This is a genomic window from Streptomyces sp. NPDC004667 (assembly GCF_040609475.1).
Lineage (GTDB): Bacteria > Actinomycetota > Actinomycetes > Streptomycetales > Streptomycetaceae > Streptomyces.
On sequence record NZ_JBEXKC010000015.1, the window covers coordinates 1 to 113,369 of the forward strand.

General features: G+C 73.1%; 104 protein-coding genes, 1 tRNA gene and 1 pseudogene (1 of these 106 running past the window's edge). 40 read left to right on the top strand and 66 right to left on the bottom strand.

Translation table 11 applies throughout. The features are described 5' to 3' along the window. Positions 1 to 144 precede the first annotated feature (144 nt). The 6 genes from ABZW32_RS11170 to ABZW32_RS11195 all read right to left on the bottom strand — a co-directional run bounded on the left by ABZW32_RS11170 (position 145) and on the right by ABZW32_RS11195 (position 6,098). Positions 145 to 1,824 carry a DEAD/DEAH box helicase gene (locus ABZW32_RS11170; protein ID WP_356214170.1) on the bottom strand — a complete coding sequence of 560 codons (1,680 nt, stop codon included), beginning with the start codon at positions 1,822 to 1,824 and terminating at the stop codon, positions 145 to 147. 104 nt (positions 1,825 to 1,928) lie between these two features. Further along, the gene (locus ABZW32_RS11175; RefSeq protein WP_007263537.1) at positions 1,929 to 2,132 is read right to left on the bottom strand and encodes a cold-shock protein; all 204 of its coding nucleotides are present in this window, start codon (positions 2,130 to 2,132) and stop codon (positions 1,929 to 1,931) included. Between the two features lie 232 nt (positions 2,133 to 2,364). Then, positions 2,365 to 3,522: an acetyl-CoA C-acetyltransferase gene (locus tag ABZW32_RS11180; protein ID WP_356214172.1), complete on the bottom strand. Its 1,158-nt coding sequence runs from the start codon at positions 3,520 to 3,522 to the stop codon at positions 2,365 to 2,367. Between the two features lie 18 nt (positions 3,523 to 3,540). Beyond that, the gene (locus ABZW32_RS11185; protein ID WP_030228252.1) at positions 3,541 to 4,155 is read right to left on the bottom strand and encodes a TetR/AcrR family transcriptional regulator; all 615 of its coding nucleotides are present in this window, start codon (positions 4,153 to 4,155) and stop codon (positions 3,541 to 3,543) included. Positions 4,156 to 4,170: 15 nt separating this feature from the next. Then, positions 4,171 to 4,953 carry an SDR family oxidoreductase gene (locus ABZW32_RS11190; RefSeq protein ID WP_356214173.1) on the bottom strand — a complete coding sequence of 261 codons (783 nt, stop codon included), beginning with the start codon at positions 4,951 to 4,953 and terminating at the stop codon, positions 4,171 to 4,173. Then, complete coding sequence (locus tag ABZW32_RS11195; RefSeq protein WP_356214174.1) at positions 4,950 to 6,098, bottom strand: acyl-CoA dehydrogenase family protein; 1,149 nt, start codon at positions 6,096 to 6,098, stop codon at positions 4,950 to 4,952. Before ABZW32_RS11195 ends, ABZW32_RS11190 begins: the two co-directional genes overlap by 4 nt. Positions 6,099 to 6,144: 46 nt before the next feature. Between ABZW32_RS11195 and ABZW32_RS11200 the strand changes: the two genes are divergently transcribed. From ABZW32_RS11200 to ABZW32_RS11210, 3 genes are read left to right on the top strand one after another with little or no spacing between them, the layout of a single operon-like run. After that, entirely contained in the window at positions 6,145 to 6,996 is an 852-nt protein-coding gene (locus tag ABZW32_RS11200) for an enoyl-CoA hydratase (RefSeq protein ID WP_356214176.1), read from the top strand. After that, complete coding sequence (locus tag ABZW32_RS11205; RefSeq protein ID WP_356214178.1) at positions 6,996 to 8,141, top strand: acyl-CoA dehydrogenase family protein; 1,146 nt, start codon at positions 6,996 to 6,998, stop codon at positions 8,139 to 8,141. The genes ABZW32_RS11200 and ABZW32_RS11205 overlap by 1 nt, the downstream gene beginning before the upstream one ends. Then, positions 8,141 to 9,130, top strand: coding sequence for an acyl-CoA dehydrogenase family protein (locus ABZW32_RS11210; RefSeq protein ID WP_356214180.1), 990 nt, complete (start codon positions 8,141 to 8,143; stop codon positions 9,128 to 9,130). The genes ABZW32_RS11205 and ABZW32_RS11210 overlap by 1 nt, the downstream gene beginning before the upstream one ends. Here ABZW32_RS11210 and ABZW32_RS11215 read toward each other — a convergent pair. Further along, the gene (locus ABZW32_RS11215; RefSeq protein ID WP_356214182.1) at positions 9,112 to 9,477 is read right to left on the bottom strand and encodes a DUF2568 domain-containing protein; all 366 of its coding nucleotides are present in this window, start codon (positions 9,475 to 9,477) and stop codon (positions 9,112 to 9,114) included. The genes ABZW32_RS11210 and ABZW32_RS11215 overlap by 19 nt on opposite strands. After that, a complete protein-coding gene (locus tag ABZW32_RS11220; protein ID WP_356214184.1) occupies positions 9,477 to 10,211 on the bottom strand; it encodes a class I SAM-dependent methyltransferase in 735 nt (244 codons plus the stop codon). Before ABZW32_RS11220 ends, ABZW32_RS11215 begins: the two co-directional genes overlap by 1 nt. 500 nt (positions 10,212 to 10,711) lie before the next feature. Here ABZW32_RS11220 and ABZW32_RS11225 point away from each other — a divergent pair, with 500 nt between their 5' ends. From ABZW32_RS11225 to ABZW32_RS11240, 4 genes are all read left to right on the top strand, one after another. Continuing rightward, positions 10,712 to 11,074: a CorA family divalent cation transporter gene (locus tag ABZW32_RS11225; protein ID WP_356214186.1), complete on the top strand. Its 363-nt coding sequence runs from the start codon at positions 10,712 to 10,714 to the stop codon at positions 11,072 to 11,074. A 155-nt stretch (positions 11,075 to 11,229) separates the two neighbouring features. Continuing rightward, the gene (locus ABZW32_RS11230) at positions 11,230 to 11,457 is read left to right on the top strand and encodes a CorA family divalent cation transporter (protein WP_356214188.1); all 228 of its coding nucleotides are present in this window, start codon (positions 11,230 to 11,232) and stop codon (positions 11,455 to 11,457) included. A gap of 15 nt (positions 11,458 to 11,472) precedes the next feature. Next, positions 11,473 to 12,435: an endonuclease/exonuclease/phosphatase family protein gene (locus ABZW32_RS11235; protein ID WP_356214190.1), complete on the top strand. Its 963-nt coding sequence runs from the start codon at positions 11,473 to 11,475 to the stop codon at positions 12,433 to 12,435. Between the two features lie 270 nt (positions 12,436 to 12,705). Next, a complete protein-coding gene (locus ABZW32_RS11240; RefSeq protein WP_356214192.1) occupies positions 12,706 to 13,206 on the top strand; it encodes a CAP domain-containing protein in 501 nt (166 codons plus the stop codon). Positions 13,207 to 13,254: 48 nt separating this feature from the next. Here ABZW32_RS11240 and ABZW32_RS11245 read toward each other — a convergent pair whose 3' ends face one another. Then, on the bottom strand, positions 13,255 to 13,587 hold the full coding sequence (locus tag ABZW32_RS11245; protein WP_356214194.1) for a hypothetical protein: 333 nt from the start codon (positions 13,585 to 13,587) through the stop codon (positions 13,255 to 13,257). 67 nt (positions 13,588 to 13,654) lie between these two features. Here ABZW32_RS11245 and ABZW32_RS11250 point away from each other — a divergent pair. Further along, positions 13,655 to 13,729, top strand: a tRNA-Cys gene (locus ABZW32_RS11250). Positions 13,730 to 13,741: 12 nt separating this feature from the next. On the opposite strand, the gene ABZW32_RS11255 is transcribed toward ABZW32_RS11250, so the two are convergent. From ABZW32_RS11255 to ABZW32_RS11265, 3 genes are read right to left on the bottom strand one after another with little or no spacing between them, the layout of a single operon-like run. Continuing rightward, entirely contained in the window at positions 13,742 to 14,623 is an 882-nt protein-coding gene (locus ABZW32_RS11255) for an alpha/beta hydrolase (protein ID WP_356214196.1), read from the bottom strand. Further along, positions 14,620 to 15,348: a glucose 1-dehydrogenase gene (locus tag ABZW32_RS11260; RefSeq protein ID WP_356214198.1), complete on the bottom strand. Its 729-nt coding sequence runs from the start codon at positions 15,346 to 15,348 to the stop codon at positions 14,620 to 14,622. The genes ABZW32_RS11255 and ABZW32_RS11260 overlap by 4 nt, the downstream gene beginning before the upstream one ends. Before the next feature lie 3 nt (positions 15,349 to 15,351). After that, the gene (locus ABZW32_RS11265) at positions 15,352 to 16,479 is read right to left on the bottom strand and encodes an LLM class flavin-dependent oxidoreductase (protein ID WP_356214200.1); all 1,128 of its coding nucleotides are present in this window, start codon (positions 16,477 to 16,479) and stop codon (positions 15,352 to 15,354) included. Between the two features lie 122 nt (positions 16,480 to 16,601). Between ABZW32_RS11265 and ABZW32_RS11270 the strand changes: the two genes are divergently transcribed. Further along, on the top strand, positions 16,602 to 17,249 hold the full coding sequence (locus ABZW32_RS11270) for a PadR family transcriptional regulator (protein WP_356214202.1): 648 nt from the start codon (positions 16,602 to 16,604) through the stop codon (positions 17,247 to 17,249). A 47-nt stretch (positions 17,250 to 17,296) separates the two neighbouring features. On the opposite strand, the pseudogene ABZW32_RS11275 reads toward ABZW32_RS11270, so the two are convergent. Continuing rightward, positions 17,297 to 17,686, bottom strand: a pseudogene (locus tag ABZW32_RS11275) (flavin reductase family protein); the annotation flags it as partial. A gap of 135 nt (positions 17,687 to 17,821) precedes the next feature. Between ABZW32_RS11275 and ABZW32_RS11280 the strand changes: the two are divergent. Genes ABZW32_RS11280 through ABZW32_RS11295 form a run of 4 tightly spaced genes read left to right on the top strand, consistent with a single transcriptional unit; the run spans position 17,822 to position 21,914 of the window. Beyond that, on the top strand, positions 17,822 to 19,450 hold the full coding sequence (locus ABZW32_RS11280) for a FadD3 family acyl-CoA ligase (protein ID WP_356214204.1): 1,629 nt from the start codon (positions 17,822 to 17,824) through the stop codon (positions 19,448 to 19,450). Further along, positions 19,447 to 20,625 carry an acyl-CoA dehydrogenase family protein gene (locus ABZW32_RS11285; RefSeq protein ID WP_356214206.1) on the top strand — a complete coding sequence of 393 codons (1,179 nt, stop codon included), beginning with the start codon at positions 19,447 to 19,449 and terminating at the stop codon, positions 20,623 to 20,625. Before ABZW32_RS11280 ends, ABZW32_RS11285 begins: the two co-directional genes overlap by 4 nt. A gap of 15 nt (positions 20,626 to 20,640) precedes the next feature. Beyond that, positions 20,641 to 21,369, top strand: coding sequence for a VWA domain-containing protein (locus tag ABZW32_RS11290; RefSeq protein ID WP_356214208.1), 729 nt, complete (start codon positions 20,641 to 20,643; stop codon positions 21,367 to 21,369). A 35-nt stretch (positions 21,370 to 21,404) separates the two neighbouring features. Beyond that, the gene (locus ABZW32_RS11295) at positions 21,405 to 21,914 is read left to right on the top strand and encodes a pyridoxamine 5'-phosphate oxidase family protein (protein ID WP_356214210.1); all 510 of its coding nucleotides are present in this window, start codon (positions 21,405 to 21,407) and stop codon (positions 21,912 to 21,914) included. Here ABZW32_RS11295 and ABZW32_RS11300 read toward each other — a convergent pair. Both ABZW32_RS11300 and ABZW32_RS11305 read right to left on the bottom strand, forming a co-directional pair. Next, positions 21,907 to 23,265, bottom strand: a complete 1,359-nt coding sequence (locus ABZW32_RS11300; RefSeq protein WP_356214212.1) for a DUF1906 domain-containing protein — start codon at positions 23,263 to 23,265, stop codon at positions 21,907 to 21,909. The genes ABZW32_RS11295 and ABZW32_RS11300 overlap by 8 nt on opposite strands. Positions 23,266 to 23,510: 245 nt before the next feature. After that, a complete protein-coding gene (locus ABZW32_RS11305) occupies positions 23,511 to 24,245 on the bottom strand; it encodes a hypothetical protein (RefSeq protein ID WP_356214214.1) in 735 nt (244 codons plus the stop codon). 141 nt (positions 24,246 to 24,386) lie between these two features. On the opposite strand from ABZW32_RS11305, the gene ABZW32_RS11310 reads away from it, so the two are divergent. From ABZW32_RS11310 to ABZW32_RS11320, 3 genes are all read left to right on the top strand, one after another. Then, complete coding sequence (locus tag ABZW32_RS11310) at positions 24,387 to 27,305, top strand: AAA family ATPase (RefSeq protein WP_356214216.1); 2,919 nt, start codon at positions 24,387 to 24,389, stop codon at positions 27,303 to 27,305. Between the two features lie 118 nt (positions 27,306 to 27,423). Beyond that, positions 27,424 to 27,855 carry a hypothetical protein gene (locus tag ABZW32_RS11315; protein WP_356214218.1) on the top strand — a complete coding sequence of 144 codons (432 nt, stop codon included), beginning with the start codon at positions 27,424 to 27,426 and terminating at the stop codon, positions 27,853 to 27,855. A gap of 133 nt (positions 27,856 to 27,988) precedes the next feature. Next, positions 27,989 to 28,255, top strand: a complete 267-nt coding sequence (locus tag ABZW32_RS11320; protein ID WP_356214220.1) for a UTRA domain-containing protein — start codon at positions 27,989 to 27,991, stop codon at positions 28,253 to 28,255. Positions 28,256 to 28,440: 185 nt separating this feature from the next. Here the strand turns inward: ABZW32_RS11320 and ABZW32_RS11325 are convergent, their stop codons facing one another. The 3 genes from ABZW32_RS11325 to ABZW32_RS11335 form a co-directional block, all read right to left on the bottom strand. Further along, positions 28,441 to 29,901 carry a glutamate synthase subunit beta gene (locus ABZW32_RS11325; protein WP_356214222.1) on the bottom strand — a complete coding sequence of 487 codons (1,461 nt, stop codon included), beginning with the start codon at positions 29,899 to 29,901 and terminating at the stop codon, positions 28,441 to 28,443. Then, positions 29,894 to 34,492, bottom strand: a complete 4,599-nt coding sequence (gene gltB, locus ABZW32_RS11330; RefSeq protein ID WP_356214224.1) for a glutamate synthase large subunit — start codon at positions 34,490 to 34,492, stop codon at positions 29,894 to 29,896. The genes ABZW32_RS11325 and gltB overlap by 8 nt, the downstream gene beginning before the upstream one ends. 339 nt (positions 34,493 to 34,831) lie before the next feature. Continuing rightward, the gene (locus ABZW32_RS11335; protein WP_266838522.1) at positions 34,832 to 35,563 is read right to left on the bottom strand and encodes a VIT1/CCC1 transporter family protein; all 732 of its coding nucleotides are present in this window, start codon (positions 35,561 to 35,563) and stop codon (positions 34,832 to 34,834) included. A 374-nt stretch (positions 35,564 to 35,937) separates the two neighbouring features. Here ABZW32_RS11335 and ABZW32_RS11340 point away from each other — a divergent pair, with 374 nt between their 5' ends. From ABZW32_RS11340 to ABZW32_RS11370, 7 genes are all read left to right on the top strand, one after another. Then, positions 35,938 to 36,855, top strand: coding sequence for an ADP-ribosylglycohydrolase family protein (locus tag ABZW32_RS11340; protein ID WP_356214361.1), 918 nt, complete (start codon positions 35,938 to 35,940; stop codon positions 36,853 to 36,855). Between the two features lie 794 nt (positions 36,856 to 37,649). After that, a complete protein-coding gene (locus tag ABZW32_RS11345) occupies positions 37,650 to 38,996 on the top strand; it encodes an ADP-ribosylglycohydrolase family protein (RefSeq protein ID WP_356214226.1) in 1,347 nt (448 codons plus the stop codon). A gap of 7 nt (positions 38,997 to 39,003) precedes the next feature. Continuing rightward, positions 39,004 to 40,149 carry an ADP-ribosylglycohydrolase family protein gene (locus ABZW32_RS11350; RefSeq protein ID WP_356214227.1) on the top strand — a complete coding sequence of 382 codons (1,146 nt, stop codon included), beginning with the start codon at positions 39,004 to 39,006 and terminating at the stop codon, positions 40,147 to 40,149. Further along, a complete protein-coding gene (locus ABZW32_RS11355) occupies positions 40,146 to 41,642 on the top strand; it encodes an ADP-ribosylglycohydrolase family protein (protein WP_356214229.1) in 1,497 nt (498 codons plus the stop codon). The genes ABZW32_RS11350 and ABZW32_RS11355 overlap by 4 nt, the downstream gene beginning before the upstream one ends. Beyond that, positions 41,639 to 42,616 (top strand): ribokinase, encoded by a 978-nt coding sequence (gene rbsK / locus ABZW32_RS11360; RefSeq protein WP_356214231.1) that lies wholly within the window; start codon positions 41,639 to 41,641, stop codon positions 42,614 to 42,616. Before ABZW32_RS11355 ends, rbsK begins: the two co-directional genes overlap by 4 nt. Beyond that, positions 42,613 to 43,830 carry a CoA transferase gene (locus ABZW32_RS11365; RefSeq protein ID WP_356214233.1) on the top strand — a complete coding sequence of 406 codons (1,218 nt, stop codon included), beginning with the start codon at positions 42,613 to 42,615 and terminating at the stop codon, positions 43,828 to 43,830. Before rbsK ends, ABZW32_RS11365 begins: the two co-directional genes overlap by 4 nt. Then, complete coding sequence (locus ABZW32_RS11370; RefSeq protein ID WP_356214235.1) at positions 43,827 to 44,636, top strand: CoA ester lyase; 810 nt, start codon at positions 43,827 to 43,829, stop codon at positions 44,634 to 44,636. Before ABZW32_RS11365 ends, ABZW32_RS11370 begins: the two co-directional genes overlap by 4 nt. An 86-nt stretch (positions 44,637 to 44,722) precedes the next feature. Here the strand turns inward: ABZW32_RS11370 and lgt are convergent, their stop codons facing one another. The 11 genes from lgt to hisI all read right to left on the bottom strand — a co-directional run bounded on the left by lgt (position 44,723) and on the right by hisI (position 53,794). After that, complete coding sequence (gene lgt, locus ABZW32_RS11375) at positions 44,723 to 45,721, bottom strand: prolipoprotein diacylglyceryl transferase (RefSeq protein ID WP_356214237.1); 999 nt, start codon at positions 45,719 to 45,721, stop codon at positions 44,723 to 44,725. 90 nt (positions 45,722 to 45,811) lie between these two features. Further along, positions 45,812 to 46,738, bottom strand: a complete 927-nt coding sequence (locus ABZW32_RS11380; RefSeq protein WP_356214239.1) for a thioredoxin domain-containing protein — start codon at positions 46,736 to 46,738, stop codon at positions 45,812 to 45,814. 95 nt (positions 46,739 to 46,833) lie between these two features. Next, on the bottom strand, positions 46,834 to 47,652 hold the full coding sequence (gene trpA / locus ABZW32_RS11385; RefSeq protein ID WP_030228151.1) for a tryptophan synthase subunit alpha: 819 nt from the start codon (positions 47,650 to 47,652) through the stop codon (positions 46,834 to 46,836). After that, on the bottom strand, positions 47,649 to 48,911 hold the full coding sequence (gene trpB, locus ABZW32_RS11390; RefSeq protein ID WP_356214241.1) for a tryptophan synthase subunit beta: 1,263 nt from the start codon (positions 48,909 to 48,911) through the stop codon (positions 47,649 to 47,651). The genes trpA and trpB overlap by 4 nt, the downstream gene beginning before the upstream one ends. Before the next feature lie 207 nt (positions 48,912 to 49,118). Continuing rightward, the gene (locus ABZW32_RS11395; RefSeq protein ID WP_030228146.1) at positions 49,119 to 49,328 is read right to left on the bottom strand and encodes a hypothetical protein; all 210 of its coding nucleotides are present in this window, start codon (positions 49,326 to 49,328) and stop codon (positions 49,119 to 49,121) included. A gap of 8 nt (positions 49,329 to 49,336) precedes the next feature. Further along, complete coding sequence (gene trpC / locus ABZW32_RS11400) at positions 49,337 to 50,146, bottom strand: indole-3-glycerol phosphate synthase TrpC (protein WP_030228144.1); 810 nt, start codon at positions 50,144 to 50,146, stop codon at positions 49,337 to 49,339. A gap of 181 nt (positions 50,147 to 50,327) precedes the next feature. Then, positions 50,328 to 50,828, bottom strand: coding sequence for a DUF2752 domain-containing protein (locus ABZW32_RS11405; protein ID WP_356214244.1), 501 nt, complete (start codon positions 50,826 to 50,828; stop codon positions 50,328 to 50,330). 83 nt (positions 50,829 to 50,911) lie between these two features. Continuing rightward, complete coding sequence (locus ABZW32_RS11410) at positions 50,912 to 51,163, bottom strand: HGxxPAAW family protein (RefSeq protein ID WP_356214246.1); 252 nt, start codon at positions 51,161 to 51,163, stop codon at positions 50,912 to 50,914. A 93-nt stretch (positions 51,164 to 51,256) separates the two neighbouring features. Then, positions 51,257 to 51,904, bottom strand: a complete 648-nt coding sequence (locus ABZW32_RS11415; RefSeq protein ID WP_356214248.1) for a TIGR02234 family membrane protein — start codon at positions 51,902 to 51,904, stop codon at positions 51,257 to 51,259. 14 nt (positions 51,905 to 51,918) lie between these two features. Continuing rightward, complete coding sequence (locus ABZW32_RS11420; protein ID WP_356214250.1) at positions 51,919 to 53,409, bottom strand: anthranilate synthase component I; 1,491 nt, start codon at positions 53,407 to 53,409, stop codon at positions 51,919 to 51,921. A gap of 19 nt (positions 53,410 to 53,428) precedes the next feature. Beyond that, complete coding sequence (gene hisI, locus ABZW32_RS11425) at positions 53,429 to 53,794, bottom strand: phosphoribosyl-AMP cyclohydrolase (RefSeq protein WP_356214252.1); 366 nt, start codon at positions 53,792 to 53,794, stop codon at positions 53,429 to 53,431. A gap of 84 nt (positions 53,795 to 53,878) precedes the next feature. Between hisI and ABZW32_RS11430 the strand changes: the two genes are divergently transcribed. Beyond that, on the top strand, positions 53,879 to 54,511 hold the full coding sequence (locus tag ABZW32_RS11430; RefSeq protein WP_356214254.1) for a TIGR03085 family metal-binding protein: 633 nt from the start codon (positions 53,879 to 53,881) through the stop codon (positions 54,509 to 54,511). Between the two features lie 156 nt (positions 54,512 to 54,667). On the opposite strand, the gene hisF is transcribed toward ABZW32_RS11430, so the two are convergent. Genes hisF through hisD form a run of 8 tightly spaced genes read right to left on the bottom strand, consistent with a single transcriptional unit; the run spans position 54,668 to position 60,354 of the window. Further along, a complete protein-coding gene (gene hisF, locus ABZW32_RS11435; protein WP_356214256.1) occupies positions 54,668 to 55,423 on the bottom strand; it encodes an imidazole glycerol phosphate synthase subunit HisF in 756 nt (251 codons plus the stop codon). After that, positions 55,420 to 55,806, bottom strand: coding sequence for a RidA family protein (locus ABZW32_RS11440; RefSeq protein WP_356214258.1), 387 nt, complete (start codon positions 55,804 to 55,806; stop codon positions 55,420 to 55,422). The genes hisF and ABZW32_RS11440 overlap by 4 nt, the downstream gene beginning before the upstream one ends. Further along, complete coding sequence (priA, locus tag ABZW32_RS11445) at positions 55,803 to 56,528, bottom strand: bifunctional 1-(5-phosphoribosyl)-5-((5-phosphoribosylamino)methylideneamino)imidazole-4-carboxamide isomerase/phosphoribosylanthranilate isomerase PriA (protein ID WP_356214260.1); 726 nt, start codon at positions 56,526 to 56,528, stop codon at positions 55,803 to 55,805. The genes ABZW32_RS11440 and priA overlap by 4 nt, the downstream gene beginning before the upstream one ends. Then, positions 56,528 to 57,169 carry an imidazole glycerol phosphate synthase subunit HisH gene (hisH, locus tag ABZW32_RS11450; RefSeq protein ID WP_266838543.1) on the bottom strand — a complete coding sequence of 214 codons (642 nt, stop codon included), beginning with the start codon at positions 57,167 to 57,169 and terminating at the stop codon, positions 56,528 to 56,530. Before hisH ends, priA begins: the two co-directional genes overlap by 1 nt. Beyond that, the gene (locus ABZW32_RS11455) at positions 57,166 to 57,333 is read right to left on the bottom strand and encodes a hypothetical protein (RefSeq protein ID WP_266838544.1); all 168 of its coding nucleotides are present in this window, start codon (positions 57,331 to 57,333) and stop codon (positions 57,166 to 57,168) included. Before ABZW32_RS11455 ends, hisH begins: the two co-directional genes overlap by 4 nt. Positions 57,334 to 57,335: 2 nt before the next feature. Next, positions 57,336 to 57,929: an imidazoleglycerol-phosphate dehydratase HisB gene (gene hisB, locus ABZW32_RS11460; RefSeq protein ID WP_030155936.1), complete on the bottom strand. Its 594-nt coding sequence runs from the start codon at positions 57,927 to 57,929 to the stop codon at positions 57,336 to 57,338. After that, positions 57,926 to 59,035 (bottom strand): histidinol-phosphate transaminase, encoded by a 1,110-nt coding sequence (locus ABZW32_RS11465; protein WP_356214263.1) that lies wholly within the window; start codon positions 59,033 to 59,035, stop codon positions 57,926 to 57,928. Before ABZW32_RS11465 ends, hisB begins: the two co-directional genes overlap by 4 nt. After that, the gene (gene hisD / locus ABZW32_RS11470; protein WP_356214265.1) at positions 59,032 to 60,354 is read right to left on the bottom strand and encodes a histidinol dehydrogenase; all 1,323 of its coding nucleotides are present in this window, start codon (positions 60,352 to 60,354) and stop codon (positions 59,032 to 59,034) included. Before hisD ends, ABZW32_RS11465 begins: the two co-directional genes overlap by 4 nt. Positions 60,355 to 60,477: 123 nt before the next feature. On the opposite strand from hisD, the gene ABZW32_RS11475 reads away from it, so the two are divergent. The 3 genes from ABZW32_RS11475 to ybaK are packed head-to-tail and all read left to right on the top strand — an operon-like array spanning position 60,478 to position 63,344. After that, the gene (locus tag ABZW32_RS11475; RefSeq protein ID WP_356214267.1) at positions 60,478 to 62,067 is read left to right on the top strand and encodes an oxidoreductase; all 1,590 of its coding nucleotides are present in this window, start codon (positions 60,478 to 60,480) and stop codon (positions 62,065 to 62,067) included. A gap of 34 nt (positions 62,068 to 62,101) precedes the next feature. Then, positions 62,102 to 62,842 (top strand): LON peptidase substrate-binding domain-containing protein, encoded by a 741-nt coding sequence (locus ABZW32_RS11480; RefSeq protein WP_356214269.1) that lies wholly within the window; start codon positions 62,102 to 62,104, stop codon positions 62,840 to 62,842. 4 nt (positions 62,843 to 62,846) lie between these two features. Continuing rightward, positions 62,847 to 63,344, top strand: a complete 498-nt coding sequence (ybaK, locus tag ABZW32_RS11485; protein WP_356214271.1) for a Cys-tRNA(Pro) deacylase — start codon at positions 62,847 to 62,849, stop codon at positions 63,342 to 63,344. A gap of 323 nt (positions 63,345 to 63,667) precedes the next feature. Here the strand turns inward: ybaK and ABZW32_RS11490 are convergent, their stop codons facing one another. Genes ABZW32_RS11490 through ABZW32_RS11505 form a run of 4 tightly spaced genes read right to left on the bottom strand, consistent with a single transcriptional unit; the run spans position 63,668 to position 67,514 of the window. Next, positions 63,668 to 64,318: a hypothetical protein gene (locus ABZW32_RS11490; protein WP_356214273.1), complete on the bottom strand. Its 651-nt coding sequence runs from the start codon at positions 64,316 to 64,318 to the stop codon at positions 63,668 to 63,670. A 28-nt stretch (positions 64,319 to 64,346) separates the two neighbouring features. After that, positions 64,347 to 65,132: an ABC transporter permease gene (locus ABZW32_RS11495; RefSeq protein ID WP_356214275.1), complete on the bottom strand. Its 786-nt coding sequence runs from the start codon at positions 65,130 to 65,132 to the stop codon at positions 64,347 to 64,349. Then, positions 65,129 to 66,166, bottom strand: coding sequence for an ABC transporter ATP-binding protein (locus ABZW32_RS11500; RefSeq protein WP_356214277.1), 1,038 nt, complete (start codon positions 66,164 to 66,166; stop codon positions 65,129 to 65,131). Before ABZW32_RS11500 ends, ABZW32_RS11495 begins: the two co-directional genes overlap by 4 nt. Positions 66,167 to 66,194: 28 nt before the next feature. Beyond that, on the bottom strand, positions 66,195 to 67,514 hold the full coding sequence (locus ABZW32_RS11505) for an NYN domain-containing protein (RefSeq protein WP_356214278.1): 1,320 nt from the start codon (positions 67,512 to 67,514) through the stop codon (positions 66,195 to 66,197). Between the two features lie 222 nt (positions 67,515 to 67,736). On the opposite strand from ABZW32_RS11505, the gene ABZW32_RS11510 reads away from it, so the two are divergent. Beyond that, positions 67,737 to 67,904, top strand: coding sequence for a hypothetical protein (locus ABZW32_RS11510; RefSeq protein WP_167456802.1), 168 nt, complete (start codon positions 67,737 to 67,739; stop codon positions 67,902 to 67,904). A gap of 102 nt (positions 67,905 to 68,006) precedes the next feature. Here ABZW32_RS11510 and dnaE read toward each other — a convergent pair whose 3' ends face one another. Continuing rightward, on the bottom strand, positions 68,007 to 71,549 hold the full coding sequence (gene dnaE, locus ABZW32_RS11515; protein WP_356214280.1) for a DNA polymerase III subunit alpha: 3,543 nt from the start codon (positions 71,547 to 71,549) through the stop codon (positions 68,007 to 68,009). 166 nt (positions 71,550 to 71,715) lie between these two features. On the opposite strand from dnaE, the gene ABZW32_RS11520 reads away from it, so the two are divergent. The 5 genes from ABZW32_RS11520 to ABZW32_RS11540 all read left to right on the top strand — a co-directional run bounded on the left by ABZW32_RS11520 (position 71,716) and on the right by ABZW32_RS11540 (position 77,623). Further along, positions 71,716 to 73,041, top strand: a complete 1,326-nt coding sequence (locus tag ABZW32_RS11520; RefSeq protein ID WP_356214282.1) for a DUF2252 domain-containing protein — start codon at positions 71,716 to 71,718, stop codon at positions 73,039 to 73,041. 61 nt (positions 73,042 to 73,102) lie between these two features. After that, on the top strand, positions 73,103 to 73,792 hold the full coding sequence (locus tag ABZW32_RS11525) for a hypothetical protein (RefSeq protein WP_356214284.1): 690 nt from the start codon (positions 73,103 to 73,105) through the stop codon (positions 73,790 to 73,792). Positions 73,793 to 73,845: 53 nt separating this feature from the next. Next, the gene (locus tag ABZW32_RS11530) at positions 73,846 to 74,640 is read left to right on the top strand and encodes a DsbA family protein (RefSeq protein ID WP_356214286.1); all 795 of its coding nucleotides are present in this window, start codon (positions 73,846 to 73,848) and stop codon (positions 74,638 to 74,640) included. A 119-nt stretch (positions 74,641 to 74,759) separates the two neighbouring features. Further along, on the top strand, positions 74,760 to 76,442 hold the full coding sequence (locus ABZW32_RS11535) for an alkaline phosphatase D family protein (protein ID WP_356214288.1): 1,683 nt from the start codon (positions 74,760 to 74,762) through the stop codon (positions 76,440 to 76,442). A 224-nt stretch (positions 76,443 to 76,666) separates the two neighbouring features. Continuing rightward, positions 76,667 to 77,623 carry a zinc metalloprotease gene (locus ABZW32_RS11540; protein ID WP_356214363.1) on the top strand — a complete coding sequence of 319 codons (957 nt, stop codon included), beginning with the start codon at positions 76,667 to 76,669 and terminating at the stop codon, positions 77,621 to 77,623. Positions 77,624 to 77,754: 131 nt separating this feature from the next. Here the strand turns inward: ABZW32_RS11540 and ABZW32_RS11545 are convergent, their stop codons facing one another. Beyond that, on the bottom strand, positions 77,755 to 78,333 hold the full coding sequence (locus ABZW32_RS11545; protein WP_356214290.1) for a dienelactone hydrolase family protein: 579 nt from the start codon (positions 78,331 to 78,333) through the stop codon (positions 77,755 to 77,757). 63 nt (positions 78,334 to 78,396) lie between these two features. Between ABZW32_RS11545 and ABZW32_RS11550 the strand changes: the two genes are divergently transcribed. Further along, positions 78,397 to 79,434, top strand: a complete 1,038-nt coding sequence (locus ABZW32_RS11550; protein ID WP_356214365.1) for a mechanosensitive ion channel domain-containing protein — start codon at positions 78,397 to 78,399, stop codon at positions 79,432 to 79,434. A gap of 17 nt (positions 79,435 to 79,451) precedes the next feature. On the opposite strand, the gene ABZW32_RS11555 is transcribed toward ABZW32_RS11550, so the two are convergent. Next, complete coding sequence (locus ABZW32_RS11555) at positions 79,452 to 80,831, bottom strand: HAMP domain-containing sensor histidine kinase (RefSeq protein WP_356214292.1); 1,380 nt, start codon at positions 80,829 to 80,831, stop codon at positions 79,452 to 79,454. Further along, positions 80,828 to 81,511, bottom strand: coding sequence for a response regulator transcription factor (locus ABZW32_RS11560; protein ID WP_356214294.1), 684 nt, complete (start codon positions 81,509 to 81,511; stop codon positions 80,828 to 80,830). The genes ABZW32_RS11555 and ABZW32_RS11560 overlap by 4 nt, the downstream gene beginning before the upstream one ends. Positions 81,512 to 81,585: 74 nt before the next feature. Between ABZW32_RS11560 and ABZW32_RS11565 the strand changes: the two genes are divergently transcribed. From ABZW32_RS11565 to ABZW32_RS11580, 4 genes are all read left to right on the top strand, one after another. Beyond that, complete coding sequence (locus tag ABZW32_RS11565; RefSeq protein WP_356214296.1) at positions 81,586 to 82,767, top strand: UDP-N-acetylglucosamine--N-acetylmuramyl-(pentapeptide) pyrophosphoryl-undecaprenol N-acetylglucosamine transferase; 1,182 nt, start codon at positions 81,586 to 81,588, stop codon at positions 82,765 to 82,767. Next, the gene (locus tag ABZW32_RS11570) at positions 82,764 to 83,762 is read left to right on the top strand and encodes an SDR family NAD(P)-dependent oxidoreductase (RefSeq protein ID WP_356214298.1); all 999 of its coding nucleotides are present in this window, start codon (positions 82,764 to 82,766) and stop codon (positions 83,760 to 83,762) included. Before ABZW32_RS11565 ends, ABZW32_RS11570 begins: the two co-directional genes overlap by 4 nt. A 333-nt stretch (positions 83,763 to 84,095) precedes the next feature. Beyond that, positions 84,096 to 84,803, top strand: a complete 708-nt coding sequence (locus ABZW32_RS11575; RefSeq protein WP_356214367.1) for a methyltransferase domain-containing protein — start codon at positions 84,096 to 84,098, stop codon at positions 84,801 to 84,803. Positions 84,804 to 84,957: 154 nt separating this feature from the next. Beyond that, on the top strand, positions 84,958 to 85,488 hold the full coding sequence (locus ABZW32_RS11580; RefSeq protein WP_356214300.1) for a calcium-binding protein: 531 nt from the start codon (positions 84,958 to 84,960) through the stop codon (positions 85,486 to 85,488). A gap of 80 nt (positions 85,489 to 85,568) precedes the next feature. On the opposite strand, the gene ABZW32_RS11585 is transcribed toward ABZW32_RS11580, so the two are convergent. The 5 genes from ABZW32_RS11585 to ABZW32_RS11605 form a co-directional block, all read right to left on the bottom strand. Next, on the bottom strand, positions 85,569 to 87,161 hold the full coding sequence (locus ABZW32_RS11585; RefSeq protein ID WP_356214302.1) for a Na+/H+ antiporter: 1,593 nt from the start codon (positions 87,159 to 87,161) through the stop codon (positions 85,569 to 85,571). 484 nt (positions 87,162 to 87,645) lie between these two features. Continuing rightward, positions 87,646 to 88,110, bottom strand: a complete 465-nt coding sequence (locus ABZW32_RS11590; protein ID WP_356214304.1) for a GNAT family N-acetyltransferase — start codon at positions 88,108 to 88,110, stop codon at positions 87,646 to 87,648. Then, a complete protein-coding gene (locus tag ABZW32_RS11595) occupies positions 88,107 to 89,048 on the bottom strand; it encodes an RluA family pseudouridine synthase (RefSeq protein ID WP_266577719.1) in 942 nt (313 codons plus the stop codon). Before ABZW32_RS11595 ends, ABZW32_RS11590 begins: the two co-directional genes overlap by 4 nt. A gap of 98 nt (positions 89,049 to 89,146) precedes the next feature. Continuing rightward, positions 89,147 to 89,713, bottom strand: coding sequence for a signal peptidase II (gene lspA, locus ABZW32_RS11600; protein WP_356214306.1), 567 nt, complete (start codon positions 89,711 to 89,713; stop codon positions 89,147 to 89,149). Between the two features lie 65 nt (positions 89,714 to 89,778). Next, positions 89,779 to 90,594: a TraR/DksA family transcriptional regulator gene (locus ABZW32_RS11605; RefSeq protein WP_356214308.1), complete on the bottom strand. Its 816-nt coding sequence runs from the start codon at positions 90,592 to 90,594 to the stop codon at positions 89,779 to 89,781. 532 nt (positions 90,595 to 91,126) lie between these two features. On the opposite strand from ABZW32_RS11605, the gene ileS reads away from it, so the two are divergent. Then, positions 91,127 to 94,273: an isoleucine--tRNA ligase gene (gene ileS / locus ABZW32_RS11610; RefSeq protein WP_356214310.1), complete on the top strand. Its 3,147-nt coding sequence runs from the start codon at positions 91,127 to 91,129 to the stop codon at positions 94,271 to 94,273. Between the two features lie 401 nt (positions 94,274 to 94,674). On the opposite strand, the gene ABZW32_RS11615 is transcribed toward ileS, so the two are convergent. The 16 genes from ABZW32_RS11615 to rsmH all read right to left on the bottom strand — a co-directional run bounded on the left by ABZW32_RS11615 (position 94,675) and on the right by rsmH (position 112,693). Beyond that, positions 94,675 to 95,886 carry a DivIVA domain-containing protein gene (locus ABZW32_RS11615; protein WP_356214312.1) on the bottom strand — a complete coding sequence of 404 codons (1,212 nt, stop codon included), beginning with the start codon at positions 95,884 to 95,886 and terminating at the stop codon, positions 94,675 to 94,677. Positions 95,887 to 95,968: 82 nt separating this feature from the next. After that, positions 95,969 to 96,265: a YggT family protein gene (locus tag ABZW32_RS11620; protein WP_030155988.1), complete on the bottom strand. Its 297-nt coding sequence runs from the start codon at positions 96,263 to 96,265 to the stop codon at positions 95,969 to 95,971. A 59-nt stretch (positions 96,266 to 96,324) separates the two neighbouring features. Then, positions 96,325 to 96,942 carry a cell division protein SepF gene (gene sepF, locus ABZW32_RS11625; protein WP_266577714.1) on the bottom strand — a complete coding sequence of 206 codons (618 nt, stop codon included), beginning with the start codon at positions 96,940 to 96,942 and terminating at the stop codon, positions 96,325 to 96,327. 170 nt (positions 96,943 to 97,112) lie between these two features. Continuing rightward, positions 97,113 to 97,832, bottom strand: coding sequence for a YggS family pyridoxal phosphate-dependent enzyme (locus ABZW32_RS11630; protein WP_356214314.1), 720 nt, complete (start codon positions 97,830 to 97,832; stop codon positions 97,113 to 97,115). Beyond that, the gene (gene pgeF / locus ABZW32_RS11635; protein ID WP_356214316.1) at positions 97,819 to 98,568 is read right to left on the bottom strand and encodes a peptidoglycan editing factor PgeF; all 750 of its coding nucleotides are present in this window, start codon (positions 98,566 to 98,568) and stop codon (positions 97,819 to 97,821) included. The genes ABZW32_RS11630 and pgeF overlap by 14 nt, the downstream gene beginning before the upstream one ends. After that, entirely contained in the window at positions 98,565 to 99,764 is a 1,200-nt protein-coding gene (ftsZ, locus tag ABZW32_RS11640; protein WP_356214318.1) for a cell division protein FtsZ, read from the bottom strand. The genes pgeF and ftsZ overlap by 4 nt, the downstream gene beginning before the upstream one ends. Before the next feature lie 278 nt (positions 99,765 to 100,042). After that, positions 100,043 to 100,726 (bottom strand): FtsQ-type POTRA domain-containing protein, encoded by a 684-nt coding sequence (locus ABZW32_RS11645; protein WP_356214369.1) that lies wholly within the window; start codon positions 100,724 to 100,726, stop codon positions 100,043 to 100,045. A 189-nt stretch (positions 100,727 to 100,915) separates the two neighbouring features. Next, complete coding sequence (gene murG / locus ABZW32_RS11650; protein ID WP_356214319.1) at positions 100,916 to 102,010, bottom strand: undecaprenyldiphospho-muramoylpentapeptide beta-N-acetylglucosaminyltransferase; 1,095 nt, start codon at positions 102,008 to 102,010, stop codon at positions 100,916 to 100,918. Between the two features lie 6 nt (positions 102,011 to 102,016). Continuing rightward, complete coding sequence (gene ftsW / locus ABZW32_RS11655; protein WP_356214321.1) at positions 102,017 to 103,375, bottom strand: putative lipid II flippase FtsW; 1,359 nt, start codon at positions 103,373 to 103,375, stop codon at positions 102,017 to 102,019. 69 nt (positions 103,376 to 103,444) lie between these two features. Then, the gene (gene murD / locus ABZW32_RS11660) at positions 103,445 to 104,872 is read right to left on the bottom strand and encodes a UDP-N-acetylmuramoyl-L-alanine--D-glutamate ligase (protein ID WP_356214323.1); all 1,428 of its coding nucleotides are present in this window, start codon (positions 104,870 to 104,872) and stop codon (positions 103,445 to 103,447) included. Further along, on the bottom strand, positions 104,854 to 105,924 hold the full coding sequence (gene mraY, locus ABZW32_RS11665; RefSeq protein WP_030228019.1) for a phospho-N-acetylmuramoyl-pentapeptide-transferase: 1,071 nt from the start codon (positions 105,922 to 105,924) through the stop codon (positions 104,854 to 104,856). The genes murD and mraY overlap by 19 nt, the downstream gene beginning before the upstream one ends. After that, positions 105,921 to 107,345: a UDP-N-acetylmuramoyl-tripeptide--D-alanyl-D-alanine ligase gene (gene murF / locus ABZW32_RS11670; RefSeq protein WP_356214325.1), complete on the bottom strand. Its 1,425-nt coding sequence runs from the start codon at positions 107,343 to 107,345 to the stop codon at positions 105,921 to 105,923. The genes mraY and murF overlap by 4 nt, the downstream gene beginning before the upstream one ends. After that, a complete protein-coding gene (locus tag ABZW32_RS11675) occupies positions 107,342 to 109,036 on the bottom strand; it encodes a UDP-N-acetylmuramoyl-L-alanyl-D-glutamate--2,6-diaminopimelate ligase (protein WP_356214327.1) in 1,695 nt (564 codons plus the stop codon). Before ABZW32_RS11675 ends, murF begins: the two co-directional genes overlap by 4 nt. Positions 109,037 to 109,097: 61 nt before the next feature. Beyond that, complete coding sequence (locus ABZW32_RS11680) at positions 109,098 to 111,128, bottom strand: penicillin-binding protein 2 (protein ID WP_356214329.1); 2,031 nt, start codon at positions 111,126 to 111,128, stop codon at positions 109,098 to 109,100. Between the two features lie 78 nt (positions 111,129 to 111,206). Further along, on the bottom strand, positions 111,207 to 111,737 hold the full coding sequence (locus ABZW32_RS11685; protein WP_356214331.1) for a hypothetical protein: 531 nt from the start codon (positions 111,735 to 111,737) through the stop codon (positions 111,207 to 111,209). Further along, entirely contained in the window at positions 111,734 to 112,693 is a 960-nt protein-coding gene (rsmH, locus tag ABZW32_RS11690; protein WP_356214333.1) for a 16S rRNA (cytosine(1402)-N(4))-methyltransferase RsmH, read from the bottom strand. The genes ABZW32_RS11685 and rsmH overlap by 4 nt, the downstream gene beginning before the upstream one ends. Positions 112,694 to 113,005: 312 nt before the next feature. Here rsmH and ABZW32_RS11695 point away from each other — a divergent pair, with 312 nt between their 5' ends. After that, positions 113,006 to 113,369, top strand: the 5' portion of a protein-coding gene (locus ABZW32_RS11695) for a carbonic anhydrase (protein WP_356214335.1). 188 nt of this gene lie beyond the right edge of the window; 364 of the gene's 552 nt are visible here — the first part of the coding sequence; the start codon lies at positions 113,006 to 113,008; its stop codon lies beyond the right edge, outside the window.

Here is a 113,369-nt window from a genome sequence, read left to right on the forward strand (position 1 = left end):
GGCGGGCCGGTGAGCGCCGGCCGCGGCCCAAGCCCCCCCCCATTTGGGTCCGCCCGCGGGGGGGGCGGGGGCGGGGCCCTTCCGCCGGTCCGGCGGGGGGGGGGGCGTCCCCCCCCCCCCGGCTCCTTCCGGTGTCGCTGAGGGTCAGACCGCCCGGCGGCGGCCCTGGACGCCGGTGCCGACGCGGCTGCGCGCGGAGGCCGCGGCGGCGCCGCCGCCGGTGGAACCGCCGGAGGTGCGACGGCCCTGGCCGGCGGAGCCGGCGGCCGAGCCGGAGCCCTGGCCGCCCTGACCGCGGCGGGACCGCTCGGAGCCGGCGGAGGGGGCCTGCCCGGAGGCGCCGGAGCCGGTGCGGCGGCCGCGGCCGCCGGACGCGGGGGCGCCGCCCGTGGCGGAGCCGGTGCGCGGGCCGCCGGAGCGGCGGCGCGCGGAGCCCGAGCCGGAGCCGGAGCGCTGCTTCGGCGGGGTCGCGACCGGCACCTCCAGCACCACGGGGATGCCCGAGGGCTCCCGGGCGCCGGTCAGGCGGGACAGCTCCTCGTCGGAGGACTTGATCTGCGCGGTGCGCGGGGTGATCCCGGCGTCCGACATCAGGCGGGTCATGTCGCGCTTCTGGTCGGGCAGGACCAGGGTGACGACGCTGCCGGACTCGCCGGCGCGGGCGGTACGGCCGCCGCGGTGCAGGTAGTCCTTGTGGTCGGTGGGCGGGTCCACGTTGACGACGAGGTCGAGGTCGTCGATGTGGATGCCGCGCGCGGCCACGTTGGTGGCGACCAGTGCGGTGACCTCGCCCGTCTTGAACCAGTCGAGGGTGCGGTTGCGCTGCGGCTGCGAGCGTCCGCCGTGCAGGCCGGAGGCGCGGACGCCGTCGGCCAGCAGCTTCTTGACCATGCGGTCCACGCCGCGCTTGGTGTCGACGAACATGATCACCCGGCCGTCGCGTGCGGCTATGCGGGTGGCCACGGCCTTCTTGTCGGTCTCGTCCATGACGTACAGGACGTGGTGCTCCATCGTGCTGACCGCGCCGGCGGACGGGTCGACGGAGAAGGCGACCGGGTCGGTGAGGAACATCTTGACGAGCTTGTCGATGTTCTTGTCGAGGGTCGCCGAGAACAGCATGGTCTGGCCGCCGGGCTCGACCTGCTTGAGCAGGGCGGTGACCTGCGGCATGAAGCCCATGTCGGTCATCTGGTCGGCCTCGTCGAGGACCGTGACGGAGACCTGGGAGAGGTCGGCGTCGCCGCGGTCGATGAGGTCCTTGAGGCGGCCGGGGGTGGCGACGAGCACCTCGGCGCCGCGGCGCAGGGCGCCGGACTGCCGGTTGATCGACATGCCGCCGACGACGGTGGCGATGCGCAGGTTGACGGCCGTGGCGTAGGGGGCCAGGGCGTCGGTGACCTGCTGCGCGAGCTCGCGGGTCGGTACGAGGACCAGCGCGAGCGGCGCCTTCGGCTGCGCGCGGCGGCCGGCGGTGCGGGAGAGCAGGGCCAGGCCGAAGGCCAGCGTCTTGCCGGAGCCGGTGCGGCCGCGGCCGAGCAGGTCACGGCCGGCGAGGGAGTTCGGCAGCGTGGCGGCCTGGATGGGGAACGGCTCGGTCACGCCCTGGGCGGCGAGGGTCTTCAGCAGCGCCTCGGGCATGTCCATGTCCTCGAACGCGGCCACCGGCGGGAGGGCCGGGGTCAGCGGTTCGGGCATGGTGAACTCTTGCGGCCGGGCAACGGGGGCGGACTTCTGCCGTCCCGCGCCAGCCTTCGGACGTCCCTGGGCCGCACCTCGGCCCCGGGTGGGGCGGCGGCTGGGTCGTGCGGAGCTGGAGCTGGTCATGCGGAAAAAGCCCTCCTGAAACCGGCAGGTGCGAAACAGCGGTCGAAACAGCAGACAAGCCGGGGCCCGCACCTCGCGGCGCGGACCCCGGCATGCTGAAGAACTTAGGCGGGGAGGATGTTCTCCGCCTGGGGGCCCTTCTGGCCCTGGGTGACATCGAAGGTCACGCGCTGACCCTCGGTGAGCTCACGGAAGCCCTGGGTGGCGATGTTCGAGTAGTGGGCGAAGACGTCCGGGCCGCCACCGTCCTGCTCGATGAAGCCGAAGCCCTTTTCCGAGTTGAACCACTTCACGGTACCGTTAGCCATTTGAATCTCCTGAATAGGCGGCAAGGGCCCCATCCGGAGATTCCGGTAAAAACAATTAAAGCGCCTGTCGGAGCATTCCCGTCAGGCGCACATAAAGTTCATGGGTACCACAACTGCAACGCCTCAAAGCTAGCACACCTCACCCGGGGAGCGCCTCCGCCACCGCGGAACCTTCTGGCGACCGGGGGGCCGCACGGCCCCCGGCCCCCCGGTTCCCGGCTCCCGGCGGGTGTCAGAGGCGTTCGATGATGGTGACGTTGGCCTGGCCGCCGCCCTCGCACATGGTCTGGAGGCCGAAGCGGCCGCCCGTGCGTTCCAGTTCGTGCAGGAGGGTGGTCATCAGCTTGACGCCCGTCGCGCCCAGCGGGTGGCCCAGGGCGATGGCGCCGCCGTTGACGTTCACCCGGTCGGGGTCGGCTCCCGTCTCCTTCAGCCAGGCCAGGACCACCGGGGCGAAGGCCTCGTTGATCTCCACCAGGTCGATGTCGGAGAGGGTCAGGCCCGTCTTCTTCAGGGCGTGCGCGGTCGCGGGGATCGGGGCCGACAGCATCCGGATCGGGTCCTCGCCGCGGACGGACAGGTGGTGGACGCGGGCCCGGGGGGTGAGGCCGTGTTCGGCGACCGCCCGCTCGGAGGCGATCAGCATCGCCGCCGCCCCGTCGGAGACCTGGGAGGAGACGGCGGCGGTGATGGTGCCGCCCTCGACGACGGGCCGCAGGCCGGCCATCTTCTCCAGGCTGGTGTCCCGGCGCGGGCCCTCGTCCACGCGCACGTCCCCGTAGGCGACGGTCTCGCGCTCGAAGCGGCCCTCGTCGATGGCCCGCAGGGCCCGCCGGTGGGAGCGCAGGGCGAACTCCTCCATGTCGCGCCGGGAGATCCCCCACTTCTCGGCGATGAGCTGCGCGCCGTGGAACTGGTTGACGGGGGCGTCCCCGTAGCGGGCGCGCCAGCCCGCCGATCCCGCGTAGGGGCCCTCGGTGAATCCCAGGGGTTCGGCGGCCTGCCGGGAGGCGAAGGCGATGGGGATCATCGACATGTTCTGGGTGCCGCCCGCGACCACCAGGTCCTGGGTGCCGGACAGGACGCCCTGCGCCGCGAAGTGGACGGCCTGCTGGGAGGAGCCGCACTGGCGGTCGACGGTGACGCCCGGCACCTCCTCGGGCAGTCCGGCCGCCAGCCAGGCGGTGCGCGCGATGTCCCCGGCCTGCGGGCCGACGGTGTCGAGGCAGCCGAAGACCACGTCCTCGACGGCGGCCGGGTCGATCCCGGTCCGCTCGACCAGCGCCTTCAGGACGTGCGCGCCGAGGTCGGCGGGGTGCACGGCGGACAGGCCGCCGCCCCTCCGGCCCACGGGGGTGCGTACGGCGTCGACTATGTAGGCCTCGGGCATCGGGACTCCTCCGTTGGTTTACGTGCGTACGGCGATCCCGTCCAGCACCATCGACAGGTACTGACGGGCGATCTCCTCGGGGCTGTGCTGTCCGCCGGGCCGGTACCAGGAGGCGGCGACCCACACCGTGTCGCGGACGAAGCGGTAGGTGAGGCGGATGTCGAGGTCGGCCCGGAAGACCCGGGCGGCGACCCCGCGCTCCAGCGTGCCGAGCCACGCCTTCTCGAACTTGACCTGCGAGTCGGAGAGGTAGTGGAAGCGGGGCTGGGCGGACAGGGTCCGCGCTTCCTTCTGGTAGATGGCGACGGCGGCGCGGTGCCGGTCGATCTCCCGGAAGGACTCGGTGACGAGGGCCTCGATGGTCTCCCTGGGGCCGAGACCGGCGGCCAGGACGGTGTCGTAGCCGGCCCACAGCTCGTTCAGGAAGGCCGAGAGGATCTCGTCGAGCATCGATTCCTTGGAATCGAAGTGGTAGTAGAGGCTGCCGGCGAGCATCCCGGCGGCGTCGGCAATCTTGCGGACGGTGGTGGCGTTGTAGCCCTGGGCCGCGAAGACCTCGGCTGCGGTGTCGAGGAGTTCGCGTCGGCGCTCGGGTGAGGCCGTCACCTGCGGCTTCTTCTTGTTCGTTGGCACGGGCCCATTCTGCGGCTACGCGTGCTGGCTGCTGACCGAGACGGTCTCGCCCGTCATGTAGGACGAGTATCCGCAGGCCAGGAAGACGATGACGTTGGCGATCTCCCAGGGCTCGGCGTACCGGCCGAAGGCCTCGCGGGCGGTGAGTTCGGTGAGCAGCTCCTCGCTGGTGACCTTCACCAGGTGGGGGTGCATGGCCAGGCTGGGCGCGACCGCGTTGACCCGTACGCCGAAGTCCGCGGCCTCCAGCGCGGCGCAGCGGGTCAGGGCCATCACCCCGGCCTTGGCGGCGGCGTAGTGGGCCTGGCCCCTCTGGGCGCGCCAGCCGATGACGGAGGCGTTGTTGACGACGACCCCGCCGCGGCCAGCGGCCTCGAAGGAGCGCAGGGCGGCGCGGGTGCAGCGGAAGGTGCCGTTCAGGGTGACGTCGAGGACCCGGGACCACTGTGCGTCGGTCATGTCGACGAGGTCGGCGGTGCCGCCGAGCCCGGCGTTGTTGACGACGACGTCGAGGCCGCCGTGGAGTTCCTCGGCGCGGGCGAAGAGGGCCTGGACCTGGCCCTCGTCGGTGACGTCGCAGGGCAGGGAGGCGACGCGGTCCGCGCCGAACTCGGCGGCGAGGGCCTGCTCGGTCTCCTTCAGCCGGCGGGCGTGGGCGTCGCCGATGAGGATGCGGGCGCCCTCCTCCAGGAAGCGGCGGGCGGTGGCGCCGCCGATGCCGGCCCCGGCGGCGGCGGTGATGACGGCGGTGCGGCCCGCCAGCAGGTCGTGGGCGGGGACGTACGCGGGGGCGGTCATGTCCGTGCCTCCTTGGGAAGGCCGAGGATCCGCTCGGCGACGATGGTGCGCTGGATCTCGTCGGAGCCCGCGTAGATCGTGTCGGCGCGGGAGAAGAGGAAGAGCCTCTGCCAGTCGTCGAGGTCGTACGGGTCCCCGTGCTCGCCGGTCGCGAGGAGGGAGGCGGCGCCGCGGACGTCCATGGCGAGTTCGCCGAGGTCGCGGTGCCAGCGGGCCCAGTACAGCTTGGCCACGGAGGGTGCGGTTCCGGGGCTCAGGGCGGTGGCGCGCATGGTCTCCAGGCCGATCCAGGCGCGGACGAGGCGGTCGCGGAGCAGCGGGTCGGCGAGGGCGCCGTTGCGGGCGGCCAGTGCGGCGAGGTCCTCCAGTTCGCGGCGGAAGCCGACCTGCTGGCCGAGGGTGGAGACGCCGCGCTCGTAGCCGAGGGTGGCCATGGCGACGGCCCAGCCGTCGCCGGGTGCGCCGACGACGTGGGCGGCGTCGGTGCGGGCGCCGTCGAAGAAGACCTCGTTGAACTCGGAGGTGCCGGTGAGCTGGACGATGGGCCGGATCTCGACTCCCGGCTGGTCCAGGGGGACCAGGAGGTAGGACAGGCCGGCGTGGCGCCGGGAGCCGGGGGTGGTGCGGGCGAGGACGAAGCACCACTGGGACTCGCGGGCGAGGGAGGTCCAGATCTTCTGGCCGTCCACCACCCACTCCCCCTCGTGCAGCCGGGCGCGGGTGCGGACGCCTGCGAGGTCGGAGCCGGCGTCGGGCTCGCTGTAGCCCTGGCACCACAGCTCGCGCACCTCCCGGATGGCGGGGAGGAAGCGGGCCTTCTGCTCCTCGGTGCCGTGGTCGATGAGGGTGGGGCCGAGGAGCTGTTCGCCGATGTGGCCGACGCGGGCGGGGGCGTCGGCGAGGGCGTACTCCTCGTGGAAGGCGATCTGCTCCTCGGTGCTCGCGCCGCGGCCCCCGTAGCGCTCGGGCCAGCCGAGGCAGGTCCAGCCGTGGGCGGCCATGTGGCGTTCCCAGGCGAGGCGTCCCTCGAACTCCTCGTGCTCGCGGCCCGGTCCGCCGCGGCCCTTGAGGGCGGCGAACTCACCGGTGAGGTGGGTCCGTAGCCAACTCCGGACCCCGGTGCGGAACTCCTCGACGCTGCTCATGGCCGTACGTTAACCTACCAAACACTTGTTAGGGAAGGATGTCCGCATGCCCGACGCCACCGACGCCACACCGGTGCTGTACGAGCGGCGCGGCCCCGTCGCGTACGTGACGATGAACCGCCCCCGCTACCGCAACGCGCAGAACAGCGCCATGACCTACGCCCTGGACGACGCCTTCTACCGGGCCTCCGACGACCCGGAGGTGAAGGTCGTCGTGCTGGCCGGGGCCGGGGAACACTTCTCCGCCGGCCACGACATCGGCACCCCGCAGCGCGACGCGCACCTGCCCTTCGCGCGGCGGGCCGGCCTGTGGTGGGACCACTCGGCCCGGCCGGGCGCCGAGTCCCGCTTCGCCCGGGAGTCGGAGGTCTACCTGGGGATGTGCCGGCGCTGGCGGGAACTGCCCAAGCCGGTGATCGCCTCCGTGCGGGGGGCCTGCGTGGCGGGCGGACTGATGCTGGCCTGGGTGTGCGACCTGATCGTGGCGAGCGAGGACGCCTTCTTCGCGGACCCGGTGGTGCGGATGGGCATCCCCGGGGTCGAGTACTTCGCGCACCCGTGGGCGATGCCCCCGCGGATCGCCAAGGAGTTCCTCTACACCGGCGAGCGGATGCCCGCCCGGCGGGCGTACGAGGTCGGCATGGTCAACCGGGTCGTGGCCCCGGACGCACTGGCCGCCGAGACCGAGCGGCTGGCCCTGCGGATCGCCGGGATGCCCTCCTTCGGGCTGGCCCTGACCAAGCGGGCCGTCAACCAGGCCGAGGACCTCCAGGGGATGCACGGCGGCATGGACTCGGTCTTCGGACTGCACCACCTGGCGCACGCCCACAACGCCGAGACGGCGGCGGACTCGCTCGGCGGCATGGACGTGGCCGCCATGAAGGAGGCGAACGGCTGATGGACCTGACCGAGTCGGCGGAGGTGGCGGCCTTCCGGGCCGAGGCGCGGGCCTGGCTGGCCGCACACGTACCGCGGCGGCCCCTGCCCTCGCTGGAGACCGCGGCGGGCTTCGAGGCGCACCGGGAGTGGGAGGCGCGGCTGGCCGCGGACCGCTGGTCGGTGGTGTCCTGGCCCGAGGAGTACGGCGGCCGGGGCGTGGACCTCGAACGGTGGCTGGTCTTCGAGGAGGAGTACTGGGCGGCGGGCGCGCCGGGCCGGGTCTCGCAGAACGGCATCAACCTCCTCGCCCCGACCCTCTTCGACCACGCGAGCCCCGCCCAGCGGGCCCGGGTGCTGCCCTCCATGGCGAGCGGCGAGGTGATCTGGGCGCAGGCCTGGTCCGAGCCGGAGTCGGGCTCCGACCTGGCCTCGCTGCGGTCCCGGGCCGAGCGCACGGAGGGCGGCTGGCTGCTGTCGGGGCAGAAGACCTGGTCCTCGCGGGCCGCCTTCGCGGACCGGGCCTTCGGCATCTTCCGTACGGATCCCGGTGCGGACCGGCCCCACCGGGGGCTCACGTACCTGATGTTCGGCCTGCGGGAGCCGGGGGTGACGGTGCGGCCCATCGGCCGGCTCGACGGCAAGCCCGCCTTCGCCGAACTCTTCCTCGACCGGGTCTTCGTACCCGACGAGGACGTGATCGGGGAGCCGGGCCAGGGCTGGCGGATCGCGATGGCGACGACGGGCAACGAGCGCGGGCTGACCCTGCGCTCCCCCGGCCGGTTCCTGGCCGCCGCCGACCGGCTGCTGGCCCTGTGGCGGGAGCGGGGCGACCCGGCGGACACGGCCCTGCGCGACCGGGTCGCGGACGCGGTGGTCGGGGCGCGCGCCTACGAGCTGTTCACCCGGGCCGGCGCCTCCCGCCTCGCGGCGGGCACCGCGATCGGCGCCGAGTCCAGCCTGAACAAGGTGTTCTGGTCCGAGTACGACATGGCCCTGCACGAGACGGCCCTGGACCTGCTGGGCCCGGAGGCCGAGCTGGCGGAGGGCGAGTGGGCCGAGCCGTGGGTCTTCTCCCTGGCGGGGCCGATCTACGCCGGCACCAACGAGATCCAGCGCGACATCATCGCCGAGCGGCTGCTCGGCCTCCCGAAGGGCCGCCGCTGATGCGCTTCCTGCCGACCGAGGAACAGAACGACTTCACCCGTACGCTGCGCTCCCTCCTCGGCGCCGCCGAGGTGCCCGCGGCCGTCCGGGCCTGGGCCGCCGGGGACCACGGACCGGGGCTCGCCCTGTGGTCGCGGCTCGCGGACGCGGGGCTGTTCGCGCTGGCCGTGCCCGAGGCGTACGAGGGGCTGGGCCCGCTCCCGGTGGAACTGACCCTCGGCTTCGTGGAGCTGGGCCGGGCCGGCGTCCCCGGGCCGGCCGTGGAGAGCGCGGCGGCGGCGGTGCTGCTGGCGCACCTGGGCGACGAGGCGCTGGCGAAACGCTTCCTCCCGGGGCTGGCGGCGGGTACGGCCCCGGCCGCGCTGACCCTGCCGGGCGGCTCCCCGTACGCCCTGGACGCGGACGCGGCCACCTGGCACTTCGCCGTCTCGGCGGCGGGGGAACTGCACCTGGTCCCGGCCGGTGCCACCGTCGCCCCGCTGGTCTCCCTCGACCCGGCCCGCAGGCTCGGGGCCCCGGCGGACGGCGGGGAACTCCTCGCGGCGGGCCCGGCCGTCACGGCCGCCGCGGAGGCGGCCCTGCGGTGGGCGCGGCTGCTGACGGCGGCCCAGTGCCTGGGCGTCGGCGAGGCGCTGCTCGGGCGGACCGTCGAATACGCCAGGCAGCGCACCCAGTTCGGGACGCCGATCGGCTCCTTCCAGGCGGTCAAGCACCGGCTGGCGGACACCCTGCTGGGCCTGGAGTTCGCCCGGCCGCTGCTGTGGGCGGCGGCGCTGTCCCTGGAGCCGGGCGAGGTCGCGGCGGCGAAGCTCGCCGCGGGCGGGGCGGCGTACGCGGCCGCGCTGACCGCGCTGCAGCTGCACGGGGCCGTCGGCTACACCGAGGAGCTGGACCTGTCGCTGTGGCTGCGCAAGGCCCGGCCGCTGCGGGACGCCTGGGGCACGCCCGCCCAGTGCCGGGCACAGGTGCTTCAGTCCCGGGAGCGGTAGTACGTCACCACCACGGTGTTCACCAGCACCAGACCGGCGAACCACGCGGCCTGCGTGAGCATCCCCAGCCCGAGGAGGGCGAGGGCCGCGGAGCCGAACACGACGGCCTTCACGGCGAGTACGGCCGGCAGCGGGACCCGGTAGCGGGCGCGCGGCGCGGCGAAGGCCCCCCACAGGGCGGCCGCGGCGCCCGCCACCACCGCCCCGATCAGCGCGCCGACGACGAGGCGGCCGCCCCAGTCGTAGCCCCAGATGGCGAGCGCGAGGAGGGCGGCGACCTCCAGGACGAACGCGAGGAGTTCGTTGACCTGCCGGAACGCGCGGTGGGCCGCGGAGGCTGCCGTCATCACGGGTTCCGGGCGAGGTGCAGGGCGACGGTGTAGGGCTCCTCCACCGTCCCGTCCGGGAAGAGCCCCTCCAGCCGGGCGCGCTCGGCGTCCATGAACGCGCGGGTGCCCGCCTCTCCGAGCAGCAGGAAGGCCGAGTGGCTGGAGAGGTTGGCGAGGTGGGCGTCGAGGGGGATCCGGCGCGACCAGGCGATGGTGCGGGTGGCGAATCCGGAGCCGATGCCCTGCGGGAGGGTACGGAACCGGGTGTCGCCGTCCGCAGCGAAGAACGCGCGGATCCGCGCGCCCTGTTCGGCGACCCAGGGGACGGACTCGTCCATGTCGTTCCACCAGATGGCGAGCGCGCCGCCGGGGCGCAGGACGCGGCGGGCCTCCGGGACGGCGCGGGCGGGGTGGGTCCAGTGCCAGGCCTGTGCGTACGTGACGAGGTCGAAGGCGCCGGTGGACAGGGGCAGTCGGTCCCCGTCGCCGCGGACGACCGGGATGTCCGGGTGCGCCCGCCGGAACTCCGCGGCCATCCCGTCCCCGGGCTCGACGGCGACCACCTCGGCCCCGCGCCGGCGCATCGGTCCGGTCCCGAGGCCGGTCCCGGCCCCCACGTCGGCCACCCGGGCTCCGGCGAGCGGCCGGCCGGACAGTTCCTCGACGGCGTCGTACAGCGCTTCGGGATACCCGGGGCGGTGGGCCGCGTAGAGCGCGGCGGCCGCATCGAAGGAACGGGCACGTGTCGTCATGCGCCCATTGTTTTCGATCACCCCCGCCGTGACCAGCCCTTTCCTCCGGCTCGTGCGGTGCCGGAGCCCGTGCGGGGCCCCGGTTCCCGGGTGCCGGTTCCGGCCCTTTCGCGACAGACCGGGCGATGCACCATTTTCCCGACTTTGTAAACACATTGCCCGTCGTTTACGGTGTCGGAGGCGCGGGAAGAACCGCGTCCGGATTCGCGGGAGGTGATCAGCGTGCCTATTGGCAGTAGTGCCATGGCGTATACGCCACCGATCCCGCTCGACGCGCTTCGCTAGTCGCGCTTCCTTATATAAATCCGACATCGAATCGGCGCGCCCCGGCACGTCCACCGATGCCCGGGGTGCACGGATGTCGATACGCGCCGCGTCCCCGACTTTCCCAGCGAACACATTCACCAGACTTTTACCGCCGAAACACGTCCGCGATCCGCCGGATCGTGACGGGTGCATGCCGAGTGCTGCCCGGGACGTGCCGTGACGGGAGGAATGCCATGACCAACATGACGCCGACGAACCACGACAACACGCTCATGCCGGCCGAGACGGTGGCGGAGCACGCCCAGAAGGTGGAGCTGCTCCGCGAGATCAACCGGGAGATCCGCGGGCTGAACCAGGAGATGGGAGACATCCGGGAGATCACCGAAGACCAGCTGAAGGTCACCGTGGAAACCCGGAAGGTGAGCGCCTGGACGGCGATCGCCGTCGTGCCCGGCGCCCTGGCGGCGCTCTACGGCTCCAACTTCGAGCACATGCCCGAGCTGCAGTTCAAGTACGGCTGGCCGATTTTCCTCGTCGCCCTGGCGTCCACCGCGCTGGCCACCTACTTCACGGTCAAGCGCAAGGGCTGGCTGTAGGCCCGCCATCGACCAGAGGAAGGTCAATTCACATGTCGGAAAATTCCACACCCCTCAGCTTGGCCGGGCTCACCGCGAGGGACCTCGACTCGTACTCGAATGACGAACTGCGCACTTTCCTCCAGGGAGTCCGCCGGTACCGGAAGGAATTGGTATTGCTCCACCGGAAGTCGGTGGACCTCTACGAGGGGACAAAGGTCGCCCGGAAGGTCAGTTCGTGGCTCGTGGTGTTCATGATGCCCACGCTGCTGGGCGGTATCTACTCGGCGAACTTCTACCAGCCCGAGACCGCGCTCGTCTGGGCCTGGCCCGCCTTCCTCGCCCTGGTGGCGGGATCGGGGATCGCCATGTTCGTCCACCTGCGGCGCAGGGGCTGCATTTAGCGAGAGCGAGGATCCATGACCCGCAGTACACGGCGGGGCGGTGCGGAGGGGCGCCCCCGCCACACCGCACGCATTGCCGCCCCCTCGCTCCTCCTCGCCGTGGCCCTGCTCTTCCCGCGGCTGCTGCCCAACAGACCGGGCAACCTCGGCAGTCTGGCCGAGACGGCCCTGCCGTGGTTCGCCGTCGCGATAGCGGTCCTCCTCCTGTGGGCGGCCGCGCGCGGCACACGGGCGGGGATGGCGGCGGCCCTGGTGCCCCTCGCGGCCTGGTGCTACCTGTTCGTCCCCACCCTGACGGCGCCGCCCCGCGCGGGGCTCGGCGACTTCAAGGCCCTGTCCTTCAACGTCGGCGGGGCCCGCACCACCCCCGAGGCCGTCGCCCGGGAGGTGATCGCCACCGGCGCCGATCTCGTCGCCCTGGAGAAGGTCCCCCTGGGGGCCGTCCCCGCGTACGAGAAGGCACTCGCCGCGGCGTACCCCCACCACACCACCCGCAACACCCTCGGCCTGTGGTCACGCCACCCGCTGCGCGAGGTGGAGGCGCTGGATCTGGGAGGCCCCTGGCCGCACGCGATCCGGGCCGTCGCCGGCACCCCGGGCGGGGACACCGCCGTCTACACGGTGCGCCTGCCCTCCGTACGGGTCCGGGCGTCCGAGGGCTTCACCATCGGGCCCCGCGACGCGGCCGCGGCCCAACTGGCCGACCGCATCGCCAGGGATCCGGCCTCCCGCATGATGGTGCTCGGCGACCTCAACGGCAGCCTGGACGACCGGGGCCTGGCCCCGCTCACCCGGCAGCTGGAGCCCGCACAGGAACACGCGGGCAAGGGCTTCGGGTTCACCTGGCCCGCCCCCTTCCCCGTGGTCCGGATCGACCACGTGCTGCTGCGCGGTCTGGAGGCCACCACCGCCAGCGTCCTGCCCGACCTGGGCAGCGACCACCGGCCCGTCCTCACCGAGGTCAGACGCACGGCCTGAGGGGGGTCCGCCCCGCACGGGCCGGTCCGACGCCGTCGCCATCGCCGTCGGGGCCGCGCGCTCCCGCCGGACTCGTGGACCGGATCCGGCGGACGTACGGTGGACGGGAAGAAGCGACGCGGACGTCCGGGCGCTTGCGCGACGGGCCGCCGCTCACGGGGGATCCTCCCGACGGGTCGCCCGTCGTGTCCGCGGCGCCCGCCCCCGGCGGAACCGGACCGGGCGGCGGCGCCGCCCCTCACCGTCCCCTTCCTATGGAGGGCCCTTCCCATGCGGACCACCACACGAATACGCCGTCTCTGCGCCGCCGCCTGCGCGGCTCCCCTGCTGGTACTCGCCGGAGCGGCCGCCGCCGGCGCCGCGACGGCCGTCGTCCCCGCCACGGCGCCCGGCACCGTGACCGCCACGCCGGGCGAGATCCTGCAGCTGGTCAACGCCGAGCGCGCCAAGGCCGGCTGCCCCGCCCTGAAGGAGAACGCGCAACTCGCCAAGGCCGCCCAGACCTTCGCGGACGACGCGGCCAAGAACAACCTGACCTCCCACACCGGTTCCGACGGCTCCTCCGCCCAACAGCGGATCAAGGACGCGGGCTACGAGGCGCGCATGTACGGGGAGAACATGTTCAACGGCAGCACCGACGCCAAGGCCGCCGTCGACTGGTGGACGGGCAGTTCGAGCCACCACGCCACCATGGTCAACTGCGCCTTCGTCGACACCGGTGTCGGCGTCAGCGGCACGTACGCGGTGCAGGTCTTCGCGACGCCGTCCTGACGCCGTTCCGCCTACGTGACGCCGTTCCCGCCCGGAACCGCGGACGGCCTATCCGCGGCGCAGCGAAAGGCGCATGAGGGTGGCCGTCTGGACGAGGAGGAGGACGGTCGTGGCCGCCTGGGCTGCCCACCGGTCGGGGCCGGTGTCCGTCCGGCCGTACCCCGCCCAGGCCGCCGCACCCGCCAGGGCCACGCCCACCGCGACGGCGGCGACGAGGAAACGGCCCGCGAACTCCGCCGACGTGCCCTGGGGGACGGCGGAGCCGAGGACGAACACCCCGAGCAGGACCGGGATCCAGGGTGCTCCGGAGTCGCGCAGCAGGAAGGCGGCACCCGCCTCCACGGCGAGGAGCAGGCAGACGCGCAGGAGGAAGCCAGGCATGGACACATCATGCCGGGGAATCCGGCGTGCGCACCCGCCCCCGGCCCGCATAGGATCCGCCGCAAGGGCGGGGTCGTAGCACAGAGGTCGTTGCACCCCCCTGCAAGGGGGAACACGCCGGTTCGAATCCGGCCGCCCCGCCCCCCTCTTCTCGCTACGGTGTCGCCGCCAGCCAGGCCGCCGCCCCGGCGAGCGCCGCCCGGCCGGCCGGCAGCGGCAGGCCCAGGAAGCCGTGGAAGACGCCCGGGTAGAGCCGGACCTCGCAGTCGGCCCCCGCCTCCGCCAGCCGGCGCGCGTACGCCAGCCCCTCGTCCCGCAGCAGGTCGCAGTCGGCGAGGAGGACCAGCGTGCGCGGCAGTGCGGCCAGCGCCTCCCGGCCCGCCCGCAGCGGCGAGACGTGCGGGTGGGCGGGGTCGCCCCCGTACTGGTCCCAGTACCAGGCCATGTGCGCGGCGGTGTGGAAGTGGTCCCGGCCGTACGTGGTCACCGACCCGGAGCCCATCGAGGCGTCCAGCGGCGGGTACGCCAGCAGTTGCCCGGCCGCCAGTCCGGGTGCGCGCAGCGCGGTGACGGCGGCCAGGTTGCCGCCGCTGGAGTCCCCCGCGACCACCACCCGCCCCGGGTCGCAGCCCAGCGCCCCGGCTTCGGCACGCGCCCACAGCAGGACGGTGAGGGCGTCGTCGGAGGCGGCGGGCCAGGGGTGTTCGGGGGCCAGCCGGTAGTCGGCAGAGACGACCACCACCCCGGAGGCGGCGGCCAGCTTCCGGCACAGGGCGTCGTGCGTGTCCAGCCCGCACATCACCCAGCCGCCGCCGTGGAAGTACACGGCGAGCGGCCGGCCGGCGGCTCCCGGCGCGGGGTCGTAGATCCGCACCGGGACCCCGCCCGCGTCGGCGTCGCGCACCGAGGCGACCTCGGGTCCGGGCGGGCCGGGCACGGCCGCCGCCCGCAGGGCGCCCACGTCCCCGGGTCCGGGGAAGGCCGCCGCCATCGCGTCGCACAGCCCCCGCGCGGCGGGGGAGAGTCGCCCGCTCATCCGGCCGTCATCCCCCCGTCGACCGCGAACTCCGTTCCCGTCACGTACGAGGAGGCGTCCGAGCACAGGAAGAGCACCAGCTCCCCGACCTCCCGGGGCCGCCCCATCCGGCCCAGCGGCACGTGCGACCAGTCCCGTCCGGCGACCGCGTCGGCCACCATCGGGGTGTCGATGGCCCCCGGGTGCACGGAGTTGACCCGGATCCCGTCCCCGGCCAGGTCGAGCGCGGCGGAGCGGGTCAGCCCGCGCAGGGCGAACTTGGTGGACCCGTAGGCCGCGTGGCCCGGTATGCCGACCAGGCCCGCCGTGGAGGAGATGTTGACGATCGAGCCGCCGCCGGCCGCCCGCAGCACGGGCGCGACGGCCTGGATGCCGAGGAAGGGCCCCAGCAGGTTGACCCGCAGCAGTTCCTCGAAGCCCCGCGCGCTCTGCTCCTCCACGTGCGCGGTGCGCCACAGGGCGGCGTTGTTGACGAGCGCCGAGACGGTCCCGAAGGCGGCCACGGCCTCCCGCACCACCTGCGCCCAGCCGTCCGCGTCGGCCACGTCGTGCCGTACGTAGAGCCCGCGGTCCCCCAGCGCGGCGGCGACCGCCCGTCCCTCCTCCTCGCGCACGTCGGTGACGACGACCCGCGCTCCGGCCTCCGCGCACAGCCGGGCCTCCTCGGCGCCCTGGCCGCGTCCGGCGCCGGTGATCACGACGACCTTCCCGTCGAGGGAGATCACGGCTCAGCCCTCCAGTTCCAGGGCGCGGAAGTGCGGGATGACCTTCTCGCCCCACTGGCGGATGGTCTCCATGCAGGCCTCCTGCGGGACGGTGCCCATCTGGATCAGGCACATGACCTCGTCGACGCCGATCCCGCGCAGCTGCTCGACGTAGGCGATGGCCGTCTCGGCGCTGCCGTAGGCGTGGTCGGCGTTGTAGGTGCCGGTGTCGACCGGGCGGGCGGGGATGTTCGCCTCGTGCAGCCGGGCGACGAGCTCCTCGCGGCCCCGGTCGAGGGCGCCCACGTGGTCCTCGTCCTCGGCGTAGCCCGTCGGGGCGGGCGCGTTGCCGTACCAGTGGGCGATGGACTCGGCGAAGAAGCGCTGCCCGCGCGTGCCCAGGCGCAGCGCGCGCTCGGCGTCGTCGAGGACGATCGTGGGGCACAGGGCGGAGAGGTGGTCGTTGGCCCGGTCCGAGACGAGGCGCTCGCCGGTGCGGGTGGCGATGGCCTCGTCGTAGACCTTGCGCATGGCGCGGACGTCGTCGGCGCCGGCGAAGCCCATCACCAGGGCTCCGATGCCCAGTTCGGCGGCGAGCTTGAGGGTGTCGTGCTTGGAGCAGGCCATGAACAGGGGCGGGTGCGGGTCCTGCACCGGGCGGGGCAGGATCGCGCCGGGGCCGATGTCGAGCGACCCGTGCCATTCGAACTCCGGTTCCCGCCAGGCGGCGGAGAAGATCCGCAGCGCTTCCTCCATCTGCGGGTAGGTGTCCTCGGGGTTCACCCCGTACATGGACATCTCCTGGCGGGTGGCCCCTCGCCCGGCGCCGATGTCGACGCGGCCGCCGGAGAGCACGTCGAGCATGGCGGCCCGCTCGGCGACGCGCACCGGGTGCTGGTAGGCGAAGGGCATGGTGACCACGCCGTGGCCGATACGGATCTTCTTCGTCCGGGCGGCGACCCAGGTCAGGAAGATCTCGGAGGCGCTCATGTGCGCGTACTGGGTCAGGGAGTGGTGTTCCACGGCCCAGATCCGGTCGAAGCCCATCTCCTCGGCGAACACGGCCTGTTCGACGCAGTCGTGGATGACCTGGCGTTCGCGTTCGGGGGTGGGGTCGACGAGCTGCGCCTCGAAGATCATCGAGAACTTCACGGTGCGGTCCCTCCATCCAGCTGTGGGGCGGGTACGGACAGGTATTTCTAATAGGAATACTTCTAGCAGTCATACCGCGCAGGGGGAAGGGCATCGCGGGGACCGGCCATAGACTGCGCTGCGTGGCAGACGAGACGAACACGCGCACGCTTCCGGCGACCAGCTGGGCGGTGCTCGGCCTGCTCTCCTTCGGTGAGGAGCTGTCGGGCTACGACCTGAAGAAGTGGTCGGACTGGTCGCTGCGCTTCTTCTACTGGAGCCCGTCCTTCAGTCAGATCTACAGCGAGCTCAAGCGGCTGGAGAAGGCCGGCTACGCCTCCTCGCGGATGGTCGCCCAGGACACCGGCACCCGCGACAAGCGCGTGTACCGGATCACCGACGAGGGCATGGCCGCCGTACGGGAATGGGCGCGCGAGGCACCGGTCGACCCCCCGGTCCTCAAGCACGGGCCGATGCTGCGGCTGTGGCTGGGCCACCTGCTGGAGCCGGAGCAGATGCGCGAAGTGCTGGTCCAGCACCAGCAGTTCTCGGAACGGATGCGCCTGCGCGCCGAGGCGGACGTGGAGGGCGCCCAGGACGAGGCCGCATGGGCCTACCCCACGCTCACCCTCAAGTGGGCGGAGCGGTACTACGCCTCCGAGCGGGACCTGGCCGCCGCCATGCTCGCGGACATCGAGGCGCTCGCCCCGGCTCCGGCCCCGGCCTCCGCCGCGGCCTCGACTCCGGCCCCGAACCCGACCTCGGCTCCGGAGTCCGGCACCCGCCCGTAGGCGCGCCGGAAGTAGAGCAGCGGCGCGCCGTCGCGGTGCACCGCCGCGGCGGTGACGCGGCCGAGCGCGATGGCGTGGTCGCCGCCGTCCAGCACGTCCTCCAGGGCGCATTCGACGGTGGCGAGCACCCCGTCGAGCAGCGGCGCCCCGGCCGCCCCCGCACGCCAGGGGACTCCGGCGAACTTGTCGCCGCCCGTGACGGCGAACCTGCGGGACAGCTCCAGCTGGTCGGCCGCCAGGACGTTGACGGCGAAGGCGCCCGCGGCCCGGATCGCCGGCCAGGTGGTGGAGGTGCGGGCCGGGCAGAAGCAGACCAGCGGCGGGTCCAGGGAGACGGAAGAGAAGGACTGCACGGCCATCCCGACGGGGCGGCCGTCGCTCCCGCGCGCCGTGATGACGGCGACGCCGGTGCAGAAGCCCGACAGGACCGACTTCATGTCGGCGGGGGCGGGGGCGGGGGTGTGGGTCGACACGGGAAACCTCCGGGGAAGTTATTCCTACTAGGTATATGCCTAACCGAAACAGCTGTGATTGGATACCGCCCACGCTCGCTCGTCAAGTAGGGAGGGTTCGTGACCAGCCCCCGCCAGACCCCGCAAGTGCCCCCGCCCCGGCCGCCGTTGGCTCCCCCACCGGCGCCGCCCGCCACCCTCGCCCTGCTCCCCGCACACGCCGCCGCCGCGTACGGCGACCGTGAGGCGCTCGCCGACGGAGAGGTCCGCTGGACCTTCTCCGAACTGGCTGCCGAGATCGCCTCCTCCTCCCGCGCCGCCATCGCCCACGGCATCCGCCCCGGCGACCGGGTGGCCCTCTGGGCCCCGAACGGCCACCGGTGGATCACCGCCGCCCTGGGCGCGGTCGGCGCGGGCGCCGTGCTCGTCCCGGTCAACACCCGCTACAGGCCCGCCGAGGCCGCCGACGTCATCCGCCGCAGCGGAGCCCGCGTGCTGTTCACCGAGCGCGGCTTCCTCGGCACCGACTACGCCCGCGACCTGCACGCCTCCGGAGAGGACCTCGGAGCCCTGGCCTCCACCGTGATCCTGCGCGGCGGACGCGGGGAGGAGTCCTGGGAGGCGTACCTGAGCGCCGGACGGTCCGTGTCCGAGGCGGAGCGCGCCGACCGCGCCGCCCGCGTCCGCCCCGACGACATCTGCGACGTCCTCTACACCTCCGGCACCACGGGCCGCTCCAAGGGCGTCACCAGCACCCACGCCCAGACCCTGCGGCTCTACGCCTCCTGGTCGGAGCTGGTCACCCTGCGCCCGGGCGACCGGTACCTGCTGGTCAACCCGTTCTTCCACACCTTCGGCTACAAGGCCGGCGTGCTCGCCTGCCTGCTGCGCGGGGTCACGATGCTCCCCGAGGCCCGGTACGACACGGACCGCATCCTGCGGCGCATGGCCGAGGAACGGGTCACCTGCCTGATGGGGCCGCCCACCGTCTTCCACGGCCTGCTGCGCCACCCGGACCGCGCCGCCCACGACCTCTCCGCGCTGCGGCTGGCCGGTACCGGCGCCGCCTCCGTGCCCGCCTCCCTCGTCGAGGAGATCCGCGGCGGACTGGGCGCGCCCGACGTGTTCACCGCCTACGGACTGACCGAGTGCGGCGGGGTCGTCTCCGTCTGCCCCACCGACGCCGACGCCGACACGCTCGCCCGCACCGTCGGCCCGCCCCTGCCCGGCACCGAGGTGCGGATCACCGGCCCGCTGGGCGCGGTGCTGCCCGCCGGGGAGCCCGGCGAGGTGCAGGTCCGCGGCTACCACGTCACCCCCGGCTACCTGGACGATCCGGGGGCCACCGCCGACGCGATCCTGCCCGGCGGCTGGCTGCGCACCGGGGACGTCGGCGTGCTGGACGGCCGCGGCTACCTCGCCATCACCGACCGGCTCAAGGACATGTACGTGGTCGGCGGGTTCAACGCCTACCCGGCGGAGGTCGAGAACGTGCTGGTGACCCACCCCGCGGTGGTGGACGCCGCCGTGGTCGGGGCCCCCGACGAACGGCTCGGCGAGGTGGGCGTCGCCTACCTGGTCACCAGCGCCCCGGTCACCGCCGGGGAGCTGACCGCCTGGGCCCGGGAACGGCTGGCCAACTTCAAGGTGCCCCGGCGGTTCACGGTGGTCGAGGAACTCCCGCGCAACGCGGGCGGCAAGCTGCTGAAGGAACGGCTGCGCCGCGCGGCCCGGGGGGAGTCGGCATGAGCGGCGGCCCGGACCTGGGGACCACCCCGGAACAGGACGAACTGCGCGACGCCGTCAGGGCGGTGCTCGCCCGGCACCCCCGCCACGCGGCCTGGGGCCCGCTGACGGAGCAGGTGGGCGTGGCCGCGCTGGCGGTCCCCCCGGAGTACGGCGGGCTGGGCTGCGGGCCCGCCGAGACCGGGGTGGTGATGGCGGAGCTGGGCCGCGCGCTGAGCCCCGTACCGTACCTGGGCTCGGCGGTGCTGACCGTGCAGGCGCTGCTCGCGTCCGGGGACCGGGAGGCCTGCGCGCGGCACCTGCCGGGGCTGGCGGACGGGTCGTCGGTGGGGGCACTGGCCTGGGCGGAGGGCCCGGACGACGGCTCGGCGACCGGGGCCGGGACCGGAGCCGGGGCCGGGGCCGGGGCCGGGGCCGAGGTCGGAGCCGAGGCCGCAGCCGCAGCCGGGGCCGGGCGGGGCGGGTGGGAGGACGGGGACCTCGTCACCCGGGCCGAGCCCGCCGGATCCGGCTGGCTGCTCACCGGCACCAAGCGCTACGTCCTGGCCGGACCCGGGCGGCCCGGCCCGCTGCTGGCCTTCGCCCGGTCCCGGGACACCGGCCGCCTCGGCCTGTTCGAACTCGACGGCCCGCCGGACGGGTTCACCGTACGGTCCACCATGGACCCGACCCGCCCGCTGGCCGTCCTGTCCCTCGACCGGACCCCGGCCCGGCTGCTCTCCCCCGACGGCGGGGCCGTCCTCGCCCGGGTCCGTGACCTGGCCTGCACCGCGCTCGCCGCCGAACAGGCGGGGGCCGCCGGGCGGGCCCTGGAGGTGACGGTCCGCTACGCCAAGGACCGCAGCCAGTTCGGCCGCCCCATCGGCTCCTTCCAGGCCGTCAAGCACCGGCTCGCCGACCTGTACACCGCCGTGGAGACGGCCCGCGCGCTCGCCCGCGCCGCGGCCGCCTCCGACGCCGCGCCGCAGCCGGCCGCCGCCGCCAAGTCGGCCTGCTCCGAGGCGTACGCATACGTCGCGGGCGAGATGATCCAGCTGCACGGCGGGATCGGCATCACCTGGGAACACGAGGCGCACACCTTCTTCAAGCGCGCCCACGGCTCGGCGCAGCTCTTCGGTCCGCCCGCCGCCCACCGGGAACGGCTGGCCGCACACCTGGGGTACGCCCCGGCCCGCTGACGTACCCTCGGGCCCATGACGGGCAGCGCCATGGACCTCCACGCGGTGGAAGCAGCCGCTCCGGCACTCGTGAGCCTCTACAAGAGCGCCGGGGTGTCGCTGCGCAAGAACGGACTGGACGGCGGCCGGGCCGCCGTCTACCTGGTGCTGGACTACTCCGGCTCGATGCGCCCCTACTACGCGGACGGCACCGTGCAGGCCCTCGCGGACCGGGTACTGGGCCTGTCCGCGCACCTCGACGCCGACGGCCGGATCCCCGTCGTCTTCTTCTCCACCGAGGTGCACGCGGTGGAGGAGGTCCGCCTCGGCGGGCACGAGGGCCGGGTCACCGCCATAGCCGCCGGCCTCGGCCACATGGGGAAGACCTCGTACGACGCGGCCATGGACGCGGTCATCGACCACTACCAGGACTCGGGAACGCGGGAACCGGCCCTGGTCGTCTTCCAGACGGACGGCGGCCCCCTCAGCAAACCCGCCGCGGAGCGCTACCTCTGCAAGGCGGCCCGGCTGCCGCTGTTCTGGCAGTTCGTCGGCTTCGGGAACACCCGCAGCAGCCAGTTCGACTTCCTGCGCCGGCTGGACGAACTGCCCGTCCCGGCCGCGCGGGCGGTGGACAACGCCGGCTACTTCCACGCGGGCCCCGACCCGCGGACCGTCCCGGACGCCGTGCTCTACGACCGGCTCCTCGGGGAGTTCCCGGCGTGGCTGCGGGCGGCGCGCGCGGCGGGGATCGTGCGCGCCTGAGCGGCGGGCGGCGGGGGCCGCGCTTTGATGGGGCTATGACGACGAACAACTGGGCAGCGTTCGAGAAGGCGGAACCCGAGTTCGCGACGGCCGTGCGGGCCCGCTTCGCGCAGTACCCGCACCACGTCCTGGGCACCCTGCGCAAGGACGGCTCGCCCCGCCTGAGCGGGCTGAACGTCGACTTCCGCGGCGGGGAACTGTGGCTCGGCATGATGCCGGGCTCGCTGAAGGCCCTCGACCTCCAGCGCGATCCGCGGTTCGCCCTGCACACCAACCCGGGCGCGGGCGAGGACATGCCCGACGGGGACGTGCGGATCTCCGGGCGGGCGGTGGAGATCGTGGACCCGCCGGAGCTGCACCGCTACGCCGAGGAGACGGAGTCCCCGCACCCCTTCCACCTCTTCCACGCCGACCTGACGGAGGTCGTGCGGACCGGGGTGGAGGGCGAGGAGCTGGTGGTGCGGACGTGGACCCCGGCGCACGGGCTGCACACCCTGCGCCGGGGCAACGACGACGAACCCGCCCGGGAGGATCCGCTCAGCTGAACGGCAGCCCCGCGAGCGCGCCGCCGAGCGGGCCACCGAGCGGCCCGCGGACCGGACCGCCGGCCGCCGGAGCGCCGACCGGGCCGAGGGCGGCCGGGTCCACGTCCACCCAGCTCCGGTCGATGTTGATCGTCACCCCGCCGAACGAGGCGTCGTGGTCCCCGCGGAACTGGTGGGCCCGGCGCGGCCCCGCCCACTGCGCGGTGTGCTCGGGCAGGCCCATGTCGGCGTCGGTGACGGAGGCCGCCAGGTTCCAGCGGGCCACCCACAGCACGTCCGGCATGGCCTGCGGGGCCTGCTGGTAGTGGGCGCTCAGCGCACGGGCCCCGGAGCTCGCGGAGACGTACGCCGCCGCCCGGTAGCCCAGCTCGTGCAGACGGACCGTCCAGGCGGTGAGGTACGCGACGACGGGGGCGTCCCAGGTGGCCCGGTCGGTGTAGTTCTCCAGGTCGTTGTAGAGCACCGTGCCCGCGTCCAGGCCGAGCGAGCGGGCCGCGTCCGCAGCGCCGTCGGCCGCCTCCCGGCCCTGGTCGTTGGCCTCGGAGGGGTCCGTGGACAGGCCGGTGCTGGAGCTGTTCCAGGGCTGCGGTCCCACCCAGATCGGCATCAGGTGCCAGCCGGCCGCGGCCTGCTTGCGGACCCAGCCCGCCGTCAGCTGCGGCTGGGCGCAGGCGCGGGCCCGGCCGCCGATGTAGATGCCGACCGCGCCGAAGGGGGAGTCGGCCCGCCAGGTGTCCATCGCCCGCTGGGTCGGGGCGGTGCACGCGTCGAAGCCGGTGCCGGTGAAGGCCTGCTGGGTGGCGCGGGGCGCCGCCGCCGGGCCCGCGGCGGTGATCACCGGCGCGGTGGCGGGGGCCGGTGCGCCCTGCGGCGCGGCGGCCCGGGCCAGCAGGCCCCGTACGGCGGCCGGGTCCTCCCCGTAGGAGAGGGTGGCCATCACCCCGGTCCCGCGCAGGGCGTAGCGCAGCTCGCGGCTGTCGGCGTCGGCGTGCGGCAGTGCGGTGCCGGCGTCGACGGGGAAGGTGGGGATGTCGGCGCGGGGCGGGGCGCCGTCGATGGGCTCCAGGTGCAGGGTGTCGGCGCGGTGGGCGACGGCCCGGCCGGAGGCGCATTCGGCCTGGGTGCCGGCGTGCCCGAGGTAGAGCGCGGGGCGGTCCAGGCGCAGGCAGGCGCCGGGATGGCGGTCGAGGTCGACGACGTGCCAGCCGGCCGGGAGGGTGAGGTGCAGCCCCTGGTAGTCGACGGTCCGCCCGCCGTCGGCGCCCGCGGCGGCGACGGCGGGCGACAGGGGGGCGACGGGCAGCAGCAGGGCGGCGCCGAGCAGGCACCGCAGCAGCGTTCGGGAGGGCATGGCGCCCACAGTTACCAGACCCCGGACCCCTCAACTGCGGCTCCCCGCGCACCGGATGCTCCGTCCGGCCTACCGCGCCCGGGCCCCCGCCGCCCCCGGGCGGCCCGCACCGACTGACCCCCACGCAGCCGGTGCGGCCCCTCCCCCGGGGGCTCCCCCTCACGCCCGGGGCCACCCCAACGAGTGGTCCCCCGCTCCCGGCACCCCGGGCGCGGCACCCCCGGACGGGCTCGTGCCGCCGGGTCTCACGCCGGGCAGTTGGCCGTGGTGGTCGGCGGCATGAACACGGCGTACAGCACCAGGTCCCCCGAGACCTCCACCTCGGTGCCCCTGAACCCGAGGGTCGAGTCCTCGACGTTCAGGCGGTCCGGGAGAGCCTTGTCCTCCACGGGCTCCCCGAGGTGCAGGACGGTGATCGTCCCCCTGCACGCGCCCACGTCCGGGGGCCGGCTGCCCTCCAGGAAGCCGTTGTCCGGGCCGGCCGTGAACTCCCGGTCCTCGATCGGCTCGTAGCTGTACAAGAGCCCGAAGGTCCGCCCGGTCACGGGGTCCTTGTTCACCTTGTTCGTCATCACCACCCAGAACCGGGCCACGGACACCTTCTGCGGCTCGCACGGCCGGTGCAGGGCGTCCGGGTGGAAGTACACGCCGTCGTACTCGGCGGCCAGGCCGTGCTTCTGCCCGTAGGTCTGCCCCTCCAGGCCCCTGAGATAGGCCGCCCGGGCGGCCTCGTCCATGTCGGCGGTCGCCTTGCAGGTGGGCGTGGGAGTCGGGGTGGGCGTCGGCGACGGGCTCGCGGACGGGGTCGGGGTCGGCGTAGGGCTCGGGGACGGGGTCGCGGCAGGGCTCGTCGTCCCCGTCCTCGTGCCGCCCGACGGGCCGGGCGCGGCGCCCGACGACCGGCCGGAGCAGCCGACGGCGGCGGTGAGCAGACAGGCTGCCGCCAGCACGGGCACGGCGAACCCTCGTGATCGGTTCATGGGCATCCCCCCGGACGCGTGAGAACGGGTCGCTCCCGAGCGTGACAGGGCGGGGCGGCGGGCACATCCGTAGGACCACCTACGTAAGCGCGTACCGCTCGCTACGCTTCTTCTTCTCGCCGGCCACAGGGGGGCTTCATCGTGACCAGGACCGGACCGGTGGGCCGGGAGGCCGAACTGCGGCTCCTCGACGAGGTGCTCGCCGGGCGGGGGACGGACGGCCCGCGCGTGGTGGACCTGACCGGCGCGGCGGGCATCGGCAAGAGCCGGCTGCTGACGGAACTGTGCTTACGGGCCCGGTCGCGCGGCATGACCGTCCTGCGCGGCCGGGCCACCGAGTACGAACGGCACACCCCCTACGGGCTGTTCACCGACGCCTTCGCCGACCTGGACCCGGAGCTGCTGCGCCCCGGCACGGGCCCCGCGGCCGACCTCGCCGCGGCGGCGGCGCCCGTACTGCGCGGCATCGGGGACGGGGACTCCGGGTACTCCGGCTACGGCGACCCCGCGCCCGGGGACCCCGGCGGCGACCGGACCGACGGTCACCGCGGCGGCGGCCACCGCGCCGAGCCCGACGCCCCGTACACCGACCGCTTCGCCGTGCACCGGGCCACCGCCCGCCTGCTCGCCGCCCTCAGCCGCACCGGATCGGGGCTGCTCATCGCCCTGGACGACCTCCACTGGGCGGATCCCGCCTCCCTGGAACTCCTCGACCACCTCGTCCGGCACCCCCCGCACGCCCCCGTCCTCACCGCCGTCGCCCGGCGCGACCGCCAGACCTCGGCCTCGCTCACCGCCGCCCTGACCCGCGGGGTGGACACCGGCGCGGTGCTCCGGCTCGGCCTGGGCCCGCTGCCCGAGCGGGACTGCGTCGAGCGGCTCGCCCCCGGGCTGCGACCGGACCGGGCCGCCCGGCTCTACGCGGCCAGCGGGGGCAACCCGCTGTACTTCCTGACCCTGCTCCAGGCCCAGGAACCCGGCACCGGGGCGCGTTCCCCGCTCGGCGGACTCGGCTCGCTGCTGCTGGACGAACTGACCCCGCTGACCCCGGCGCAGCGCCGCACCGTCGAGGCCGTGGCCGTGCTCGGCGACCACGCCACCCCCGCGCTGCTGACGGAACTCGCCCCGGGCCCCGCCGGGGAACTCGACGCCACCCTGCGGGCGCTGGCCCTGCGCGACCTGGCGCGGCCCGGCCCCGCCGGGAGCTGGACCCTGCGCCACCCGGTGCTGCGCACGGTCGTCCACGAGAACGCCGACCACCGGCGCCGCATCCGCCTGCACCGCACCGCCTCCGAGGCGCTGGCCCGCGCCGGGGCCCCGGCGCCCGTCCGGGCCCACCACGTCGAGCAGGCGCTCACCGGCTGGGACCCGGCCGGTGCCGCCGTACTGCTGGAGGCGGCCGCACTCGCCTCGGCCACCGCGCCCGCGAGCTCCGCGCACTGGCTCGCGGCCGTCCTGCGGGTACTGCCGGACGGGCCCCGGTACGCCGGGCAGCGCCTCGCCCTGATGCTGGACCGGGCCCGCGCCCTGAGCGTCTGCGGCGAACTGCGCGCGGGACGCGACCTGCTGGCCGAAGTGATCGAGGCGGTACCCCCGGACGACGAGAGCGGGCTGCGCCCGGCCGCGGTCACCCTCTGCGCCTCGCTGGAGCGCCACCTCGGCCGGTACGCGCGGGCCGAGGCGCTGCTGCGCCGGGAACTGTCGCGCAGCCCCGCCCCGCCGCCTTCCGACCTGCTGGCCCTCGGCATCGAACTCGGTTCCTCCGCCCCGCACTCGACCCCGTATCCCGCGGTCCGCTCCGATGTCGTGCGCACCCGCGAGCTGGCCCGCCGGCTGGGCGACGCGGCTGCCGAGGCGGACGCGCTGGCCCTGATGGCGCTGGGCGAGGCCTACGAGGGCGGGCTCGACGCCGCCGCGCGGTACGCCGACCGGGCCGACGCCCTGCTGGAGACCCTCGCCGACCGGGACCTGGCCCTGCGGGGGGAGTCCCGGGCCCGGCTCAGCGCCGCCTCGTTCTACCTGGAGCGCTACGGGGAGGCGCAGCGGCACGCCGACCGGGGACTGGCGCTCGCCCGCCGGGTCGGGCCCCCGCACATCCTGTCCCACCTGCTCCAGTGCAAGGCCAACGTGCTGATGAGCACCTGCCGGCTGCACCCGGCGCTGGAGCTCGTCGAGGAGGCAGAGACCATCGCGCGCGGGATCGGCAACCCGGACCTGCTGGCCCTCGCGCTCACCAACAAGGCCCAGGTGCTGCTCGCCTCCCTGCCGCCGGGGGACCCGGAGTCGCTCGCCGTCGCCGAGGAGGCGGCGGCCGTCGCGGGCCCGCGCACCAGCTGGTGGGCCTCTCTGGCCTGGTGCGTGCTCGGGTACGCGGCCCTGTTCGCCGGGAAGCCCGAGCGGGCCCGCACGGCCGTGCTCCGAGCGGCCCGCCCCGACCTGTCGGGGCTCCAGCCGTCGATGCGCCCGCTGTTCCTGGAGGCCCTGGTGTCGGCCACCGTCGCGGGCGGCGACCTCGACTCCGCCGACGGCTGGGCCGCCCTGGCCACCGCGGACGCGCGGCGGCTCGGGCTGCCCACGCAGCGGGCCTCGGCCCTGCGCAGCACCGCGCAGGTCCTGGCGGCCCGGGGCCGGACCGCCGAGGCGGCCGAGGCGTACGCGGGCGCGGCCCGGGAGGCGGCCCGCTCCGGGGCCACCCTGTGGGAGGCCCAGTCCCTGCTGCTCGGCGCCTCCGTGGCGGCGGACGGCCCGGCGGAGGCGATGTGGCACCGGGGCCGCGGCCTGGCGGAGTCGGGCGGCGCCCACCTCCTGACGGGCTTCGCGGACCTGATCCGCCCGGCGGCACCAGCCCCGCCGCCACCCCCGGTGCCCGGTCTCACCCCCCGGGAACGGGAGATCGCCGCCCTGGTCGCCGAGGGCCTCACGACGGCGGCCATCGCGGCCCACCTCCGCCTGAGCCCCCGTACGGTGGACACCCACCTCTCCCACATCTACCGCAAGACGGGCCTCACCACCCGCTCCGCCCTGGCAGCCCTCACGGCCCGCACGACACAGTCCCCTTGACCCCCGGTCCCCTCCCGCGGCTACCGCACGGCGGCCCGCACCATGTGCACGTCCACTTGTCAGTGCCGACCCCTACCGTGGACACAGCCATTCACGTTCACCATCTCCGGGGGGAAGCATGAAGAACACACCCACCCACACCACCCGCAAGGCCGTCGCGCTCGCCGCGGCCGCCGCGGCACTGGCCCTGACGGCGGGAGCAGGCCAGGCGTCCGCGGCGGAGGAACTCCTCCCCTACCCGGGCCCCGACGGCGTCATCTGGATCCCCGAGATCACCGGATCCAGCGGCTTCGTCTCGGGCGGCCTCAACGCCCACCTGGACACCTTCACCACCTTCGCCTGCGAAGGCGGCGGCACCATCGAGGTGACCTTCCACCTCTACAACCAACCCGCCCGGGACCCGGCCCCCTTCGCCCTGACCTGCCCCACGGGCACCCCGTCGACCATCACCGTCCCCCTGGGCACCGGCCTGTCCGGCAGCTTCGGCGCCGAGGTCACCACCTCCTCCCCGTCCATACGCTGGGGCGCCGTGGTGGTCCAGCCCGAATAACCGGCCCACCGGCCGACGCCCGCCTCTCCCCACGGAACCCCGTGCAGAACCGCATGCGAAGCAGGGTGGGGTCGCTCTTTGGCGTCGCCTACCGTGGGGGCCAACGGAGCACGCAGAACGTCCAGGAGGCAGCGTGAGCGGCAGTGAGTGGACCAGCGTGTCAATGCCGTACCTGACCCCACGCGCATCCGGCGCCACCGATGCGTGGACAGAAGAGGCCCGGGCTGCGGGCCGGCGGGGAAGCCAGCGCATCGTCCACGCCGGAGAGGTCCCGGGGCCGCCTGCCGTCGCAGCCCTCCTCGGCGTCGGGGACGGGGACACCGTCGTCGTACGCCGCCGGATCATCGAACTCGACGGCGAACCGACCGAGGATCGGATGACCGTACCCCACCCCGAGTAGCCCGCCCCCGAACGCCACCGCGCCCGCCATCCCTGGTCGGGGACATGGCGGGCGCGGTGTCAGAATTCCGCACGTCGTTGTACGGACCGTATGAGGGGTCCCGCCCCGGAGGGCAGGGGCATTGCATCGTCGACGGCCGGAGGCCAGGGGTCCCGCCCCCACGAGGGGGGCGGGGGCGACGGTGGTTACACCGTCAGGGAGCGGTCCGTCGGCTTGACCGGGTACGGGAGGGCGCTGCTGCCGGTCAGGAAGCGGTCCACGCCGCGGGCGGCCGAGCGGCCCTCCGCGATGGCCCAGACGATCAGCGACTGGCCGCGGCCCGCGTCACCGGCGACGAAGACGCCGTCGACGTTGGTCGCGTAGGAGGCGTCGCGGTCGATGTTGCCGCGGGCGTCCATCTCCAGGCCGAACTGCTGGGTGAGGCCGTTGGCCTGGTCGGTGCCCGTGAAGCCCATCGCCAGGGTGACCAGCTGCGCGGGGAGGACGCGCTCGGTGCCCGGCTTCTGGACGAGCTTGCCGTCCTCGAAGGCGACCTCGACCAGGTGGAGGGACTGGACGTTGCCGTCCTCGTCGCCCTCGAAGTGGGTGGTGGAGACGGAGTAGACCCGCTCGCCGCCCTCCTCGTGCGCCGAGGTGACCTTGTAGAGCATGGGGAACGTCGGCCAGGGCTGGTTGGCGTTCCGGTCCTCGCCCGGCTTCGGCATGATCTCCAGCTGGGTGACCGAGGCCGCGCCCTGGCGGTGGGCGGTGCCGACGCAGTCCGCGCCGGTGTCGCCGCCGCCGATGACGACCACGTGCTTGCCCTCGGCGGTGATCGGCGGGGCCAGGAAGTCGCCTTCCTGGACCTTGTTCGCGAGGGGGAGGTACTCCATCGCGAGGTGGATGCCGTTCAGCTCACGGCCGGGGACCGGCAGGTCGCGGGAGACGGTGGCGCCCGCCGCGATCACGACCGCGTCGAACCGCTTGCGCAGGTCGCCGGCGGTGATGTCGCGGCCGACCTCGATGCCCGTGCGGAACTTGGTGCCCTCCGCGCGCATCTGCTCGATGCGGCGGTTGATGTGCACCTTCTCCATCTTGAACTCGGGGATGCCGTAGCGCAGCAGCCCGCCGATGCGGTCGGCGCGCTCGTACACCACCACGGTGTGGCCGGCCCGCGTCAGCTGCTGGGCGGCGGCCAGACCGGCGGGGCCGGAGCCGATGACGGCGGCGGTCTTGCCGGACAGGCGCTCGGGCGCCTGCGGGGTGACGTCGCCGTTGTCCCAGGCCTTGTCGATGATCGAGACTTCGACGTTCTTGATGGTGACGGCCGGCTGGTTGATGCCGAGCACGCACGCCGACTCACAGGGAGCCGGGCACAGGCGGCCCGTGAACTCCGGGAAGTTGTTCGTGGCGTGCAGCCGCTCCGACGCCGCCGCCCAGTCCTCGCGGTACGCGTAGTCGTTCCACTCGGGGATCAGGTTCCCGAGCGGGCAGCCGTTGTGGCAGAACGGGATGCCGCAGTCCATGCAGCGCCCGGCCTGCTTGCTGATGATCGGGAGCAGCGAGCCCGGGACGTAGACCTCGTTCCAGTCCTTCAGCCGGTCGGCGACGGGACGGGAACAGGCGGTCTCGCGGGGGGTGGTGAGGAAGCCCTTCGGGTCAGCCATGGGTCGCCGCCTCCATCATCTTCTCCGTGGTCTCGGACTCCGAGAGTCCGGCCAGCTCGGCGGCGTCCTTGGCGGCGAGCACTGCCTTGTACGTGGTGGGGATGATCTTGCTGAAGCGGTCCACCGCGGCGTCCCAGTCAGCCAGGAGCTTCGCGGCCACGGTCGAGCCGGTCTCCTCCTCGTGGCGGCGCACCACATCGTGCAGCCACTGCTTGTCGGTGTCGGAGAGGTCGGTCTCGACCGCCTCCGTGTTGCCGACGTTGACGTTGTTCGGGTCGAGGTCGATGACGTACGCGACGCCGCCCGACATGCCCGCCGCGAAGTTGCGGCCGGTCTCGCCCAGGACGACCGCCCGGCCGCCGGTCATGTACTCGCAGCCGTGGTCGCCCACGCCCTCCGAGACGACCAGGGCGCCGGAGTTGCGGACGCAGAAGCGTTCGCCGGTGCGGCCGCGCAGGAACATCTCACCGCCGGTGGCGCCGTAGCCGATGGTGTTGCCGGCGATGGTGGAGTACTCGGCGAGGTGGTCGGCGCCGCGGTCGGGGCGGACCACGATCCGGCCGCCGGACAGGCCCTTGCCGACGTAGTCGTTGGCGTCGCCCTCCAGGCGGAGGGTGATGCCCTTCGGCAGGAAGGCGCCGAAGGACTGGCCGGCGCTGCCGGTGAAGGTGAGGTCGATGGTGTTGTCGGGCAGGCCCGCACCGCCGAACTTCTTCGTGACCTCGTGGCCGAGCATGGTGCCGACGGTCCGGTTGATGTTGCGGATCGCGACCTGGGCGCGGACCGGCTGGGCCGCCTCCGCGGTCTCGGCGGCGAGCGCGTCGGCCGCGAGCTTGATCAGCTCGTTGTCGAGGGCCTTCTCCAGACCGTGGTCCTGCTCGATCAGGGCGTGGCGGACCGCGCCCTCGGGCAGCTCCGGCACGTGGAAGAGGGGTGCGAGGTCGAGCCCCTGCGCCTTCCAGTGCGTGACGGCCTTGCTCGTGTCGAGGAGCTCGGCGTGACCGACGGCCTCCTCGATCGTGCGGAAGCCCAGCTCGGCGAGGATCTCGCGCACCTCCTCCGCGATGAACTCGAAGAAGTTGACGACGAACTCGGGCTTGCCGGAGAAGCGGTCGCGCAGGACCGGGTTCTGGGTGGCGATGCCGACCGGGCAGGTGTCCAGGTGGCAGACGCGCATCATGACGCAGCCGGAGACGACGAGCGGCGCGGTCGCGAAACCGAACTCCTCGGCGCCGAGCAGCGCGGCGATGACCACGTCGCGGCCGGTCTTGAGCTGGCCGTCCGTCTGGACCACGATGCGGTCGCGCAGCCCGTTGAGCAGCAGGGTCTGCTGGGTCTCGGCGAGGCCGAGCTCCCAGGGGCCGCCCGCGTGCTTGAGCGAGGTGAGCGGGGAGGCGCCCGTTCCGCCGTCGTGGCCGGAGATGAGGACGACGTCCGCGTGGGCCTTGGAGACACCGGCGGCCACGGTCCCGACGCCGACCTCGGACACGAGCTTCACGTGGATGCGCGCGGCCGGGTTGGCGTTCTTGAGGTCGTGGATCAGCTGGGCCAGGTCCTCGATGGAGTAGATGTCGTGGTGCGGCGGCGGGGAGATGAGCCCCACGCCCGGCGTCGAGTGACGCGTCTTGGCGACCCACGGGTAGACCTTGTGGCCGGGCAGCTGGCCGCCCTCGCCGGGCTTGGCGCCCTGCGCCATCTTGATCTGGATGTCGTCGGCGTTGACCAGGTACTCGGAGGTGACGCCGAAGCGGCCGGAGGCGACCTGCTTGATCGACGAACGCCGCGCCGGGTCGTACAGGCGGTCCGGGTCCTCGCCGCCCTCACCGGTGTTGGACTTGGCGCCCAGCTGGTTCATGGCGATGGCGAGGGTCTCGTGCGCCTCCTTGGAGATGGAGCCGTACGACATGGCGCCGGTGGAGAAGCGCTTGACGATCTCGGAGACCGGCTCGACCTCGTCGAGGGGGATCGAGGCGCGGTCCGCGGCGAAGCCGAACAGGCCGCGGAGCGTCATCAGGCGCTCGGACTGCTCGTTCACCCGGTCGGTGTACTGCCGGAAGATGTCGTACCGGCGGTTGCGGGTGGCGTGCTGGAGGCGGAAGACCGTCTCCGGGTCGAAGAGGTGCGGCTCGCCCTCGCGGCGCCACTGGTACTCGCCGCCGATCTCCAGCGCGCGGTGCGTGGCCGCGATGCCGGAGGCCGGGTACGCCTTGGCGTGGCGGGCGGCCACTTCCTTGGCGACGACGTCCAGGCCGGCGCCGCCGATCTTGGTGGCGGTGCCGCTGAAGTACGTGCCGACGAACTCCTCGTCGAGGCCGACGGCCTCGAACACCTGGGCGCCGCGGTAGGAGGCGACCGTGGAGATGCCCATCTTGGACATGACCTTCAGGACGCCCTTGCCGAGCGCGTAGATCAGGTTCTTGATGGCCCGCTCCGGCTCCAGGCCGGACAGGAAGGTGCCCGCGCGCAGCAGGTCCTCGACGGACTCCATCGCCAGGTACGGGTTGACCGCGGCCGCGCCGTAGCCGATGAGCAGCGCGACGTGGTGGACCTCGCGGACGTCGCCGGCCTCGACCAGCAGACCCACCTGGGTGCGCTGCTTGGTGGCGATGAGGTGGTGGTGCACGGCGGAGGTGAGGAGCAGCGACGGGATCGGCGCGTGCTCGGCGTCCGAGTGGCGGTCCGACAGGACGATCAGGCGGGCGCCGGCCTCGATGGCCGCGTCGGCCTCGGCGCGGATCTCCTCGATCCGCGCGGCGAGCGCCTGGCCGCCGCCCGAGACCCGGTACAGGCCCGAGAGGGTGGCCGCCTTCATGCCCGGCATGTCGCCGTCGGCGTTGACGTGTATGAGCTTGGCCAGCTCGTCGTTGTCGATCACCGGGAAGGGCAGGGTGACGCTGCGGCAGGACGCGGCGGTCGGCTCCAGCAGGTTGCCCTGGGGGCCCAGCGAGGACAGCAGCGAGGTGACGAGCTCCTCGCGGATGGCGTCCAGCGGCGGGTTGGTGACCTGCGCGAAGAGCTGGGTGAAGTAGTCGAAGAGCAGCCGGGGGCGCTCGGACAGGGCCGCGATCGGCGAGTCCGTGCCCATGGAGCCGAGCGGCTCGCCGCCCGTGCGGGCCATGGGGGCGAGGATGACGCGCAGCTCTTCCTCGGTGTAGCCGAAGGTCTGCTGGCGGCGGGTGACCGAGGCGTGGGTGTGGACGATGTGCTCGCGCTCGGGCAGGTCCGTCAGCTCGATCTCGCCGGTCTCCAGCCATTCGGCGTAGGGGGCGGCGGCGGCCAGCTCGTTCTTGATCTCGTCGTCCTCGATGATCCGCTTCTGGGCGGTGTCGACGAGGAACATCCTGCCGGGCTGCAGGCGGCCCTTGCGGACGACCTTGGCCGGGTCGATGTCGAGGACGCCGACCTCGGAGCCGAGGACGACGAGGCCGTCGTCGGTGACCCAGTAGCGGCCGGGGCGCAGACCGTTGCGGTCGAGGACCGCGCCGACCTGGGTGCCGTCGGTGAAGGTGACGCAGGCCGGGCCGTCCCAGGGCTCCATCATCGTGGAGTGGTACTGGTAGAACGCGCGGCGGGCCGGGTCCATGGAGGTGTGGTTCTCCCACGCCTCCGGGATCATCATCAGCACGCTGTGCGGCAGCGACCGGCCGCCGAGGTGGAGCAGTTCCAGGACCTCGTCGAAGGAGGCCGAGTCGGAGGCGTCCGGGGTGCAGATGGGGAAGATGCGGTCCAGGGCGCCGTCGCCGAAGGCGCCGGAGGCCAGCTGGGACTCGCGGGCCTTCATCCAGTTCCGGTTGCCCTTGACCGTGTTGATCTCGCCGTTGTGCGCGACGAAGCGGTACGGGTGGGCGAGCGGCCAGGACGGGAAGGTGTTCGTCGAGAACCGGGAGTGGACCAGGGCGAGCGTCGACGCGAAGCGGCGGTCGGAGAGGTCCGGGAAGAAGGGCTCCAGCTGGCCGGTGGTCAGCATGCCCTTGTAGACGATGGTCCGGGCGGAGAGCGACGGGAAGTAGACCCCGGCCTCGCGCTCGGCGCGCTTGCGCAGCACGAAGGCCTTGCGGTCCAGCTCGATGCCGGTGCTTCCGTTGCTGACGAACAGCTGCGAGAAGGCGGGCATGGTGGTGCGGGCGCCGTTGCCGAGCAGGTCGGGGGTGACCGGGACCTCGCGCCAGCCGAGGACCGTGAGGTTCTCCTCGGCGGCGATGGCCTCGATCCGCTCCACGGCGACGGCCTGTGCGGTGCCGTCGGCGGGGAGGAAGGCGATGCCGACGGCGTACGCGCCGGCCTCGGGGAGCTCGAAGCCGGCGACCTCGCGCAGGAAGGCGTCCGGCACCTGGGACAGGATTCCGGCGCCGTCGCCCGAGTCCGGCTCGGATCCGGTGGCGCCGCGGTGTTCGAGGTTCCGCAGTACGGTCAGCGCCTGCTCGACGAGGGTGTGGGTCGCCTCGCCGGTGAGGTTCGCCACGAATCCGACGCCACAGGCGTCCTTCTCGTTGCGCGGGTCGTACATGCCCTGCTGGGCGGGGCGACCGTCCATGGGCGACCAGGCGGTGGTGCTGGGGCCGGTCGCGGAGTGCGTGGATGCGGAACGCATCGGCTCTCCCGTCGTCGTCGTGGCATATGTGCATAGCCGAGGGACGACGTTGGCCCTCTGCGAAATTTCGTGCAGGTTACATGATGACGGCAATCCCGAGAAGCGGATATGGCGTTCCAACATGCGGACTCGGCACGAGGCGGGAAAGAAGGACCTTCGCTGGGCTGCGGGGGCTCCCACATGGACTTCTGTGGACGCAACACGGGGCGAAGGTACCGGCGTGAGGCGGGCATCGTTGCCCGCGCGCTCTGGTCTGATGCCCCGCGGTCACGGAATCGAAACCGCCGGGTAACGGACTACTTATGTTGCGTACCGCATAGTGTCCCACTCTCGCGGCGGTTAGCCTACGACGCCACCGATCCAGGTTCCCAGGATGTACGTCACACCGGCGGCCGCACCACCCAGGAGCAGCTGACGGGCGCCGCTGTACCACCAGGACCGGGCGGTGACCCGCGCGACGACCGCGCCGCAGGCGAAGAGTCCGACGAGCGCGAGCAGCACGGCCGGCCACAGGGCAGTCGCCCCGAGCAGGTACGGAAGCAGGGGCAGCAGCGCGCCCAGCGCGAAGGACCCGAAGGAGGAGACGGCGGCGACGAGCGGCGAGGGCAGGTCGTCCGGGTCTATCCCGAGCTCCTCGCGGGCGTGGATCTCCAGCGCCTGCTCCGGGTCGCGGGAGAGCTGCATGGCGACCTCGCGGGCGAGGGCGGGCTCGACGCCGCGCGAGACGTAGAGCTCCGCGAGCTCCTCCATCTCGTCGACGGGGTGCTTGCGCAGCTGCTGGCGCTCCACGTCCAGCTCGGCGAGGACCAGCTCGCGCTGCGAGGCGACGGAGGTGTACTCCCCGGCCGCCATCGAGAAGGCGCCGGCCGCGAGGCCCGCCAGGCCGGTGATGACGATGGTCTGCGGGGCGACGGCGCCGCCGGCCACTCCGGTCATCAGCGCGAGGTTGGAGACGAGGCCGTCCATGGCGCCGAACACGGCGGGCCGCAGCCATCCGCCGTTGACGTCGCGGTGGGTGTGGTTGTCGCGGTGGGCGGTGTGCAGCGGCGCTTCGATGTCGATGATGGACATGCGACGAATCTCCCCTTTTCGTACGAGTGGGTACGCGAAGGCAACGCGCAGCCGTGCCCACCATCCGGGCACCCCCTGAACACCTCGAAACTACGCACGATTTCTGCCCCCCGCCAGCAAGGAAGGCCGTACTTACCTGGGGTTTCACGGGTCGGCGACCGGGTGACGGCGACGTTCGCGGGGTGTTTCGCGGCGAGCGACAAACCTCATGCCGTGGCACAAATCCCCCAAGGGCTCATCATGAGTCCCATCAAGTGGAGAGGCGCGCCATGGAGCTGATCGCATCCCTTCCGCAGGCCCATCCGCAGGCCCATCCGCAGGCCCGTCCGCAGGTCGTCCTCGAACGGGCCAGGGGCGCTCTTCTCGGCCTCGCGGTGGGCGATGCGCTGGGCGCCCCCGCGGAGAACATGAAGCCGTCGCAGATCCGGGCGAAGTGGGGCCGCATCGAGGGCTTCGTCTCGGACGACCCGGCGGGCACGGACGACACGGAGTACGCCATCTTCTCGGGCCTGCTGCTGGCCCGGCACGGCTCGGCGCTCACCGTCGCCCACGTCGAACGGGCCTGGCACCACTGGATCGCGGACCTGGACGAGGGCCCCTTCCGCGGGGCCGGCTTCTCGGAGCGCGGCACCCTGGAGAACCTCCGGCGGGGCCTGGCCGCGCCCATCTCGGCGCAGCACCGCCACGCGTGGAGCGACGGCCTCGCCATGCGGGCGGCCCCGTTCGGGGTGTTCGCGGCGGGCCGCCCGGCGGAGGCGGCCCGGCTCGTCGCCATCGACGGCTCGGTGAGCCACGACGGCGAGGGCATCTACGGGGGCCAGGCCGTGGCCGCCGGGGTCGCGGCGGCGATGGCCGGCGGCTCCCCCGCCTCCGTGGTCTCGGCGGCCCTGTCGGTCATCCCGTCCGACTCCTGGACGGCCCGCTCCCTGCGGCGCGCCGTCACCGCCGCCCCGCGCGGGGAGCGGGCGGTGCGGTCGGCGGTGGTCATCGGGGGCTACCCGTGGACGGACCTCGCCCCGGAGGCGGTGGGCCTGGCGTTCGGGGCCTTCGCCGCCTGCGGGGGCGACTTCGCCGCCTCCGTCCTGACCGCCGTGAACATGGGCCGGGACGCCGACACCACCGCCGCCGTGGCGGGCTCCCTGGCCGGCGCCCTGTCCGGCGCCGCCGCGATCCCCGCCGCCTGGGCATCGGCCATCGGCCCGGTCCGGGGCAGCTGCCTCCCCTCGATGCGGGGCTACCACGTCCTGGACATCGCGGACCTCCTCACCCCGGAAACCGAGCCGCCCCGATGACCCCACCCCTGCCCCCGGGCCGGGGCCCGGCCCCGGGCACGGGCCCTGCCACGGCCGTGGCTCCGGCTCCGGCTCCGGCTCCGGCTCCGGCTCCGGCTCCGGGCCTGAACGCGGCCCCGGCTCAAGGCCCGACCCCGGGCACGGCTTCTGCTCCGGGCCCGACTCCGCCCCTGGGCCCGAGCCCTGCCACGGCCGTGGCCACGGCCTCATGCCCGGACACGGCTCCGGGCGCGGACGCAGCCGCGACTCCGCCCCCAGGCACGGCTCCGAGCCCTGCTCCGGCCCCTGCCACGACCCCGGCTCCGGACACGGGCGCGGCCCCGGATCCGGCTTCGGGCACGGGTGCGGTCCCGGCCCCGGCTTTGACTCCGGGCGCGGCCCCGTGGCAAGGCCCGACCCCGGGCACGGCCACGGCTGTGCACCCTGGTCCGGCCGCCGCCGCGGCCGCCGGCACGACCCCGTGCCCGGCCGGGGCTCCGACCCCGGGTGCGAGCGCGAGCCCGGCTTCGGCTTCGGGCCTGGGCGCGGTTCCGGATCCGGCAGTGGAGAGTGGCGGATGGGGCGGGGTGGCCGTTGGGGGCGTGGTCCCGGGCGGGGCCGGGGGGCCGGCCCCGGGGTTCGTGCGGGTCCGGGCGTGGGGAGCCGCCGGCCCGAGCACGGCGCAGCCGCCCGCCCCGGCCGGACACCCGGATTCCGCCCGCGTCCGCACGGACGAAGCCCCCGCCCCGGGGACCGGCGGGGTGCCGGGGACCTCCACCCCGACCACGCCCGCCCCCACCCCGGGGACCGACGGAGTGCCGAGGACCACCACCGCGGCCCGCACCCCGACCGCCCCCGGCCACGCCCCCGCCCCGGGGACCGACGGAGTGCCGGGGGCCTCCACCCCGGCGACGCCCGCCCCCGCCCCGGGGACCGGCGGAGTGCGGGGGGCCTCCGGCCCGGCCCGTACCCCGGGCGCGGCCGGCGGCGCCCCGTGCCCGGAGCCGCGTACCCCGGCTTCGGTCGGACCGCCGGAGGCACCCGCGCCGCGGCGGATCGAGGGGCTTCTCCTCGGTCTCGCCGCGGGAGACGCCGCCGGCTGGCCCGCCGCCCGCCACCGGGCGAGCCGCATGCCCGAGTGGACCCGCCGCCTCACCCGCGAGCTCGACACCTTCGCCGAGCAGAACGCCACCACCACCCTCCCCGTCCCCATCGCCCTCAACCAGCCCCCCGAACCGCTGCGCCTCGGCCCCTCCGACGACGCCGAATGGGCCGCCTTCGCCGCCGAGTCCGTCCTCACCGCCGCCGGCGCCCTGCTCAGCGACCTCTCCCGGTCCCGCCGCATGCGCGCCGCCATCGACCTCGCCTGGAACGCCCTGGCCAGCGAGGTCGCCGCGGCGGCGGAACGGGCCCTCGAGGTCGAGTCCGCCGTGCTGCCGATGCGCGCCCGCATCTCCGTACGGGCCGGCCTCGGCAACCTGGCCGCCGGCCTGCGCCCGCCCGCCACCGGCCACGACAACCCGCACTACTTCGACGACGCCGCCTGCGTCCGCGCCTGCGTGCTCGCCGTCGTCCACCCCGGCGACCCCCGGGCCGCCGCTGACCTCGCCGAGTTCGACGCCCGCTACACCCAGGACGGCGACGGCGTCCACGGAGCCCGCGCCATGGCCGCCGCCCTCGCCGCCGCCCTCGCGGGCGCGGACACCGACACCGCCGTCGACGCCGCCCTCGAACAGCTCCCCGCCGCCACCGAGATCGGCCGCAACGCCCGGCACGCCGTCCAACTCGCCCGCGCCGACGGCGAGGCCGGCGCGTTCGCCCTCGTCCCCCTCCTGGAACACCAGATCGTGGACCACGTCTACAGCTACGGCATCGCCGCCGCCGAGACCGTCCCCGTCGCCCTCGCCCTCGCCACCGCCGCCCGCGGCCGCGTCGCCGAAGCGGTCCCGGCCGCCGCCTGCCTCTCCCGCGTCGCGGACTCCGCCCCGGCCCTCGCGGGCGCCCTCACCGGAGCCCTCGGCGGTGGCGACTCCCTCCCCGCCGCCTGGCGCGGGGCCTGCCGCACCCTCTCCGGCTGCGCCCTGCCCCGCCTCGCCGGAACCGACCTCGTCGAACTGGCCGCCCTGCTCGCCCGTACGGAACTCACCTCACCCAAGGGATGATTCGGACATGACGCTCACACTGGAGGACCGGGTCACCGGGGCCCTCGTCGGAGCCGCCGTCGGCGACGCGCTCGGCGGCCCCGTGGAGGGCTGGTCCCCCGACCGGATCGTGGAACGGCACGGCGGCCGCGTGCACGGCATCGTCGGCCCCTGGTACGAGGACTGGCGCACCGCCCGCCCCATCGCGCCGTACCACAAGGGCGACGGCCACGTCACCGACGACACCCTGATGACCCACGCCCTGGTCCGGGTGTACGCGACCGTCCGGGACCACCTGGACGCGTACGCGGTCGCCGACCACCTGGTCCCGGACCTGATGACGGTCCCCCGCTGGATCCCGGAACTGGAGGCGGAGGCCCTGCCCCTCCAGCGGGTGTTCCTCGCCGAGAAGTGGATCGTGACCCGGCTGCACTACGCGCACGCCGACCCCCGCGAGGCGGGCACCGGCAACATCGTCAACTGCGGTGCCGCGATGTACATGGCGCCGGTCGGCCTGGTCAACGCGGGCAACCCGGCCGCCGCGTACGCCGAGGCACTGGACGTCGCCGGCGCGCACCAGTCCTCCTACGGGCGGGAGGCGGCGGGCGTCTTCGCGGCGGCGGTGGCGGCGGCCTGCGTACCGGGCGCGAGCGCCGCCTCGGTGGTGGACACCGCCCTGGCCCTGGCCAAGGACGGCACCCGCGCCGCCATCGCCGCCGTACGCGAAGTCGCCGTGCGGCACCGGGACTTCGAGTCGGCGCTGGCGCCGCTGCGGGAGGCGGTGGCCCCGTACGACTCGGTCGGCCCGGACTACCGCGCGCCCTCCCTCGGCGCCCGGCGGCCGTCCCGGCTGCACTCCATCGAGGAGCTCCCCGTAGCCCTCGGCATGCTGCTCGTCGCGGACGGCGGCTACGAGGGCTCCGTGCTCGGCGCCGTCAACTACGGCCGCGACTGCGACTCCACCGCCACCATGGCGGGCGCGATCGCGGGCGCGCTGGGCGGTGCGGGGGTCGTGCCCGAGGGGTGGGCCAAGCGGGTCGCCGAGGCCAGCCGCCTGGACCTGCACGCGCCGGCCGCGGAACTGGCGGCCGTGGCCCGGGAGGTCTTCGCCCGCGACCGGGACCGCCGTCGCGCCCACGAGACGGCCTTCACGGCCATCGCGTCCCCGCGGTGACGGGTGCCCCGGCCGGGGACCCGGCCACGCGCGGCGCCGGGGCGGCCCCCGTACGGCTGACCTGGGCGCAGCCCGAGGACCTGATCGGGCACGAGCTGCGGCAGGCCGCGGAGGACGGCCGGGACGCCGGGCCCGTGCTGCGCGCCTGGACGGCCGCGGGCGGCCGGCCCGCCCCCGCGCGGGCCGGCGCCTCCCCTTCCCCGGCCCCGCCGGAACTCCGCGCGCTGGCCTCCCGCCTCCTGGACGAACTCGCAGCCCTGCCGACCCCGACGGCCGCGCTGGAACCCACCGCCTGGCCGGCGATCCGCGCCACCTGGCCCCCGGGGCCGACGCCCGGCCCCGGTCGGAACCCCGCCCCCCATGACGCTCCGGACCACCCCGGCCCCACCACCGGCCCCCCGGGCCCGGGGCACCGGCCGGAGCCCCCGGTCGATCCCGTGCTGCGCCGCAGGCTGGAGGCCGCCTGGCTCGGGCGGGCCGTCGGCTGCGTGCTCGGCAAGCCCGTCGAGAAGCTCCCCCTCGACGGCATCCGCGCCCTCGCCCGCGCCACCGGCAACTGGCCGCTGGCCGACTGGTTCACCGCCCGCGGCGTCCCCGCGGAGCTCCTCGCCGCCCACCCCTGGAACCGCCGCTCCGCCGCCACCTGCCTCGCCGAGAACATCGACGGCGTCCCCGAGGACGACGACCTCGACCACCCCCTCCTCGGCCTGCTCCTGCTCCAGCGCCACGGCAAGGCCTTCGCCACCGCCGACCTCGCCCGCCTGTGGCTCGACGAGCTCCCGGCCGGCCGCACCTTCACCGCCGAACGCGTCGCCTACCGCAACCTCCTCCTCGGCCTGGAGCCCCCCGGGACCGCCACCCACCACAACCCCTTCCGCGAGTGGATCGGGGCCCTGATCCGCGCCGACGTGCACGGCTGGACCCACCCCGGCGACCCGGCCGCCGCCGCCGAACAGGCCTACCGGGACGCCGTCCTCACCCACACCGCCAACGGCGTCTACGCCGCCCTCTTCACCGCCGCCACCATCGCCGAGGCCGCCGGCGGCCGGGCCGACGTGCACACCGCGCTCCGGGCCGGGCTGGCCGTCGTACCGCCCCGCTCGCGCCTCGCCGACGCCGTCCGCTTCGGCATCCGTACCGCCCGCGACGAGGCGGACTTCGACCGGGTCGTGGACCGGCTGCACGCCTGCTACGGCCACTACCACTGGGTGCACGCCCTCCCCAACACCGCCCTGATCGCCGCCGCCCTCACCCACGCCGACGGGGACTTCACCCACTCGGTGTGCCGGGCCGTGTCCGGCGGCTGGGACACCGACTCCAACGGCGCCACCGCCGGCTCGGTCGCGGGGATCCTGGCGGGGTCCCCCGACCGCATCCCGGAGCGCTGGACGGCGCCCCTCAAGAACCGCCTCGCCACCACCGTCGCCGGTTTCGACGGCATCGGCTTCGACACCCTCGCCCACCTCACCGCCCAGGAGGCAGCCCGATCATGACGGCCATCGCCGTGCTCGGCAGTACGAACATGGACCTCGTCGCCTACGTGCCCAAGGCACCCCGTCTCGGGGAGACCGTCACCGGACGGGAGTTCCGCACCGTCCCCGGCGGCAAGGGCGCCAACCAGGCGGTGGCCGCCGCCCGCCTCGGCGGGGAGGTGGTGATGATCGGCGCCGTCGGGGCGGACGACTTCGGCGTACGGCTGCGCTCCGCGCTCACCGCGGCCGGGGTCGAGACGGCCGCGCTGCGCACCGTCGAGGGGGCCAGCGGCACCGCGCACATCACCGTCGACGACGAGGGCGCCAACAGCATCGTCGTCATCCCCGGCGCGAACGCCGCCGTCACCGCTCTGGAGGCGGGCGACGCCTCCCGCATCGGAGCCGCCGACTGCCTGCTGCTCCAGCTCGAACTCCCCCTGGAGGCCGTCCTCGCGGGCGCCGCCGCCGCCCGCGCGCAGGGGGTCCGTACGGTCCTCACCCCGGCCCCCGCGCGTCCGCTGCCGCGCGAACTGCTGGAGCTGATCGACCTCCTGGTGCCGAACGAGCACGAGGCGGCGGCCCTCACCGGCGTCACCGGTCCCCTCGGAGCGGCGCAGGCCCTGCTGCGCGACGTGCCGGAGGTGGTGGTGACCCTGGGCGCGGCCGGCGCCCTGTACGCGGCGCGCGGGCGCGAGCCGCTGACCGTACCGGCGCCCCGGGTACGGGCGGTGGACACCACCGCCGCCGGGGACACCTTCGTGGGGGCCCTCGCCGTGGCCCTCGGGGAGGGCCGTCCGATGCCGGAGGCCCTGGCGTGGGCCACCCGCGCGGCGGCCCTCGCGGTCCAGCGCCCCGGCGCCCAGCCCTCCATGCCGACCCGCGCCGAACTGGACCACCCGGCTCCGCCGGCCCCGGCGCCCCGCTCCGGGGCCGCGACGGACACCGGAGCGGGGGCCGAAGCCGGGCACCTCCCGTCGGCCGGAGGCGGCGCGTGACGGCCGGTCCCGGGGCCGCGTCCGCCTCCCCCGGGCCGCTGGAAGGGCTCCGGGTGCTCGACCTCGCCACCCTCTTCGCCGGGCCGCTCGCCGCCACCCTGCTCGGGGACTTCGGTGCCGAGGTGGTCAAGGTCGAGCACCCCGACCGCCCCGACCCCTCCCGGGGCCACGGCCCCGCCAAGGACGGCGTCGGGCTCTGGTGGAAGCTGCTCGGGCGGAACAAGCGGACGATCACCCTCGACCTGTCCACCCCCGGCGGCCGGGACACCCTGCTGCGGCTGGCCGGCACCGCCGACGTGGTCGTCGAGAACTTCCGCCCCGGCACCCTGGAGAAGTGGGGTCTGGGCTGGCCGGAGCTGTCGGCCGCCAACCCGCGCCTGGTGCTGGCCCGCGTCACGGCGTTCGGCCAGCGGGGCCCGTACGCCCACCGGCCCGGCTTCGGCACCCTCGCCGAGGCGATGAGCGGGTTCGCCGCGATCACCGGCGAGCCGGACGGCCCGCCCACCCTGCCGCCCTTCGGCCTCGCCGACTCGATCGCCGCGCTCACCACCGCGTACGCCGTGATGACGGCGCTCGCCGGACGGGACCGCACCGGCCGCGGGCAGGTCGTGGACCTGGCGATCATCGAACCGATCCTCACCGTGCTGGGCCCCCACCCGCTCTGGTACGACCAGCTCGGCTACGTCCAGCCGCGCACCGGCAACCGTTCCACCAACAACGCGCCCCGCAACACCTACAGCAGCGCGGACGGCCGCTGGCTGGCGGTGTCCACCTCGGCGCAGTCCGTCGCCGAACGGGTGCTGCGCCTGGTCGGCAGGCCGGAGCTGATCGCGGAGCCCTGGTTCGCGACCGGCTCCGGCCGGGCCGCCCACGCGCACGTCCTCGACGAGGCGGTCGGCGGCTGGATCGGCCGTCACAAGGCCGACGACGTGGTCGCCGCCTTCGAGGAGGCCGAGGCGGCGGTGGCCCCGGTCTACGACGTCCGGGACGTGATGGCCGACCCGCAGTTCGCCGCGCTGGACACCGTCACCGAGGTCCAGGACCCCGAACTGGGCCCGGTGCGCATGCAGAACGTCCTCTTCCGGCTGTCGGGCACCCCCGGCGGGATCCGCTGGGCGGGCCGCCCGCACGGCGCCGACACCGATGCCGTCCTGACCGAGCTCGGCCTGACCGGGGCCGAGATCGCCGCCCTCCGAACGGAGCGTGCACTGTGATCCTGACCTGGCTCTACGCCCCCGGTGACCGCCCCGAGGTGGTGGCCAAGGCCCTGCGGTGCGGGGCGGACGCCGTCATCGTCGACCTGGAGGACTCGGTATCGGCCTCCCGCAAGGAGTACGCCCGCGCGGCCACCGCCGAGCTGCTCACCGAGCGGCCCCCGGTCCCCGTCCACGTCCGCGTCAACGCGCTCGGCTCCCCCTGGGCGGGCGCCGACCTCACCGCGCTGGTCCGCCTCCGCGGGCTCGCCGGACTGCGGCTGCCGAAGATCGACGCCCCCGAGCAGATCGGCCGGGTCGCCGACCGGGCCGGCGGGGTGGCGCTGTACGCGCTGCTGGAGTCCGCGCTGGGCGTGGAGCGGGCCTACGAGATCGCCCGCGCCCACCCGTCCCTGCACGGGCTGACCCTCGGCGAGGCCGACCTCAAGGCCGACCTGGGCGTCACCGCGGAGGCCGGGCTGGACTGGCCGCGCTCCCGGGTGGTGGTCGCCGCCCGCGCGGCCGGGCTGGCGCCGCCGGCCCAGTCGGTGTTCCCGGACATCCGGGACCTGGAGGCACTGGCCGCCTCCTGCTCGCGCGGCCGGGAGCTCGGGTTCCTCGGCCGGGCGGCGATCCACCCCCGCCAGCTCCCGGTGATCGAGGGGGCCTACCTCCCCCGGCCCGAGGAGGTCACCGCCGCCGAGGAGATCGTCACCGCGGCCCGGGCCGCCCCGGGGGCCCTGGCCCTGCCCGACGGCCGCTTCGTGGACCCCGCCGTGGTGGCCGCGGCCCACCGCACCCTGACCCTCTCCCGCCGCTCCCGCTGACCACTCCCCTGCGGGGCCGTCCCCCACCCGGGTAAGCCGGAGGGGGCGCCGCGACCCGCGCGGCGCCCCCCTCCGGTACGACCCGTTCAGCTCTTGTCGGCCCCGTTGGCCGCGCCGTCGGCGGCCTTGGTCAGATCCGCCTTCGCAGCGCCCCCGGCAGCCTTCCCGTCCGCGGGGGCGGCCTTGGTGAGATCGGGCTTCGCGTCGGACTTCGCGTCGGCTTCGCCCGCCTCGGGCTCGTCGGCGGCGGCCACCTCGCCCGGACCACCGGAGGTGTCGGGCTCGACGACCTCCTCGCGGCCCGGCCGCAGCTTCGCCGAGAGGACGAAGTAGACGACCGCGGCGATGAAGACCACGATCGCGGTCCAGACGTTCAGCCGCACTCCGAAGATGTGGTGCGCCTCGTCGACCCGCATGTACTCGATCCAGCCGCGGCCCAGGCAGTACGCGGCCACGTACAGGGCGAAGGCCCGGCCGTGCCCGAGCCTGAACCGGCGGTCGGCCCAGATCACCAGCGCCGCGACGCCGAGGCACCACAGCGATTCGTAGAGGAAGGTCGGGTGGTAGGTGCCGGCGACCCGGTTGGGCCCTTCGCTGATCTTCAGCGCCCACGGCAGGTCGGTGGCGCGCCCGTACAGCTCCTGGTTGAACCAGTTGCCCCAGCGACCGAAGGCCTGGGCGATGGCGATGCCGGGGGCCAGGGCGTCGGCCCAGGCGGGCAGCGGGATGCCGCGCAGCCTGCAGCCGATCCAGGCGCCGACCGCGCCGAGCGCGATCGCGCCCCAGATGCCCAGGCCGCCTTCCCAGATCTTGAAGGCGTCGACCCAGTCGCGGCCCTCGCCGAAGTAGAGCTGGTAGTCGGTGATCACGTGGTAGAGGCGGCCGCCGACGAGGCCGAACGGCACCGCCCACACGGCGATGTCCGCGACCGTGCCCGGCTTTCCGCCGCGCGCGATCCACCGCTTGTTGCCGAGCCAGACGGCGACGAAGACGCCGATGATGATGCAGAACGCGTAGCCGCGGAGCGGGATCGGTCCGAGATGGATCACGCCGGTCGACGGACTGGGAATATAGGCAAGGGTCATGGCAGACATGACGCTACCCTGCCGGGCGGTACCGACCGCAACCCGCCCGGCAAGCTGAAACCAAAACCACACACGGCGCGGGCCGGGTGGTCACTGCTGGGGCGCCCCCTTGGACAGGGACTTCGAGCCACCGGAACCGGACGCCTTGCCCGAGGCCGAGGCCGACGGGGACGCGGTGGCCGACGGCGACGCCGATCCGGAGGGCTTGCCCTTGGGGACCCCGGCGGCGGCCTCCACCTTCGCCTTCAGCTTCTGCGGGGTGAGCGGATCGGCCTGGTCGGCGAAGATGTCCTTGCCGTCGAGCAGGACGGTCGGGGTGCCCCGGAACTTGCCGGCCGCGAAGGCCTCGTGCGATTTGCCGACCCAGCTGTTGTGCGTGCCGTTCTCCACGCAGGCGCGGAACGCCGGGGTGTCCAGCCCGTCCACCTTCCCGGCCAGCTCCAGCAGCCTGGCGTTCTTGCCGTAGGCGTCGTCGGTCTCCTCCGGCTGGTTCTGGAAGAGGAGGTCGTGGTACTCGGCGAACTTTCCGGCGTCCTGGGCGCAGGCGGCGGCATTGGCGCCCTTGAGCGAGCCGGTGCCGCCCATGTTCCCGTCGATCAGGGTGACGAGGTGGTACTCGACCTTGAGCAGACCCCGGGATTCGAGGTCGTGGACGGTGTCCCGGTAGTTGGTCTCGAAGGCCTTGCAGGCGGGGCAGCGGAAGTCCTCCCAGACGGTCAGCTGGGACTTGGCCCCGGCCGGACCTGTCTGGATGGCGAGCGCGTCCTTGCCGGTGGCTCCCGACGGCGCGGCCACCGGACCGGCCTTGGCGGACTTGTCCCCGGACCCGGCGTTGGCGGCGATCAGGCCGACCACGGCCGCCAGGCCCAGTACGCCGACCACCGCCGCCGAGACGATGAGGGTCCGCCGGCGCTTGTCCCGGGTCTTCTGCCGCTCGCGCTCCTGCTGGAGTCGCTCCCGGGCCGATCGTTTCGTCGTCGCATCGCGGTTCGCACCGTCGTCGTTCTTCTCGCTCACGTTCGGCCAAACGAAGCGGGGAGGCACTCGCGTGCCTCCCCGCTCCCGTTTCCACTCGATCGGGCTACAGAACCCCCGTCGGGGCCCGCCCGGCGTCAGGACCTGCGTACGCCTTCCGCGAGCTCGCCCGCCAGGGCCCGTACGGCGGCCAGCCCGGCCTGCTCGTCCGGTGCGTCCAGCAGCAGCTTCACGAAGGCCGAACCGACGATCACGCCGTCGGCGAAGCCCGCCACCTGCTTCGCCTGGACGGCGTTGGAGACGCCCAGACCCACGCAGACCGGCAGCTCGGTGGTGGTGCGGGTGCGGCGCACCAGCTCCTGGGCCTCGTTGCCGACGGACTCGCGGGTGCCGGTGACGCCCATGAGGGAGGCGGCGTAGACGAAACCGGAGCCGGCGGCCGTGATGGTCGCCAGGCGCTCGTCACGGCTGCTGGGGGCCACGACGAACACGGTCGCCAGACCGTGCTCCGCCGCGTGCTCGCGCCACAGCGCGGACTCCTGGACCGGCAGGTCGGGCAGGATGCAGCCCGCGCCGCCCGCCGCCGCCAGCTCGGCGGTGAACCGCTCGACGCCGTAGCGGTCGATGGGGTTCCAGTAGGTCATGACGAGGATCGGGACCCCGGTGGCCTCGAAGGTCTCGCGCACGGTCCGCAGCACGTCGGCGATCTTGACGCCGCCGCGCAGGGCGATGTCGTCGGCCGTCTGGATGACCGCGCCGTCCAGGACGGGGTCGCTGTGCGGCAGGCCGATCTCCACGACGTCCGCGCCGCCCGCGATGATCGCCTTGGCGGCCTCGATCGCGCCGTCGACGGTCGGGAACCCGGCCGGGAGGTAGGCGACGAGGGCCGCGCGGTCCTCGGACTTCGCCTTCGCGAGGGTGGCGCTCAGCAGTTCGATGTTGCCCTGGTTGCTCACTTGTTCTCCCCCTCGGTCCCGTTCTCGGACTCGCCGTCGTACAGGCCGAAATAGCGTGCGGCCGTGTCCATGTCCTTGTCGCCGCGGCCGGACAGGTTGACCACGATCAGGCCGTCCTTGCCCAGCTCCTTGCCCAGGTCGAGGGCTCCGGCGAGGGCGTGCGCCGACTCGATGGCCGGGATGATGCCCTCGGTGCGCGAGAGCAGGCGCAGGGCCTGCATGGCGGCGTCGTCGGTGACCGCGCGGTACTCGCCGCGGCCGGTGTCCTTGAGGTAGGAGTGCTCGGGGCCGATGCCCGGGTAGTCCAGACCGGCGGAGATCGAGTAGGGCTCGGTGATCTGGCCCTCCTCGTCCTGGAGGACGTAGGAGCGGGAGCCGTGCAGGATGCCGGGCTCGCCCGCGGTCAGGGTGGCCGCGTGCTCGCCGGTCTCCACGCCGTGTCCGGCGGGCTCGAAGCCGACCAGGCGGACGTCGGCGTCCGGGATGAAGGCGTGGAAGAGGCCGATGGCGTTGGAGCCGCCGCCGACGCAGGCCGCGACGGCGTCGGGCAGGCGGCCCGCGCGCTCCAGGATCTGGCGGCGGGCCTCGACGCCGATGACGCGGTGGAAGTCGCGGACCATGGCCGGGAAGGGGTGCGGTCCGGCGACGGTGCCGAAGAGGTAGTGGGTCTCCTCGACGTTGGCGACCCAGTCGCGGAACGCCTCGTTGATGGCGTCCTTGAGGGTGCGCGAACCCGACTTCACGGCGATGACCTCGGCGCCGAGCATGCGCATGCGGGCCACGTTCAGGGCCTGGCGCTGGGTGTCGATCTCGCCCATGTAGATGGTGCAGTCGAGGCCGAAGAGGGCGCAGGCGGTGGCGGTGGCCACGCCGTGCTGGCCGGCGCCGGTCTCGGCGATGACGCGGGTCTTGCCCATGCGCTTGGTGAGCAGCGCCTGGCCCAGCACGTTGTTGATCTTGTGCGAGCCGGTGTGGTTGAGGTCCTCGCGCTTGAGGAAGATCCGGGCGCCGCCCGCGTGCTCGGCGAAGCGGGGCACCTCGGTGAGGGCGCTGGGCCGGCCCGTGTAGTTGACCATGAGCTCGTTGAGCTCGGCGGCGAAGGCCGGGTCGCCCTTGGCCTTCTCGTACTCGACGGCGACCTCGTCCACGGCGGCGACCAGCGCCTCCGGGATGAACTTGCCGCCGAAGTCACCGAAGTAGCCCTCGGTGTTCGGGACGTGACCCTCCGGGTCCGGGATGAAGAACGAGCTGGTGGACATGGCCACTACTCCTACGTGTACGGAAATGCGCGACGGGGGCTGGTTGCACCGTATTGCGCCGTCGGTCCGCGGCCCGCGCACCCCGCTGGGGGGGTGCGCCGCCGTGCGGACGCCCGGCCCGCGCCGGGAGCCTGGGGCTCGGGCGTGGGGCCGTGCGCGACCTCCCGGCCGGTACGTCCTCGCGTACCGGGCCGGGGCGGCCGTCGTCTACAGCGCGGCTCCGCCGCGCCATCGCATTCCGTTGACCTGACCGGGCTCGGAGCCGATCACGTACCGCACCCGCCGGCCGTGCACGCGCCGGGCCGGGGCGCGGCAGCCGCGGGGGCGGCAGCCGCGCGCCAGGGGCGCGTGCGCCGTCGGCACCGCGGCCGGGCCGTGGCCCGGTCGGGTGCGGACGGAGGGGCGGGAAGGAGGCATGGGAAGGGTCAGCTCCGGCCGTGGCGCAGGGCGGGGTGGGCCCCGGCGGCGACGAGGTCGGCGACGGCCGCCTTCGGGTCGCGCCCGGTGACCAGGGACTCTCCGACGAGGACGGCGTCGGCGCCCTCGTTGGCGTACGCGATCAGGTCGTGCGGTCCGCGGATGCCGGACTCGGCGACCTTCACGATGTGGGGCGGGATCTCTCCGACGACCCGCTCGAAGGTGGAGCGGTCGACCTTGAGGTCCTTCAGGTTGCGCGCGTTGACGCCGATGATCTTGGCGCCCGCGGCGACGGCCCGCTCGATCTCCTCCTCGTCGTGGACCTCCACGAGCGGGGTGAGACCGATGGACTCGGCCCGCTCGATGAGGGAGACGAGGGCCTCCTGCTCCAGGGCCGCGACGATCAGCAGCACGAGGTCGGCGCCGTAGGCGCGGGCCTCCCACAGCTGGTACGCCGTGACGATGAAGTCCTTGCGCAGGATCGGGATGTCCACGCGGGCGCGGACGGCCTCCAGGTCGGCCAGCGAGCCACCGAAGCGACGCTGTTCGGTGAGGACGGAGATGACCGCCGCACCGCCGGCCTCGTAGTCGGCGGCGAGCCCGGCCGGATCGGCGATCGCGGCCAGCGCGCCCTTGGAGGGGCTGGAGCGCTTGACCTCGCAGATCACCTTGACGCTGTCGCCACGCAGGGCGGCGACACCGTCCTTGGCCTGGGGCGCCTTGGCGGCACGCTCCTTGAGCTCGTCGAGGCTCACGCGGGCCTGCCGTTCGGCAAGGTCTTCGCGGACCCCTTCGATGATCTCGTCGAGCACACTCACGCGAGCGGCCCCCTTCCGGGTTGATGACGGTCGGCCGCCTTGCGGACACGTTCCACTGCAAGGTCAGCACTCAAATGGTATCCGCAGCTCTCTACGCGCTCTGCACTGACTTCGCGGTTTCCCATTGACTGGACAGTCGGAATATGGCATTCCCATGGCTCCCCGCAAGAGCCGCCGCGCTTCACGGGGCCAGAGCGGAACCGAACGGGAGATTACGGACGATCGAGAAGAGCAGCACCAGCGTGCCGATCCCCCACCAGTAGGCCGGCCGCAGCGCGATCCGCGGCGCCGGACGGCCGCCGAAGGCCCGGACCAGCCACAGGGCCAGGAAACCGGCGAAGACGAAGTAGCCCGCGACGGCCACGGCATTGGCGCCGAGCGCCGCGGGCAGGTCCCCGTGGGCGAAGGCGTGCGCGCTGCGCAGCCCGCCGCAGCCCGGACACAGGATCCCGGTCAGCCGCAGCAGCGGGCACACCGGGTAGTGACCGGGCTCGTTCGGGTCCACGGTGCCCACGTACGCGAAGGCGGCCACGGCCCCGGCCAGGGTGAGCACCGGTGCGGCGGCCCGCCGGACCCGCGACACCGGCGCGGGAACCGGCCCGGACGGTACGGGCCGCCAGGGCCCGGACCCGCCGGGCGGGGCGGCGGGAGCGGGGGCGGCGGGGGTGCGAGAGGCGTCCACCCGCTGATTCTCTCCGCTCATGACAAAAGGCGCAGCCCGACCGGGCCGCGCCTTTCGAACCGCGGGGTCCGCGGGGTCCGCGCTCAGACCTTGGCGGGAACGCGGTTGGCGGCGATGACCTCGGCGAGGTCGCGGTGGGCGGCCTTCGGCGCACCCATGCCCGCGGCCCGCATAGCGAGTCCGACGACTCCGCCGAGCGCGACGATGACGAGACCCGCCCAGAACCCGAGCGGGTTCGCCAGCACCATGAAGGCGCCGGAGACGCAGAAACCGATGAAGGCGATGATGACACCGGTCCAGGCGGCCGGGGTGTGTCCGTGGCTCGTGCCCGCCATGAGTTGCTCCTCGTTGCTCTGTCGCGCGTGCGGTGCCGCACGCTCACTGCCATTGTCCCGCACGGGGCGTGCGGATTCTCCACTGGGTGGGGCTTAGTGGGTGGGATCCTCGCCCCGGTCCAGAGCCTTCCACAGGTCCTCCGGCCGGTCCGGGTCCACCGCCGCGGGCGCCTTGCGCCGCGGACTGCCGTCGCGCTCGTAGCGGCCGCCCATGGCGGGCCAGGCGCGGCCGAAGCGGACCGCGAGGAGACCGGCGAGCAGGATCAGGACGGCGCCTGCGGCCGTGATGTACGGCCAGGCCGTATGGGTCAGCTCGGCCGCCCGGGCGGCGGTGTCGGCCGTGGCGGTGACGGCCCGCTCGTCGAGCGCCCGGTGGTCGTCGGCCGCGGCCACCGCGGACAGCGCCCCGCCGAGGCCGCTCAGCGCGAGCAGGACGGACACCAGCAGCCGCCCCCGGCCCCGTACAGCGAACACCGCCACCAGGGCCGCGAGGCCGACGATGGCCAGGGCCGCGGGCAGGCCCGTGACGGCCCGCCCGTCCGCCGTCAGCGGGAGCGAGCCGCCTCCCACGGCGGCGCTGCCCCGGGCCCAGACGCGGCCGGAGGCGAGCAGGACGACGGTGGCGCCGAGCGCGCCGAGCAGCAGGGCCACGGCGACGCTGCGGCGGGCGCTCCCGGCCTCGGGGGCCTCGGCGTCGGCGGTGGCGGCGGGGGATGGGGGTACGGCACTCACGTACCCCACTATCCCCTACGCCCTCAGCCGCGGTGGAGGCGGTTCGCCGCTCCCACGGCGCGGAGCACGGCGGCCGCCTTGTTGCGGCACTCCAGGTCCTCCAGCTCGGGCACCGAATCCGCGACCACACCGGCTCCGGCCTGCACGTACGCCGTCCCGTCGCGCAGCAGCGCGGTGCGGATGGCGATCGCCGTGTCGGAGTCGCCCGCGAAGTCGAGGTAGCCGACGCAACCGCCGTACAGGCCCCGGCGGGAAGGCTCCAGCTCCTCGATGATCTGCATGGCGCGCGGCTTGGGGGCGCCCGAGAGGGTGCCGGCCGGGAAGCAGGCGGTGAGCACGTCGAAGGCGGTCTTGCCCTCGGCGACCCGCCCGGTGACGGTGGAGACGATGTGCATGACGTGCGAGTAGCGCTCGATGCTCATGAAGTCCACGACCTCGACCGAGCCCGGCTCGCAGACCCGGCCCAGGTCGTTGCGGCCGAGGTCGACGAGCATCAGGTGCTCGGCGCGCTCCTTGGGGTCGGCCAGCAGCTCGTCGGCGAGCTCGTTGTCCCGTTGCGGGGTCGCGCCGCGGTGGCGGGTGCCGGCGATCGGGTGGACCATGGCCCGCCCGTCCTCGACCTTGACCAGCGCCTCGGGGCTGGACCCGACCACGTCGAAGCCGTTCTCGAAGCGGAACAGGTACATGTACGGGGACGGGTTCGTGGCCCGCAGCACCCGGTACACGTCCAGCGCGGAGGCGCTGCAGGGGGTCTCGAACCGCTGCGAGGGGACCACCTGGAAGGCCTCGCCGGCCCGGATGCGCTCCTTGACGTCCTCGACGGCGGCCTGGAACTGCTCGCCGCCCCAGAGCGCCTCGAAGGCGGGCAGCTCGGACTCCGGGAGCGGGGCCGGTGCGTAGGGCGCGGGCCGGGCGAGGTCCGCCTCCATCGCATCGAGGCGGGCCACGGCGTCGGCCCAGGCCTCGTCGGCGCCGGTGTCGAGCGCGTTGTGGTTGATCGCGTTGGCGATCAGCAGGACCGTGCCGTCCCAGTGGTCGAGGACCGCCAGGTCGGAGGTGAGCAGCATGGTGAGCTCGGGGAGCTCCAGGTCGTCGGTGGTGTGCTCGCCGATGCGCTCCAGCCGGCGGACGATGTCGTAGCCCAGGTAGCCGACCATGCCGCCGGTGAAGGGGGGCATCCCGCCCGCGAGGTCGCGGGGGGTGTGCAGGGCCTCGACGGTGGCGCGCAGTGCCTGGAGCGGGTCGCCGTCCGTGGGGACGCCGACGGGCGGGGTGCCGATCCAGTGCGCCTGGCCGTCCTTGACGGTCAGGGTGGAGTCGCTGCGGACGCCGACGAAGGAGTAGCGGGACCAGGAGCGGCCGTTCTCGGCGGATTCGAGGAGGAAGGTGCCCGGGCGTTCGGCTGCCAGCTTCCGGTAGAGCCCGACGGGGGTGTCCCCGTCGGCCAGGAGCCGGCGGCTCACGGGGATGACGCGGCGGTCGGCCGCGAGCTTGCGAAACGTCTCAAGATCCATGGCGTGGGAACCTAACGGGTTATTCGGCGGCCAGCGGAAGGACATCGGCGTCGAAGCACGTGCGGGCGCCGGTGTGGCAGGCGGCGCCGACCTGGTCGACCTTGACGAGGAGGGTGTCCGCGTCGCAGTCGAGGGCCACCGACTTCACGTGCTGGACGTGGCCGGAGGTGTCCCCCTTGACCCAGTACTCCTGGCGGCTGCGCGACCAGTACGTGCAGCGGCCGGTGGTCAGGGTGCGGTGCAGGGCCTCGTCGTCCATCCAGCCGAGCATGAGCACCTCGCCGGTGTCGTACTGCTGGGCGATGGCCGGTACCAGACCGTCCGCGGAGCGCTTGAGGCGGGCGGCGATGGCGGGATCGAGTGAGGACGTACTCATGCGGGCCATTGTGCCGCGTGATCGGGCCCGGAACGGATCACCGTCCGCCTGATGGGCACGCACGGGGCGGCGTCCGGCCGTAGGCTGTCGCGCATGTCTACCCATGCGAAGCGTGAACGCCTGCTGCTGGCGGACCTGTTGGAGGCGGCCGGGCCGGAGGCGCCGACGCTGTGCGAAGGCTGGCGGGCGCGGGAGCTGGCGGCGCACGTGGTGGTCCGGGAGCGGCGCCCGGACGCGGCGGGCGGCCTGCTGCTGAACGCGCTCAAGGCCCGCCTGGACCGGGCGATGGCGGAGTACGCGGCCAAGCCGTACGAGGAACTCATCCAGCTGATCAGGACGGGGCCGCCGCGGATGTCGGTGTACTCGCTGAAGCAGATCGACGAGGCCGCCAACGCGGTGGAGTTCTACGTCCACGCCGAGGACGTGCGGCGCGCGCAGCCCGACTGGTCGCCGCGGGCGCTGGACCCGGTGTTCTCGGACGCGCTCTGGTCCCGGCTGGAGAAGCTGGCCCGCCTCACCGGCCGGCGCTCCCCGGTCGGCCTGGTCCTGCGCCGCCCGGACGGGCGGACGGCGGTGGCGCACAAGGGGGTGCCGGTGGTGACGGTCACGGGGGAGCCGGGCGAACTGACGCTGTTCTGCTTCGGCCGGCAGGACGCGGCGGCGGTGGAACTGGAGGGCGAGAAGGAAGCGGTGTCCCGCCTGACCCGGGCCCAGCTGGGCATTTGACCGGCTGGCCGGAGGCGTAGCCAAACCCAGCCTCGCCGGCGTTTGAGGCGCGGGGGTCCGGGGGCTGGCCCCCGGCAACGGACCCGCACCCGAAGGGCCACCGCCGGCGATTGAGGCGCCGGGGTCCGGGGGGCGACCCCCGGACCCCGGGGGCCATCAGCGGACCGGGTGGCCCGCTTCGCGGAGGGCGGACTTGACCTCGGAGATGCGCAGGTCGCCGAAGTGGAACACCGAGGCCGCGAGGACGGCGTCGGCGCCCGCCGCGATGGCCGGCGGGAAGTGCTCCAGCTTCCCGGCGCCGCCGGAGGCGATCACCGGGACGGTGACGTGCTCGCGGACCGCCGCGATCATCTTGGTGTCGTAGCCGTCCTTCGTGCCGTCGGCGTCCATCGAGTTGAGGAGGATCTCCCCGGCGCCGAGTTCGGCGGCGCGGTGGGCCCACTCGACGGCGTCGATGCCGGTGCCCTTGCGGCCACCGTGGGTGGTGACCTCGAAGGAGCCGGAGGCCGTGCGGCGGGCGTCGACGGACAGCACCAGGACCTGCCGGCCGAAGCGTTCGGCGATCTCCTGGATCAGCTCCGGGCGGGCGATGGCGGCCGTGTTCACGCCCACCTTGTCCGCGCCGGCCCGCAGCAGCTTGTCGACGTCGTCCGCCGTGCGGACGCCGCCTCCCACCGTCAGGGGGATGAAGACCTGCTCGGCGGTGCGGCGCACCACGTCGTAGGTGGTCTCGCGGTTGCCGGAGGAGGCGGTGATGTCCAGGAAGGTCAGCTCGTCGGCGCCCTCGGCGTCGTACAGCTTGGCCATCTCCACCGGGTCGCCGGCGTCGCGCAGGTTCTGGAAGTTGACGCCCTTGACGACCCGGCCGTTGTCCACGTCCAGGCAGGGGATCACGCGTACGGCGAGGCTCATCCGGCCACCGCCTTGTACGCCTCGACCTCCACCTCGACGACCATCGACGGGTCGACGAAGCCGGAGACGATGATCATCGAGGCGGCGGGGCGGACGGCGTCGAAGAGGGTCTTGTGGGCGCGGCCCACCTCGTCCACGTCCCGGGCGTGCGTGAGGTACATCCGGGTGCGGACGACGTCCTCGGGGCCGAGCCCGGCCTCGGCGAGCGCCTTGAAGGCGACCTCGAAGGCCTTGACGGCCTGGTCGTACGGGCCGCCCGCGTCGGCCGCGGTGCAGCCGGAGACGAGGACGAGGCCGTTGGAGAGGGCGACGGCGCGCGAGTAGCCGATGACGTCCTCGTAGGGGCCGCCGGAGGAGATGCGGCGTACGTCTGCGGAGCTCATGCGGAGACCACCTTCAGGGCTTCTTCCAGGGTGAAGGCCTTGGCGTACAGGGCCTTGCCGACGATCGCGCCCTCGACGCCCTCGGGGACCAGCGCGGACAGCGCGCGCAGGTCGTCCAGGCAGGAGATGCCGCCGGAGGCGACGACGGGGCGGTCGGTGGCGGCGCAGACGTTCTTCAGCAGCTCCAGGTTGGGGCCGGTGAGGGTGCCGTCCTTGCCGATGTCGGTGACGACGTAGCGGGCACAGCCCTCGGAGTCCAGGCGGGCGAGGGTCTCGTAGAGGTCGCCGCCCTCGCTGGTCCAGCCGCGGCCCTTGAGGGTGGTGCCGCGCACGTCCAGTCCGATGGCGATCTTGTCGCCGTGCTCGGCGATGGCCTTGGCGGCCCACTCGGGGGTCTCCAGGGCGGCGGTGCCGAGGTTCACCCGGGTGCAGCCGGTCGCGAGGGCCGCGGCGAGCGAGGCGTCGTCGCGGATGCCGCCGGACAGCTCGACCTTGATGTCCATGGCGCGGGTGATCTCGGCGACCAGGGCGCGGTTGTCGCCGGTGCCGAAGGCGGCGTCCAGGTCGACGAGGTGCAGCCATTCGGCGCCGGAGCGCTGCCAGGCGAGGGCCGCCTCCAGCGGGGAGCCGTAGGAGGTCTCGCTGCCGGAGACGCCGTGGACGAGGCGCACGGCCTGGCCGTCGCGGACGTCGACCGCGGGGAGGAGCTCAAGCGTCTTCATCAGAGGGTCTCGATCCAGTTGGTGAGCAGCTGGGCACCGGTGTCACCGGACTTCTCGGGGTGGAACTGGGTGGCCCACAGGGCTCCGTTCTCCACGGCCGCGACGAAGGGACGGCCGTGGGTGGCCCAGGTGACCTTGGGCGCGCGGATGGCCGGGTTGGTGACCTCCAGGCTCCATTCGTGCGCCGCGTAGGAGTGGACGAAGTAGAAGCGGGCGTCGGCGTCGAGCCCGGCGAAGGCCTGGCTGTCGGCGGGCGCGTCCACGGTGTTCCAGCCCATGTGGGGGACGACGGGGGCCTTGAGCGGGCCGACCGTGCCGGGCCACTCGTCGAGGCCCTCGGTCTCCACCCCGTGCTCGATGCCGCGCTCGAAGAGGATCTGCATGCCGACGCAGATGCCCATGACCGGGCGTCCGCCGGAGAGGCGGCGGCCGATGATCCAGTCGCCGCGGGCGTCCTTGAGGCCCTGCATGCAGGCCGAGAAGGCGCCGACGCCGGGGACCAGGAGGCCGTCGGCGTCCATCGCCTTGTCGTAGTCGCGGGTGATCTCGACGTCGGCGCCGACGCGGGCGAGGGCCCGCTCGGCGGAGCGGACGTTGCCGAAGCCGTAGTCGAAGACGACGACGTTCTTTGCTGCGCTCATTCCCAGATTCCTTGGATTCGCAGGACTCCGGCCGCGAGGCACATCACGGAGCCGAGGGCGAGCAGGATGATGACCGACTTGGGCATCTTCTGCTTCTGGAAGGAGTAGACGCCCCCGGCCAGGAACAGGCCGAGGACGATCAGGATGGTGTTGAGGCCGTTCACGGCTAGAGGGCGCCCTTCGTGGAGGGCAGGATCCCGGCGGCGCGCGGGTCGAACTCCGCGGCGTAGCGCAGGGCCCGGGCGAGGGCCTTGAACTGGCACTCCACGATGTGGTGGGCGTTGCGGCCGTACGGGACGTGGATGTGCAGGGCGATCTGGGCCTGCGCCACGAAGGACTCGAAGATGTGCCGGGTCATCGTCGTGTCGTACTCGCCGATCATCGGCGCCATGTTCTCGGGCTCGGTGTGCACGAGGTAGGGGCGGCCGGAGAGGTCGACGGTCACCTGGGCGAGGGACTCGTCCAGCGGGACGGTGCAGTTGCCGAAGCGGTAGATGCCGACCTTGTCGCCGAGGGCCTGCTTGAAGGCGGCACCGAGCGCGAGGGCGGTGTCCTCGATGGTGTGGTGGCTGTCGATGTGCAGGTCGCCGTCGGTCTTGACGGTGAGGTCGAAGAGTCCGTGGCGGCCGAGCTGGTCGAGCATGTGGTCGTAGAAGCCCACGCCGGTCGAGACGTCGACCTTGCCGGTGCCGTCGAGGTTTATCTCGACGAGGACCGAGGTCTCCTTCGTGGTCCGTTCGACCCGTCCGATGCGGCTCATGCCTGCTGCTCCTTCTTCAGTGCGCGAACCGCTTCCAGGAACGCGTCGTTCTCGGCCGGGGTGCCGGCGGTGACCCGCAGCCAGCCCGGTACGCCGTTGTCCCGGACCAGGACGCCCTGGTCGAGGATCTTCTGCCAGGCGGTGTGCGAGTCGTCGAACTTCCCGAACTGGATGAAGTTCGCGTCGGACTCGGTGACCTCGTAGCCGATGGCCCGCAGCTCGGTGACGAGGCGGTCCCGTTCGGCCTTGAGCTGCTCGACGTAGCCGAGCAGGGTGTCGGTGTGCTCCAGGGCGGCCAGCGCGGTCGCCTGGGTGACGGCCGACAAGTGGTACGGCAGGCGCACCAGCTGGACGGCGTCGACCACGGCGGGGTGCGCGGCCAGGTAGCCCAGGCGCAGGCCGGCGGCGCCGAAGGCCTTGGACATGGTCCGGGAGACCACCAGGTTGGGGCGGCCCTCGATCAGCGGCAGGAGCGAGTCCCGGTGGCTGAACTCCACGTACGCCTCGTCCACGACCACCAGGGAGGGCTTGGCCTCCTGAGCGGCCTCGTAGAGGGCGAGGACCGTCTCGGCCTCGACCGCCGTGCCGGTGGGGTTGTTGGGCGAGGTGATGAAGACGACGTCGGGGGCGTTCTCGGCGATGGCCTGCTCGGCCGCCTCCACGTCGATGGTGAAGTCGTCCCGGCGCGGGCCGGAGATCCAGCCCGTGCCCGTGCCGCGGGCGATCAGCGCGTGCATCGAGTACGAGGGCTCGAAGCCGATCGCGGTGCGCCCGGGGCCGCCGAAGGTCTGGAGCAGCTGCTGGAGGACCTCGTTGGAGCCGTTGGCGGCCCAGACGTTCTCCTTGGCGACGGGGTGCTTGCCGGTACGGGTGAGGTAGGCGGCCAGTTCCGTGCGCAGCTCGACCGCGTCCCGGTCGGGGTAGCGGTTGAGGGTGCGGGCGGCGTCGGTCACGCGCTCGGCGATGCGCCGGACCAGCTCCTCGGGGAGCTGGTACGGGTTCTCGTTGGTGTTCAGCTGGACGGGTACGTCGAGCTGGGGGGCGCCGTACGGGGTCTTGCCGCGCAGTTCGTCCCGGATGGGGAGGTCGTCGATCCCGAAACTCACTGGGTGGGCACCTTCCATCCGAAGCGGGCCTTGAGGGCCGCGCCGTGCGCGGGCAGGTCCTCGGCCTCGGCGAGGGTCACCACGTGGTGGGTGACCTCGGCGAGGGCGTCCCGCGTGTAGTCGACGATGTGGATGCCGCGCAGGAAGGACTGCACGGACAGGCCGGAGGAGTGGCAGGCGCAGCCGCCGGTGGGCAGCACGTGGTTCGAGCCGGCGCAGTAGTCGCCGAGGGAGACCGGGGCCCAGGGGCCGACGAAGATCGCGCCGGCGTTGCGGACGCGGGCGGCCCACGCGGCGGCGTCGGCGGTCTGGACCTCCAGGTGCTCGGCGCCGTACGCGTCGACGACCTTGAGACCGTCCTCCAGGCTGTCGACCAGGACGATCGCGGACTGCCTGCCCGCGAGGGCGGGCTTGATCCGGTCCTCGACGTGCTTGGTGGCCGCGACCTGCGGCTCCAGCTCCTTCTCGACTGCGGCGGCGAGCTCCTCGGAGTCCGTGACGAGCACGGCGGCGGCCAGCGGGTCGTGCTCGGCCTGGCTGATCAGGTCGGCGGCGACGTGCACCGGGTCGGCCGTGGAGTCCGCGAGGACCGCGATCTCGGTGGGGCCGGCCTCGGTGTCGATGCCGATCTTCCCGGTGAAGTAGCGCTTGGCGGCGGCGACCCAGATGTTGCCGGGGCCGGTGACCATGTTGACCGGCAGGCAGTCCTGCGTGCCGTACGCGAACATCGCGACGGCGACGGCGCCGCCGGCCGCGTACACCTCGTCCACGCCGAGCAGGGCGCAGGCGGCGAGGATCGTCGGGTGCGGCAGACCCCCGAACTCCTTCTGCGGCGGGGACGCGAGCGCGATCGACTCGACGCCCGCCTCCTGGGCCGGTACGACGTTCATCACGACGGAGGACGGGTACACGGAGCGGCCGCCCGGGGCGTACAGGCCCACGCGCTCGACCGGAACCCACTTCTCGGTCACGGTGCCGCCGGGGACCACCTGGGTGGTGTGCTCGGTGCGGCGCTGGCTGCGGTGCACGATCCGGGCGCGCCGGATGGACTCCTCCAGGGCGGCGCGGACCGCCGGGTCCAGCGCGTCGAGGGCGGCCTCGATCGCCTCGGCGGGCACCCTGACCTGCTCCAGCTCCACCCCGTCGAACTTCCGCGCGTACTCGATCAGCGCCGCCGTGCCACGATGATGGACGTCCTCGCAGATGGGCCGCACTTTCTCCAGTGCGGCTTCCACGTCGAACTCGGCACGGGGCAGCAGATCGCGCAGGGCGCCACCCTCGGGGAGGGTGTCACCGCGCAGGTCGATACGAGAGATCACGTCCCAATTCTCTCAGACCGGCTCCCGCCACCGTTCGCCCGTATCACTGGCTGATACACGTCCCGGATGTCACGGCCGCCCCGTAGCGTTTCCCGTACACGCACGTGACAGCGGGGGGCTGCCATGACCGAAACGCAGGTGGACGGGCGACCGGGTGACCTGACCGACGCCGAACACCGCATGTGGCAGACCTTCCGGGCGGGCACCGTCTGCGACCTCAGTGCCCGGGTGGCCGAGCTGGACGACCCGCACGGCGACGCGGAGTGGGGTCCCGAGCGCCGGGTCCGGGCGGAGGTCGTCGCCCTGCTCCTGCTGGCCGGACCCGAGCCCGTCCCGGGCCGCGTCGGATGCCTGAAGCTGCGCGGCGCGCAGATCACCGGGCGCCTCGACCTGTCCGGCGGCACGGTGCCCCCGTACGTCGAGATCCGGGCGTGCCGCTTCGACGGGGAGATACAGCTCTCCGAGACCCGTTTCGGCACCCTGCGCCTGGACGACTGCGCCGTCCCCCGCATCGAGGCGGCCCGGCTGCACACCGAGGGGGACCTGCACCTGGCGCGCTGCCGGGTGGCGCGCGGGATCCGGCTGACCGACGCGCAGATCGGCACCGACCTGCTGATCAGCCAGGCCGTCTTCCAGCGGGACAACCGGGGGCGGGCGATCGCCGCCGACGGGATGGCGGTCGCACAGGACGTCCAGGCCGACATGGTGGAGACGTACGGGGAGGTGAGCCTGCGCGGGGCCAAGGTGGGCGCCTCGATGAGCCTGCGCGGGGCGCGGCTGCGCAACCCGTACGGCCGGCGCGCGCTGAACGCCCCGACCCTGACCGTCGAGCGGACCCTGTACCTGACCTCCGTCGGCCTGCCCCGCGAGGCGCCCGATCCGGCGCGCCCGTACGACTGGGCCCAGACCCCCACGCGCGGAGGGCCGGAGCGGCGCTTCGAGTGCCGGGGCGGGATGCGGCTGGACGACGGCCGTTTCGGGGACTCCGTCGACTTCTACGGGGCCCGGTTCGACCTCCGGCCCGATCAGGAGGTCTCCCTGCGGCGGATCCAGACCCCGGAGCTGCGCTTCGTCGGCGAGGCGCCGGAGCGGGGCCGGGTGGTGGTGTCGGGGGCGAAGGTGGTCAAGCTGGTCGACCGCTCCACGAGCTGGCCCGGCCCCGGCCGGCTGTCCATGGAGGGCTTCGTCTACGAGGACCTCGCCCCGCGGGGCCACTTCCCGCTGGCCCGCCGCCTGGAGTGGGTGGCGGCGGCCACCCCCGAGTACTCCCCGGAGCCCTACGAGCGGCTCGCGTCGGTACTGCGGGACGGCGGGGAGGACGCGGACGCCCGCGAGGTGCTGGTCGCCAAGCAGCGGCGGCGCCGGAGCACCCTGCCGCCCGCGGCCAGGGCCTGGGGGTACCTCCAGGACTGGACGGTGGTGTACGGCTACCGGCCGGGGCGGGCGGCGCTGTGGATGGCGGTGCTGTGGGCGGCCGGCGCCCTGCTGTTCTCCGGCCACCGGCCCGAGCCGATCAAGGCGGACGAGCACCCGCAGTGGAACGCCGCCCTGTACGCGCTCGATCTGCTGCTGCCGGTGATCGATCTCGGCCAGGAGGGCCAGTGGAAGGTGCAGGGCGGCTGGCAGTGGGCCGCGGCGGCCCTCGTCCTGCTGGGCTGGATCCTGGCCACGACGGTCGCCGCGGGCGCGTCCCGGCTGCTGCGGCGGGGGTGACGGCCCGGGCCGTCCGGCCACTACCCTGTGCCTCGTGACCACCGTTCGCCTGCCACTCTTCCCGCTGAACCAGGTTCTGTTCCCGGGCCTCGTGCTGCCGCTCAACGTCTTCGAGGAGCGGTATCGCGCCATGATGCGCGAGCTGCTGAAGACCGGGGAGGACGAGCCGCGCCGGTTCGCCGTCGTCGCGATCCGCGACGGCCGGGAGGTGGCCCCCACCGCGCCCGGCCTGCCCGACCCGACGGCACTGCCCGCGCGGGGTCCGGCGGCGGGCTTCGGCGCGGACCCGATCCAGGCGTTCCACCGGGTGGGCTGCGTCGCGGACGCGGCGACGATCCGGGAGCGGGAGGACGGCACGTTCGAGGTGCTGGCCACCGGCACGACGCGGGTGCGGCTGCTGTCGGTCGACGCGTCGGGGCCGTTCCTGGTCGCCGAGCTGGAGGAGCTCGCGGAGGACGCGGGCGACGGTGCGGGGGCCCTTTCGGAGGGGGTCCTGCGGGCCTTCCGCAGCTACCAGAAGCGTCTGGCCGGGGCCCGTGAGCGGACCCTGACCTCGACGCCGGACCTGCCGGACGAGCCCTCGGTGGTCTCCTACCTGGTGGCGGCCGCCGCCGTGCTGGACATCCCGGCCAAGCAGCGCCTCCTGCAGGCCCCGGACACCGCGACGAGGCTGGCGGAGGAGCTGAAGCTGCTGCGTACCGAGACGGCGGTGATCCGGCACCTCCCGTCCCTCCCCGCGGTGGACCTGACCCGCGCCCCGACGAGCCCGAACTGAAGGCATGGCGAAGAAGCAGAAGCAGCAGACGGCGGGCACTCCGGCGATCGTCGCCCTGACGGCGGCCGGAGTGGACTTCACCACGCACGCCTACGAGCACGACCCGGCCCACCCCTCCTACGGGGAGGAGGCCGCCGAGGCCATGGGCGTCTCCCCGGACCGGGTCTTCAAGACGCTCGTCGCGGACGTCGACGGGGTCCTCACGGTGGCGGTGGTCCCGGTCTCGGGCTCGCTGGACCTGAAGGCCCTGGCGGGCGCGGTGGGCGGCAAGCGGGCGGCGATGGCCGACCCCGCGCTGGCGGAGCGCACCACGGGCTACGTCAGGGGCGGCATCTCCCCGCTGGGGCAGCGCAAGCGGTTGCGCACGGTGCTGGACGCGTCCGCGTCCGCGCACCCCACGATCTGCGTCTCGGCCGGGCGCCGGGGCCTGGAGGTCGAGCTCTCCCCCACCGCCCTGACCACCCTCACGGGGGCCACGGTGGCCCCGGTCGCCCGCCCTTAGCCTGGCCGGCTGTTTCCCCGCTCCTGGGGCTCCGCCCCGGACCCCGCGCCTCAAGCGCCGGCGCGGCTGAATGACCCGTGCGGGTCAGGACACGGCGCTCCGCGCCCGCGCCTCAAGCGCCGGCGGGGCTGGAATTGCCCTGCGGGCAATCCAGCCGCCGCCAGGTACATCCAGCCCCGCCAGGCGGAAATCCAGCCCCGCCGGCGTTTGAGGCGCGGAGGTCCGGGGGCGGAGCCCCCGAAGGGTCCGGGCGGAGCCCGGGGAACGGGGGAAGGGCGGGTCGGGGACCAGCTCCGCGCAGCGGCACCTGGCCCCCCGGGGGGTCAGGGCGCGGAGCGCGGGGGTTCCGACGGGGTCGGGTCCATGTGGACGTGCTCCGGCGGGTACGCGCCGTACCACTCGGCGCCCGGCGACGGGTCCCGCGGACCCCAGACGGCGGTCAGCCCGAGGTGGACGGCGACGGCCGTCATCGGCCACACCAGCAGCACCCCGTACGCCAGCACCTGCAGCGGCGCGTCGAACGGCACCCCCTTGCCGGCCTTCGCGGCAGCCGCCGGCACGTCGGAGCCGGGGCCGAGCCACAGCCCCACCCGCCACCCCACCAGCGCGGCGAAGCCCGCCCCGAGGGCCAGCCCGATCACCAGGGGTACGCCCCCGCGCCGGCGCCACAGGAACACGCCGAGCGCGCTCAGCACCCCGAACCCCATCGCCAGCAGGAAGAACGTCCCGTCGGCCCCGATCCGCGCCTCGCTCTCGGTGTCGCGCAGGAAGACGGCCTCGCCGTTGGAGACGTACTGGACGCGCGGCGCCAGCCACGCCCACAGCAGCCCGAGGAGTACCCCGGCCACGCCCACCACGAAGGTGACGGCGGCCCCGTCACGGATGTCCGCGGGGGTGACGGCGGCCTCCGGCTTCGGGAGGTCGGGGAGGTCGGAGGGAGACGACGGCGGCGTCACGGCTTCGGTCACCCCCACATCGTGCCAGGTACGCCCGGCGACGGCGTCAGCGGACCGCCGCCCGCCGGTAGGCCCAGGTGGCCACGGTCAGGGACAGCAGCCCGACGGCCCCGCACACCCCGAGGTCGAGGGCGACCGCCGACCAGTGCGGGTGCGGGGCGAAGGTCTCCGCGAAGGCCTGCACCCCGTAGGTGGACGGCAGCAGGTCCCGCGCCCAGACGACGGGTCCCGGCATCCGCTCCGGCGGCAGCACCCCCAGCAGCAGCGCCGCCGACATGCCCAGCTGCCCGGCCAGCGTGGCCAGCTCCTGGCGCGGGGCGAGCAGCCCCAGCGCGGCGCCGAGCCCGGCGAGGGCGGCCCCGGCGAGCGGCACCACGGCGGCCAGGATCCACAGCCCGCCCATCGGCAGCCCGAACAGCACGCAGCCGAAGACGGCCGTGACCAGGGTGCCCGGCAGGGTGAAGGAGGCGTACGCGGCTGCCGCGCCCAGCACCACCGAGGCGGGCGGCACCGGCAGGGTGGCGTAGTGGTCCAGCCCGCCGCTCGCCCGGAGCTGCCCGAAGTACTGCGCGAGCAGGTTCAGCGCGACGAAGGCGACCACCAGCACGGACGAGCCGGCGACGACGGCGCGCGCCTCGGAACCGCCGCCCCCGTCGACCACGCCCCGCATCAGGATCATGATCCCGACGGACTGGAAGGTGGCCACGAACAGCAGCGGGATCCGCGCCACGCGCGCCCGGGACAGCTGCGCCCGGTAGACGGCGGCGAGCGCGGGGAAGAAGCGGGCGCGGGGCGCGAGCACCCCGGGTACCGCGGCAGCGATGTCGGTCACGACTTGACCAGACCCTTCATCCGTCCACCCAGCGCGAGGTAGACGTCCTCCAGGCTCGGCGTGGCCAACGTGAAATCGTCGAGGGCGGCGAAGGCCGGACCGCCGGTGACGGCGGCGACGGCCGCGCGGGCCTCGTCCTGGCCCAGCCGCAGCACCCAGCGCCGCCCGGACTCGGCCGCCCGCGGGGCGAGCTCCGCGACCTCGGGGACCTCCAGCGGCGGGGCGGTGCGCCACACCAGCTCCAGGCGGACCTCGTCGGAGACGCGGGCCTTGAGCCCGGAGGGGGTGTCGCAGGCGATGACCTTGCCCTGGTCGATGACGGCGACCCGGTCGAGGACGGTCTCGGCCTCGATGACGTTGTGGGTGACCAGCAGGACGGTGGCGCCGTGGTGCTCGCGGCGCCGGTCCACGGCGGCCCACACGGCGCGCCGGGCGACGGGGTCCATGCCGGTGGTGGGCTCGTCCAGGACGAGCACGGCCCGCTCGCCGACCAGGGCCGACGCGAAGCAGGCGAGGCGGCGCTGGCCGCCGGAGAGCTTCTTCAGGGGGCGCCCGGCGATCGCGGTCAGCCCCAGTTCCTCCAGCACCTCGTCCCGCGCGGTCCGCGCGTCGCGCGCGCCGAGTCCGCGCAGCCGGCCGGTGGTCTCGGCGGCCAGGGAGACGGTGAGCTCGTCGAGGGCGGTGGACTCCTGGCCGAGGTAGGCGAGGAGGCGGGCGGCCCGCTCGGGGTGGCGCACGAGGTCGTGGCCGAGCAGGGTGACGGCGCCCTCGTCGGGCCGCATCAGCCCGGTCAGCTGGCGGACCAGGGTGGACTTGCCGGCGCCGTTGGGGCCGAGCAGGCCGAAGATCTCGCCGCGCCGGACCTCCAGGGAGATCCCGTCGTTGGCCCGGGTCTCGGGCAGGGCGGGGGCCCCGCGCCGGCCGCGCACCGCCGGGTACGTCTTGACCAGGTCACGCACCGCGCAGACCACGTCGGAAGCCGTTCCGGCGGCCGCTGCCGTGGGGTGCCCTGCCTGTGCTGTGCCCGTACTCACGAGGGAGCAGCCTACGCGGCTTCCGCCCCTACTCGGCCGCCGGGGTCGGCGGGCCGGAGGGCACCGGGGCGCCCGCCGTGCCCGGTGCGGCGCCGACGTGCTCGGCCGCCGCGCGGACGTCGATCTCGCGCCAGAACCCGGCGCGGATGGCGTAGCGGTCGTGTTCGTCGATCTGGTCGTCCTTGTGCGCGAGGAGTCCGAACCGGGCGGCGTAGCGGAGCAGCTCCCCGTCGATGCGGTGCGGGACGCGCGGGTACATGGTGGACAGTTTCTGCAGGTGGACCGTCTCCGGGAGGCGTTCCATCCAGCGGCGGGCGAACACCTGGCCGACTTCGAACGGGTCGCCGCCGACGGTGGTGATGTCCTCCTCGCGGTCCGCCCAGCGCTGTTCGGCGCTGGTGAGCTGGGCGAGGGTGGGCAGCGAGGCGGTCTCCGCCGGTTCGCCGAGCGGTCCGGCGCGGTCGATCCAGCCCCGGTCGGAGGACCAGCGCAGGGCGCTGCCGGCCGGGGCCGGGGTGCTCTGGACCTGCCGGTCGGCCGGGGCCGGGCCGGGGGCGCGCAGCGAGGCGAGGTCCTTGGGGGTGGGGACGGGCTTGGCGCCTTCGGTGGCGGGCGCCGGTACGGGTGCGCCGTTCGGGGGGTTGGCGGGGGCTTCCCGGTCGGCGGTGCCCGGGGCGGCGCCGTTGCCGTTGCGGGCGGCTTCGGCGAGGGCCGCCTCGGGCAGGGGCGCGGAGAGGATCGCGGCGATCTCGGGGCGCGGGGCGGGCGGCGGGGGGCAGAGCCCGGCCAGGTCGCGGGCGCGGACGGCCCGGGTGATCCAGGCCCGGTCCAGGACGCGGCGTTCGTCGGCTTCGGCGACGAGGTCCTCGGACTGGTTGTAGTCGCCGTCGGCGGCCTGGACGGCCCACAGGTGGACGGCGACCCCGTGTTCCTTGGCGGACATCAGGCCGGGGAGCAGGTCGCCGTCGCCGGTGACCAGGACCACGTCGGAGCAGGCCCGGTTGCGGGCGAGTTCGGTGAGTTCGGCGTGCATGGCGGCGTCCACGCCCTTCTGCGCCCAGCGGCCGTCGCTGCGGGTCAGGGCGCCGAGGCGGACGGTGACCCGGGGCATGACGCGCAGCCGGCGGTGTTCGGGCTGCGGCACCCGGTCGGGGGCCCCGTCGAACCAGTAGATCCGCAGGAGGGGCTGCTCGGTGTCGGCCTCGGCCCGCTCGCGCAGGCCCTGGATGAGGGCGGTGTGGTCGACGGTGATGCGGGAGCGGGAGGGCTCTCCGGCGAGGAGGCTCGCGGCGGCGCCGAGCAGGTATCCGGCGTCCACCAGGACGACGCAGCGGTCCACGCGTTCCACCCTCTTCCGTGGGGTTCCCAGGGGGTACTCGTTAGGTTTTCCCCGAGTCTGCCCGACCGCAAGGGTGTTGACGGCCGGAACTCGATCATCGGCGTGGCGGATCTCCCGGCGGGCCGGACGAGGGGCTCCACTACGCGCAGTAATGATCCAAAATGCGTGGGTTGTGCGGGTGTGTGAGTGTGAAGGCGGCCCTGGCCCCTACACCCCCCACGGAGGCATCCCATGGCCAAGAACAAGAACCAGAAGCAGCCGGCCAAGCAGCAGCCGCGATCGGCGCAGGATCCGTCGAAGGCGTCGATGGAGTCCGCGCCGGACGAGCGCTCCTCCCAGTCGCCGAGCCCGCTGGACATGGCCCACAAGGGCAAGCAGAAGCGCTTCGGCCACAACTGACGCCGCGGCCCGCTTACGCGCGAGGGCGCGCCCGGATCTCCGGGCGCGCCCTCGCTCTCGCGTGGCCGCGGGTCCGCGCGTACGGACGCGGGCCCGTTCGGTCTAGCCGGCCAGGCAGGAGGGGCCGAGGAGCACCTTGAGGTCGCCGAAGAGCGCCGGGTCGGGCTGGACCCGGTGCCGGTCCAGGCGCAGCACGGTGGTGGTCCGCGGGCCCTGGAGCTTGATCCGCACCTCGGTGTTGCCCTTGTGGTGGCGCAGGATCTCGCCCAGACGGGTCACCATCGGCGGGGTGACCTTGACGGTCGGGATGGTGAGGACGACGGGGGCGTTGGTCCCGGCGGAGGAGAGGTCGGGGACCATCATCTCCATGGCGACGAGCCGGGGGACGTCCTCGCGCTTGTCGAGGCGGCCCTTGACGAAGACGACCGTGTCCTCGACCAGCTGGGTGGAGACGAGCTGGTACGTCGCGGGGAAGAACATGCACTCGATGGATCCGGCGAGGTCCTCGACGGTGGCGATGGCCCAGGCGTTGCCCTGCTTGGTCATCTTGCGCTGGAGGCCGGAGATGATGCCGCCGATGGTGACGACGGCGCCGTCGGAGTGCTCGCCGCCGGTCAGCTGGGAGATCCCGGCGTCGGTCTTGTCGGAGAGGACGTGCTCCAGGCCGAAGAGCGGGTGGTCGGAGACGTACAGGCCGAGCATCTCGCGCTCCTGGGCGAGCAGGTAGGACTTCTCCCACTCCACGTCGGAGAACTCCACGTCGAGGCCGAAGCCGGGCTCGTCGCTCGCGCCCTCGTCACCCATTCCGCCGAAGAGGTCGAACTGTCCCTCGGCCTCCTTGCGCTTGACGGCGACCACGTTGTCGATCATCGGCTCGTGGTGGGCGACCAGACCCTTGCGGGTGTGGCCCATCTCGTCGAAGGCTCCGGCCTTGATCAGCGACTCGACGGTGCGCTTGTTGCAGACGACGGCTTCGACCTTGTCCAGGAAGTCGGGGAAGGTGGAGTACTTCCCCTTGCTCTTCCTGGTCTTGATGATCGACTCGACGACGTTCTGGCCGACGTTGCGCACGGCGGTGAGGCCGAAGAGGATCACGTCGTCGCCCTGGGCGGCGAAGTTCGGCTCGGACTCGTTGACGTTCGGCGGGAGCACCTTGATGCCCATGCGCCGGCACTCGTTCAGGTAGATCGCGGACTTGTCCTTGTCGTCCTTGACCGAGGTGAGGAGCCCCGCCATGTACTCCGCCGGGAAGTTCGCCTTGAGGTAGGCGGTCCAGTAGGAGACCAGGCCGTACGCGGCCGAGTGGGCCTTGTTGAAGGCGTAGCCGGCGAAGGGGACCAGGACGTCCCAGAGCGCCTTGATCGCCGCGTCGCTGAAGCCCTTGCCCCTGGCGCCCTCCTCGAAGATGACGAAGTTCTTCGCCAGTTCCTCGGGCTTCTTCTTGCCCATCACGCGGCGCAGGATGTCGGCCTCGCCGAGCGAGTACCCGGCGATGATCTGGGCGGCCTTCTGGACCTGCTCCTGGTAGACGATCAGGCCGTAGGTGACCGCGAGCACCTCTTCGAGCGGCCCTTCCAGCTCCGGGTGGATCGGGGTGATCTCCTGCTGCTTGTTCTTGCGCAGGGCGTAGTTCGTGTGCGAGTTCATGCCCATCGGGCCCGGCCGGTACAGGGCCGAGACGGCGGAGATGTCCTCGAAGTTGTCCGGCTTCATCAGGCGCAGCAGGGAGCGCATGGGGCCGCCGTCGAACTGGAAGACGCCGAGGGTGTCGCCGCGGCCGAGCAGTTCGAAGGTCTTGGGGTCGTCGAGCGGGAGGGCCAGGAGATCGATGTCGATCCCCTTGTTGGCCTTCACCATCTTGACGGCGTCGTCCATGATCGTGAGGTTGCGCAGGCCCAGGAAGTCCATCTTCAGCAGGCCGAGCGACTCGCAGCTCGGGTAGTCCCACTGGGTGATGGTGACGCCGTCGGTGTGCCGCACCCAGACGGGCACGTGGTCGGTGATCGTCTCGCTGGACATGATCACGCCGGCGGCGTGCACGCCCATCTGGCGGACCAGGCCCTCCACGCCGCGGGCGGTGTCGATGACCTTCTTCACGTCCGGCTCGTTCTCGTACATCCCGCGGATCTCGCCGGCCTCGCCGTAGCGGGGGTGCTGCGGGTCGAGGATGCCGGAGAGCGGGATGCCCTTGCCGAGGACGTCGGCGGGCATGGCCTTGGTGAGGCGGTCGCCCATGGCGTACGGGTAGCCCAGGACGCGCGCGGAGTCCTTGATCGCGTTCTTGGCCTTGATCGTGCCGTACGTGCCGATCATGGCGACCTTGTCGGCGCCGTACTTCTCGGTCACGTACCTGATCACCTCGACGCGCCGACGCTCGTCGAAGTCGATGTCGACGTCGGGCATGGAGACGCGCTCGGGGTTCAGGAACCGCTCGAAGATCAGGCCGTGGGTGAGGGGGTCGAGGTCGGTGATGCCCATGGCGTAGGCGACGATCGAACCGGCCGCGGAGCCTCGGCCGGGGCCCACCGCGATGCCCTGGTTCTTGGCCCACATGATGAAGTCGGCGACCACGAGGAAGTAGCCCGGGAAGCCCATCGAGATGATCGTGTCCATCTCGTACTCGGCCTGCTGCATCCGGTCGTCCGGGATGCCCCCGGGGTAGCGGCGGTGCATGCCGCGCATGGTCTCCTCGCGGAACCAGCTGACCTCGGTGTGACCGTCCGGGATGTCGAACTTCGGCATGAGGTTGCGGAACTTGAACATGCCCTCGGTGTCGATCTGGTCCGCGACCAGCCGGGTGTTGGCGCAGCCCTCCTGCCAGGCGTCCGAGGAGTCGATCGCGTACATCTCGTCGGTCGACTTGAGGTAGTAGCCGGTGCCGTCGAAGCGGAAGCGGTCCGGGTCCGAGAGGTTCTTGCCGGTCTGGATGCAGAGCAGGGCGTCGTGCGCGGTGGCCTCGCTCGCGTACGTGTAGTGCGAGTCGTTCGTGACCAGCGGCGGGATGCCGAGCTTCTTGCCGATCTCCAGCAGGCCGTCGCGGACCCGGCGCTCGATCTCGATGCCGTGGTCCATCAGCTCCAGGAAGTAGCGGCCCTCGCCGAAGATGTCCTTGTAGTCGGAGGCGGCCTGCACGGCCTCGTCGAACTGGCCGAGGCGCAGCCTGGTCTGCACCTCGCCGGACGGGCAGCCGGTGGAGGCGATCAGGCCCTCGGACCACTTGGACATGGTCTCCTTGTCCATCCGCGGCCACTTCGTGAGCCAGCCCTCGGCGTACGCGTCGGAGGACAGCCGGAAGATGTTGTGCAGGCCGGTGGCGTTCGAGGCCCAGATGGTCTTGTGGGTGTAGCCACCGGAACCGGACACGTCGTCGCGCTTCTGGTGGGGCTGGCCCCACTGGATGCGCCGCTTGTTGCGCCGGGACTCGGGTGCGACATATGCCTCGATGCCGATGATCGGGGTGATCCCGGCCTTCTGGGCGGTGTGGAAGAAGTCGTACGCCCCGTGGAGGTTGCCGTGGTCGGACATCGCGATGTGCGTCATGCCCATCTCGTTGCACGCGTTGAACATGTCCTTCAGCCGCGCGGCACCGTCCAGCAGCGAGTACTGGGTGTGGACGTGCAGGTGCGTGAACGGCGTCTTGGTCACGGTGGGAGCCTCCGGGGGGAGAGAGGGGCGGCAGCTTTGAATCCTACGTCTCCCGGCTGACACAAACGGGGCACCGACCGGTACCTTCATCCGTTGCAGACCCAAGGACACCTGTCCGAAATGCGATCCCGTACGTGATCGACCAGCGCCATCAGGAGGATCCGCCATGGCGGTACCCGAGACGACCGACGAGCAGCGCGCCGAGCAGATACTCGACGTGTTCGACACAGCCTTCGGAGAGCTGCTCGCGGCCGACCCCGCCGCCTTCCAGGTCAAGTTCCGGAAGATGGCGGCCTCGGCCTTCGCCTTCTACCGGGGCACCGCCTGCCTCTTCTACGCCGACCTGGAGCGCGACCGGCACGGCGGCCCGTACCTGGACGAGCAGACGGGCCGGGTGTGGATCCACGGCGACCTGCACGCCGAGAACTTCGGCACGTACATGGACTCCAACGGCCGGCTCGTCTTCAACGTCAACGACTTCGACGAGGCCTACGTCGGCCCCTTCACCTGGGACCTGAAGCGCTTCGCCGCCTCCGTCGCCCTGATCGGCTACACCAAGGCCCTCGGCGACGACCAGATCAGCGAGCTGGTGCGGGTCTACGCGGACGCCTACCGGGAGCGGATCCACCACCTGGCGGCCGGGGCCAAGCACGAGGAGGTCCCCTCCTTCACCCTGGACACCGCCGAGGGCGCGCTGCTCTCCGCCCTGCGCTCGGCCCGCTCCCGCACCCGCTTCTCCCTGCTGGACTCCATGACGGAGATCCGCGACCACGAGCGCCGCTTCTCCGACGGCGGGGGCGCGATCGAGCTGGACGCGGCCACCCGGTACAAGGTGCTGGCCGCCTTCGACGGGTACCTGGAGACCCTGCCCGAGGAGTCCCTGGTCCGCCCGGACTCCTACCGGGTCAAGGACGTCGTGGGCCGCCGGGGCGTGGGCATCGGCTCGGCCGGCCTGCCCTCGTACAACATCCTGCTGGAGGGGCACAGCGACGCCCTGGAGAACGACGTCGTGATCTACCTCAAGCAGGCGCAGACCCCGGCCGTGTCCCGGCACATCACCGACCGGGCGGTGCGCGAGTACTTCGAGCACGAGGGCCACCGCACGGTGATCTCGCAGCGCGCCCTCCAGGCCCACGCCGACCCGTGGCTGGGCTGGACGGAGCTGGACGGGGCCGGGCAGCTGGTCGCGGAGGTCTCCCCGTACGCGGTGGACCTGGACTGGTCCGACCTGGACGACCCGGAGGAGATCGCGGCGGTCGTCGCGGACCTGGGCCGGGCCACGGCCACCATGCACGCGGCGGCCGACGCCGCGGAGAGCGGCCAGTCCCTGGTCCCCTTCTCCACCGAGCGGGCCATCGACGCGGCGATCGCCGCCGACGAGGAGGGTTTCGCGACGCTCCTGGTGGACTTCGCGCACGCCTACGGGGCCCGGGCGCGCGCCGACCACCAGATCTTCGTGGACCTGTTCCGCAACGGCCGGATCATGCCGTAGTCCCACCGCCGCGGCGGCCCGGGGCCCTGGATTCACAGGGAGGCATGAAAGACTCGCGACGATGGACATATCAGGGGCAGGACCGAGGGCACTGCGTGCCGCGCTGTTCAGCGCGCTCGTCGTGCTGCTCTCGGCGGGCTCCCACGTGCTCCTGTCCCGGGTCCCGCTGCCGCCCCTGCTGGCCGCCGGGGCCTTCGCGGGGGTCTTCGCGATCGCGTTCGCGCTGGCGGGCCGCGAGCGGGGCTTCGGGCCGATCGCCGGGCTGCTGGTCCCGCTGGAACTGGCCGCCGACACGGTCTTCACCGCCGGGCAGCGCGTCTGCTACGGCCCGGCGGGCGGTCCGGTCTCCGGGCCGCTGCACGCGCTGGGCCTGGACGGGCTGTGCGGCGGGACCCCGGTGGGCGGCCCGCTGACCACGGTGGGCGGACCCGTCGGCGATCCCGCCGTCCTGCTGGCCGCCCCCGGGCCGTGGACGCCCTGGCTGCTGCTGGGCGGGCACGTCGGCGTCGGGCTGCTGGCCGCCGCGTGGCTGCGGCACGGCGAGCGGGCCCTGGCCCGGCTGCTGCGTGCGGTGGCCGCCCTGGCGTTCCGGCCGCTGCTGCTGGCGGTCGCCTCGGTGACGGCGGGCGCCGGGCCCGCCGGGCGGGCGCTGCGCCCGCGGTTCCCGGGCACGGCCGCCCGTACCCGCTTCCCGGCGCATTCCGTGGGACGGAGGGGACCTCCCGTACGCGCGGCGCTCGCGAGCGCCTGACGTACGTACGGCAGTCCCCTCCCCTCGTCCTTCCACGTCCCACGGAGATCGTCATGAGTGCACGCAACAGCCAGCAGAACAAGGCCGCCGCCCGCGAGAAGCTGCGCATAGAGCGCGAGAAGCAGGCCAAGAAGGACAAGGCGCGCCGCCAGGTGTTCGTGGCCGGCGGGATCGTCGCCGTCCTGGCCCTGGCGGCGGGCGTCGGCTACCTGGTCGTCAAGGGCAGCGAGCCCGGCCACTGGGAGAAGGCCGCCGACGCCACCCTGGTCAAGCCGAAGAACACCGAGGGCGCGGACGGCCTGACCGTCGTCATCGGCAAGCCCGAGGCCAAGAAGACCCTGGAGATCTACGAGGACTCCCGCTGCCCGGCGTGCGCCGCCTTCGAGCAGTCCTCCGGCGAGCAGGTCAAGAAGGACGTCGACGCCGGCAAGTACAAGCTCCGGTACTTCGGTGCCACCTTCATCGACAACGCGTCGAAGGGCGAGGGCTCGAAGAACGCGCTGAGCGCGCTGGGCGCGGCGCTGAACGTCAGCCCGCAGGCCTTCCTCGACTACAAGGCCGCGCTGTACTCCAAGGACCTGCACCCCGACGAGAGCGTCGACAGCTTCGCCAAGGACGACTACCTGATCAAGGTCGCGGACACGGTTCCGGCGCTCAAGGGCAACGCCGAGTTCAAGAAGGCCGTCGAGGACGGTACGTACGACCGGTGGGCGATGGACATGTCGAAGGCCTTCAACAAGTCCGGGGTGACGGGCACCCCGACGCTGAAGATGGACGGCAAGAAGATCGACACCCCGGCGACGCCGGAGGCCTTCACGGCCGCGATCGACAAGGCCCTGGCCGGCTGATCCGTCCACATCCGGCCGCAATTGGGCGGACAACGGGTGGGTGAACTCCCAGAGTTCGCCCACCCGTTCCCTTTTCGTGACTGTTCCTGGCTGAATACCGATCAGTAATATGACCGCCCGTGACCAGTCATCTCACCCCCTCCGCCGACGGCGCCGCCACGGCCGCCCGCCCGGCACATCCGCGCCGCCGTTCGGTCGTCCTGGCCGCCGCCGCCACGGCCGCGCTCGCGCCGATCGCCGCGCTCGGCGCCTCCGCCGCCCACGCGGCCGGATCCGCCCCCGCCTTCCTGCACGGCGTCGCCTCGGGCGACCCGCTGCCCGACGGGATCCTGCTGTGGACCCGCGTCACCCCGACCGCGGAGTCCGTCCCCGGCTCCGGCCTCGGCCCGGACACCGCGGTGGGCTGGGAGGTGGCCGAGGACAAGGCCTTCTCCCGGATCGTCGCGAGCGGTTCCGTCACCGCCCGCGCCGCCGCCGACCACACCGTCAAGGCCGACGTGCGCGGACTGCGCCCGCAGACCCCGTACTGGTACCGGTTCACCGCCGGCGACGCCGTCTCCCCGGCCGGACGGACCCTGACCGCCCCGGCCGCCGACACCCGCACCCCGGGCGTGCGCTTCGGCGTGGTGTCCTGCGCCAACTGGGAGTCCGGCTACTTCTCGGCGTACCGGCACCTGGCCGCCCGCGCCGACCTGCACGCGGTCCTGCACCTGGGCGACTACATCTACGAGTACGCCACCGGGACCTACCCGGAGGCCAAGTACGTCGTGCGCCCGCACGAGCCCCGCAACGAGATCGTCTCGCTGGCCGACTACCGCACCCGGCACGGCAAGTACAAGACGGACGCCGACCTCCAGGCCCTGCACGCGGCGCACCCGATCGTCGCCATCTGGGACGACCACGAGTTCGCCAACGACTCCTGGTCCGGCGGCGCGGAGAACCACACCCCCGGCGCCGAGGGCGACTGGGCGGCCCGCGCGGCCGCCGCCAAGCAGGCCTACTTCGAGTGGATGCCCGTCCGCCCCTCCATCGCGGGTACCGTCTACCGGCGACTGCGCTTCGGCACCCTCGCCGACCTGCACCTGCTGGACCTGCGCAGCTTCCGTTCGCAGCAGGCGAAGGTCGGCAGCGGCTCGGTGGACGACCCCGAGCGCACCATCACCGGACGGGCCCAGCTGGACTGGCTCAAGGCCGGGCTGGCGTCCTCGAACGCGTCCTGGCAGCTGGTGGGCACCTCGGTGATGATCTCGCCGCTGGCCTTCGGCGCGCTGCCCGCGCACCTGCTGAAGCCGCTCACCAAGCTGCTCGGCCTGCCCGAGGGTGGAATAGCGATCAATGTGGATCAGTGGGACGGCTACACGGACGACCGCAAGGAACTCCTGGGCCACTTGAAGGAGAAGAACATCAAGAACACGGTGTTCCTGACCGGCGACATCCACATGTCGTTCGCGAACGAGCTCCCGGTGGAGAAGGCTACGTACCCGGGCTCCGGGACGGCGGCGACCGAGTTCGTGGTGACCTCGGTGACCTCCGACAACCTCGACGACACGCTGCACGTCCTGCCGGACACCCTGTCGCTGGTCGCGGAGTCGGCCGTCAAGGCCGCGAACTGGCACGTCAAGTGGGTGGACATGGACGCCCACGGCTACGGCGTCCTGGACGTGACGGCCGAGCGCTCGCAGATGGACTACTACGTGGTTTCGGACAAGCGGCGCCAGGACGCGACCTCCTCCTGGCAGCGCTCGTACCGCACGCCGAGCGGCACGCAGAAGGTGGAGCGGGCCGACCGCCCGGTTTACTGACGCACCGTCAAATCTGCGGTCGGTAGGGGCTCCTGACGCAAGACCAGGGGCCCCTATCGCACCATCGGCAACAAATCTTTAACCTCCGGGTACTTGCTAACTGAATGACATGCACACGTAAGCTTCCGGCCAGCGTGAGGAAATACCTCACCCCCCACCACGCTTCGCGAGGAGTCAACGTGCGCGCCGTCGCCCGCATATCCCCCCTTCTCCGCCGCCGCCTCATGGGCACGGCCGTCCTGGCCTCCACCCTGGCCTTCGCCCCTCTGACGGCCCCGACCACGGTCGCCGCCGCCGCGGCGAAGACCCCCGCCGAGGTCTGTGCCGAGCAGGGCTCCGCCCCTGCCAACGCCCGCGTGGCCCGGCCCAAGGACCACCACGCGGCCGACCCCAACGAGATCAGCGCCGCCCAGGTCAAGGCCATGGACGCCGACCTGAAGAAGAAGCTCTCCCAGCTCCAGCTCTCCCCCCAGCAGAGCGAGGGCATGCGCGCCGGCGCCGCGGCCGCCGTCACGACCATCCCGGTCTACGTGCACGTCATCACCTCCGGCACCACCGGCAAGCTGACGGCCGCCCAGATCAACAACCAGATCTCGGTCCTCAACGCGGCCTACGCGGGCCAGGGCACCGGCAACGTCAACTCCGGCTACCAGTTCAGCCTGGCCGGGACCGACTACACCGACAACTCGACCTGGTACAACGTCTCGGACGGCACCAAGGCCGAGAAGGACATGAAGAACGCCCTGCGCAAGGGCGGCAAGAACGCGCTCAACCTCTACACCGCCAACCTCGGCGGCGGGCTCCTGGGCTGGGCGACCTTCCCCAGCTCCTACGCCTCGGCGCCCAAGATGGACGGCGTCGTCATCCTCAACTCCTCGCTGCCCGGCGGCTCCGCCACCAACTACAACGAGGGCGACACCGCCACCCACGAGGTCGGCCACTGGATGGGTCTCTACCACACCTTCCAGGGCGGCTGCACGGGCAGCGGCGACTCCGTCTCCGACACCCCGGCCGAGGCCAGCGCGGCCTTCGAGTGCCCGACCGGGCGCGACACCTGCACCGCGCCGGGCGCCGACCCGATCCACAACTTCATGGACTACACGTACGACTCCTGCATGTACCAGTTCACGGCCGGCCAGGTGGCGCGCATGAAGAGCATGTGGACGGCCTACCGCGCCTGACCCGCGGCCGGTCCTCCCCGCTCCGTCCGCTCCACCCGCTCCATCCGCTCCACCGCGCCTCCCGCGCGAACGGCAGGGCCCCCGGCGTCACCGCCGGGGGCCCTGCCCCGTCCTACGACCTGCCCGCGCCCCTACAGGCTGTCGAGGAAGCCGAGCGCGACCTTCCAGGTCTCCTCCGCCGCCTCGGCGTCGTAGTCGTCCAGGTCCGGGTCCGTGAAGAGGTGACCGGCCCCCGGATAGGTGTGCACCTCCACGTCCGCCCCGGCCCGCCGCATCCGCAGGTACCAGGCGGTCAGCCAGTCGTGCGGCTCGAAGGGGTCCGGATCGGCGACGTGCAGCTGCACCGGCAGCTCGTCGGCCAAGGCGTCCTCGTCCAGGTCCGCCGTGCCGTGCAGGAGCAGCAGTCCGCGCGCCTTGTCGTCGGCCAGCGCCAGGTGCTGGGCGACCGAGCCGCCGTAGGAGAAACCGGCGTAGACCAGACCCCGGTCGGAGTACGGCGCCACGGCCAGGACCGCCCGCTTGAGCAGCTCGTCACGGCCGACCTCGTCCTGGTGGGCCATCCCCTCCTCGACCGTCGCGAACGTACGCCCCTCGAAGAGGTCGGGCACCTGGACCTGGTGTCCGGCCGCGCGCAGCCGGTCGGCCGCCGCGTGCACCGCGGGCCGCAGCCCGTACGTCGAATGGAAGAGCACGATGTTCATGCCTCCCATCGTGCCATTCACGGCGAAGGCAGGAGTCGCGGGACCCGTCGCGGTTAGGTTCAGGGTATGGAGATGGAGAACGTCCTGCGTCCCGTCGTGGCCCTCGCCGCCGTACTGGTCCTCACCCTGCTCGCCGGGTGGCTGCTCGACCTGCTGCTGCGCAAGGCCGACGCCCGGCACACCGAGACCCCCCTGTGGGGGCTGCTGCGCCGCTGCGTCCCGCCCTTCCGGCTGGTCCTGGCCACGGGCCTGCTGCAGGCCTCGTACCGGCGGGCGGGCGTCTTCCCCGCCCACCGGGCCGCCGTCGGGCACGTCCTGGCCCTGCTCATGATCGCCTCGACCGCCTGGCTGCTCGTGCGGATCGCCACGGCCGTCGTGGACTCCGTCTACTCCCGCTACGCCGCCTCCCACCCGAACGAAGCCCGGGTCCGGCGCGTCCGCACCCAGGTCACCCTGATCCAGCGGGTGGTCGTCGCCGTGGCGGTGGTGGTCTCCGTCGCCGCGATGCTGCTGACCTTCCCCGCCATGAGGGTGGCCGGCGCCTCGATGCTGGCCTCCGCCGGCGTCCTCGGCATCGTGGCCGGCATCGCCGCCCAGTCCACCCTCGGCAACCTCTTCGCCGGACTCCAGATCGCCTTCGGCGACACCGTGCGCATCGGGGACACCGTGGTCGTGGACAAGGAGTGGGGCACGGTCGAGGAGATCACCCTGACCTTCCTCGTGGTCCGCACCTGGGACGAACGCCGCATCACGATGCCCGTCTCGTACTTCACCAGCAAGCCCTACGAGAACTGGTCGCGCGGCGGCGCCGAGATCACCGGCACCGTCTTCTTCCACCTCGACCACGCGGCGCCGGTCGCCCTGATGCGGGACAAGCTGGCGGAGCTCCTCAAGGACATCCCCGAATGGGACGGCCGCACCGGATCCCTGGCCGTCACCGACACCACCCCGAACACCATCGTGGTGCGCGCCGTCGTCACGGCGAAGAACGCCGACGAGGTGTGGACCCTGCGCTGCGCGGTGCGCGAGCAGCTGGTCACCTGGCTGTCCGCCCAGCACCCGTACGCCTTCCCGCGCGTCACGACCTCGGAGACCGACCCCCGCACGTAGCGGGGGGGGCGGACCGGTCAGAACGTCAGGCGCAGCAGCGCGCCGCCGCCGGGTGCGGCCTGCGCCGTCAGCTCCGCCGCGTGCGCCCGCGCGATCTGCCGGGCCATCGCCAGCCCCAGTCCCGAGCCCGGCAGGGCGCGGGCGGTCCCGGCCCGGTAGAAGCGGTCGAAGACGTACGGCAGGTCCTGCGCGGCGATGCCCGGACCGTGGTCGCGGACCGTCAGCTCGGGGGCGCCGCCGTCGCGGACCGTCAGCTCCACCTCCACCGGCAGCCCCGGCGGGCTGAACTTCGCCGCGTTGTCCAGCAGGTTCCCCACCAGCCGGCTCAGCCGCGCCGGCACCCCCGGCACCACCGCCTCGGCCGTCTCCACACGGAACTCCACCGCGGGCCAGTGCGCCCCCGCCGCCTCCGCGCAGTGCCGCACGAGGAGGTCCAGCCGCACCTGTTCCACCAGCGGCGTCGGCTCCTCGTCCCGCGCCAGCTCGATCAGGTCGTTCACCAGCCCCGTCACCTCCCGCAGCTGGCGCCCCAGCGCGGCCGCCGCCCGCTCGCGCTGCGCCGTGGTCAGCCGGTCGGCCCGGGCCAGCAGTTCCGCGTTGGTCCGCAGCGCCGTCAGCGGGGTCCGCAGCTCGTGCGAGGCGTCCGCGACCAGCCGCCGCTGCGCGGTGACGGACTGCTCCAGTTCCCCGAGCATCGTGTTGAAGCTCCCGGCCAGCCGCGTGATCTCGTCCTCCCGCCCGGGCGGCGGCAGCTCGATCCGGTGCCGCGGATCCCGGGTCGCGGCGATCCGCTCGGCCGTCGCGGTCAGCCGGGTCACCGGGGCGAGGCCGGTCCGGGAGACCCAGTGGCCGAGTACGGCGGCCAGCAGCACCCCCGCCACCGCCGTCAGGACGAGCCACCAGGCGGCCTCCTCCGTACCCCCCTCGACGCTGTCGGCCCGCAGCGCCACCTGGAGCGCCCGTCCCTCGGCGTAGTCGGTGGTGAGCATCCGCGCGGGGTGCCCGTCCACCGTGATGTTCGAGAAGTACGGGGCCCGTGTGCCGGCGGCGACCTGCCGAGCGGCCGGGGCCACGGGCAGCAGCCCCGGCGCGGACGGGTCCCGGTCCGGGTCGGCCGGGACCACCTCCGCGCACGCGGGGGCGGCCAGGAAGCGGCACTCCCCCGCCAGCGTGCCGGGCACCTCGTCGGGGTGCCGCTGCGCGGCGAGCCGGGCGGACTGGGTCAGGTTGAGATCGAGCTGCCAGTACAGCGCGTCCCGTACGACGAACAACGCGGTCACGCACACCACCACGGCCACCAGGGCCACGGCCGCGGTGACGGACAGCGCCAGCCGGGTCCGCAGTGGCCCCCGCCTGCGCCAGGACGGGGCGCGCCGCCGCCGGTCACGGCGTTTCACGCGGTGTCCAGCCGGTAGCCGACCCCGTGCACGGTGTGGACCAGCCGGGGCTCGCCCCCGGCCTCCAGCTTCCGGCGCAGGTAGCCGACGTACACGGCGAGCGAGTTGGATTCCGGCCCGAAGTCCTGCCCCCACACCAGTTCCAGGATCAGCTCGCGCGGAAGCACCTGCCCGGGGTGGCGCAGGAGCAGTTCCAGCAGCGCGGCCTCGGTCCGGCTGAACTCCAGCAGCCGTCCGCCCCGCCGGCCGGTCCGGGTCCCGGGGTCCAGGACGAGGTCGTCGAAGCCCAGCGGGGCGGCGCCCGGGGGCTCGGGGGCGGCCCGCCGCAGCAGGGCCCGCACCCGCGCGACCAGCTCGTCCAGTGCGAACGGCTTGACGAGGTAGTCGTCGGCCCCGGCCTCCAGCCCGTCGACGCGTTCGCTGACGGAGTCCAGCGCCGTCAGGACGAGCACGGGCGTACGGTCGCCCATCGCCCGCAGCTGCCGGCACACCCCCAGCCCGTCGAGCACCGGCATCAGCACGTCCAGGACGACCGCGTCCGGCTCCCAGCGCGCCACCTCGGACAGCGCGGCCAGCCCGTCCGGCGCTCCGCGCACCTCGAACCCCTCGATGGCCAGGCCGTCCTCCACGGCGGCCCGCACCTCGGGCTCGTCGTCGACCACCAGAATCCGCTGCCTCATGGGACAAAGCCTGCCAAAGACAGCGATGAGAACCTCTTAGAACGTTCTTAGGACGCACCGCGAGTGTGCGTCCCATGACCACTCGACACACACCGGCGGCACTCTCCGTCGTGATCGGTGCGGGCGGCACCGGCGGCCACATCTACCCGGGGCTCGCCCTCGCCGAGGCGCTGCGCGCGGCCGTTCCGCGGGCCGTGGTCTCGTTCATCGGGACCGAGCGGGGCCTGGAGACCGAGCTGATCCCGGGCGCCGGCTACCGCCTGCACACCGTTGACATGATCCCCTTCGACCCCGCGCTGGGCGCCAAGCGCTATCTGCTGCCCGCGGCGCTGCTGCGCTCGGCGCACCAGGCCCGCTCGGTGATCCAGGCGCAGGGCGCGCACGCCGTCGTCGGCATGGGCGGCTATCCCAGCGCACCGGCGGTGCTCGGCGCCCGGCTGGCCGGGCTGCCGGCCGTGATCCACGAGTCGAACGCGGTGCCCGGCCGGGCCAACCGGTTCGCGGCCCGGCTCACCCCGCACGTCGCGGTGGCCTTCGACCGCAGCCGCGCCCACCTGGCGGGCGGCGCGCGGGCCCTGACCACCGGAATGCCGATCTCCGCGGCACTGGCGGGGCTCGCGGAGCTCCCCGGCCCGGAGCGGGCGGAGCTGCGCGCCGAGGCCCGGCACGCCCTGCGGGTCCCCCCGGGGCGACGGCTGGTGGTCTTCAACGGCGGCAGCCTGGGCGCCGTACGCCTCACCCGGGCGGCCGTCGCGCTGGCCGGGCTCTGGCAGGGGCGGGACGACGTACAGCTGCTGATCAAAACGGGCCCGGCGGCGCTGCCCGACACGGAGGCGGACCTCACCGCGACCGGCGGGCGGCGGATCGCGCGGGCCCTGCCGTACCTGGACCGCATGGACCTCGTCTACGCGGCCGCCGACCTGGTGGTGTGCCGGGCGGGCTCCGCGACGGTGGCCGAACTGTCGGCGACCGGGGTCCCGGCCGTGCTCGTGCCCTACCCGCACGCCCCGGGCGACCACCAGACGCACAACGCCCGGGTCCTGTCCGACGCGGGCGCGGGACTGCTGCTGTCCGACGCCGAGGCCACCGCCGAACGCCTCGCCGGTCTGATCGGGCCGCTGCTGGCCGACCCGGCCCGGCTGGCGTCGATGGCCGGCGCCGCCGACCCCGGCCCGCACGCGCGGGCCGCCGAACTGCTGGCCGCGGAGGTCCTCCGCGTGGCCGGCGTCCGTCTTCCCACCCTGGAGCACGCATGACCGACAACTGGACCGACCGCACCGTCCTCGTCACCGGGGCCGAGGGCTTCATCGGCTCGACGCTGGTGGACCTGCTGGTGGCTCGGGGCGCCCGGGTCCGCGCCTTCGTGCACTACAAGCCGTACGCCGAGAAGGGCCACCTGGCCCGCTACCTCGCCGACCCCGACGGCCCGGTGGAGATGTGGGCGGGCGACGTCCGCGACGCGGGCCGGGTCAGCGACGCGGTGGCCGGCTGCGACACCGTCTTCCACCTCGCGGCACTGATCGGGATCCCGTACAGCTACGCCTCGCCGGGTGCGTACGTGCAGACCAACGTCACCGGCACGCAGAACATGGCGGAGGCCTGCCGCCGGCACGGCGTGCGCCGCCTGGTCCACACCTCCACCAGCGAGGTCTACGGCACGGCCCGCACGGCGCCCATCGCGGAGGACCACCCGCTCCAGCCGCAGTCCCCGTACTCCGCCTCGAAGATCGGCGCGGACATGATGGCGCTCTCCTTCCACCACGCCTTCGAACTGCCGGTGACGGTGGTGCGCCCCTTCAACACCTACGGCCCGCGCCAGTCGGCCCGCGCGGTGATCCCCACGATCCTGGCCCAGCTGCACGCGGGCGCCCGCGAGGTCCGCCTCGGCTCCCTGTCCCCCACCCGGGACTTCACGTACGTGACGGACACGGCCGAGGGCTTCCTCGCGGTGGCGGAGTGCGACCGGGCGCTGGGCGAGGTGGTCAACCTCGGCAGCGGCCAGGAGATATCCGTCGGCGAGCTGGCGCGGGCGCTGATCACGGCCTCGGGCCGGGACGCGGAGGTGGTCGTGGACCCGTCCCGGCTGCGCCCCTCGGGCAGCGAGGTGCAGCGCCTCCTCTCGGACAACTCCCGCGCCCGCGCATGGGCGGGCTGGAAGCCCGAGGTCTCCCTGCCGGAGGGCCTGCGCCGCACCTCCGACTGGATCGCGGCGAACCCTCACCTCTTCGCCCCGGACCGCTACCAGGTGTAGGCCGTCCCTTCCGGATCTCGCGGGCCGAACGTGCGGTCGATCCGCCCTCGTCCAGGTGAGGGGCCGACGGTTTTCCGCAATCCTCGGGTATTCCGAATGTAGGCTCCCTCGCGCCCCCGGAAATCCCGGACTCCGAGGGGCGGCAGGAGCCCACATTTTCCTCCGGAGAATGCCCGAGGAGGAATTCCCCGAAGGAGAGCCGCCATCACCACGACGGACGAGGCGGAACGGTACGGAGAGAGGCTCTTCGCGGCCTCCCACGGCAACGAGCGCGAACGGCTGGGCGGTCTGGCCGACGCGTTCGATCCGACGAGCCGGCAGAACCTGCTCGCGCTGGGGCTCGACGCCCGGTGGTCGTGCCTGGAGGTCGGCGCGGGCACGGGCACCCTGAGCGGCTGGCTCACGTCCGTCGCCGCATCCGCCGGGCAGGTCACGGCCGTCGACCGCGACGTCCGCTTCCTCGGCCACCTCTCGGCCGAGGGCGCGCGGGTCATCGAGGCGGACATCACCGACCCGGCCTTCCACCCCGGCCGGTTCGACCTCGTGCACGCCCGGTTCGTGCTGATGCACCTGCGGGACCGTGAGGAGGTGCTCCGCCGCATGGTGTCCTGGCTCAAGCCCGGTGGGCTGCTGGTCGTCTCCGACTCCCTCGCGGTCGGCGGCGAAACGTCCCCGCACGAGGCGTACCGGCGTACGATCACCGGCTACTGGCGCATGATCGCCGAGACGATCGGCAGCGACAGGCACTGCGCCGCCCAGTATCCCCGGGTGTTGACCGGGCTCGGGTTGCGGGACGTGGGCATGCACACGCACCTGCCGGTCGTGGGGCTCGATGCCGGGTTCGGCCGGTTCCTGGCGCTGACGTTGGAGCAGGCCAAGGACAGGCTCCTGGCGGCCGGGCTGCCCGCGGCCGTCTACGACGAGGCGGTCGAGCACCTGAAGGACCCCATGACCAGGGAGCCGTTCTTCGCCATGGCCACCTGCTGGGGCCGGGCCCCGGTCGGCCCCCGGCAACAATCCGCGGGCTTTCCCCTCGCCTGATTTCATCCGCCCGTGTGAAGAAACATCAATGCAGCCGGAGGCCGGCCGAATACCGCCAAGAATGGGGATCCCGGTCCGTGGTGCACAAAACACCACGGGACATGCATCGGGCCGGGGATGTCCTGGCCCCGGGGTCTGCGAGGAGAGAGAAACCGTGCGAAACGAAGCCGCTCAGCGCGTCGCGCTGATCTTCAAGCTGCTGGACGCCAACGGGAACGGAGTGCTCGAAGCCAAGGACTTCGAGCTGAACGCCGACCGGGTGCTGGCCGTCGCCACGGACTCGCGGCCGGAGGCCAGGCAGGCGCTGGCGGACAGCATGCGCCGCTGGTGGGACGTGCTGGTCGGAGCTCTGGACACCGACGGTGACGGTGTGATCAGCCCGCGGGAGTTCGAGGCATCGGTGCTCGACCCCGAGCGGTTCGGCCCGGCCGCCCATGCGTTCGCCGACGCACTGGCGGCACTCGGCGACCCCGACGGGGACGGCCTGATCGAACGACCCCGCTTCCTCGGCCTGATGACCGCCTGGGGCTTCGACGTACCGAACATCAACCTGCTGTTCGACGCGTTCGGACCGGACGCCGACGACCGGATCACGGTGACCGCCTGGGCCGACGGCATCCGCGACTACTACACACCCGGTCTGGCCGGGATCCCCGGTGACCACCTGGTCCCCCTGCCCGCCTGAGCTGCCACCGCAGCATCCGCACGGAGCCCTCCGGACCGGTGGGCCCGGTCCGGCAGCTGCCCACCGGGCCCCCGCACCTCCTACGGACTGCGCAGGCTGCGGACGTCCAGGTGGCGCAGCACCCGGTCCACGATCTCCGGGTCCGCCCCCGGCTCGCTCCGGGCGGCCAGCACCTCGTGCCGGGCGGCGGACATCATCTCCCGCTGGATCCGCTGCACGTCCCGGATCCGCTCCACCCGCTTCCCGTACGCCTCCCGCCGCTCCTCGTCGACGAGGTCGGGGCTGATCCTGGCCCCGACGTCGTAGGCGCGCCGGTACAGGATCTCCACCAGGTCCTCGGGAAGGTCCTCGACCTGTTCGATCTCCTTCAGCCGCCGCTTCGCCGCCTTCGCCGCGCGCAGCGCCAGCCGCCGCCGGCCCTCGCGCTCGGCGTCCGCGTCGGCCTCCACCCCGAGCCGCCGCACCAGCCAGGGCAGCGTCAGCCCCTGGCAGACCAGGGTCACCATGATCACCGCGAAAGCGATGAACACGATCTCGTCCCGGCCGGGGAAGGGCTCCCCCGCGTCCGTGCGCAGCGGGATGGCCAGGGCCAGCGCCACCGAGGCCACCCCGCGCATCCCGGCCCACCACATCACCACGCTCTCCCGCCAGCTCAGCGGGATCTCCTCGTCGTAGTCGCGGCGGCGGTGCAGCTTCTTCGCCAGCCAGCCCGCCGGGAGCAGCCAGACCAGCCGTACGCCGACGACCACCACGATCACGACCGCCGCCCAGCCGACCATCTCCCAGACCCGGCCCTTCGCGACGCCGAAGACGTTGTGCAGCTCCAGCCCGATCAGTCCGAACGCCACACCGGTGACGAGCGTGTCGACGATCTCCCAGAAGGTGTGCCCGGCCAGCCTGCCCAGCACGTCGTCGGCGTCCGAGGCGAACTCGGCGAGGAACAGGGCGGTCGTCAGGACGGCCAGCACCCCCGAGCCATGGAGTTGCTCCGCCATCACGTACGCGACGAACGGCACGAGCAGCGTCAGCCCGATCTGGAGCGTGGCGTCCCCGAGCCGGCCCATCATCCACTGCGTCACCCAGCCGAGCCCGAACCCCACGGCCACCGCGACGACGGCGGACAGCACGAACTCCCCGAGCGCGTCGGGCCACGAGAAGCTTCCGCTGACGACGGCGGCGACGGCCACGTGGTAGAGCACGATGGCGGTGACGTCGTTGAACAGCCCCTCCCCCTCCAGGATCGAGACCATCCTGCGGGGCAGCCCGAGCGATCCGGCGACGGCGGTGGCCGCGACGGGGTCGGGAGGGGCGATGAGCGCGCCGAGCGCGACGGCCCCGGCGACGGGCAGCACCGGCACGATGGCGTTCGCGACGGCCGCGACGGCGGCGGTGGTCACGAAGACCAGGGCCACGGCCAGCAGCAGGATCGGCCGCACGTTGGCCGCGAACTGGCGCCAGGAGGTGCGCTGCGCGGAGGCGTACAGCAGCGGGGGCAGCAGGAGCGGCAGGATGTACTCGGGCGGGATGTCGACGTTCGGCACGACGGGCACCAGGGCCAGCGCCACCCCGACGATGGTCATCAGCACGGGCGCGGGAAGCCCCAGCCGGTCCCCGAGCGGAACGGTGACGACGGCCCCGAGCAGCAGCACGAACAGCAGAGCAAGCTGATCCACTCCCCCACCCTGCCAGGCCGCTGCCGCTGGGCTACGGGGGACGGGGGCCACCACCCCGGCGTGTCGGCCCCGGCCCATCCCCGGCCCCGCACGGGTCCGATCCCCTGCGGTGCAACCGCACCGGCACGCCGGAGCTCGGCCCGCGCGGCCGGTTCGTGTTCCGGGTCCCGCGGGTGCGGGTCACGACACGGCGCTCCGCGCCCGCGCCTCAATCGCCGGCGGGGCTGGAATTGCGCTCCGCGCAATCCGGCCCGCCTGGCGCTCGACAGCGGCGACCGGCCAGAATCCAGCCTCGCCGGCGTTTGAGGCGCGGGGTCCGGGGCGGAGCCTGGTCTGCTCGGCGCGGACCGACCGGCCGAACCAGCCTGGGGCCGGGGTACGGCCCGGTCGGGGGCGTGGACCGCCGGCCGAAATCCAGCCCCGCCGGCGATTGAGGCGCGGGGGTCCGGGGGCTGGCCCCCGGCAGCGGACCCGCACCCCAGGGCTACGGCAGAGCGCGCCGCATCGAGCGGTGCGGGATGCCCGCGTCCTGGAACTCCGGCCCGTAGGCCACGTAGCCGAGCCGCTCGTAGAAGCCCATCGCGTGCGTCTGCGCGCCGAGGTCGACCGCCGTCAGGCCCAGCCCGGCCGCCTCCGTCTCGATCGCCCGGACCAGCGCGACCCCGACGCCCAGTCCGCGCGCGGACTTCCGTACGGCGAGGCGCCCCAGCGAGCCGACCTCGGGCGAGCCGGTCTTGCCGAGGGCCTCGGGGCCGTGCAGCAGGCGTCCGGTGCCCAGGGCCTCGCCCTCGGGGCCCACGGCCAGCACGTGCACCGCGACCGCGTCGTACGCGTCGTACTCGATCGACTCCGGCACGGACTGCTCGACCACGAACACGTCGGTCCGCACCGCGTAGCAGGCGGCCAGATCGGCCTCCGAGGAGGCCACCCGCACCGAGACGGACGTCACTGGCTCTCGGCCCGGATCACGTCCAGCGCGTGCTGGAGGTCGGCCGGGTAGCCGCTCTCGAACTCCACCCACTGCCCGTCGGCCGGGTGTTCGAAGCCGAGCCGCACGGCGTGCAGCCACTGCCGGGTCAGCCCGAGCCGCTTGGCGACGGTCGGGTCGGCACCGTAGGTCAGGTCGCCGACGCAGGGGTGGCGGTGCGCGGACATGTGCACGCGGATCTGGTGCGTGCGCCCCGTCTCCAGCTTGATGTCCAGCAGCGACGCGGCGCGGAACGCCTCGATCAGGTCGTAGTGGGTGACGGACGCCTTGCCGTCCTGGGTCACCGCCCACTTGTAGTCGGCACTGGGGTGGCGCCCGATCGGCGCGTCGATGGTGCCGCTCATCGGGTCCGGGTGGCCCTGCACCAGCGCGTGGTAGCGCTTGTCGACGACCCGCTCGCGGAACTGGTTCTTCAGCGAGGTGTACGCGCGCTCGGACTTGGCGACGGCCATCAGGCCGGAGGTGCCGACGTCGAGGCGGTGGACGATGCCCTGCCGCTCGGACGCGCCGGAGGTGGAGATCCGGTAGCCGGCGGCGGCGAGGCCGCCGATGACGGTGGTGCCGGTCCAGCCGGGGCTCGGGTGCGCGGCGACGCCGACCGGCTTCATGATCACGACGATGTCGTCGTCGTCGTGGACGATCTCCATGCCGGGCACGGGCTCGGCGACGAGCTCGACCGGGCGCGGCGGGGCGGGCATCTCGACTTCGAGCCAGGCGCCGCCGTGCACGCGCTCGGACTTGCCGACGACGCTGCCGTCGACCGAGACCTTCCCCTCCGACGCCAGCTCGGCCGCCTTCGTCCGGGAGAAACCGAACATACGGGCGATGGCGGCGTCCACGCGCTCGCCTTCGAGGCCATCGGGAACGGGCAGGGTGCGGATCTCGGGAATCGTACTCACCCGTCGAGTATGCAGGACTCGGCGCAGGACCATTCCCGCGATCGGCCCGGGACCGGCCCGCGACCGGGCCCGCGACGGGCCCCGGACGGGCCCCGCGATCAGTCCTTGTGGACGGTGCCGTCCGGGTCCAGGCCCTTGAAGGACAGCAGGACGATCAGGATGCCGCCGCACACGATCGCCGAGTCCGCGAGGTTGAAGACGGCGAAGTGGGCGGGGGCGATGAAGTCGACCACCGCGCCGCGGAACACGCCCGGCGAGCGGAAGATCCGGTCGGTGAGGTTGCCCAGCGCGCCGCCCAGCAGCAGACCGAGGGCGATCGCCCACGGCAGGCTGTACAGCTTGCGCGCCAGCCGGACGATCACCACGATCACCGTCGCCGCGATGCAGGTGAAGATGATCGTGAACGCCTCGCCGAAGCCGAAGGCGGCGCCGGGGTTGCGGATCGCGTTGAACTGCAGCAGGTCGCCGAGGACCCGGATCGGGGGCTGGTGCTCCAGCCGGGCCACGACCAGCATCTTGCTGCCGAGGTCGACCAGGTACGCGAGCACCGCCACGACGAGCAGCGCCGCGATCCGCCGGCGCCCCCTGGGCGCGTCCGGCCCAGGCTGCGGCTCGGCGTCGTCCCCGACCTCCGGCGTACCGATGATGCGCTCCGCCTCTGCCACGTGAGTCCCTCGACTAGCTCGATCCCGACGAGACACGAGAGTACGTCAGGGGACGCACCTCGTGCCTAGTGCCTCCGCTCCTGCTTCTGCTTGCAGTCCACGCACAGGGTGGCCCGCGGGAAGACCTGCATCCGCGCCTTGCCGATGGGCTGCCCGCAGTTCTCGCAGAGTCCGTACGTGCCCGCCTCCAGCCGTTCCAGGGCCCGCTCGGTCTGCTCCAGCATCGAGGTGGCGTTCGCGGCGAGGGCCAGCTCGGACTCCCGGGTGATGTTCTTGGTCCCGGTGTCGGCCTGGTCGTCGCCCGCGCCGTCTCCCGAGTCCCGCATCAGGCCCGTGATGGCCACTTCGGAGGCGTCGAGCTCGGTGCGCAGCCGCAGGATCTCCGAGACCAGCTCCGTACGGGCCTCCTCGACCTCCCGCTCGGTCCAGGGGTCCTCGCCGGGGCGTACGGCGAGCTCACCGGGCGTGGTGGCCGCCGCCGTGGCCCGCGCCTTGGGGAGCCCGCTGGTGGCCGCAGCGGCCGTCTTCCTGGCCGTACCCGCAGTCTTCTTGGCAACCACTTTCCGAGCTCCCGTCTTCCGCGCGGCCGGGGCCGCCCCCTCGGCTGCGGCCGGGGTGGCCGCCGCCTTGCCCGTGGTGCTCTTCGCGGCCGCCCTCGTCGCCGTGGCGTCGGCCGCCTTCGCCGGGGCCTTCCGTGCCGCGGTCTTCTTCGCGGCGGCCTTGTTCGTAGCGGTCTTGTTCGCAGCGGTCTTGTTCGCAGCGGTCTTCTTGGCCGCCGTCTTCTTCGCCGCCGTCTTCTCGGCCGGAGCAGCCCGTTTGGCGGCAGGCGTGGAGCCTGGCACAGCAGCCACCTCCTGCGTCGCCGTCTTCTTCGCCACCATGGCCGCGGCCCCTTTTCACATACTGTGATCTTGTTCGCGAATCGTGCCGGAACGATAAATCGGCGCCGACCGCACGGCAACGGGGCACGCGTCCATCGAGGTCAACCTGCATCCGTTGTGCCCAGCGGGAAGCCCCGTAATCCGCCCCACCCGCCCCACCGGATCCCGTACCGGGCGATCAGCCCGTCCGGGTCACGCCGCCTGCGCCCCGATAACCGGTCTGCCGACCCGGGCCCCGGCCCTTACACTGGGCGCAGCGAGAGGCATGGACGGGGACGAGTAGCGTCGGACGCAGCCAGGAGCGACCCGGGGACGGTGAGAGCCCGGGGGCGAGCGCGACGTGAAGGATCACCCCTGAGCCGCCGGAAGAAAGCCGTACGGATCCCCGTGGGGCGAGTAGAACCGGCTTCGCACCCCAATGAGGGGGCCGCCGGACCTGTCCGGGGGCCAAGGAGGGTGGTACCGCGGGAGCAGCAGCGCTCTCGTCCCTCCGGACGGAACTGACACCCCGCCGGAGGAAGAGTTCAGCCTCATGACCACACCGCCGCAGTACCGCCCGGTACCCGCCCAGGTCGACCTGCCTGCCCTTGAGCACGCGGTCCTCGACTTCTGGCGCGAGAGCAAGACCTTCGCCAAGACCCTGGAGCAGTCCGAGGGACGCCCCGAGTGGGTCTTCTACGAGGGCCCGCCCACCGCGAACGGCATGCCCGGCGCGCACCACATCGAGGCCCGCGTCTTCAAGGACGTCTTCCCCCGGTTCCGCACCATGCGCGGCTACCACGTGGCCCGCAAGGCCGGCTGGGACTGTCACGGCCTGCCCGTCGAGCTCGCCGTCGAGAAGGAACTGGGCTTCAACGGCAAGCAGGACATCGAGGCGTACGGCATCGCCGAGTTCAACGCCAAGTGCCGCGAGTCCGTGACCCGCCACACCGACGCGTTCGCCGAGCTCACGACCCGCATGGGCTACTGGGTCGACCTGGACGACGCCTACCGGACCATGGACCCCGAGTACGTCGAGTCCGTGTGGTGGTCGCTGAAGGAGATCTTCAACAAGGGCCTGCTCACCCAGGACCACCGCGTCGCCCCCTGGTGCCCGCGCTGCGGCACCGGCCTCTCCGACCACGAGCTGGCGCAGGGCTACGAGACGGTCGTGGACCCCTCGGTCTACGTCCGCTTCCCGCTGACCTCCGGCCCGCTCGCGGGCGAGGCGGCCCTGCTGGTCTGGACGACGACCCCGTGGACCCTGGTGTCCAACACGGCCGTCGCCGCCCACCCCGAGGTCACGTACGTCGTCGCCACCAACGGCGAGGAGAAGCTGGTCGTCGCCCAGCCGCTGCTGGAGAAGTCCCTCGGCGAGGGCTGGGAGGCCACCGGCGAGACCTTCACGGGCAAGGAGATGGAGCGCTGGACGTACCAGCGCCCCTTCGACCTGGTCGAGTTCCCGGCCGAGGCCCACTACGTCGTGAACGCCGAGTACGTCACGACCGAGGACGGCACGGGTCTGGTCCACCAGTCCCCCGCCTTCGGCGCCGACGACCTCGCGGTCTGCCGCGCGTACGGCCTGCCCGTCGTGAACCCGGTCCGCCCCGACGGCACCTTCGAGGAGGAGGTCCCGCTGGTCGGCGGCGTCTTCTTCAAGAAGGCCGACGAGAAGCTCACCGCCGACCTCGACGCGCGCGGTCTGCTCTTCAAGCACATCGCCTACGAGCACAGCTACCCGCACTGCTGGCGCTGCCACACGGCCCTGCTCTACTACGCCCAGCCGTCCTGGTACGTCCGCACCACCGCCGTCAAGGACGCGATGCTGCGGGAGAACGAGAAGACGAACTGGTTCCCGGACTCGGTCAAGCAGGGCCGCTTCGGCGACTGGCTGAACAACAACATCGACTGGGCGCTGTCCCGCAACCGCTACTGGGGCACCCCGCTGCCGATCTGGCGCTGCGAGGAGAACCACCTCACCTGCGTCGGCTCGCGCGCGGAGCTGAGCGAGCTGTCCGGGCAGGACCACTCGGCCCTGGACCCGCACCGCCCGTACATCGACGACGTCACCTTCACCTGCACGGCCGAGGGCTGCTCCCTGGAGGCCGTCCGCGTCCCCGAGGTCATCGACGCCTGGTACGACTCGGGCTCGATGCCGTTCGCGCAGTGGGGCTACCCGTACAAGAACAAGGAGATCTTCGAGAAGCGCTACCCGGCGCAGTTCATCTCGGAGGCCATCGACCAGACCCGCGGCTGGTTCTACACGCTGATGGCGGTCGGCACCCTCGTCTTCGACAAGTCCTCCTACGAGAACGTGGTCTGCCTGGGCCACATCCTCGCCGAGGACGGCCGCAAGATGTCCAAGCACCTGGGCAACATCCTCCAGCCGATCCCGCTGATGGACCAGCACGGCGCCGACGCGGTGCGCTGGTTCATGGCGGCCGGCGGCTCCCCGTGGGCGGCGCGGCGCGTCGGCCACGGCACGATCCAGGAGGTCGTCCGCAAGACCCTCCTCACGTACTGGAACACGGTCGCCTTCCAGGCGCTGTACGCCCGTACCTCCGGCTGGGCCCCCTCGGCGGCCGACCCGGCCCCGGCGGACCGCACGGTCCTGGACCGCTGGCTGCTCTCCGAGCTCCACACCCTGGTCACCGAGGTGACCGCGGCGATGGAGTCCTACGACACCCAGCGCGCCGGCAAGCTCCTCTCCGCCTTCGTCGACGACCTCTCGAACTGGTACGTGCGCCGCTCGCGCCGCCTCTTCTGGCAGGGCGACAAGGGTGCCCTGCGCACCCTGCACGAGGTCGTCGAGACGGTCACCCGCCTGATGGCCCCGCTGACCCCCTTCATCACGGAGCGGGTCTGGCAGGACATGATCGTCCCGGTCACCCCGGAGGCCCCGGAGTCGGTGCACCTGTCCACCTGGCCGGTCGCGGACGCCACCGCGATCGACCCGGTCCTGTCCCAGCAGATGCTGCTGGTCCGCCGACTGGTGGAGCTGGGCCGCGCCACGCGCGCCGAGTCGGGCGTCAAGACCCGCCAGCCCCTGTCGCGGGCGCTGGTCGGCGCGGTGGGCTTCGACGCGCTGTCCCCCGAGCTCCAGGCCCAGATCACGGAGGAGCTGAACGTCTCCTCCCTGGCCTCCCTCTCGGAGGTCGGCGGGTCCCTGGTGGACACCACGGCCAAGGCGAACTTCCGGGCGCTGGGCAAGCGCTTCGGCAAGGGCGTGCAGGACGTGGCCAAGGCGGTGGCCGCGGCCGACGCTGCGGCGCTGTCGCTGGCCCTGCGGTCCGGCTCCGCCGAGGTCGAGGTGAACGGGGAGTCCGTCTCCCTCACCCCGGAGGAGGTCATCATCACGGAGACCCCGCGCGAGGGCTGGTCGGTGGCCTCCGACTCCGGCGCGACGGTCGCCCTGGACCTGGAGATCACGCCGGAGCTGAAGCTGGCGGGCCTCGCCCGTGACGCGATCCGCCTGATCCAGGAGGCCCGCAAGAACTCCGGCCTCGACGTTGCGGACCGCATCGCCCTGCGGTGGTCCGCCACGGAGCCGGAGGTCGTCACGGCCCTGACGGACCACGCGGCCCTGATCGCGGACGAGGTCCTCGCCACGGACTTCGCCTCCGGCGAGGCGGACGCGGCGTACGGCGAGCCGTTCACGGACGAGTCCCTGTCCCTGACGTTCCGCCTCCGCAAGGCGTAAGCCCCGGGCCGACGGCCCGCACCCTTCCCTCCGGGGGGGTGCGGGCCGTTTCGCTTTCCGGCACCCGTCCCGATCTCTGGGCGCGCCTCACAACACGGCGCTCCGCGCCCGCGCCTCAATCGCTGGCGGGGCTGGAATTGCCCTGCGGGCAATCCAGCCTCCGCCAGGCGGAAATCCAGCCCCGCCGGCGTTTGAGGCGCGGGGTCTGGGGCGGAGCCCCAGGGTCTTTCAGCCGCGCCGGCGACTGAGGCGGGAACGGTGGAAGGGCGGGGAGGGGCAGGCCCCGCGCAGCGGCAGCGGCAGCGGCGGGCCGCCCGCCGGGGTACGGAAACGGGCCGGGCCCGGGTTCCGATGGGAACCCGGGCCCGGCCCGTAAGACTGCCGACGACGAGCGGCGGCGCCTAGTTGTCGTCCTCGTCGATCAGGAAGCCCCGCATGGGAGACGGCGCCTGCTGCATCGGCTGCGGCGCGGCCGGCCGCACCGGAGCCATCGGCTGCGTCATCGCCGGGGACATCTGCTGCTGGCCGCCGTAGGACGGGCCACCACCCATCGGGGAGGGACCGCCCATGGGGGCCGGAGCACCCATGGAGGGGTTGCCCATCGAGTGACCCATGGCACCGGCCGGAGCCATCGACGGCGAAGGCGACGGCGGCAGCGCCGGACCGGCCGGGTTGCGCGGCGGGGCCAGGGAGTCGTCGGCCTGGGTCTCCAGCTGGCGCAGCTGCGACTCCAGGTAGGACTTCAGACGCGTCCGGTACTCGCGCTCGAAGCCCCGCAGGTCCTCGACCTTGCGCTCCAGCGTGGCGCGGGCGGACTCCAGGGAGCCCATCGCGACGCGGTGCTTCTCCTGCGCGTCCCGCTCCAGCGCGTCGGCCTTGGCGCGGGCGTCCCGCTCCAGGCCCTCGGCGCGCGAACGGGCCTCGCCGACGATCTTGTTGGCCTCGGAGCGGGCCTCCGCGATCGCCTGGTCGGCGGTCTGCTGCGCGAGCGACAGGACACGGGCGGCGCTGTCGCCACCGGGGCCCTGCTGCGGGAGCTGCGGCGGCTGCTGCATCTGCTGCATGGGCTGGCCCATGGGCTGCATCTGCTGCCCCATCGGCTGCATCTGCTGCCCCATCGGCTGGCCGAGCGGGTTCTGGCCACCCATGGACTGCTGCTGCATGGGGGGCTGGCCCATCTGCTGCTGCGGCGCCATCGGGTGCTGGCCACCCATGGACTGCTGCTGCATGGGGCCGCCCATCGGGCCCGGACCCTGCGGTCCGTGCCCACCGGGACCGGGCGGCAGCTGCGGCTGGCCGCCGGGAAGCTGCGGCGGGCCCATCTGCGGCTGCTGCTGCTGCGGCGGGCCGGATATGGCCGCGGGCACGGGGGCGCCCGGGCCTCGCTGGTCCTGGGGCTCCGGCTTGCGCATGTTCTGCTGCTGCTGGCTCTGCGCGGCGGCACGCGTCGCGGCGGCCAGCTTGGCGCGCAGGTCCTCGTTCTCGCGCAGCAGGCGCGTCAGTTCGGACTCGACCTCGTCGAGGAAGGCATCGACCTCGTCCTCGTCATAGCCTTCTCGGAGGCGGACGGTCGTGAACTGCTTGTTCCGCACGTCCTCGGGGGTCAGCGGCATGTCTTCTTCACCTCTACGTAGTCGTCGGCAGTCGGCAAGACCGTATCGGGACTGTCCCCGCGCCCGCGGGGAAGCACATCGTTCACACGCTTCTCGCAGCGGTGCTCACGAAACTGATGAGGATGTAAACGATGATCATCAGAACGAAGAAGGACAGGTCGAGTGCCACGCCCCCGAGACGCAACGGCGGAATGAAACGCCGGAGAAGCTTGAGCGGTGGATCGGTGACAGTGTAGGTGGCCTCCAGAACGACCACCATCGCCTTGCCGGGTGTCCATGAACGTGCGAACTGGAACACGTAGTCCATGACCAGTCGGAAGATCAGCACGATGAGGAAGCACATCAGCGCGATGTAGACCACTTGCAGTGCGACGCCCATCCCGCGCTTCCCTCTCCCCGTTCTCGCTCTGTTCCCGGTCCCGTGTCTGACGGATCGGTCTAGCTTTGGTTGAAGAACCCGCCCTCCGCGATGCGGGCCTTGTCCTCCGCCGTGACATCGACGTTAGCAGGCGACAGCAGGAACACCTTCTGTGTCACGCGTTCAATACTGCCGTGCAGACCGAAGACGAGGCCGGCGGCGAAGTCGACGAGACGCTTCGCGTCCGTGTCGTCCATCTCCGTGAGATTCATGATCACCGGAGTGCCCTCACGGAAGTGTTCCCCGATGGTACGGGCCTCGTTGTAGGTCCGGGGGTGCAGCGTCGTGATGCGGTACGGCTCCCGCTCGGAGACGACCTTGGGCATGATCACGGGGGCGTTCTTCTCCAGGTTGGTGCGGTCAGGTGTGATGGATGCCACGGGGGCAATTCGCGCGGGACGTCCGTTTTCTGACGGAATTGGGAGGGGTTCCCGCGGCGCCGGAGGCTGTACGGCTCGTACCGGTTCGTCCGTTACGGGCGATTGGTGCACGGGCTGCTGTCGGCGATCCCGGTCCCGCGCGCGCTCCGGCTCCGGCTCGGGCTCGAACTCGTCATCGGGGTCGTACCCCGGGTTGTCGTACCGGTCGTCCTCCACGAGGCCGAGGTAGACCGCCATCTTGCGCATCGCGCCGGCCATTCTCCGAGTCCTCCGCTCTGTGGTGGATCGCCCTGTCGCAGGTGTCGCTGTGTCCGTCAGCAAAGTAGCTGTGTCACCAAAGTCACCAACTGCCCGCGATCCACTTGGTCTGTCCGCTCATCTGCGGAAATGACCATATTTTCTGCTGTGGTCCGACTTTCTTCGCGACGTTACCCGAGCCGGGGTCTCGCGCCGAGTACCGCAGTGCCGACGCGTACATGTGTCGCACCCGCCAGCACGGCCTGTTCCAGGTCGGCGCTCATTCCGGCCGAGACCATCGTGGCAGCCGGATGGTCCGCGCGCAGGCCGGATGACAATTCCACCAGCCGCTCGAAGGCCGCCCGTTCGCGTCCCGCGTAGGGGCCGGCCAGCGGGGCGACGGTCATCAGGCCGTCGATCCGCAGCCCCGGGGCGGCGGCCACGAGGTCCGCCAACTCCGGGAGGAGGTCCGGCGCCGCGCCTCCGCGCGCGCCGCGCTCCCCCGACTCCGCGTCGAGCGCGATCTGCACCAGACAGCCGAGTTCGCGCCCCTGCGCCTCCGCGGCCGCCGACAGCGCCGTGACGAGCTTCGGCCGGTCGACCGACTGCACGACATGCGCGTATCCCGCCACGGAACGGACTTTGTTCGTCTGCAACTGACCCACGAAGTGCCAGTTCAACGGCAGATCCGAGCAGGCCCCGGCCTTGGGCGCGGCGTCCTGGTCCCGGTTTTCCGCAACATGACGGACACCCAGCTCCGCCAGCAGTCGTACGTCGCTCGCCGGATACGTCTTGGTGACCACGATGAGGGTCACCTCGTCCCGCCCCCGGCCCGCGGCCGCGCAGGCGGACGCGATGCGTTCCTCCACCCGCGCGAGGTTCTCCGCGAGTTCCGACTTACGGTCTGTCATCAATCCGTTCCAACCACACATATCCGGCGAGCCGCCCGGTCACCCGGTCGCGGCGGTACGAGAAGTGGTCCCGCGACTCCAGTGTGCAGACCGCGCTGCGGTGTCGGTACGCCACCCCCGCCTCCGCCAGCTGCGCGTGCACCCCGGCGACCACGTCCACCGCCGGCGTCCCCCAGCTGGTCTCGGCCCACGCGGCCGGAACCGCGGCGGCGACCGCCTCCCGCATCTCGGCGGGCACTTCGTAGCACCGCCCGCAGACGGCCGGTCCGGTACGGGCGACCATGCGCACGGGGTCCGCGCCCAGGGCCGTCATCGCCTCGACCGCGGCCGGCACCACTCCGGCCACCAGGCCGGGCCGCCCGGCGTGGGCGGCGCCGACGACCCCGGCGACGGGGTCGGCCAGCAGCACCGGGGTGCAGTCGGCGGTGAGCACGGCCAGGGCGAGCCCCCGACGCGCGGTCACCACCGCGTCCACCGCCGGAACCGCGTCGCCGGCGGCCCACGGGCCGTCCACCACCGCGACGTCCCGTCCGTGCACCTGGTTCATCCAGACGACGAGGTCCGGGTCGACGCCCAGCTCCCGCGCCACGGCGGCCCGGTTCGCGCGAACGGCGGCCGGGTCGTCTCCGACCGCGCCGCCGAGATTGAGCTCCTCGTACGGAACGGCGCTCACTCCGCCCCACCGGTCGGTGAAGGCGAAGTGGGCGCCGCTCTCGTGATGCTGCCCCAGTGTCACTTCAAGAAGTCCGGAACATCCAGCTCTTCGGCCGGGCTGTCCTGGTACGGCCGGGCCGTCGGCACCTGCGGCGCGGGCATCGGCTCGACGGGGATCTCCACCGGAGCCGGGGGCTCCTCGCGCGGGGTGACCGTGCCGAGTCCGCCGAAGGCCGGGCGGACCGGCTCCGGGGCGCGCACCGGCGCGGGGGCCGGCTCCTCGCGCTTGGTGGACGCGGCGCCGATGACGTTGTCCCGGCGGGCCGGGGGCTGTCCGCCGTCGAACCCGGCCGCGATGACGGTGACCCGTACCTCGTCGCCGAGCGCGTCGTCGATGACGGCACCGAAGATGATGTTCGCCTCGGGGTGCGCGGCCTCGCTCACCAGCTGCGCGGCCTCGTTGATCTCGAAGAGACCGAGGTCCGAGCCGCCGGAGATGGAGAGCAGGACGCCCCGCGCCCCGTCGATGGAGGCCTCCAGCAGCGGCGAGGAGATCGCCATCTCGGCGGCGGCCACCGCGCGGTCGTCGCCGCGGGCCGAGCCGATGCCCATCAGCGCGGAGCCCGCCTCGGACATCACGGACTTGACGTCCGCGAAGTCGAGGTTGATCAGACCCGGGGTGGTGATGAGGTCGGTGATGCCCTGGACACCGGAGAGCAGGACCTGGTCGGCCGACTTGAAGGCGTCCAGGACGCTGACCTGGCGGTCCGAGATGGACAGCAGGCGGTCGTTGGGGATGACGATGAGGGTGTCGACCTCTTCGCGGAGCTCGGCGATGCCGTCCTCCGCCTGGTTCGCGCGGCGCCGGCCCTCGAAGGTGAACGGCCGGGTGACCACACCGATCGTCAGGGCGCCCAGCGAGCGCGCGATGTTGGCCACGACGGGTGCGCCGCCGGTGCCGGTGCCGCCGCCCTCACCGGCGGTGACGAAGACCATGTCGGCCCCCTTGAGGACCTCCTCGATCTCCTCACGGTGGTCCTCTGCCGCCTTGCGGCCGACGGCCGGGTTGGCTCCGGCGCCGAGGCCTCGGGTGAGTTCACGGCCGACGTCGAGCTTGACGTCGGCGTCGCTCATCAACAGCGCCTGGGCGTCGGTGTTGATGGCGATGAACTCGACACCCTTGAGACCGACCTCGATCATTCGGTTGATGGCATTGACACCACCGCCGCCGACACCGATGACCTTGATGACTGCGAGGTAGTTCTGCGGTGCTGCCACGTCGAAGGCCTCTCGCCTCGATTACGTGTCGCCGCTTCGCGGGTCTGCGGTGCGACGACTGATGCCGAAATTGGGACGGTTCGTACGCGCCGACCCGAACCCTAACCCTGAAGTTTAGGGTTAGGAGTGTGTCTGTTCCCTGGACTCTTCCGAACAGGACACTAAGTCGACAAGTAGCGCGGGTTCAACGAACACGCCGAACCTCCCGTTTTTCTTTTCACCCTATGTGATCACCCGTATCGGTGGCCAACCAGGGTGCTTCGCTGTTCGACCGGACGTCAACTCCCGGACACCGCAGGCGCGGTGGGTACGCTCACGTCGAAGTGGTCGGCCTTGGGCGCGGCTTTCAGCAGAGCGGTCAGCGCACGGCCCTTCGCCTCACCCAGTTCGCCGCTCCCCCACACGACCGTGCGCCCCTTGGTCAGCTGGAGCAGCACCGAATCGTACGACCGCACCTTGACCTGCAAAGTCTCTTTCGCGATCGCGGCGGGGAGGCTTCCGGCGATCCCCACCGCCTCGCGCAGGAGCCGCTGCTCGTCGAAGCGGCGGGCGCTCGGCGAGTGCTCCGCGGTCAATTCCAGGACCGGAACACCCGCGGGGGCGCGTCCGACCGTGTCGAATCGCACACCGGACGCGTCCACTTCGACGAACTCCGCTTCCTTCTTGATGAGCAGGACGGGTTTGCGTTCCGTCACTTTCAGCCCGATTCCGTGCGGCCAGGCCCGCACCACGTCGACCGAATCGATGCGGGGCAGCCGCCGGCGCAGACGGCTCGCGATCTCGTCCGTGTCCACGCTGACGAGGGGCGCGCCGACGGGCACGGCCGCGGCCGTGAGGACCTGCTCGGGGGTGAGCACCTCGGTGCCGGAGGCCGTGACCTTCTCGACGCGGAGCCAGGAGGAGCCGTAGAGCGCCCAGGTGCCGCCCGCGGCGAGGACCACGGCGGCGGCGAGGGAGGCCAGGACGGGGACGCGGCGCGCTCGCGCGCCGCCGGGTCCCCGGGGACCCGGCCTCTTCGACGACTTGGGCGGCTTGGGCGGCTTGGACGGACCCGGGCGCTTTTTCCCGCCCCGGCCCGACCGGTCGGACGTACCGCGCTGTGCCGTCGTCGCTCCGGCCACTCCTGTGCCTCCTGGGTCTGGCTTCCCGCCTCAGCGGGCCCTGTTGGCCGCGACCGCCTCGTAGACCAGGCCGACGAGCAGTTCGTCGGCGTCCCGGCGGCCGAACTCGGCGGCGGCGCGGGACATCTCGTACAGGCGGTGCGGATCGGACAGCACCGGGAGGACCTGGCCGAGCACCCAGTCGGGCGTCAGTTCCGCGTCGTCCACGAGCAGGCCGCCGCCGGCCTTGACCACCGGCTGGGCGTTGAGCCGCTGTTCGCCGTTGCCGATGGGCAGCGGTACGTAGGCGGCCGGCAGTCCGACGGCGGAGAGTTCGGCGACGGTCATCGCGCCCGCGCGGCACAGCATCATGTCGGCGGCGGCGTACGCGAGGTCCATCCGGTCCACGTACGGTACCGGGACGTACGGCGGCATCCCGGGCATGTTGTCGACACGCGGCAGTTCGTTCTTCGGGCCGACCGCGTGCAGGATCTGGATCCCGGAGCGCTGGAGGGTCGGAGCGACCTGCTGGATCACCTCGTTGAGGCGGCGGGCGCCCTGCGAGCCGCCGGAGACCAGCAGCGTCGGCAGGTTGGGGTCCAGTCCGAAGGCGGCGCGCGCCTCGGGGCGGACGGCGGCCCGGTCGAGGGTGGAGATGGACCGGCGCAGCGGGATGCCCACGTAGCGGGCGCCGCGCAGCTTGCTGTCCGGGGTGGACACCGCGACGGCGTGCGCGTAGCGGGAGCCGATCTTGTTGGCCAGTCCGGGCCGGGCGTTGGCCTCGTGGACGATGATCGGCACCCCGAGCCGCTTGGCGGCCAGGTAGCCCGGCAGGGCCACGTAGCCGCCGAAGCCGACGACGCAGTCCGCCTTGGTCCGGGACAGGATCTCCTCGGCGGCCTTGATGGTGCCGCGCAGCCGCCCGGGGACGGTGATCAGCTCGGGCGTGGGCTTGCGGGGCAGCGGTACGGCGGGGATCAGTCCCAGCTCGTAGCCCCGCTCCGGGACCAGCCGCGTTTCAAGACCGCGTTCGGTACCGAGGGCGGTGATGCCCACGGTCGGGTCCTGCCTGCGCAGGGCGTCCGCGAGGGCGAGCGCCGGCTCGATGTGGCCGGCGGTCCCCCCACCGGCGAGTACGACATGCACCGAAATTCACCGCTCTCCGGACGGACGCCTCTTGACGCGCCGTCTCATCGACTTCCATATCGGCCCGCTCCGCTGCCGGCCGAACCTCGGCCGGCGCATCGCGAGCGCCGCTCGCGCCGCCGGCTCCTCCCGCGCGAAGGCGATGAGCAGTCCGACCGCGAACATGGTCGGCAGCAGGGCCGACCCTCCGTAGGAGAACAGCGGGAGGGGCACACCGGCGATCGGCAGCAGGCCGAGCACCGCACCGATGTTGATCACGGCCTGGGCCGTGATCCACGTGGTGACGCCTCCCGCGGCATACCGTACGAAGGAGTCCTCCGTGCGTCCGGCCACGCGGATACCCGCATAGCCTAGGGCCGCGAACAGGGCGAGCACCGACAGCGTCCCCGCCAGCCCCAGTTCCTCACCGGTGATGGCAAAGATGAAGTCGGTGTGGGCTTCGGGCAGTTGCCCCCATTTTTCCACACTCGCCCCCAGGCCGGAACCGAACCATCCACCGGATGCCAGGGCATAGATCCCGTGTACGGCCTGCCAGCAAAGGTCGTTCTTGCCCGGATCCGTCGCCCCCAGGCAGGCGAGCCGGTCCATGCGGTGCGGGCTGGTCTTGATGAGCAGTGCGACGATCACACCCGCGAAGAGCAGGACCGCCGCGAACATCCGGGTCGGCGCCCCGGCGAGCCAGAGCAGCCCGAACAGGACGGCGCCCAGGATCATCGCGGTGCCCATGTCCCCGCCCAGCATGATCAGCCCGAGCAGCAGGAAGGCCACCGGGACCAGCGGCACCAACAGGTGCTTCCACTGGCTCAGCAGCCCCTTGTCCCCCTTGCGGGCCAGCAGGTCGGCGCCCCACAGGATCAGGGCGAGTTTGCCGAACTCACTGGGCTGGAGCATGAACGGACCGCCAAGGGAGATCCAATTCTGGTTGCCGTTGATCGAGACCCCTATCCCGGGGACCTGGACCAGGACCATCAGGAACAGGGTGCCGGCGAGCACCGGATAGGACAGGGCCCGGTGCAGCTTGACCGGCATCCGGGAGGCGGCGAAGAGCAGGACGGAACCGATCAGGGCGGCCAGGAACTGCTTCTTGAAGAAGTACGCGTCCCCCAGGCCCAGCTGGAGGGCCTTGATCATGGAGGCCGAGTAGACCATCACCAGGCCGAGCCCGGTGAGGAGCAGCGAGCTGCCGAAGATCAGGTAATAGGCCGTGAGTGGCCGGTCCCAGGCCTTGCTCAACTGCCGCTGTGCGCGCCGCAGCCGCTGCAGCGGCCCCCGGGCGGGCCGCCGTGCGGTGACCGCGGGGCGTTTGCGGCCCTGCGCCTTCACGGCGGCGGGCCGCCGCCCCGGCAGCATCTGCTTGGCCGGCATCTGTGATCTTCCCCTCCACTCGTACGAGGCGAGCAGCCGGGTCGGGCAGGATCCCTGCCCCGGATCGACCTAGGCGCTCTCGGCGGCCAGTTCGCGCACGGCGTCGGCGAACGCGTCCCCGCGCTTGTTGTAGTTCGCGAACATGTCCATCGAGGCACACGCGGGAGCGAGCAGGACCGTGTCGCCGGGCTTCGCGAGCCGGGCCGCCTCCCGGACCGCTGCGAGCATCGCCCCAGTGTCGGTCCGTTCGAGGTCGACGACCGGGACCTCGGGGGCGTGTCGCGCCAGTGCCTCGGCGATCAGCGCCCGGTCGGCGCCGATCAGCACCACCGCGCGCAGCCGGTCGGCGGACTTCTGGACGAGTTCGTCGAAGGTGGCGCCCTTGGCCAGGCCGCCGGCGATCCAGACGACCGGTTCGAAGGCCGCGAGGGAGGCCTCCGCGGCGTGCGTGTTGGTGGCCTTGGAGTCGTCGATGTACGTGACCGAGCCGACCTCGTCCACGTACGAGACGCGGTGGGCGTCGGGGCGGAAGTCGCGCAGGCCGTCGCGGACCGCTCGCGGTTCCACGCCGAAGGCGCGGGCGAGGGCCGCCGCCGCGAGGGCGTTGGCGATGTTGTGCGGGGCCGGCGGGTTGACGTCCTTGACCTCGGCGAGCTCCTGGGCGTTCTTCTGCCGGTTCTCGACGAAGGCGCGGTCCACGAGGATCCCGTCGACCACGCCGAGCATGGAGGGGCCGGGGGCGCCGAGGGTGAAGCCGATGGCCCGGCAGCCCTCCTCGACGTCCGCCTCGACGACCAGGGCCTCGGTGGCGGGGTCGGCGACGTTGTAGACGCAGGCGACCGTGTTGCCCTCGTAGATGCGGCCCTTGTCGGCGGCGTAGGCGTCCATGGAGCCGTGCCAGTCCAGGTGGTCCGGGGCCAGGTTCAGGACGGCGGCCGAGTGGGCGCGCACCGAGGGCGCCCAGTGCAGCTGGTAGCTGGAGAGCTCGACGGCGAGGACGTCGTAGGTCTCCTCGCCGGTCACCACGTCGATGATCGGGGTGCCGATGTTGCCGACGGCCGCGGTCTTCAGACCGGCCGCGCGCAGGATCGACGCGAGCATCTGGGTGGTGGTGGTCTTGCCGTTGGTGCCGGTGATGGCGAGCCAGGGCGCGGCGTTCTCGCCGCGCAGCAGCCAGGCGATCTCGACGTCGCCGACGACGTCCACCCCGGCTTCGGCCGCGGCCGCGAACAGGGGGCTGTCGGGCTTCCAGCCCGGCGAGGTGACCACGAGGCCCGTGCCCTCGGGGAGGGTCTCCGCGTCGCCCAGGCGTACGGAGATCCCCGCCGCCTCCAGCTCCGCGGCACGGGAGCGGTGGCCCTCGCTGTCTCCGCCGTCGACGACCGTCACGACGGCGCCGAGGCCGGCCAGGGCGCGGGCGGCACTGATGCCGCTCACGCCGAGGCCGGCGACGGTGATGTTCCTGTCCTGCCAGGAGGTCACTTGTCTGCTGCCCATCCCGCGTAGAAGAGACCGAGACCGACGATCACGCACATGCCCTGGATGATCCAGAAGCGGACCACGACGAGGACTTCGGACCAGCCCTTGAGTTCGAAGTGGTGCTGGAGCGGCGCCATGCGGAAGACGCGCTTTCCGGTCAGCTTGAAGGAGCCGACCTGGATGACGACCGACATCGTGATGAGCACGAAGAGGCCGCCGAGCAGTGCCATCAGGAACTCCGTGCGGGAGCAGATGGCGAGGCCCGCGAGCGCGCCGCCGAGGGCGAGCGAGCCGGTGTCACCCATGAAGATCTTGGCGGGCGAGGTGTTCCACCACAGGAAGCCGAAGCAGGCTCCCATCAGGGCGGAGGCGACGACCGCGAGGTCCAGCGGGTCGCGCACCTCGAAACAGGCGTTCGGGTTGGTCAGGGTCTGCGCGTTGACGCAGGACTCCTGGAACTGCCAGACGCCGATGAACGTGTAGGCGCCGAAGACCATCACGGCGGCGCCGGTGGCGAGGCCGTCCAGACCGTCGGTCAGGTTCACGCCGTTGGACATGGCCAGGATCATGAACAGGGCCCAGACCACGAACAGCACGGGGCCGATCGACCAGCCGAAGTCCGTGACGAACGAAAGCTTCGTGGAGGCCGGGGTGAGTCCGCGCGAGTCCGAGAACTGCAGCGCGAGGACCGCGAAGGCGATGCCGACGATCAGCTGGCCGGCCATCTTGGCCTTGGCCCGCAGACCGAGCGAGCGGCGCTTGACGATCTTGATGTAGTCGTCGAGGTAGCCGACCAGGCCCATGCCCGCCATCAGGAAGAGCACGAGCAGGCCCGACATGCTCGGGGATTCGCCCGTGATCGCCTTCGTCGCGGCGTACGCGATGAGCGTCGCCAGGATGAAGGAGATACCGCCCATGGTGGGCGTGCCCTTCTTGCCGGCGTGGCCGCGGGGGCCGTCGTCGCGGATGAACTGGCCGTAGCCCTTGCGGGCCAGCAGCTTGATCAGGAGGGGGGTGCCGATGACGGTGAGGAACATACCGATGACACCCGCGAACAGGATCTGCCTCATCGGCCGGCGACCTCGCCCTCGCTGTCGAGCAGCGCCTGCGCGACCCGCTCCAGGCCGATCGACCTGGAAGCCTTCACCAGCACGACGTCCCCCGGGCGCAGTTCACTGCGCAACAGGTCCACCGCCGCCTGCGCGTCGGACACGAGCACCGACTCCTCACCCCACGAACCCTCGTTATATGCGCCCAGTTGCAGCCAGGACGCTTCCCTGCCCCCGACTGCCACGAGCTTGCTCACGTTGAGCCGGACGGCGAGCCGTCCCACCGCGTCGTGCTCGGCCAGCGCAGCGTCGCCGAGCTCGGCCATGGGGCCGAGCACCGCCCACGTACGTCCCCCCCTCGCCCTGGCGGAGTCGCCCATCGCGGCAAGTGCGCGCAGGGCGGCCCGCATGGACTCGGGATTCGCGTTGTAGGCGTCGTTGACGATCGTCACGCCGTCCGCGCGCTCGGTGACCTCCATCCGCCACCGTGACAGCGTGCCCGCCGCGGAGAGCGCTGTGGCGATCTCTTCGACGGACATGCCCAGGACATGGGCGACGGCGGCCGCGGCGAGCGCGTTCGACACGTGGTGCTCACCGTACAGCCGCAAGGTCACATCGCTGCACCCGGTCGGGGTGTGGAGTGTGAAGGAGGGCTGTCCGGCGGGTGTCATCCGCACCTCGGTGGCCCGTACGTCGGCGTCCTCGGCCTCCCCGAACAGGACGGTACGGGCCTTGGTGCGGGCGGACATGGCCCGCACCAGCAGGTCGTCGGCGTTCAGGACGGCGACCCCGCCGTCGGCTTCGGCCGGCAGGGCCTCGACCAGCTCTCCCTTGGCCTGGGCGATGGCCTCGCGGCCGCCGAACTCGCCGATGTGGGCGGTCCCGACGTTCAGGACGAGGCCGATGCGCGGCGGGGTCAGGCCGGTCAGGTAGGCGATGTGGCCGATGCCGCGGGCGCCCATCTCCAGGACCAGGTGCCGGGTTTCGGCGGTGGCCTTCAGGGCCGTGAGCGGCAGGCCGATCTCGTTGTTGAGGGAACCGGGCGTCCACACCGTGGGCGCGTGGTGCTGGAGCACCTGGGCGATGAGGTCCTTGGTGGACGTCTTGCCGGCCGAGCCGGTCAGCGCCACCACGTCGGTGCCGAGGCGTTCGACGACGGTGCGGGCGAGGACCCCGAGGGCCTTCTCCACGTCGGGGACCACGATCGCCGGTACGCCCACGGGGCGGGTGGCGAGGACGGCCGCGGCGCCCGCCGCGACCGCGCGCTCGGCGTAGTCGTGGCCGTCGACGTGCTCGCCCTCGAAGGCGGCGAAGAGGCTCCCGGGCTCCACCTGGCGGGAGTCGATGACGACGGGGCCGCCGATCCGCACCGAGGGATCCGGTATGTCGTGGGGCCGCCCGCCGGTGATGTCGGCGATCTCGGCGAGGGAAAGGTCGATCACTGGTTCACCTCGGCCTGTCGGGCGCTGCGCTGCTGGGTCTCGATGGCCGCGCGGAGCACGGCGCGGTCGTCGAAGGGGCGTACGACGCCCGCGGTGTCCTGGCCCTGCTCGTGGCCCTTGCCGGCGACGAGGACGGTGTCCCCGGCCCCGGCGCGCGCGACGGCGGCGGCGATGGCCGCGGCCCGGTCGGCGTCGACGAGGACGGTGGCGCGCTCGGCGGGCGGCACCGACACGGCGCCCTCGAACATCGCGGCGAGGATCGCGAGCGGGTCCTCGGAGCGCGGGTTGTCGGAGGTCAGGACGGCGACGTCGGCGTACCGGGCCGCCGCGGCGCCCATCGGGGCGCGCTTGGTGGTGTCGCGGTCACCGCCGCAGCCGAGGACGATGTGCAGCTTGCCGGTGGTGACCTCGCGCAGGGCGCGCAGCACCGACTCGACGGCGTCCGTCTTGTGGGCGTAGTCGACGACGGCCAGGTACGGCTGTCCCGCGTCGACCCGCTCCAGGCGGCCCGGGACGCCGGGGACCGCGGCGACGCCGTCGGCGGCGGTCTGGGGGTCCAGCCCGGCGGCGGCGAGCGTGACGATCGCCGCGACGGTGTTCGCGACGTTGAACGGGCCGGCCAGCGGGGCGGTGGCCCGTACGCGCTGTCCCTCGGGCCCGACCAGGGTCAGGGTGGAGTCCATGGGGCCGCTGACCACGTCCTCGGCGCGCCAGTCGGCGGCCGGGTCGCCGGCGGCGGAGAAGGTCACGACCGGGATCGGCGCCTCCTTCGCGAGGCGGCGGCCGTACTCGTCGTCGACGTTGACCACGCCGAGGCGGGCGCGGCGCTCGGTGAAGAGCTGCGCCTTGGCCTGGAAGTAGTCCTCCATGTCGGAGTGGAACTCCATGTGTTCCGGGCTCAGGTTGTTGAAGACGGCGACGTCGAAGACGCATCCGTCGACCCGGCCCAGCACCAGGGCGTGGCTGGAGACCTCCATGGCCACGGCCTCGACGCCGCGTTCGCGCATGACGGCGAACAGGGCCTGGAGGTCGGTGGCCTCGGGGGTGGTGCGCTCGGACTTGATGCGCTCGTCGCCGATGCGCATCTCGACGGTGCCGACCAGTCCCGTGGTCTTGCCCGCCGCGCGCAGGCCGCCCTCGACGAGGTACGCGGTGGTGGTCTTGCCGGAGGTGCCGGTGATGCCGAGCTGGAGCAGGGCTTCGCCCGGGCGGCCGTAGATCTCGGCGGCGAGCTCGCCCATCCGGCCGCGCGGGTCGGCGACGGTGAGCACCGGCAGGCCGGTCGCGGCGGCGCGGTCGGCGCCCGCCGGATCGGTCAGCACGGCGGCCGCGCCGAGGGCGGCGGCCTGCGTGGCGAAGTCCGCGCCGTGGAGCCGGGCGCCGGGCAGGGCGGCGTACAGATCGCCGGGGCGCACGGCACGGGAGTCGTGCGTGATGCCGGTGATCGGTGTGGCGCCTGAATCGGGCAGACCCAGCAGGGTGGCCAGCTCGCCCAGAGGGGTCGGGCGGGCGGACACGGGCCGGGGCGCTCCCGGCGGCGCTGCCGGGGCGTCTTCCTGGGCGGTTCTGGGCTGATCAGCGTGGGGCACGGCGGTGAGCGTACCGGGCGCGGCGGGCCGCTCGCGAAGCGAGGGCCCGCCCTGGGCGCCGTCGGCCGATTGGTTCCCGGGTTTCGGGGTGATGGTTGTCACTGATGGTGCCTCACGCGTTTCTGGCCGGGCGGCCGGTTCGCCGCCCGGACTGCGGGCCGGTCTACGGGCTGGGCTGCGGGCTGGTCTGCGGGCCGGTCGGGGTGTTGTTCGGGGTGGCGGGCGGCGGGCCGCCGTCGAAGGTCACCGGGAGTCCTGCGGGGGCTGTTCCGGTGGGTGCGACCTGGAGGGTCTTGAGCGCGAACTCCATCACCGTCTTGTAGATGGGGCCGCAGATCTGGCCGCCGAAGTAACTGCCCTTGGTGGGGTTCTGGATGGCGCAGTAGACGGTGATCCGCGGGTTGTCGGCCGGGGCGAAGCCGGCGAAGGAGGCGGTGTAGCCCTTGTAGCGGCCGGTGGCCGGATCCACCCGGTTGGAGGTGCCGGTCTTGCCGCCGACCCGGTAGCCGGGGATGCGGGCCTTGGTTCCGGTGCCCTCCTGGTCGTCGACCACGGATTCGAGCATCTCCGCGAGGGTCTTGGCGGTCCCCTGGCTGACCACGCGCGTCTGTTCGGGTGCCGGGGCCGGGGTGAACCGGCCGTCGGGGCCCTTGGTGCCGCGCACCAGGGTCGGGGTGATCCGGACCCCGCCGTTGGCGATGGTGGAGTAGACGGAGGCCGCCTGCATGGCGTTGAGCGACAGGCCCTGGCCGAAGGGGATCGTGTACTGCTGCGAGGTGGACCAGGCCTCCGGCTTGGCGAGGATGCCGCGGGATTCGCCGGGGTAGTTGAGGCCGCTGGGGCGCCCGATGCCGAACTTGTCCAGGTAGGAGTAGAGGACCCTGTTGGCCTCGGGCTGGGTGGCGCCGAGCTGGCCGGTGGCCAGGATGGTGCCGATGTTCGAGGACTTGGCGAGGACCCCGTTGAGGGTCAGGTACCAGGTCGGGTGGTCGACGTCGTCCTTGAAGAGCCGGTCGCCCCGGTGCAGCCGGTTGGGGACCTCGACGTGGGTGTCGGGGGTGGCCTTCTTCTCCTCCAGGACGGCGGCCATCGAGATCACCTTGGCCGTCGATCCGGGCTCGTACACGTCCTGGAGGGCGGCGTTGCCCATGGCGGCGGAACGGGCCCGGGTCAGGTCGTTGGGGTCGAAGCCGGGGGCGTTGGCCATGGCCAGGACCTCGCCGGTGCGGGTGTCCTGGACGACCACGTAGCCGCGGTCGGCGCCGGACTTCTCGACCTGCTCGGCGATCGCGGACTGCGCGGCCCACTGGATGTCGCGGTCGATGGTCAGCTCGATGTCGTCGCCGGGTACGGCGGGCTTCTCGCTGGATCCCGCGGTGGGGACGCGGCGGCCGCCGGACTGCGCGTACGTGAGCCGGCCGTCCTTGCCGGACAGCTTCTTGTCGAGGGAGGACTCCAGGCCGCCGCCGCCCTTGCCCTCGGCGTTGACGTAACCCAGTATCCCGGCGGCGAGGTCGCCGTTCGGGTACACGCGCTTGCTGCTGACCTCGTTGAAGACGCCCGCGATGACGTTGGCGCCGGGGCCGTTGCCGCGCTTGTCGGCGGCGGCCTTGTCGGCGAAGAGCTTCTTGAGGTCCTTGATCTGGTTCCAGACCTGGGGGGTCTGGCGGCGGGCCAGGATCACGTAGCGGGTGTTCTTGGTCTTCAGGCGTGCGGTGAGCTCCTTGGCGTCCTTGCCGAGGATCGGCGCGAGGAGCGCGGCGGCCTGCTCGGGGGCGTCGGGGGCCTTGCTCTCCTGCGGCGTGAACATCTTGGGGTCGGCGGTGATGTCGTACGCGTCGACGCTGGTGGCCAGGGCCACGCCCTTGCGGTCGGTGATCTCCCCGCGCTCCGCGGCCAGGGTGTAGCTGGCGAAGCGGTTCTCGGTGGCCTTGGCGGAGTAGGCGGACGCGTCGACGGCCTGCACCTGGAGGAGCCGCACGACGAAGGCCAGCATGACCAGGGTCAGCCCCACGCCGACCAGGCGCAGCCGCGGCTTGGGGCTGCCGAGGCGGATGGTGTGCGGGGTGCGCTGCGCGGTGGGGCGGCGGGTCGCGGGGCGGGAGGCCGGGCGGGCCGTGGCCCGCGCCCGCTCGCCGGGCCGTGGCCGCGGCGGCCCGGTCACCCTGCGGCGCGGAGGCTCCTTGGGGCTCACCGGAGCCCCCTCGGCCATCCCGGCGGACGGTGGAAGGGCGGGGCGGGGAATTGCCCCGCAGGGGTCCGCGTCACGACGTCACCTTCCAGGGGTCTGGCTCGGCTGTGGCTGGGGGGCTTGCGGGGACGCGGGCTGACCCGTGGCGGGCGCGGGCGCCCCCGGCGACGCGCCGGACGCGGCCGGCGCCGGGCTCGGGGAGGCCGCCGGGGGCGAGGGCGCGGGCGGTGCCTCCGCGGGGGTGGGGGCACCGGCGACCTTGCCGTCGGAGCCGATGAAGACGGGGCTGCCGCCCGGCACCAGCCCCAGCTCGTGCGCCCGGCGCTGGAGCGCGTCCGGGGCGGAGTAGCCGTCGACGTCCCGCTGGAGCGCCTGCTGCTCGTCCGTCAGGGCGGTGGTCTCCTTCTTCAGCCTCGTCAGCTGGAAGGAGCCCTGGTTGAGCGCGGAGTTCAGCAGCAGCAGGCTGATCAGCCCGCCGCCGAGGAGCGCCACCACCAGCAGGACGAACGGCATCCGGGCCGCCTGCCCCGCCGTGGCGGCGGCGGGCCGCACCCGGACGAGGCGGGCCGCCCTGCCGGCCTTGCCGCCCGGGGAGCGGCCCGCCGGGGTCACAGCCGCGCCTCGCGGATGCGCTCGACGCCGCGGAACCGCGCTGGGGCGGCCCGCCGGTTCTCGGCGATCTCCTCCTCGGTGGGCAGTTCCGCCCCGCGCGTCAGGAGCTTCAGCTTCGGCTGGTACTTCTCCGGTACGACCGGCAGTCCGGGCGGGGCCGTGGAGGTGGCGCCCGCCGCGAAGACCTGCTTGACCAGCCGGTCCTCCAGCGAGTGGTACGAGAGCACCGCGATCCGCCCGCCGACCGCGATCCGGTCGACCGCCGCCGGAATGGCGCGCTCCAGCCCGGAGAGCTCTCCGTTGACCTCGATGCGCAGGGCCTGGAAGGTCCGCTTGGCGGGGTTGCCGCCCGTGCGCTTGGCGGCCTGCGGCAGCGCGTCCCGGATCAGCTCCACCAGCCGCGCGCTGTTGCTGAAGGGCTCCTTCTCCCGCTCCCGCACGATCGCCGACACGATCCGCTTCGCCTGCTTCTCCTCGCCGTACTGGCGCAGGATGCGCACCAGCTCGCCGGGGGCGTAGGTGTTGAGGACCTCGGCCGCGCTGATGCCGGTCGTCTGGTCCATGCGCATGTCGAGCGGAGCGTCCTGCGCGTACGCGAACCCGCGGTCGGCCTCGTCGAGCTGCATGGAGGAGACGCCCAGGTCGAAGAGGATGCCCTGGACGGCCGGGATCCCCAGGTCGTCGAGCACCTCGGCGAGGTCGGCGTAGATCGCGTGGACGAGGGTGGCCCGGTCGCCGAAGGGCGCGAGGCGCTCGCCGGAGAGCCGCAGGGCCTCCTTGTCGCGGTCGAGGCCGATCAGGTGGGCCTCGGGGAACCGGGTCAGCAGGGCCTCGCTGTGGCCGCCGAGGCCGAGGGTGCAGTCGACGACTACGGCCCCCGGCCTCTCCAGCGCCGGGGCCAACAGGTCCAGGCACCGCTGGAGCATCACCGGGACATGTCGGGACTCGCTAGTCAAAGCGCCCTCTCAGATAACGGCGCGGCAGGCGTACGCCGCGCCGCGCACGCGGAGTTTTACCAGGGGGCCGGGCGGCCGGGTGAGGGCCGGGCTCCGGCCGGTTCGCGTCACTTTAGTGCAACGGTCGCCGCGGTCAACGAACCGCCCCGCGCCCGGTGCGCCCCGCCCACAGGGAACACGCAAAAGCCCCGAATCACCCGAATGGCGGCCCCCGCCTCACCCCTGTGGGTTAGCTCACAACAAGGCTCGTTGACCTTCTTTGTCCACCCTCACTCAATGCCACACGGCCCTGTGACCACTAACGTCGTAACCATGACGACTTCCGCATCCCTGCCCACCAGCCCCGCCGCCGCGGCATCCGGCGGCGACTCCGTCACCGACCGGCTCGTCTCGGCGAACCGCCGGTACGCCGCGGAGTTCACCGACCCCGGCATGGACGCCCGTCCGGTCCTGCACGTGGCGGTCGTGGCCTGCATGGACGCCCGCCTCGACCTCCACAAGGCCCTCGGCCTGGAGCTGGGCGACTGCCACACCATCCGCAACGCCGGCGGCGTCGTCACCGACGACACCATCCGCTCGCTCACCATCAGCCAGCGCGCCCTGGGCACCCGGACGGTGATACTCATCCACCACACCGGCTGCGGCCTCGAAAGCCTGACCGAGGACTTCCGGCACG

Coding starts and splice junctions, on each gene's coding strand:
- ABZW32_RS11475 (WP_356214267.1), top strand. CDS start 60,478: ATGACCGAAACGCAGGTGGACGGGCGACCGGGTGACCTGACCGACGCC.
- ABZW32_RS11540 (WP_356214363.1), top strand. CDS start 76,667: ATGGGCACGGCCGTCCTGGCCTCCACCCTGGCCTTCGCCCCTCTGACG.
- ABZW32_RS11170 (WP_356214170.1), bottom strand. CDS start 1,824: ATGACCAGCTCCAGCTCCGCACGACCCAGCCGCCGCCCCACCCGGGGC.
- ABZW32_RS11175 (WP_007263537.1), bottom strand. CDS start 2,132: ATGGCTAACGGTACCGTGAAGTGGTTCAACTCGGAAAAGGGCTTCGGC.
- ABZW32_RS11300 (WP_356214212.1), bottom strand. CDS start 23,265: ATGCCCTCCCGAACGCTGCTGCGGTGCCTGCTCGGCGCCGCCCTGCTG.
- ABZW32_RS11225 (WP_356214186.1), top strand. CDS start 10,712: ATGACCAACATGACGCCGACGAACCACGACAACACGCTCATGCCGGCC.
- ABZW32_RS11570 (WP_356214298.1), top strand. CDS start 82,764: ATGACCGACAACTGGACCGACCGCACCGTCCTCGTCACCGGGGCCGAG.
- ABZW32_RS11245 (WP_356214194.1), bottom strand. CDS start 13,587: ATGCCTGGCTTCCTCCTGCGCGTCTGCCTGCTCCTCGCCGTGGAGGCG.
- lgt (WP_356214237.1), bottom strand. CDS start 45,721: ATGACCCTTGCCTATATTCCCAGTCCGTCGACCGGCGTGATCCATCTC.
- rbsK (WP_356214231.1), top strand. CDS start 41,639: ATGACGGCCATCGCCGTGCTCGGCAGTACGAACATGGACCTCGTCGCC.
- sepF (WP_266577714.1), bottom strand. CDS start 96,942: ATGGCCGGCGCGATGCGCAAGATGGCGGTCTACCTCGGCCTCGTGGAG.
- ybaK (WP_356214271.1), top strand. CDS start 62,847: ATGGCGAAGAAGCAGAAGCAGCAGACGGCGGGCACTCCGGCGATCGTC.
- ABZW32_RS11615 (WP_356214312.1), bottom strand. CDS start 95,886: ATGCCGCTGACCCCCGAGGACGTGCGGAACAAGCAGTTCACGACCGTC.
- ABZW32_RS11215 (WP_356214182.1), bottom strand. CDS start 9,477: ATGACGGCAGCCTCCGCGGCCCACCGCGCGTTCCGGCAGGTCAACGAA.
- ABZW32_RS11235 (WP_356214190.1), top strand. CDS start 11,473: ATGACCCGCAGTACACGGCGGGGCGGTGCGGAGGGGCGCCCCCGCCAC.
- ABZW32_RS11620 (WP_030155988.1), bottom strand. CDS start 96,265: ATGGGCGTCGCACTGCAAGTGGTCTACATCGCGCTGATGTGCTTCCTC.
- ABZW32_RS11545 (WP_356214290.1), bottom strand. CDS start 78,333: ATGGGAGGCATGAACATCGTGCTCTTCCATTCGACGTACGGGCTGCGG.
- ABZW32_RS11350 (WP_356214227.1), top strand. CDS start 39,004: ATGACGCTCACACTGGAGGACCGGGTCACCGGGGCCCTCGTCGGAGCC.
- hisB (WP_030155936.1), bottom strand. CDS start 57,929: ATGAGCCGCATCGGACGGGTCGAACGGACCACGAAGGAGACCTCGGTC.
- ABZW32_RS11335 (WP_266838522.1), bottom strand. CDS start 35,563: ATGTCCATCATCGACATCGAAGCGCCGCTGCACACCGCCCACCGCGAC.
- gltB (WP_356214224.1), bottom strand. CDS start 34,492: ATGCGTTCCGCATCCACGCACTCCGCGACCGGCCCCAGCACCACCGCC.
- ABZW32_RS11530 (WP_356214286.1), top strand. CDS start 73,846: ATGAGTGCACGCAACAGCCAGCAGAACAAGGCCGCCGCCCGCGAGAAG.
- ABZW32_RS11565 (WP_356214296.1), top strand. CDS start 81,586: ATGACCACTCGACACACACCGGCGGCACTCTCCGTCGTGATCGGTGCG.
- hisF (WP_356214256.1), bottom strand. CDS start 55,423: ATGAGCCTCGCCGTACGCGTGATCCCCTGCCTGGACGTGGACAACGGC.
- ABZW32_RS11440 (WP_356214258.1), bottom strand. CDS start 55,806: ATGAGCTCCGCAGACGTACGCCGCATCTCCTCCGGCGGCCCCTACGAG.
- ABZW32_RS11510 (WP_167456802.1), top strand. CDS start 67,737: ATGGCCAAGAACAAGAACCAGAAGCAGCCGGCCAAGCAGCAGCCGCGA.
- trpB (WP_356214241.1), bottom strand. CDS start 48,911: ATGTCCACCAGCTCGTTCTTCATCCCGGACCCGGAGGGTCACGTCCCG.
- hisI (WP_356214252.1), bottom strand. CDS start 53,794: ATGGCCCGCATGAGTACGTCCTCACTCGATCCCGCCATCGCCGCCCGC.
- hisH (WP_266838543.1), bottom strand. CDS start 57,169: ATGAGCGCAGCAAAGAACGTCGTCGTCTTCGACTACGGCTTCGGCAAC.
- ABZW32_RS11420 (WP_356214250.1), bottom strand. CDS start 53,409: ATGGATCTTGAGACGTTTCGCAAGCTCGCGGCCGACCGCCGCGTCATC.
- ABZW32_RS11410 (WP_356214246.1), bottom strand. CDS start 51,163: ATGGCGGGCACGAGCCACGGACACACCCCGGCCGCCTGGACCGGTGTC.
- ABZW32_RS11290 (WP_356214208.1), top strand. CDS start 20,641: ATGACGGGCAGCGCCATGGACCTCCACGCGGTGGAAGCAGCCGCTCCG.
- ftsW (WP_356214321.1), bottom strand. CDS start 103,375: ATGCCGGCCAAGCAGATGCTGCCGGGGCGGCGGCCCGCCGCCGTGAAG.
- ABZW32_RS11190 (WP_356214173.1), bottom strand. CDS start 4,953: ATGACCGCCCCCGCGTACGTCCCCGCCCACGACCTGCTGGCGGGCCGC.
- ABZW32_RS11550 (WP_356214365.1), top strand. CDS start 78,397: ATGGAGAACGTCCTGCGTCCCGTCGTGGCCCTCGCCGCCGTACTGGTC.
- ABZW32_RS11220 (WP_356214184.1), bottom strand. CDS start 10,211: ATGACGACACGTGCCCGTTCCTTCGATGCGGCCGCCGCGCTCTACGCG.
- ABZW32_RS11210 (WP_356214180.1), top strand. CDS start 8,141: ATGCGCTTCCTGCCGACCGAGGAACAGAACGACTTCACCCGTACGCTG.
- ABZW32_RS11295 (WP_356214210.1), top strand. CDS start 21,405: ATGACGACGAACAACTGGGCAGCGTTCGAGAAGGCGGAACCCGAGTTC.
- ABZW32_RS11525 (WP_356214284.1), top strand. CDS start 73,103: ATGGACATATCAGGGGCAGGACCGAGGGCACTGCGTGCCGCGCTGTTC.
- mraY (WP_030228019.1), bottom strand. CDS start 105,924: ATGAGGCAGATCCTGTTCGCGGGTGTCATCGGTATGTTCCTCACCGTC.
- ABZW32_RS11285 (WP_356214206.1), top strand. CDS start 19,447: ATGAGCGGCGGCCCGGACCTGGGGACCACCCCGGAACAGGACGAACTG.
- murD (WP_356214323.1), bottom strand. CDS start 104,872: ATGGGCAGCAGACAAGTGACCTCCTGGCAGGACAGGAACATCACCGTC.
- ABZW32_RS11200 (WP_356214176.1), top strand. CDS start 6,145: ATGCCCGACGCCACCGACGCCACACCGGTGCTGTACGAGCGGCGCGGC.
- ABZW32_RS11630 (WP_356214314.1), bottom strand. CDS start 97,832: ATGACAGACCGTAAGTCGGAACTCGCGGAGAACCTCGCGCGGGTGGAG.
- ABZW32_RS11180 (WP_356214172.1), bottom strand. CDS start 3,522: ATGCCCGAGGCCTACATAGTCGACGCCGTACGCACCCCCGTGGGCCGG.
- priA (WP_356214260.1), bottom strand. CDS start 56,528: ATGAAGACGCTTGAGCTCCTCCCCGCGGTCGACGTCCGCGACGGCCAG.
- ABZW32_RS11305 (WP_356214214.1), bottom strand. CDS start 24,245: ATGAACCGATCACGAGGGTTCGCCGTGCCCGTGCTGGCGGCAGCCTGT.
- ABZW32_RS11240 (WP_356214192.1), top strand. CDS start 12,706: ATGCGGACCACCACACGAATACGCCGTCTCTGCGCCGCCGCCTGCGCG.
- ABZW32_RS11395 (WP_030228146.1), bottom strand. CDS start 49,328: ATGCCTCCTTCCCGCCCCTCCGTCCGCACCCGACCGGGCCACGGCCCG.
- ABZW32_RS11205 (WP_356214178.1), top strand. CDS start 6,996: ATGGACCTGACCGAGTCGGCGGAGGTGGCGGCCTTCCGGGCCGAGGCG.
- ABZW32_RS11315 (WP_356214218.1), top strand. CDS start 27,424: ATGAAGAACACACCCACCCACACCACCCGCAAGGCCGTCGCGCTCGCC.
- ABZW32_RS11560 (WP_356214294.1), bottom strand. CDS start 81,511: ATGAGGCAGCGGATTCTGGTGGTCGACGACGAGCCCGAGGTGCGGGCC.
- ABZW32_RS11325 (WP_356214222.1), bottom strand. CDS start 29,901: ATGGCTGACCCGAAGGGCTTCCTCACCACCCCCCGCGAGACCGCCTGT.
- ABZW32_RS11255 (WP_356214196.1), bottom strand. CDS start 14,623: ATGAGCGGGCGACTCTCCCCCGCCGCGCGGGGGCTGTGCGACGCGATG.
- ileS (WP_356214310.1), top strand. CDS start 91,127: ATGACCACACCGCCGCAGTACCGCCCGGTACCCGCCCAGGTCGACCTG.
- ABZW32_RS11605 (WP_356214308.1), bottom strand. CDS start 90,594: ATGGTGGCGAAGAAGACGGCGACGCAGGAGGTGGCTGCTGTGCCAGGC.
- ABZW32_RS11520 (WP_356214282.1), top strand. CDS start 71,716: ATGGCGGTACCCGAGACGACCGACGAGCAGCGCGCCGAGCAGATACTC.
- ABZW32_RS11430 (WP_356214254.1), top strand. CDS start 53,879: ATGTCTACCCATGCGAAGCGTGAACGCCTGCTGCTGGCGGACCTGTTG.
- ABZW32_RS11195 (WP_356214174.1), bottom strand. CDS start 6,098: ATGAGCAGCGTCGAGGAGTTCCGCACCGGGGTCCGGAGTTGGCTACGG.